General features: G+C 35.0%; 117 protein-coding genes, 1 tRNA gene and 2 pseudogenes (2 of these 120 only partly in view). 43 read left to right on the forward strand and 77 right to left on the reverse strand.

Translation table 11 applies throughout. The features are described 5' to 3' along the window. The 22 genes from JHT90_RS11495 to JHT90_RS11600 all read right to left on the reverse strand — a co-directional run. Window positions 1-247 carry the beginning of a hypothetical protein gene (locus tag JHT90_RS11495; protein WP_201091083.1) on the reverse strand. Its footprint begins 326 nt before the window's first position, so the window shows 247 of its 573 coding nt (coding positions 1-247); the start codon lies at window positions 245-247; its stop codon lies off the left edge, out of view. A 45-nt stretch (window positions 248-292) separates the two neighbouring features. After that, window positions 293-2,338, reverse strand: a complete 2,046-nt coding sequence (locus JHT90_RS11500; RefSeq protein WP_201091085.1) for a hypothetical protein — start codon at window positions 2,336-2,338, stop codon at window positions 293-295. After that, on the reverse strand, window positions 2,331-3,377 hold the full coding sequence (locus JHT90_RS11505) for a hypothetical protein (RefSeq protein ID WP_201091087.1): 1,047 nt from the start codon (window positions 3,375-3,377) through the stop codon (window positions 2,331-2,333). Before JHT90_RS11505 ends, JHT90_RS11500 begins: the two co-directional genes overlap by 8 nt. After that, window positions 3,370-4,329: a hypothetical protein gene (locus JHT90_RS11510; protein WP_201091089.1), complete on the reverse strand. Its 960-nt coding sequence runs from the start codon at window positions 4,327-4,329 to the stop codon at window positions 3,370-3,372. Before JHT90_RS11510 ends, JHT90_RS11505 begins: the two co-directional genes overlap by 8 nt. Window positions 4,330-4,334: 5 nt before the next feature. Further along, window positions 4,335-6,098, reverse strand: coding sequence for a hypothetical protein (locus JHT90_RS11515; RefSeq protein ID WP_201091090.1), 1,764 nt, complete (start codon window positions 6,096-6,098; stop codon window positions 4,335-4,337). After that, complete coding sequence (locus tag JHT90_RS11520) at window positions 6,095-6,532, reverse strand: hypothetical protein (RefSeq protein WP_201091091.1); 438 nt, start codon at window positions 6,530-6,532, stop codon at window positions 6,095-6,097. Before JHT90_RS11520 ends, JHT90_RS11515 begins: the two co-directional genes overlap by 4 nt. 9 nt (window positions 6,533-6,541) lie before the next feature. After that, window positions 6,542-7,045 carry a hypothetical protein gene (locus JHT90_RS11525; RefSeq protein WP_201091092.1) on the reverse strand — a complete coding sequence of 168 codons (504 nt, stop codon included), beginning with the start codon at window positions 7,043-7,045 and terminating at the stop codon, window positions 6,542-6,544. Then, window positions 7,039-8,220 (reverse strand): hypothetical protein, encoded by a 1,182-nt coding sequence (locus JHT90_RS11530; RefSeq protein WP_201091093.1) that lies wholly within the window; start codon window positions 8,218-8,220, stop codon window positions 7,039-7,041. Before JHT90_RS11530 ends, JHT90_RS11525 begins: the two co-directional genes overlap by 7 nt. Beyond that, complete coding sequence (locus tag JHT90_RS11535) at window positions 8,208-8,846, reverse strand: hypothetical protein (RefSeq protein ID WP_201091094.1); 639 nt, start codon at window positions 8,844-8,846, stop codon at window positions 8,208-8,210. Before JHT90_RS11535 ends, JHT90_RS11530 begins: the two co-directional genes overlap by 13 nt. Then, the gene (locus JHT90_RS11540) at window positions 8,846-9,217 is read right to left on the reverse strand and encodes a hypothetical protein (protein WP_201091096.1); all 372 of its coding nucleotides are present in this window, start codon (window positions 9,215-9,217) and stop codon (window positions 8,846-8,848) included. Before JHT90_RS11540 ends, JHT90_RS11535 begins: the two co-directional genes overlap by 1 nt. A gap of 5 nt (window positions 9,218-9,222) precedes the next feature. Then, entirely contained in the window at window positions 9,223-9,654 is a 432-nt protein-coding gene (locus tag JHT90_RS11545; RefSeq protein WP_201091098.1) for a hypothetical protein, read from the reverse strand. Then, window positions 9,654-10,763 carry a phage capsid family protein gene (locus JHT90_RS11550; RefSeq protein ID WP_201091099.1) on the reverse strand — a complete coding sequence of 370 codons (1,110 nt, stop codon included), beginning with the start codon at window positions 10,761-10,763 and terminating at the stop codon, window positions 9,654-9,656. The genes JHT90_RS11545 and JHT90_RS11550 overlap by 1 nt, the downstream gene beginning before the upstream one ends. A 398-nt stretch (window positions 10,764-11,161) precedes the next feature. Then, complete coding sequence (locus JHT90_RS11555) at window positions 11,162-11,611, reverse strand: hypothetical protein (protein WP_201091100.1); 450 nt, start codon at window positions 11,609-11,611, stop codon at window positions 11,162-11,164. Next, window positions 11,577-12,461 (reverse strand): DUF6731 family protein, encoded by an 885-nt coding sequence (locus tag JHT90_RS11560; protein ID WP_201091101.1) that lies wholly within the window; start codon window positions 12,459-12,461, stop codon window positions 11,577-11,579. Before JHT90_RS11560 ends, JHT90_RS11555 begins: the two co-directional genes overlap by 35 nt. Before the next feature lie 213 nt (window positions 12,462-12,674). Then, complete coding sequence (locus tag JHT90_RS11565) at window positions 12,675-13,604, reverse strand: hypothetical protein (RefSeq protein ID WP_201091102.1); 930 nt, start codon at window positions 13,602-13,604, stop codon at window positions 12,675-12,677. A gap of 19 nt (window positions 13,605-13,623) precedes the next feature. Beyond that, entirely contained in the window at window positions 13,624-15,753 is a 2,130-nt protein-coding gene (locus JHT90_RS11570) for a portal protein (RefSeq protein ID WP_201091103.1), read from the reverse strand. A 1-nt stretch (window position 15,754) separates the two neighbouring features. Then, the gene (locus JHT90_RS11575) at window positions 15,755-17,305 is read right to left on the reverse strand and encodes a hypothetical protein (protein ID WP_236253935.1); all 1,551 of its coding nucleotides are present in this window, start codon (window positions 17,303-17,305) and stop codon (window positions 15,755-15,757) included. Then, a complete protein-coding gene (locus JHT90_RS11580; RefSeq protein WP_201091104.1) occupies window positions 17,298-17,903 on the reverse strand; it encodes a hypothetical protein in 606 nt (201 codons plus the stop codon). Before JHT90_RS11580 ends, JHT90_RS11575 begins: the two co-directional genes overlap by 8 nt. A 177-nt stretch (window positions 17,904-18,080) precedes the next feature. Continuing rightward, window positions 18,081-18,611: a hypothetical protein gene (locus JHT90_RS11585; protein WP_201091105.1), complete on the reverse strand. Its 531-nt coding sequence runs from the start codon at window positions 18,609-18,611 to the stop codon at window positions 18,081-18,083. Window positions 18,612-18,680: 69 nt separating this feature from the next. Then, the gene (locus tag JHT90_RS11590) at window positions 18,681-19,220 is read right to left on the reverse strand and encodes a hypothetical protein (RefSeq protein ID WP_201091107.1); all 540 of its coding nucleotides are present in this window, start codon (window positions 19,218-19,220) and stop codon (window positions 18,681-18,683) included. A gap of 121 nt (window positions 19,221-19,341) precedes the next feature. Continuing rightward, window positions 19,342-20,175, reverse strand: coding sequence for an LPD29 domain-containing protein (locus tag JHT90_RS11595; protein ID WP_201091108.1), 834 nt, complete (start codon window positions 20,173-20,175; stop codon window positions 19,342-19,344). An 82-nt stretch (window positions 20,176-20,257) separates the two neighbouring features. Continuing rightward, on the reverse strand, window positions 20,258-20,968 hold the full coding sequence (locus tag JHT90_RS11600) for a hypothetical protein (protein ID WP_201091110.1): 711 nt from the start codon (window positions 20,966-20,968) through the stop codon (window positions 20,258-20,260). Window positions 20,969-21,215: 247 nt separating this feature from the next. On the opposite strand from JHT90_RS11600, the gene JHT90_RS11605 reads away from it, so the two are divergent. Continuing rightward, window positions 21,216-21,587 carry a hypothetical protein gene (locus JHT90_RS11605; RefSeq protein WP_201091112.1) on the forward strand — a complete coding sequence of 124 codons (372 nt, stop codon included), beginning with the start codon at window positions 21,216-21,218 and terminating at the stop codon, window positions 21,585-21,587. Window positions 21,588-21,626: 39 nt separating this feature from the next. Beyond that, window positions 21,627-22,052, forward strand: a complete 426-nt coding sequence (locus JHT90_RS11610) for a hypothetical protein (protein WP_201091114.1) — start codon at window positions 21,627-21,629, stop codon at window positions 22,050-22,052. A 23-nt stretch (window positions 22,053-22,075) separates the two neighbouring features. On the opposite strand, the gene JHT90_RS11615 is transcribed toward JHT90_RS11610, so the two are convergent. The 6 genes from JHT90_RS11615 to JHT90_RS11640 all read right to left on the reverse strand — a co-directional run bounded on the left by JHT90_RS11615 (window position 22,076) and on the right by JHT90_RS11640 (window position 34,146). Continuing rightward, window positions 22,076-22,912, reverse strand: a complete 837-nt coding sequence (locus JHT90_RS11615; protein WP_236253936.1) for an LPD38 domain-containing protein — start codon at window positions 22,910-22,912, stop codon at window positions 22,076-22,078. 100 nt (window positions 22,913-23,012) lie between these two features. Beyond that, a complete protein-coding gene (locus tag JHT90_RS11620; protein WP_201091116.1) occupies window positions 23,013-23,417 on the reverse strand; it encodes a hypothetical protein in 405 nt (134 codons plus the stop codon). Between the two features lie 158 nt (window positions 23,418-23,575). Beyond that, entirely contained in the window at window positions 23,576-31,867 is an 8,292-nt protein-coding gene (locus JHT90_RS11625; protein WP_201091118.1) for a DEAD/DEAH box helicase family protein, read from the reverse strand. Window positions 31,868-31,990: 123 nt separating this feature from the next. Then, entirely contained in the window at window positions 31,991-32,632 is a 642-nt protein-coding gene (locus tag JHT90_RS11630) for a DUF2726 domain-containing protein (RefSeq protein WP_201091121.1), read from the reverse strand. A 184-nt stretch (window positions 32,633-32,816) separates the two neighbouring features. Next, window positions 32,817-33,881, reverse strand: coding sequence for a hypothetical protein (locus tag JHT90_RS11635; protein ID WP_201091123.1), 1,065 nt, complete (start codon window positions 33,879-33,881; stop codon window positions 32,817-32,819). Beyond that, window positions 33,868-34,146 (reverse strand): hypothetical protein, encoded by a 279-nt coding sequence (locus tag JHT90_RS11640; protein WP_201091125.1) that lies wholly within the window; start codon window positions 34,144-34,146, stop codon window positions 33,868-33,870. The genes JHT90_RS11635 and JHT90_RS11640 overlap by 14 nt, the downstream gene beginning before the upstream one ends. Before the next feature lie 277 nt (window positions 34,147-34,423). Between JHT90_RS11640 and JHT90_RS11645 the strand changes: the two genes are divergently transcribed. Continuing rightward, window positions 34,424-35,242, forward strand: a complete 819-nt coding sequence (locus JHT90_RS11645; RefSeq protein WP_201091127.1) for a hypothetical protein — start codon at window positions 34,424-34,426, stop codon at window positions 35,240-35,242. A 113-nt stretch (window positions 35,243-35,355) separates the two neighbouring features. On the opposite strand, the gene JHT90_RS11650 is transcribed toward JHT90_RS11645, so the two are convergent. From JHT90_RS11650 to JHT90_RS11680, 7 genes are all read right to left on the reverse strand, one after another. After that, the gene (locus JHT90_RS11650) at window positions 35,356-36,477 is read right to left on the reverse strand and encodes a PIN domain-containing protein (RefSeq protein WP_201091128.1); all 1,122 of its coding nucleotides are present in this window, start codon (window positions 36,475-36,477) and stop codon (window positions 35,356-35,358) included. Between the two features lie 145 nt (window positions 36,478-36,622). Then, entirely contained in the window at window positions 36,623-36,913 is a 291-nt protein-coding gene (locus JHT90_RS11655) for a hypothetical protein (RefSeq protein WP_201091130.1), read from the reverse strand. A 9-nt stretch (window positions 36,914-36,922) separates the two neighbouring features. After that, a complete protein-coding gene (locus JHT90_RS11660; RefSeq protein WP_236253938.1) occupies window positions 36,923-37,324 on the reverse strand; it encodes a Ref family recombination enhancement nuclease in 402 nt (133 codons plus the stop codon). Continuing rightward, the gene (locus JHT90_RS11665) at window positions 37,321-37,779 is read right to left on the reverse strand and encodes a recombination protein NinB (RefSeq protein WP_201091134.1); all 459 of its coding nucleotides are present in this window, start codon (window positions 37,777-37,779) and stop codon (window positions 37,321-37,323) included. The genes JHT90_RS11660 and JHT90_RS11665 overlap by 4 nt, the downstream gene beginning before the upstream one ends. Window positions 37,780-37,783: 4 nt before the next feature. Continuing rightward, window positions 37,784-39,163, reverse strand: a complete 1,380-nt coding sequence (dnaB, locus tag JHT90_RS11670; RefSeq protein ID WP_201091135.1) for a replicative DNA helicase — start codon at window positions 39,161-39,163, stop codon at window positions 37,784-37,786. Then, complete coding sequence (locus tag JHT90_RS15240; protein WP_236253940.1) at window positions 39,156-40,007, reverse strand: hypothetical protein; 852 nt, start codon at window positions 40,005-40,007, stop codon at window positions 39,156-39,158. The genes dnaB (JHT90_RS11670) and JHT90_RS15240 overlap by 8 nt, the downstream gene beginning before the upstream one ends. A 51-nt stretch (window positions 40,008-40,058) precedes the next feature. After that, complete coding sequence (locus tag JHT90_RS11680; protein WP_201091136.1) at window positions 40,059-40,271, reverse strand: helix-turn-helix transcriptional regulator; 213 nt, start codon at window positions 40,269-40,271, stop codon at window positions 40,059-40,061. 320 nt (window positions 40,272-40,591) lie between these two features. Between JHT90_RS11680 and JHT90_RS11685 the strand changes: the two genes are divergently transcribed. The 16 genes from JHT90_RS11685 to JHT90_RS11755 all read left to right on the forward strand — a co-directional run bounded on the left by JHT90_RS11685 (window position 40,592) and on the right by JHT90_RS11755 (window position 55,725). Beyond that, a complete protein-coding gene (locus JHT90_RS11685) occupies window positions 40,592-41,284 on the forward strand; it encodes a helix-turn-helix domain-containing protein (RefSeq protein WP_201091137.1) in 693 nt (230 codons plus the stop codon). Window positions 41,285-41,552: 268 nt separating this feature from the next. Further along, window positions 41,553-41,816: a hypothetical protein gene (locus tag JHT90_RS11690; protein WP_201091139.1), complete on the forward strand. Its 264-nt coding sequence runs from the start codon at window positions 41,553-41,555 to the stop codon at window positions 41,814-41,816. 9 nt (window positions 41,817-41,825) lie between these two features. Beyond that, window positions 41,826-42,056, forward strand: a complete 231-nt coding sequence (locus tag JHT90_RS11695; protein ID WP_201091141.1) for a hypothetical protein — start codon at window positions 41,826-41,828, stop codon at window positions 42,054-42,056. Between the two features lie 130 nt (window positions 42,057-42,186). Then, window positions 42,187-42,711, forward strand: a complete 525-nt coding sequence (locus JHT90_RS11700; RefSeq protein ID WP_201091142.1) for a hypothetical protein — start codon at window positions 42,187-42,189, stop codon at window positions 42,709-42,711. Further along, on the forward strand, window positions 42,698-43,321 hold the full coding sequence (locus JHT90_RS11705) for a lambda exonuclease family protein (RefSeq protein WP_201091146.1): 624 nt from the start codon (window positions 42,698-42,700) through the stop codon (window positions 43,319-43,321). The genes JHT90_RS11700 and JHT90_RS11705 overlap by 14 nt, the downstream gene beginning before the upstream one ends. 130 nt (window positions 43,322-43,451) lie before the next feature. Beyond that, window positions 43,452-43,712, forward strand: a complete 261-nt coding sequence (locus JHT90_RS11710; RefSeq protein WP_201091154.1) for a DUF4224 domain-containing protein — start codon at window positions 43,452-43,454, stop codon at window positions 43,710-43,712. Between the two features lie 16 nt (window positions 43,713-43,728). Further along, window positions 43,729-44,796, forward strand: a complete 1,068-nt coding sequence (locus tag JHT90_RS11715; RefSeq protein WP_201091162.1) for a tyrosine-type recombinase/integrase — start codon at window positions 43,729-43,731, stop codon at window positions 44,794-44,796. 470 nt (window positions 44,797-45,266) lie between these two features. Beyond that, a complete protein-coding gene (locus tag JHT90_RS11720) occupies window positions 45,267-45,632 on the forward strand; it encodes a helix-turn-helix domain-containing protein (RefSeq protein WP_201091165.1) in 366 nt (121 codons plus the stop codon). Between the two features lie 132 nt (window positions 45,633-45,764). Further along, window positions 45,765-46,190: an ImmA/IrrE family metallo-endopeptidase gene (locus JHT90_RS11725; protein WP_201091167.1), complete on the forward strand. Its 426-nt coding sequence runs from the start codon at window positions 45,765-45,767 to the stop codon at window positions 46,188-46,190. A 144-nt stretch (window positions 46,191-46,334) separates the two neighbouring features. After that, window positions 46,335-46,469 carry a hypothetical protein gene (locus tag JHT90_RS15355; protein WP_269090265.1) on the forward strand — a complete coding sequence of 45 codons (135 nt, stop codon included), beginning with the start codon at window positions 46,335-46,337 and terminating at the stop codon, window positions 46,467-46,469. A 644-nt stretch (window positions 46,470-47,113) separates the two neighbouring features. Beyond that, a complete protein-coding gene (gene tssI / locus JHT90_RS11730) occupies window positions 47,114-49,339 on the forward strand; it encodes a type VI secretion system tip protein TssI/VgrG (RefSeq protein WP_201091172.1) in 2,226 nt (741 codons plus the stop codon). Further along, on the forward strand, window positions 49,315-50,181 hold the full coding sequence (locus tag JHT90_RS11735) for a DUF4123 domain-containing protein (RefSeq protein ID WP_201091173.1): 867 nt from the start codon (window positions 49,315-49,317) through the stop codon (window positions 50,179-50,181). Before tssI ends, JHT90_RS11735 begins: the two co-directional genes overlap by 25 nt. Before the next feature lie 2 nt (window positions 50,182-50,183). Further along, window positions 50,184-53,534, forward strand: a complete 3,351-nt coding sequence (locus tag JHT90_RS11740) for a hypothetical protein (protein ID WP_201091176.1) — start codon at window positions 50,184-50,186, stop codon at window positions 53,532-53,534. Continuing rightward, the gene (locus JHT90_RS11745) at window positions 53,518-54,543 is read left to right on the forward strand and encodes an SEL1-like repeat protein (protein WP_201091178.1); all 1,026 of its coding nucleotides are present in this window, start codon (window positions 53,518-53,520) and stop codon (window positions 54,541-54,543) included. Before JHT90_RS11740 ends, JHT90_RS11745 begins: the two co-directional genes overlap by 17 nt. Window positions 54,544-54,845: 302 nt before the next feature. Beyond that, window positions 54,846-55,172: a hypothetical protein gene (locus JHT90_RS11750; RefSeq protein ID WP_201091179.1), complete on the forward strand. Its 327-nt coding sequence runs from the start codon at window positions 54,846-54,848 to the stop codon at window positions 55,170-55,172. Window positions 55,173-55,218: 46 nt separating this feature from the next. After that, on the forward strand, window positions 55,219-55,725 hold the full coding sequence (locus tag JHT90_RS11755; protein WP_201091186.1) for a thermonuclease family protein: 507 nt from the start codon (window positions 55,219-55,221) through the stop codon (window positions 55,723-55,725). A 46-nt stretch (window positions 55,726-55,771) separates the two neighbouring features. Here JHT90_RS11755 and JHT90_RS11760 read toward each other — a convergent pair whose 3' ends face one another. The 21 genes and pseudogenes from JHT90_RS11760 to JHT90_RS15365 form a co-directional block, all read right to left on the reverse strand. Next, entirely contained in the window at window positions 55,772-56,236 is a 465-nt protein-coding gene (locus JHT90_RS11760) for a hypothetical protein (protein ID WP_201091187.1), read from the reverse strand. A 162-nt stretch (window positions 56,237-56,398) separates the two neighbouring features. Continuing rightward, window positions 56,399-57,100 (reverse strand): hypothetical protein, encoded by a 702-nt coding sequence (locus tag JHT90_RS11765; protein ID WP_201091188.1) that lies wholly within the window; start codon window positions 57,098-57,100, stop codon window positions 56,399-56,401. Further along, a complete protein-coding gene (locus tag JHT90_RS11770) occupies window positions 57,097-57,255 on the reverse strand; it encodes a hypothetical protein (RefSeq protein WP_201091189.1) in 159 nt (52 codons plus the stop codon). The genes JHT90_RS11765 and JHT90_RS11770 overlap by 4 nt, the downstream gene beginning before the upstream one ends. A 110-nt stretch (window positions 57,256-57,365) precedes the next feature. Beyond that, a complete protein-coding gene (locus JHT90_RS11775; RefSeq protein WP_201091191.1) occupies window positions 57,366-57,521 on the reverse strand; it encodes a hypothetical protein in 156 nt (51 codons plus the stop codon). Window positions 57,522-57,749: 228 nt separating this feature from the next. Beyond that, entirely contained in the window at window positions 57,750-58,046 is a 297-nt protein-coding gene (locus JHT90_RS11780) for a hypothetical protein (RefSeq protein WP_201091193.1), read from the reverse strand. A gap of 8 nt (window positions 58,047-58,054) precedes the next feature. Next, window positions 58,055-58,510 carry a hypothetical protein gene (locus tag JHT90_RS11785; RefSeq protein ID WP_201091081.1) on the reverse strand — a complete coding sequence of 152 codons (456 nt, stop codon included), beginning with the start codon at window positions 58,508-58,510 and terminating at the stop codon, window positions 58,055-58,057. Beyond that, complete coding sequence (locus JHT90_RS11790; RefSeq protein ID WP_201091083.1) at window positions 58,507-59,079, reverse strand: hypothetical protein; 573 nt, start codon at window positions 59,077-59,079, stop codon at window positions 58,507-58,509. Before JHT90_RS11790 ends, JHT90_RS11785 begins: the two co-directional genes overlap by 4 nt. A 267-nt stretch (window positions 59,080-59,346) precedes the next feature. Beyond that, window positions 59,347-60,792: a hypothetical protein gene (locus JHT90_RS11795; protein ID WP_201091194.1), complete on the reverse strand. Its 1,446-nt coding sequence runs from the start codon at window positions 60,790-60,792 to the stop codon at window positions 59,347-59,349. 17 nt (window positions 60,793-60,809) lie between these two features. After that, the gene (locus JHT90_RS11800; RefSeq protein WP_201091195.1) at window positions 60,810-61,166 is read right to left on the reverse strand and encodes a hypothetical protein; all 357 of its coding nucleotides are present in this window, start codon (window positions 61,164-61,166) and stop codon (window positions 60,810-60,812) included. Next, window positions 61,159-62,103: a hypothetical protein gene (locus tag JHT90_RS11805; protein ID WP_201091196.1), complete on the reverse strand. Its 945-nt coding sequence runs from the start codon at window positions 62,101-62,103 to the stop codon at window positions 61,159-61,161. The genes JHT90_RS11800 and JHT90_RS11805 overlap by 8 nt, the downstream gene beginning before the upstream one ends. 92 nt (window positions 62,104-62,195) lie before the next feature. Continuing rightward, window positions 62,196-63,155, reverse strand: a complete 960-nt coding sequence (locus tag JHT90_RS11810; RefSeq protein WP_201091089.1) for a hypothetical protein — start codon at window positions 63,153-63,155, stop codon at window positions 62,196-62,198. Between the two features lie 5 nt (window positions 63,156-63,160). Further along, window positions 63,161-63,571 (reverse strand): Rho GTPase-activating protein, encoded by a 411-nt coding sequence (locus JHT90_RS11815; protein ID WP_201091197.1) that lies wholly within the window; start codon window positions 63,569-63,571, stop codon window positions 63,161-63,163. Window positions 63,572-63,642: 71 nt separating this feature from the next. Further along, the gene (locus JHT90_RS11820) at window positions 63,643-64,923 is read right to left on the reverse strand and encodes a hypothetical protein (RefSeq protein WP_201091198.1); all 1,281 of its coding nucleotides are present in this window, start codon (window positions 64,921-64,923) and stop codon (window positions 63,643-63,645) included. Next, the gene (locus JHT90_RS11825; protein WP_201091201.1) at window positions 64,920-65,357 is read right to left on the reverse strand and encodes a hypothetical protein; all 438 of its coding nucleotides are present in this window, start codon (window positions 65,355-65,357) and stop codon (window positions 64,920-64,922) included. The genes JHT90_RS11820 and JHT90_RS11825 overlap by 4 nt, the downstream gene beginning before the upstream one ends. Before the next feature lie 9 nt (window positions 65,358-65,366). Next, window positions 65,367-65,870, reverse strand: coding sequence for a hypothetical protein (locus tag JHT90_RS11830; RefSeq protein WP_201091092.1), 504 nt, complete (start codon window positions 65,868-65,870; stop codon window positions 65,367-65,369). Further along, window positions 65,864-67,045 (reverse strand): hypothetical protein, encoded by a 1,182-nt coding sequence (locus tag JHT90_RS11835; protein WP_201091203.1) that lies wholly within the window; start codon window positions 67,043-67,045, stop codon window positions 65,864-65,866. The genes JHT90_RS11830 and JHT90_RS11835 overlap by 7 nt, the downstream gene beginning before the upstream one ends. After that, window positions 67,033-67,671 (reverse strand): hypothetical protein, encoded by a 639-nt coding sequence (locus JHT90_RS11840; protein WP_201091205.1) that lies wholly within the window; start codon window positions 67,669-67,671, stop codon window positions 67,033-67,035. Before JHT90_RS11840 ends, JHT90_RS11835 begins: the two co-directional genes overlap by 13 nt. Beyond that, complete coding sequence (locus JHT90_RS11845) at window positions 67,671-68,045, reverse strand: hypothetical protein (RefSeq protein ID WP_201091207.1); 375 nt, start codon at window positions 68,043-68,045, stop codon at window positions 67,671-67,673. The genes JHT90_RS11840 and JHT90_RS11845 overlap by 1 nt, the downstream gene beginning before the upstream one ends. A 3-nt stretch (window positions 68,046-68,048) precedes the next feature. Then, complete coding sequence (locus JHT90_RS11850; protein WP_201091209.1) at window positions 68,049-68,480, reverse strand: hypothetical protein; 432 nt, start codon at window positions 68,478-68,480, stop codon at window positions 68,049-68,051. Beyond that, on the reverse strand, window positions 68,480-68,860 hold the full coding sequence (locus tag JHT90_RS15360; RefSeq protein WP_201091211.1) for a phage capsid family protein: 381 nt from the start codon (window positions 68,858-68,860) through the stop codon (window positions 68,480-68,482). The genes JHT90_RS11850 and JHT90_RS15360 overlap by 1 nt, the downstream gene beginning before the upstream one ends. Beyond that, window positions 68,857-69,423 (reverse strand): annotated as a pseudogene (locus JHT90_RS15365) (phage capsid family protein); the annotation flags it as partial. The gene JHT90_RS15360 and the pseudogene JHT90_RS15365, both read right to left, overlap by 4 nt. A gap of 556 nt (window positions 69,424-69,979) precedes the next feature. Here JHT90_RS15365 and JHT90_RS11865 point away from each other — a divergent pair. After that, on the forward strand, window positions 69,980-71,296 hold the full coding sequence (locus JHT90_RS11865; protein ID WP_201091214.1) for a hypothetical protein: 1,317 nt from the start codon (window positions 69,980-69,982) through the stop codon (window positions 71,294-71,296). A 115-nt stretch (window positions 71,297-71,411) separates the two neighbouring features. Here the strand turns inward: JHT90_RS11865 and JHT90_RS11870 are convergent, their stop codons facing one another. From JHT90_RS11870 to JHT90_RS11895, 6 genes are all read right to left on the reverse strand, one after another. Then, window positions 71,412-72,344, reverse strand: a complete 933-nt coding sequence (locus tag JHT90_RS11870) for a hypothetical protein (protein WP_201091222.1) — start codon at window positions 72,342-72,344, stop codon at window positions 71,412-71,414. A 23-nt stretch (window positions 72,345-72,367) separates the two neighbouring features. After that, a complete protein-coding gene (locus tag JHT90_RS11875) occupies window positions 72,368-74,497 on the reverse strand; it encodes a portal protein (RefSeq protein ID WP_201091223.1) in 2,130 nt (709 codons plus the stop codon). Between the two features lies 1 nt (window position 74,498). Next, complete coding sequence (locus JHT90_RS11880; RefSeq protein ID WP_201091224.1) at window positions 74,499-76,049, reverse strand: hypothetical protein; 1,551 nt, start codon at window positions 76,047-76,049, stop codon at window positions 74,499-74,501. Next, the gene (locus JHT90_RS11885) at window positions 76,042-76,647 is read right to left on the reverse strand and encodes a hypothetical protein (RefSeq protein ID WP_201091225.1); all 606 of its coding nucleotides are present in this window, start codon (window positions 76,645-76,647) and stop codon (window positions 76,042-76,044) included. Before JHT90_RS11885 ends, JHT90_RS11880 begins: the two co-directional genes overlap by 8 nt. Before the next feature lie 148 nt (window positions 76,648-76,795). After that, window positions 76,796-77,521 (reverse strand): hypothetical protein, encoded by a 726-nt coding sequence (locus JHT90_RS11890; RefSeq protein WP_201091226.1) that lies wholly within the window; start codon window positions 77,519-77,521, stop codon window positions 76,796-76,798. Between the two features lie 21 nt (window positions 77,522-77,542). Next, window positions 77,543-78,052, reverse strand: coding sequence for a hypothetical protein (locus JHT90_RS11895; protein ID WP_201091227.1), 510 nt, complete (start codon window positions 78,050-78,052; stop codon window positions 77,543-77,545). A gap of 325 nt (window positions 78,053-78,377) precedes the next feature. Between JHT90_RS11895 and JHT90_RS15430 the strand changes: the two genes are divergently transcribed. Then, window positions 78,378-78,452: a YHYH domain-containing protein gene (locus JHT90_RS15430; protein ID WP_407926494.1), complete on the forward strand. Its 75-nt coding sequence runs from the start codon at window positions 78,378-78,380 to the stop codon at window positions 78,450-78,452. Window positions 78,453-78,507: 55 nt separating this feature from the next. Then, the gene (locus JHT90_RS11905) at window positions 78,508-79,566 is read left to right on the forward strand and encodes an SH3 domain-containing protein (RefSeq protein ID WP_201091231.1); all 1,059 of its coding nucleotides are present in this window, start codon (window positions 78,508-78,510) and stop codon (window positions 79,564-79,566) included. 5 nt (window positions 79,567-79,571) lie between these two features. Here the strand turns inward: JHT90_RS11905 and JHT90_RS11910 are convergent, their stop codons facing one another. From JHT90_RS11910 to JHT90_RS11970, 13 genes are all read right to left on the reverse strand, one after another. Then, entirely contained in the window at window positions 79,572-87,299 is a 7,728-nt protein-coding gene (locus JHT90_RS11910) for an LPD38 domain-containing protein (protein ID WP_201091233.1), read from the reverse strand. 139 nt (window positions 87,300-87,438) lie between these two features. Further along, a complete protein-coding gene (locus JHT90_RS11915) occupies window positions 87,439-88,824 on the reverse strand; it encodes a hypothetical protein (RefSeq protein ID WP_201091234.1) in 1,386 nt (461 codons plus the stop codon). A 26-nt stretch (window positions 88,825-88,850) separates the two neighbouring features. Further along, window positions 88,851-89,225 carry a hypothetical protein gene (locus tag JHT90_RS11920; protein ID WP_201091236.1) on the reverse strand — a complete coding sequence of 125 codons (375 nt, stop codon included), beginning with the start codon at window positions 89,223-89,225 and terminating at the stop codon, window positions 88,851-88,853. Between the two features lie 281 nt (window positions 89,226-89,506). Then, complete coding sequence (locus JHT90_RS11925; protein ID WP_201091239.1) at window positions 89,507-89,998, reverse strand: DUF2726 domain-containing protein; 492 nt, start codon at window positions 89,996-89,998, stop codon at window positions 89,507-89,509. Between the two features lie 183 nt (window positions 89,999-90,181). Beyond that, a complete protein-coding gene (locus tag JHT90_RS11930; protein WP_201091240.1) occupies window positions 90,182-90,370 on the reverse strand; it encodes a hypothetical protein in 189 nt (62 codons plus the stop codon). A 251-nt stretch (window positions 90,371-90,621) separates the two neighbouring features. After that, the gene (locus JHT90_RS11935; RefSeq protein ID WP_201091241.1) at window positions 90,622-91,245 is read right to left on the reverse strand and encodes a hypothetical protein; all 624 of its coding nucleotides are present in this window, start codon (window positions 91,243-91,245) and stop codon (window positions 90,622-90,624) included. Between the two features lie 80 nt (window positions 91,246-91,325). Continuing rightward, entirely contained in the window at window positions 91,326-91,508 is a 183-nt protein-coding gene (locus JHT90_RS11940) for a hypothetical protein (RefSeq protein ID WP_201091242.1), read from the reverse strand. 363 nt (window positions 91,509-91,871) lie between these two features. Then, window positions 91,872-92,183, reverse strand: coding sequence for a hypothetical protein (locus tag JHT90_RS11945; RefSeq protein ID WP_201091243.1), 312 nt, complete (start codon window positions 92,181-92,183; stop codon window positions 91,872-91,874). Window positions 92,184-92,192: 9 nt separating this feature from the next. After that, window positions 92,193-92,519, reverse strand: a complete 327-nt coding sequence (locus tag JHT90_RS11950; protein WP_236253942.1) for a Ref family recombination enhancement nuclease — start codon at window positions 92,517-92,519, stop codon at window positions 92,193-92,195. A gap of 60 nt (window positions 92,520-92,579) precedes the next feature. Continuing rightward, entirely contained in the window at window positions 92,580-93,038 is a 459-nt protein-coding gene (locus JHT90_RS11955; RefSeq protein WP_201091248.1) for a recombination protein NinB, read from the reverse strand. A gap of 4 nt (window positions 93,039-93,042) precedes the next feature. Then, the gene (gene dnaB, locus JHT90_RS11960; protein WP_201091250.1) at window positions 93,043-94,422 is read right to left on the reverse strand and encodes a replicative DNA helicase; all 1,380 of its coding nucleotides are present in this window, start codon (window positions 94,420-94,422) and stop codon (window positions 93,043-93,045) included. Further along, complete coding sequence (locus JHT90_RS15250) at window positions 94,415-95,269, reverse strand: hypothetical protein (RefSeq protein ID WP_236253944.1); 855 nt, start codon at window positions 95,267-95,269, stop codon at window positions 94,415-94,417. Before JHT90_RS15250 ends, dnaB (JHT90_RS11960) begins: the two co-directional genes overlap by 8 nt. A 51-nt stretch (window positions 95,270-95,320) precedes the next feature. Beyond that, window positions 95,321-95,533, reverse strand: coding sequence for a helix-turn-helix transcriptional regulator (locus JHT90_RS11970; RefSeq protein WP_201091251.1), 213 nt, complete (start codon window positions 95,531-95,533; stop codon window positions 95,321-95,323). A 101-nt stretch (window positions 95,534-95,634) separates the two neighbouring features. Between JHT90_RS11970 and JHT90_RS11975 the strand changes: the two genes are divergently transcribed. The 7 genes from JHT90_RS11975 to JHT90_RS12005 all read left to right on the forward strand — a co-directional run bounded on the left by JHT90_RS11975 (window position 95,635) and on the right by JHT90_RS12005 (window position 99,733). Beyond that, window positions 95,635-96,249, forward strand: a complete 615-nt coding sequence (locus tag JHT90_RS11975) for a LexA family protein (RefSeq protein WP_201091255.1) — start codon at window positions 95,635-95,637, stop codon at window positions 96,247-96,249. 153 nt (window positions 96,250-96,402) lie between these two features. Next, on the forward strand, window positions 96,403-96,768 hold the full coding sequence (locus JHT90_RS11980) for a hypothetical protein (RefSeq protein ID WP_201091257.1): 366 nt from the start codon (window positions 96,403-96,405) through the stop codon (window positions 96,766-96,768). Window positions 96,769-96,777: 9 nt separating this feature from the next. Further along, window positions 96,778-97,008, forward strand: a complete 231-nt coding sequence (locus JHT90_RS11985; RefSeq protein ID WP_201091263.1) for a hypothetical protein — start codon at window positions 96,778-96,780, stop codon at window positions 97,006-97,008. A gap of 130 nt (window positions 97,009-97,138) precedes the next feature. Continuing rightward, complete coding sequence (locus tag JHT90_RS11990; protein ID WP_201091264.1) at window positions 97,139-97,663, forward strand: hypothetical protein; 525 nt, start codon at window positions 97,139-97,141, stop codon at window positions 97,661-97,663. Further along, window positions 97,650-98,273 carry a lambda exonuclease family protein gene (locus JHT90_RS11995; protein ID WP_201091267.1) on the forward strand — a complete coding sequence of 208 codons (624 nt, stop codon included), beginning with the start codon at window positions 97,650-97,652 and terminating at the stop codon, window positions 98,271-98,273. Before JHT90_RS11990 ends, JHT90_RS11995 begins: the two co-directional genes overlap by 14 nt. 154 nt (window positions 98,274-98,427) lie before the next feature. Then, the gene (locus JHT90_RS12000) at window positions 98,428-98,667 is read left to right on the forward strand and encodes a DUF4224 domain-containing protein (protein WP_201091269.1); all 240 of its coding nucleotides are present in this window, start codon (window positions 98,428-98,430) and stop codon (window positions 98,665-98,667) included. A 1-nt stretch (window position 98,668) separates the two neighbouring features. Next, window positions 98,669-99,733, forward strand: coding sequence for a tyrosine-type recombinase/integrase (locus JHT90_RS12005; RefSeq protein WP_201091271.1), 1,065 nt, complete (start codon window positions 98,669-98,671; stop codon window positions 99,731-99,733). 97 nt (window positions 99,734-99,830) lie between these two features. Here JHT90_RS12005 and JHT90_RS12010 read toward each other — a convergent pair. Then, a tRNA-Ser gene (locus tag JHT90_RS12010) sits at window positions 99,831-99,921 on the reverse strand. A gap of 197 nt (window positions 99,922-100,118) precedes the next feature. Between JHT90_RS12010 and JHT90_RS12015 the strand changes: the two genes are divergently transcribed. The 14 genes and pseudogenes from JHT90_RS12015 to JHT90_RS12080 all read left to right on the forward strand — a co-directional run bounded on the left by JHT90_RS12015 (window position 100,119) and on the right by JHT90_RS12080 (window position 114,491). Then, window positions 100,119-100,778, forward strand: coding sequence for a Bax inhibitor-1/YccA family protein (locus JHT90_RS12015; protein ID WP_201095881.1), 660 nt, complete (start codon window positions 100,119-100,121; stop codon window positions 100,776-100,778). Window positions 100,779-100,830: 52 nt separating this feature from the next. After that, a complete protein-coding gene (tusD, locus tag JHT90_RS12020) occupies window positions 100,831-101,226 on the forward strand; it encodes a sulfurtransferase complex subunit TusD (protein ID WP_201091273.1) in 396 nt (131 codons plus the stop codon). Continuing rightward, window positions 101,226-101,585: a sulfurtransferase complex subunit TusC gene (tusC, locus tag JHT90_RS12025; RefSeq protein WP_201091277.1), complete on the forward strand. Its 360-nt coding sequence runs from the start codon at window positions 101,226-101,228 to the stop codon at window positions 101,583-101,585. Before tusD ends, tusC begins: the two co-directional genes overlap by 1 nt. Continuing rightward, window positions 101,585-101,881 (forward strand): sulfurtransferase complex subunit TusB, encoded by a 297-nt coding sequence (tusB, locus tag JHT90_RS12030; RefSeq protein WP_201091286.1) that lies wholly within the window; start codon window positions 101,585-101,587, stop codon window positions 101,879-101,881. Before tusC ends, tusB begins: the two co-directional genes overlap by 1 nt. Then, window positions 101,878-102,210, forward strand: a complete 333-nt coding sequence (locus JHT90_RS12035) for a TusE/DsrC/DsvC family sulfur relay protein (protein WP_201091287.1) — start codon at window positions 101,878-101,880, stop codon at window positions 102,208-102,210. Before tusB ends, JHT90_RS12035 begins: the two co-directional genes overlap by 4 nt. Then, window positions 102,207-103,196: a glycosyl transferase family protein gene (locus JHT90_RS12040; protein ID WP_201091288.1), complete on the forward strand. Its 990-nt coding sequence runs from the start codon at window positions 102,207-102,209 to the stop codon at window positions 103,194-103,196. The genes JHT90_RS12035 and JHT90_RS12040 overlap by 4 nt, the downstream gene beginning before the upstream one ends. 68 nt (window positions 103,197-103,264) lie before the next feature. Next, a complete protein-coding gene (gene galU, locus JHT90_RS12045) occupies window positions 103,265-104,098 on the forward strand; it encodes a UTP--glucose-1-phosphate uridylyltransferase GalU (RefSeq protein WP_201091290.1) in 834 nt (277 codons plus the stop codon). A gap of 9 nt (window positions 104,099-104,107) precedes the next feature. After that, window positions 104,108-105,502, forward strand: coding sequence for a phosphohexomutase domain-containing protein (locus tag JHT90_RS12050; protein ID WP_201091291.1), 1,395 nt, complete (start codon window positions 104,108-104,110; stop codon window positions 105,500-105,502). Between the two features lie 137 nt (window positions 105,503-105,639). Further along, window positions 105,640-108,276 carry a bifunctional lysylphosphatidylglycerol flippase/synthetase MprF gene (gene mprF, locus JHT90_RS12055; RefSeq protein ID WP_201091292.1) on the forward strand — a complete coding sequence of 879 codons (2,637 nt, stop codon included), beginning with the start codon at window positions 105,640-105,642 and terminating at the stop codon, window positions 108,274-108,276. Window positions 108,277-108,390: 114 nt separating this feature from the next. Further along, window positions 108,391-109,755 (forward strand): aspartate aminotransferase family protein, encoded by a 1,365-nt coding sequence (locus JHT90_RS12060; protein ID WP_201091293.1) that lies wholly within the window; start codon window positions 108,391-108,393, stop codon window positions 109,753-109,755. A gap of 161 nt (window positions 109,756-109,916) precedes the next feature. Further along, the gene (locus tag JHT90_RS12065; protein ID WP_330893083.1) at window positions 109,917-111,014 is read left to right on the forward strand and encodes a polyamine ABC transporter substrate-binding protein; all 1,098 of its coding nucleotides are present in this window, start codon (window positions 109,917-109,919) and stop codon (window positions 111,012-111,014) included. A 95-nt stretch (window positions 111,015-111,109) separates the two neighbouring features. Continuing rightward, window positions 111,110-112,258, forward strand: coding sequence for a polyamine ABC transporter ATP-binding protein (potA, locus tag JHT90_RS12070; RefSeq protein WP_201091295.1), 1,149 nt, complete (start codon window positions 111,110-111,112; stop codon window positions 112,256-112,258). A 746-nt stretch (window positions 112,259-113,004) separates the two neighbouring features. Next, window positions 113,005-113,679 (forward strand): annotated as a pseudogene (locus JHT90_RS12075) (ABC transporter permease subunit); the annotation flags it as partial. Then, window positions 113,679-114,491 (forward strand): ABC transporter permease subunit, encoded by an 813-nt coding sequence (locus JHT90_RS12080; protein WP_201091296.1) that lies wholly within the window; start codon window positions 113,679-113,681, stop codon window positions 114,489-114,491. The pseudogene JHT90_RS12075 and the gene JHT90_RS12080, both read left to right, overlap by 1 nt. A gap of 34 nt (window positions 114,492-114,525) precedes the next feature. Here the strand turns inward: JHT90_RS12080 and JHT90_RS12085 are convergent, their stop codons facing one another. Next, window positions 114,526-115,343: the 3' portion of a COG2958 family protein gene (locus tag JHT90_RS12085; protein ID WP_236253947.1), read on the reverse strand. Its footprint extends 136 nt past the window's final position; only the last 818 of its 954 coding nucleotides appear in the window; its start codon lies off the right edge, out of view — the gene reads right to left on this strand; its stop codon occupies window positions 114,526-114,528.

Genomic DNA, 115,343 nt, shown 5'->3' on the forward strand with positions numbered 1-115,343 from the left:
CAATAATATCTTTATCTATAACCATAGCTATTACAGGGCATTCTGTATTTAACTCAAAAGGATTTTTGACACAGCTAATAGTCACAGGCCAATTATCAGGAATACCATGATCTTTTACTAAGAGACGAACAGGTGCTTTACTAATAAGTTCTGAAATAGGTCTATAAACTATTTCGTTATCAGCTAGTTTAAATCCATAATTAAAGGTTTTACCTTGTTGTATGGTTATATCTATTGGTTGTGTCATAGCTATCCTCTTTTAAGGATAAAATTATGTCCCTTTATGGTCTTGTCAAGATTTTTTGTTATTATTGTCTGCAAAAGCATTACTATAATTGATTGCATAGAACTCATTGCCTAAAAAATACAGTCCTCCCCCTGCGGTATAAGGACTGTCTATAATTTTATGAAAAGTTTTAGCTGAGTCTTTAGAAATATAAACTTTGCCACTTTTTCCCTGCGTTCCCACTCTGTAGATAATCCCTGCTGGAATAATCTCTTTACCGTTCTTATCGGTTACTTTTTTCTGGTAGCAGGTAGCCACAATATCACCATCTGCTTTAGGTGTCCTTTTGAGGACTTCAAAGGTCTGTGTTTCAATATCAAATTTAACCAGTAGATTTTCTTCATGCTTGGGGTAAGACCTAAAACAAAATAATACTTCAGTATCACTAATGACCGTGCCATACTTTCTACCCCATGTTATAGGAAAAATATCTGCATAAAGCCATAAATATTTATGGTGACGATAGGTAGTATCATTTTCTGAAATTAAGTTTGCCCCAAACTTTAATTTTGCAGTATCAAATTTATATATTTTTCCATCAATATAGAGATGGAAGAAGGTTTCCAAATTGGTATCAGGATCATTCATATCTTCTATAGAACTTTCCCCTGCATAGTTTGCCGCCGCTTCATCATATCTTTTGTGTCGAGTATTAGACACTAATACAATTTCTTTATCGCCAACTGTATCAGCCCAAAGGGTATGGTATATATTCCAGAATGCACCATCAGTACCACCAAACTTTTTACTCGTCTGTGAGTTACCAGAAGCATCATGTTCAATCACTTTGGTTTCTTCAAAGGCTAATGCCCCATCTTCACGTAGTTTAAAATAAACTCTTAACACTGCCGTTTGTGAGTCATAAACATTATAGGTTCCACCACCACTCGTACTTGTTCTTTCACTATAGTGACTACGAACACCTGATAGATAGATGGCGAATCCCTTACTTGTACCTACTATTAATGGCTGCCCTAGTAGATTAGGTAAATAGCCAAGCCATTTACCACCCTCTTTTGGTGGTACGCTTATCAATGATGCCGCATCACGCCATTTATCAGCATTTTCTTCATATTTTTCTAAATAAAAAAATGCTTCTTCTGAAGAGTGAGTTGGCGTTACCTGTAGTCTTATAGGTGTATATGAGCCATTTCTTGTATCCAGTACAAAAATAAACAACGCCGCTTGTCCATAACCAGCATAATAATCTTTATAGGTAATACTGGTCGATGTTTCTTTTAGTATCTCAGGGTTAGGATTTTCACAAAAACAAACACCGCCCATAATTCTAAGTGAGTTGTAAGCCATTGCATAGCTGCCACCTATTGCTATATAGGGTAATAACGCTCCGCCTCTTGGCTTTCTTTGAGCAATGGATATATCTAATTGTTTTAATGTATTTGAGTTTTCAAAAATTGTCATCGCTAAATTACCCAAGTAGCCATTGCCTTTTAGCTCTTTTCTTGCAATGCCTCTTTCAATAAAAAAATAACTCCAACACCTTGAGCGTTTTGCACCTTTGTAACCATCAGGCCAGCTATCAGCATCATTCCAGCCATCTAGTGAGCCTGTATTATTATCTTTATATCTGATATTTTCACTGACTGAAATAATAGATCGCTCTACTGCTGAAGCCCTATATTCAACATAGGGTTTTTCACTGCTTTCACTACCCAAAGAGTAATATAAATAACCTAATTTTTTAGGTTCTCTTTTGATTTTTATAGAACCTTCTTTTATTTTATTTTTTACATTGGGGTTAAACACATCACGCCCTGTATTTAGTTCTATTACATGGGTTTCTGCTTGTTGTTGTAACCACTGAACCTCGTTAAAGGTAGCCAGTATGCCAACTAAACATACATTGCTATCAATCACTTTGGTATTAATAAATTGTCCTGATTTTATGCTTTTCCCTATATAGCCTTTATAAAAATGATTCATGTACAGAGCATTACTATAATCTAATGTTTTAGCCCTGTTTTTAAAATAGGAAGCATATTTTTGACCACTGACTGAGGCGATAGATAACGAATGTAAGTATTTACTCATCTATCAGTTCCTCTGAATACACGAACTCTTTCCAAAATCCATTGGTGGTATCGTAGTAAATTTCATACGATTGGTGGGCTGCTGAACCAAAATAATTAATGCCCAACTCAGGGTATAGGCTTGGCAAATCAGGCTTGGTTAGCTCAGTTTTGTCTGACTTATTAATAAAAAATAGTTGTCTATCCCATGAGGTAGGATTTCTACCATTCCATAGCACATAACAGCTTTCTTCATTAACAGGTAATACTAAACTTCTACGAAAGCCCATATTTTTAACAGTAGCAATATAGCCACTGGTATTTTGTTTTATAGCCCATTCATTAGCAGGGTAGATAATATTTAAGTAATCAGTACTTTCAAAAGGTATCAACCCTTTAAAAATTTGTTGTCCTGCATAAGTAAATTGTTCATTGTCTTTTAAACCACCACTATTAAGCTTTTGGTTATCTAATAAGATACCATCGCCATTGTCTTTAAAAGTAAATAATGCCAGCTGCATACCTGTATCTGTAATAACTGCATTAAAATAACTTTGAGGATAATATTCATCAGGTAAGATATAGCGAATAACATTATTATTAACATCCTCTAAAGATAAGGTTTTATCTATTCGATTTGTTTTAAAGTATCCATATAAATTAGGGATACCACAAATAGAAGAGGTATTGAATCCTTTGCTATGTTTGGCGTGTACGATTGAGTTTTTATAAGCTCCAATAGTTATATCATTATCAGTAATCCAGTTAATTCTTGCTTTATATTTATCCGTTATCGTTCCTGCACCACCATAGTCAAAACACATAAAATGTAGATAATCGTCATGGATAACAAAAGTATAACTGTATGTACTATTATATTTTGGGTATGGTTCACCACTCACTACTGTATCATAGGGCGTATGAGCAAAATCTAAGATAATTCTTTCAACAATACCCATTTTGAGAATCGCACCGTTGAAAGGGTCTGTTAATAACAATAATAATAATTGATCATGTATCTTTTTTGAAAAAAATAACGATAATTCTACGGGTCTAATCATCAGATACGGTCTCCATTTGTGCCACAAGAATAGAGTTGGCATTGGAGGCAGCAGCAGCTATTTGTGCAAAAGACTCTGCTGCTCTAGCTACGGCTGGATTAAAGGAAGGATCAGGACGATAAGCATCTATTTTAAGTTTTTCGTAGGTATTACCAGCATCCAATTGAGCGGTGGCAGCCGTTAGTTTTAAACGCTCAAAACCCAGTTCATTATCATAGTAACTGCCTAATGCTCTGTAGTAAGCATTATAGATATTGGCTTTGGCTTCGGCTATTCTGGTTTGATAGTTAGGCATATCCATGAATAATTTATAGAAATCAGCCATTGCTTTTAATAGGGCAATTTTTAAATTAATCGCCTGTTCTACTGCAAATTTGAGTAAATCGAGTTTGACATTGATCTCATTGATCATGATTTCTTTATTGGCTACTGAAATAGTATCACTGGCATTTTCTTCTACTTGGGCAATGGCTGATACCATTGCACCCATAGGAAGAGTAAAGCCACGACTAGAGAATTCAGCATAGATTTGATTTTTCTCTATGTGAGCCGTTTTATAAGCATTATCCCTTGCCTGATTCCACACTGCCCTAAACACTTGTTCACTGTTGCCATACGGGTCTTCGCCTGAAATCACTTTGCATAGCCATTCTTCAGGTAATGTTCTTAGGCAGCATTTGAGCAATGGGAAGTATTTATCTATAAGCTTCTCTGCTTCAGTATCTAGCCATTTAATAAAATCATTATCTAACCCATCAGGAATAAGGTCATCTATAGATAAAGAAGGTGGTGGTATATAAGGTTTATTAAATTGATAAGATAGATTATGTCTGCTGACATTGCCCAAATAATCAGAAAATCGTATTCTGCTAGCTGTTTGTCTGGCTTGACTGATGCCTTCGCTAACAGTTTGCATGTTGCTATTTAATACTGTATCTACTGTAACAGCCATTTTAACTACCTTCTAATTCTACGCTGTGATAAGCCCACTTCAAATTCAAGGCTATCTATTTCTGCATACGTTATATCTTCTAATACTAAGTTCATGCGCCAATATCGCCCTGCCACACCTTTGGCCATAAAGGTTCTGCGCTGGCTTTGAGTATCCTCGAATCTGTAAACGTTGGTATGTTTGTCATCTACCACGACTTTTAAATACACATCACCATCACTACGAATACCAAGATAAGCAGATGAAACACGTTTGATATTAGGCATTCCCCAGTCTTTTGCGCCTATATCTAGTTCGGCATTGATTAGTTGTCCGTTATCGGTAATACCCGTTAGGCGATAGAGGCCATCTGACTTAATGCCATAGGTAACACCATTACAATTAGCGAAAGATGTAAAATCAAAGTTGTCATACAAAGATAATGCGAAATTAGCGACATTGACTGCATACTGGTAATTTTTAGTATCCTGTGGTGAAACTTGGCTAATTAATTTGATTTTTTCTTCAAACAGGAGTTGCAAAGTGGTAGCAAAATCAATTTGTTCATTAATATAAATTGATTCATTTCCATCAATGGTAAATACTAAAGCAACCTCTATGCTATCTTGTATTTCAATGGTTTCAGTAAATAATAGAACGGTTATGCTGTCGGTAGTTTGTTCGGTATTGATAACGATATATTCTTGTAAGTCTATGGTGTCGCCTGTCTCGTTACTACTGGTAAATGATCCCGTTGGTAGTGGTAATTGGTTTATAAACTCAGCATAGTATTTCCTATCCGACATGATCATATTACGAAGAGGAATAGGTGTTAAAGCTAGATCAGCTACACCACCATTAATAGCTAGCATAGGTAGCTGAACAAGAGCTGGCATCATGCCAAGAAAAACACCTATTTGTATTGGTGGTGAAGGATCACTGGTAAAGGGTTCTGTCTGGATAGGTATAGCTGATTCAAAACCACCATAAAATTCTTGAAAGAAATTACCCTTTAAATTAAGTGGATTAAAAAAGTAGTTACCTACATCTAACTCGCCTGTTAATGCTGGCATCACGCCATTAAGTAAATTACTATCAATATTGGAAAAGCCACCAGTCATTGTTATTTTTGCTATAGCGAGATTATTATCAATGCTGATAAATTCAGGATTATCAACAAAGTCATTAATCATATAGAGGGTAGATTCTGCAAAGATATTGCCCTTTATGGTGTTATTACTTTTATAGACTGTTTCAAACTCTCCGTCTATTTCAGCAAAGTAGCTTATCTCACCTGATAAAGCTCTGATCATAAAGCGTGGTCGGTACATTAGCTCTACATTGACAATCTGTTTTATAACACCTGATTCAATAATATAGCTATGCAAACTACCATCTAGCTCATTGACCTTAAATAGAAAGCCATGTGCTACATGGTAATAATTTCTTATGTCTTTACCATCAGATAAACCGCAAATAATACCTATAAAGTTCTGTGGCACATTAAAAGAGAATTGGCAATTATCAGCAAAACTGACTACACTAACTGCACCAGCGTTCCAGCCTGTCATCGGTTTAACAGATTCTTGTGAAGGTACTGCTGGTTTGCCAGGTATTGCTGGGTAGCATACGGTTTCTGGTCGATACTCGGACACAAAGCGTACTGTACCATTTTCAAAGACTATTTCTGTATGTAGCTTATATTCCACTCTACAAAAAGCAGGTCTACCAGCTTCAGCAGGTATTTCAGGAATATAAGAATAAATACCTGTTTTAATTAATTTGTTCATGCAGTCGTTGGGAAGTAATAACCACCTGACCCAATAGGGATAATTGCACCTGTTGTAATATCAGGGTTGGTAATAGTTAAGTCTGCGCCCATATCACTGACTGTTCCCTGTATTCTGACTTCGGTTGTCGCTACACCGTTAGTATCAGATTCTTTTACCAATCTATAAAACGTTGCACGCCCCGTATTGATGGCTGTTCCATTCCACTGTTGATTACTGCTTTTAATCACTCGCCCTAATGAGTCCACTTCAAATTGAAGCGGTGAACCATCAGATGCCCTAATCTCTACTAACATAGTGGCTGATCCAATAGAATCATCTGCGGTATCTGGTACATTACCTGCAAAGAGGCGTAATACAGTATTGTCGATAGCCTCTTTTAATGAGGATGTACTACCTATTTGCAGTGCTAATGCTTTTGAAATTTTAATCATAGTGTCACCTTATAAACTTGTACCTGATAAATAAGAAAGTCTGGTTTTAACCTTTAGTTCTTCTGAAACGGTTTTTGGCGTAGATAACCTTGCAATGGATAATAAAATGCCATTACTAGAGCCTTTAATGTCACTGGATACTAAGAAATAGCCATTGATCGTTTGTTCTTCAGCAAAGGTAAAGATGGCTGGATTACTGATATTTGAAAAGGTATTATTGCTATCAAATAATTTATTCCATAAAGGGCGGCTAGTTTCCTGATAGCTGATTACTTCTCCTATATTGGGAATATCAGCAGCTTTAGAAGCAGCAGTTGGCACATAGTTACCCTTAAAGATACCGCAATAAAAATTACTAATAGGTGGTGCATCACCAAAAGGAGAACGCATTAAGAAAGCAACACCTTCATTGGGGATCAGGTTATGTTCTTGCCATTGATCCACGATATTGCCTTGTTTGTCGTAGACTGTTGACTCCCATACAAAACCATCTAATACAATACGGTCTAACATGTGCATACCTCGCCATCTATTTCAATTTCCCAATAATCACCAATGGCAAGGTTATTATCAGCATGACTATTTTTATCTAATGAATTAACAATAAGTTGTCGTCCATTGTGTTCTAAGTACCCTGCCGCCCCTGCTTGTTTGACTTCAGGTGCATAAATACCTTTATTGGGCGTTGCTATTTCGCCACTCATACCAGCTACCACTTGCCCATAACGACAAAACCAAGCAGCCCTACCATCTGGCAATGGTGTATATGTGCCTTTGATAGCGTCTGTATCAGATACTTTGATTTGGTTTATTTGATCGTTTTCGAGGTTGGATATAAAGTAGGTCTTATCTGCTACTACATAAATACCATCTGCTACAGGTGCAATAATGCTAATAGGTGATGGGTATTGTAAGAATCCACGCTCTGCCCTAATTAAATGAGGCATAAAAGGAGCTGAGAAATACAGGTAGTTGTCGATACTACCAATAATCACGCCATGATAATTAGTAAGATTAGTAGCATAGGGAAATGGATACATATTGCCAGTAGCAAGGCGTTTAGTGTCTGATGTTATGCTGACAATGTGATAACTATTATCAGCAATACCTTGATAATATAATGTCTCTGAATTTTGTTCAGTGGCGTAAACATTACCCCTAGCGTTACTGTTAATTTGAATAGAGCTATTATCAGGTACATCCATAAAGTAAATATCTGCCCCTGATTCTTCGCCCTCTTCACCATTGCTAGTCACTGCTATCTTATAGCGTCCACCCTGTAAATTACCTTTACCAATAGATAAATTAACTTTAGGATTAGCAATTATCCATTGCTTAACTACTCGGTCTTTAATCCGATAAGATTGGTTGGCAATAATAAGATAAAGCTGCTCGTTAAATAACGTACCAGCTACAGTTCCATTCTCAGGTACATTGGTTAATGTTTCTGAAGTACCTGTTAATGTATCAAAACAAATTAGCTGATCACTATCGACAATGATTAAATCATTGCCAATGCTAAATAATGCTCTGATATTTTTTCCTGCTAATACTTTTTCAAAGCCAGTACGTAAACTAAGTAAATCACCAGCATCTAAATTAACAATGCTTCGTACAAAGCCATCTGGTAATCGTTCAATGGCTGTCACATTATTTGATCCTAACGACCAATTAATTACACGTTCCATATCCACTCCATAGCTATAGGTTGAATAGCTGAACGTCTACGTAAATTTTGGTCTTTAATTTGTTGGCATTTTTGTTCAAATAAAGCTAAGTTAGTAGCGGCTCGATTAGGATCAAATATGTCAGCATCAGCAACACTAAAGGCTGAATACTTAATGTAATGCAGTAATACACGATAATCTTCTTCATTAATATCGGGTATTATTTGGTTAATATCTTCTAAAGTTAGTCGTTTCAGTGGTTTTCTAATGACTCTTAACTGGATATTAACTGGATAATGGTATTTTTTAGTTAGGATCATTTCCCCTGCTTCACTGTTTAGTAGTAATGAGTAAGGTACAGGATCAGCCACATTAGCAGAAATAATACCAAGATTATCCCCTGTTTCTCTAACGATGGCCTGTTTGATCTCTAAAATACGTTGATCAAAGGGTAAAATATGCTGTTCTTTAGGTACATATATTTGTGTTAATGGACTGCTGGTGTCATAGAATGACATGGTTTTTTTTGCAAACTCATTAAGCGCATCAGTAAGATAGGTAATAAGCATAAAGTCGCTAGTGAAATAACTAGGTATTTTATCCTTCTCTTCTTCACGATAGATTTTAATGAGTTCACACACTAGCATTACTGCATAGCCTCTTGTTGAAAGGCAGTCCATGCTTTGGTGAGTTGTGATTGACTCACTTTAAAGCCAGCCTGTTTAATCACAGCCTCAAGATTAGGATAGCCAGCACTGTATTCATCTGGTTGTAATTTTTTAATAGCTTCTATAATCGAAGTAATTACCTGATCTTTAGCAGGTTTTTCTTCTTGTTTGACTTCTACCATGTTTCTGATAATACAGCCCATCAGTGCTGCTTTTTGCTGGAAGCGTGAGCTAATATCTGTTCCCTTGCCGCCTTTCTTTGCAACAAGTGCTGAATGCCCTGATTCCAAACAAATAACTACTTTTTCTTTACCCACTGGTGGTAATACAGTAATAGTTGCATAGCTCATTTTATTTATTCCTTATTAACGTTATTGATAGTCCAGTTGGATTTACCTACACCAACATGGTCAACGATTAAGATGGCTTTACCCTTATCTCCAGATAAAGCAGCATCAAGGGTTAGTTTGATTTGATTTAATACATGGGTTACTTTGCCTGTCACTAATAATGGCTTAACAGTTTCTGTATTAAGTGGCGTACCTGCTAGATAACAATCAGCCGTTTCATCATCACCAATCTTGATAGTGCCACTATCAAATGCTTCTTCTACAATAAAATACCCACCTGTAATAATGGTGTCGGGATGAAGAGCTAAAGCATAACGTTCCGTACGTACTGAAAAATCACTAGGGTATAATTCAATAACGGTGCTACCACTGTATTGATGACGTGAATGTTTAGTGATAAATGCCTTATCTGGCTTGTTACTTGGTTGTCTGTTCATTAGTCATCTCCTAGTATTGCACAATCAACAGTAAGCACACCAAAGTCTTCTACCGTGCCTGAGTAGCTAGAGGGGAATGTTGGTTTTAGGAAGCCAATAATACGACCATGTGCTACACCTATTTGGTTACCATAGTTAAATTTCTCAGTATCCCAAGTACCATCACCAATACGGGCAAAGGCTACCGCCTGACAACCAGCTAAACCTATACGCACACCGTTGACTTTACCATCTGCGCCCCATTTCTCACCTGCTGGAGCATGTAAAGTATTAAAGACTCGTTCGGTTTCGTGAATTACTGCACCATCATGGGTAACGATAGCACCCGTAAACCAAGGGTTATTTTTGCCACGTTCAGAGGCATTGATAATAGACTTCATAAAATCAGGGTCTTTTTTTAGTTCCCCAATAGCAGTAGCATCCATAAAGATGATGTAGTGCTTTTTACCACTGACAATTAATGGCTTGATATTGTGACGCTTAGCCATTGTAATCATGTCGGTAAGCATTTTATGGTTAGGCGTATCAGTTGCAGTTAGTACGTTATTCCCCGCTTTTACAAGTTTGCCACCTGACCAAACACGATAACGGTTTTCAGAAGGTGCTTTGACATCTTTAGCAAAGGCTAGTTGTTGGAAGGTAGGATCATTACGTTTAGAACCATCTAGGTTGTAGTCATAGCTAATGCCTAACAAGGTTAAAAATGCTAGTTGATCTACACGATCAGCTAACCATTCAGAGAGTTGTGGATTAGCTACTTTGGCAAATTGAATATTACCTCGCTGGTCATCCATACGACCTACGTTTTTAACCGCATGACTTAAACGATCTAGGGTAATCTCCTGATCATGGGCAGTCATTTCTTCTTCATTGCCCACTAATTGATTATCACCAGCTACCCCGTCTTTCATGAGAGGAGCTAATAATTGAAAGATAGCTTTTGCACCTTGCTTAGTTTGAGTAAGTTCAGTGACATAGGTAAATACAGCCTTTGCACCTTTACCTAAAAACTTAGGAAGTTCTGATTGTTTTTTAGCTTCATACCAGATGTCTTTACACCAAGCTATTTTTTGCTTGGATTGCTGTTCGGCAAAAGAGGTTTCCGCCATAATAAAATCTCCAATATTTAAATTTAGTTTCAATGTCTTTGATTTAACGTCCATTGACGAAGAAACGACCTTTAAATGCTGTCGGCGCATACCTGTTTTACGTCCAGCAGACGAAGAACACTATTCTTAGTGAGCGAGCTTAATTATTAAAGCGAAGGATATGGATAGAGGATAAGTTATAGACTATCGAATAGAAATAAATATAGTAAACTTCCTCTATCCATGCTAATTAAGTTATGTCCTTTTTATTAGTTGTCAAGTATTATCATATAATTTTTTGCTTATAAGAAAACACCACGTTTGAAGTTGGGTATACTTAAATTTACAAAAAAAGTAGCAATTATGTATTGCAAATATTAATTAAATACCTCATTCCTTAAAATTAAGTATAAAAATAGTTAAACTATAATAATGACTTTATAAAATATCCTTCCTAAAACTAACACATATAAAAAGCTTAGAGATAAAAAATATATTAGTATTCCCATAGTACAATACAAATAAGATTCACTAATAAACAAATTTATTACACCCATAATGATTAAACATAACAATAATCCTGATGCTATGAAAGCTTCGGTCATCAGGTTTTTAAAATGCCCTGTTTTTCTCATATTTGCAATTAACTTTCTATCCATTATTGCTGTCAAAATAGCTATCGAAGTAATTAAAAATCCGAGAAGCACGCTACTTAAATTAATTACAATATTATTAACTTCAAAAAGACGAGTTGGATTAATATTTAAACAAAACCAAATATAACTATGCACAACCAATAATGATATAAAGCTCTGTGTTGAGCAAAATATTCTTCTAAAGTTTTTTATCACCCGTTCCAAAATATTCATTTATGGATTCTCTACATTCGTTCATTGCTGAATCAATCACTTTATGAATGGTACCAGAAGGAGGATTTCCATTTGTTTCAATTTCTTGAATAGAGTAAACTCTATCAGCAATCAAGTCTATTGGATAAATAGCTCCATTCTCGTCAACTACAGCTTTTGCCTTAGTTGCCCCCATCTCAAAAAGCTCTCTAACTGCAAATTTTAAATTATCTTTTAGGGACTTATTGCTATTTCCCTTTCTTCCATCAATTCTCATTTCAACATACATACTATCTGCATCTGAACTATTAAGCATTTGTAGAGTTTGGGCAGAAAAATCATTACTTGGAATCATGTCTGGATTTGTTGGTTTTGGAACAGTAATTTCTATTCTTTTTAAAATAGAATTTCCGCTCAACAGTCGTTTAATTGCATCCGCTCTAATTACAGGTATAATTGACACATCCGTACCCCATTTCTCCTGTAGGAAAGTCTCTAATCTTTTAGTAGTACAAGCATTTCCATTTCTGCACCATCCTAAAATTTGATTTTCTGGATAATATACAAAGCAATTCTTTTCAATTAATCCATTTTCTCCTAGATCAAGGGGTTGCCCTTCATTCTTAGGTAACCCATATTCAAGATCTTGTTTTCTAAACTTTCTGAACTCTCCAGCAATTGAAACAGGCCTAGTTCTTTTTTTTACACCCCAAAGATCATATAAATAGTTAGATGTCGTCAAAGTTGAGTCTATTTGATCATCCATCATCATCTCAAAACCACTTTCCACTTCATTTATTTCAGCAGTTGGCATAATTGTAATCTGGAAAAAATCAATTGTATATTTTCGCTTCTGTAATGGATCAGACATAACCATTTCCTTTTGATAATTAATAACTATTTTATATAAGGTTAAAATAACTTATATACTAATAACCATCAATAAAAGAAGGCATATCGCCACCATTATTAGACTAAAGTATAATATTAAACTCACCTTTTACTATATCAGGACAAATGATTTAAATTCTGACCAATAGATTATTCAATTAAATAAGAAATAACTAAACTAGCCTTTCTATTATTAACTTTCAAAATCAAACCTCCCACCATTATCTCTAAATCTTTCATACTCTTCTTCTGACATATCAGCAGGATCAACAATTATATCTTTACCTGATGTGCCTTTTTTGGAGATTTGTGGTGTAGCTTTATTAGCACGTGCTAACTGCTCTTCAACTTGTTCCTTGGTTAAAGTTGGTTTTTTCTGTACTGGTTGAGTAGTTTGCCGATTGGTTAATATTTCTACTTTACTAACAGCATAATCTAAACTTTCCTTAAAAGTTTTAGTACCACTTTCAATAGTAGATTTAAAGAAGGCACTAAATACTTCAAAGGCATCAGGATCAAAATTAGCAGATTCATCATTTAGATAATCATACTTTTCCAAAAACTCATCAGCATATTTTTTATTTTCGGCTTGAGTAAGTTGTTCTTGTTCCTGCTGTTTGGCCTCTTCCCTTTCTTTGATAACCTTTTCAGCTATTTTTAATGCCTTTTCTTCAGTGAGTTTATCATGGTAAGTGTCTATTTGTTCTTGGATTTCCAGTGCTTTATCATCATCACCTATTGCCATTGCTTCATAGTAATCACGTCTTAGTTGCTTAATATTAAGTTCTGGTTCTTTAGGTGGTTCTGCTCGTTGTTTAGTTTGTGCAGAAGCAGCACCTTGTAAACGAGCAAGCTCTAATTCTAATTCACGGTACTTTTGACTAAGTTCATTCGCTTCATGTACTTTTTGTTGGAATCGCTGATAAGGTACAGTTTTAGAAGGTTGGCTTGTTGTTTCTTTGTTACCTTCTTGTTGTTCATCAGTTATTTCTTCTGTTGATTTATCTACTGTTTCTTTATTGGCCTCTGGTTTATCAGTTACTATTTCTTCATTGGTAACTTCATCAGCATCAGGATCATAAGGTAAATCATCGTTGATCGTATTTATTGCTTCATTTGACATAGTATTACTCTCTCTATTGTTAATCAATTTGTGGTGTTCTAATTCCCTGCGTCATTCCCACATCAGGATTGGCAGGGGTTAAGGGATTAGTGTTAGTTGGATTAGCTAATTCAGCATTAGGTAGTTGTTGAGTAGGTGTAGCTACAATAGGTGGTTGATCTTTATCTTGATAACCTGCTGATTTTAATAACTGGTCAGCAATAGGTGCTGTTTGTGGCGTAGCAGCTATAACATTAGCAGCCTGTACACCGCTATAGACTGATTCAATACCTTTATTGACTGAGTCAGCTTTGATTCTTTCGGCTTCGGCTTGTAGTTTTTCAATCTTGGCCATAATTTCTTGAGCCTTGGCCTCCTCTACTGGATCAGTTTGTGGTTCTTGCATTTTGGTGAGTGCATCTAGCATGTCTTGTTTATCGGTAATATTGCTGTATCTAATTAAAATACGGATAAATTCAGAGGTAACTACTTGTGGTACTTTATTAGCCAATTCTATTAGTTGGTTAAATTGGCTGTTATCAAAGGTAATTTGCATCGGTTGTTCACTGATCACTACATCATATTCACCAATGGTAAGATCATTTAAGATACGTCCATCTTCTAAAGGATAGTTAAGGTAGATTTCTTCAGATACTTGTTTACCATTAATATCCCTATTGGTAATTCTTCTAGTGCGTGGTAAATCGTAGAAGGTCTGAATAAGTTCAATAAAGAAGCGGCCTACCATATTACGAGTGCGAGCCAATGAGTCTAAAGCTAAAGCGAGTTGTTGTTGTGCTGCAAATTGGCGACTCTGTATAGCTACGCCACTAATCTCTTGGCCTTGCTGCCCTAGCATGGCTTCATTGATACCTGTTACATCATGGATTGCTACGGTTGCTCTATCCGTTAAGTTGGTAACACCTGAAGGAATAGGATTAGGTTGTAGTTTGAAGGGTACTTTGGATGGATCGGTATCATGCTTTAGAATTAAATTAAGTCCAATCGTAGAACCTACTTCACTTAATTTCTCATTGGACATATTAGCAAGGGTATTTTCCCAGCTAACAAAACCACTATTAGCCGTAGTATTAACAATATGCAGTGATTGACTAAGGGTTTTATTTAATAGTTTTTGTGGGTCTTTGGCATTATCTACTAAGCCAAGGGTAAGGCCACGCCTAAACATAGGAAAGTAGGGAATTATTGTAAAATGGTTGTAAGGTGAGATTTCATTGTATAAAACGGCATTGGAGGTAGTAGCCACTCTTCTTACTACCCTACGTTGCATTTTATGCAGAAAATAACCACTCGCTATTAAATGGTTTTTTTGTTCTTCTTTCAGTGCATGAGCGATACGAATATCACCAGTAGGAGTAATAAACACATCTACTTGTTCATTTACCCAATATTGACGATCAATAATTCTATAACGTTTTATGCCATCACTACATAATCTGGCACTGTTGGAATAACTACCTGCAAAACTATTACGTGTTTCTTCTTCATCTAGTCCATCACCAAAGTTGTTAGAGGGTTCTTGTGCCTCTAATAATGTTTTTAATTGTGATGGGTTAATATCGTAAGTACTAGCAATTTCATCTATGGTAAACCAACGAGTAACTATAACATCTTGCCAGTTATCAGGGTCATAGTCGTTAGCATCAGGATCAGGTATAACATCCAGTGGATCAAGTATATTTATTGAGATTTCACCAAGAATAGTATCATCGTAGCTAATACCTATATCATAGTAACCACGCTTCATTATTAAACCATCTGCAAAAAGCTCTGTTTCTTTCCAATGAAAATTAATATTGTCTGCTATTTGCATAGCTAGCTTTGATAAAGTAGCCGCTAGTTCGTCATTAGACATACCACCACGAGGACGATAGCTAATATCTGCTCGATTGGCGATCTGATAGCCAATGGCTGCATTAATCCTCGGTAGAATTTGGTTAATGGTTAAGGCAGGTTTCTTAAGGCGTTGCATGACTGCTACGGCAGCATCAGACCACTGCTTACCAAGATAGAAAGCTTCATTTTCTTTCGCTTCCTTACAATAATCACTGTGGCCTTTACGCATACCGTAGTTGTAGCGTTGCCAATTCATAGCGCATAGTTGACTATCATCCGTTTCTTTTATATCTAGCTCTTCATTTACTATCATTTTATGCAGCCATGTAATCTAAATCTGAGTTAGTAAGGTTTTTCTGCCAATCTGGTGTATAACTATCATCCGCTTGGATAGGTGCAGCAAAGGTTAAAGCTAGAGCATCACCATCATCAGGGGATTTACCTGTTTCTTTCTTGATTTTTTCTTTTGAATCTAGTTTGATTTGCCCATTGTGGGTAAAGGAGTAACTAGGTGCAGTTAAATCCATGTGCAAGCGATCAGTATCTGGAATAGAAGGTGTAATAGGATCAGCTATCCAATCTGCCATTTCTCCCCATATTTCAGCACGTTTATTGTAGTATTTGCGTGGATCACTAGGTTTAGCATTGAATACTACAGGCGTGACACGTTTACCATGCCCCCATAATACTAGTAAGTCATAAACACCAGCACCTAATCCACCCGTAATATCAATAAACATCATTCTAATACTAGGATCATTGCGTAATAGGTTGGCACAGATACTAGCTACTTCTGGCACAGATAGACCATTATATGATCCTTCTTTCCAAGCGATACGGCCTTGTCGATGGTAAATACTGGTATCATCATCACCATAGCGAGCCACATCTACACCTACCACATGCGCGCCTATCCTTTGAATGTGTGCTGCTACTTGCTTTCTAGCCTTGGTAACAGCAAAGGTACTTACTAATGGCTGGTGGCCTACTTTTTGGAAAGCGAGATCACAGGTAGCAGGATATTCTTGGTTAAATACGTCTTTACTGCCGTTAAAATCTGAGAATATTTTATTAGCTCGCCATGCCATCTGGTTAATATCAAGGCCATAGGTTTCCATATACTCAAGATCATATTCATTTAGCTCTAAATCTTTGGTTGGTTCTCTTCTGTATTCTTCTTGAATATACCAAGGTACAAAAATAGGAATATAATCAGACTTACCAGCGACCGCTAATTTCCAACGCTCATGGAAAAAGTTCATACCATTAGCAGTAGATTCCAAAAATATCTCTGTACCTTCCTTATCTGGTATTGATTGCCCAAGACCTGCCATAATATTGATACCAAAAGGCCAATAAGCCACTTCTGAGCCATGAAAAAATTGTGCAGTAAAAGAGCGTCCTGTTGTTTTATTTTTGGCTGTAGCTACACGATAGCTACTATTTAACTTTGAAAAGGATAATGTTTTAGCATTCCTAGCATTAATTTTTGGCTTAAATTCATCATGGCTGAGATCATAATAATTTTTAGCCATATTAAATAGGTTATCAGTAGCATCAAGATCATGAGTAAGAATAAAAGTTTTCTTATTGGTTTTGCTAGAGGTACGCTTATAAAATCTCGCACCAACATAAGTACTAATGCCTTGCTGTCTACCCTTTACACAAATTGCCCTAACCTTACCAGTTTCTTGTAATTGCTTTTCTACTGCATCATGTACTATCTTTTGTGCTTCATTCATATAGAAAGGTACTATTTCACCATCTTTATCAATGATCTTGAGATTATTAGCAAAATAATAAGCATCATCTGTCATCATGCGCTTAAAATAGCTATCAGCCATCTTAGATGCACAATTAGACATCTTTTGCCTCACTTGCTAACCGTGCTAATCGTTCTTCATAGGACTCGCCTTCTACTTCATCTGTTATATTGTAAGCTTGACGTTCTAAAGGGATTAGATTTTTAAGAGTAGTAGATAAATCTCTTAAGGTGCTGGCATGAGTAGGCAAAGCAACAGCTTTTAACATAGCACTGCGTCTAGCTATGGTTTGATCCTCTTCTGTTTCAGATAAGATAGCTGCTTCTATTTCATTTCGATTAGTAGCTGCTTCTTGGAGTTGCCCCATAAAAAGATTAACTAGCTCTCTACCTGTGCGAATATCATTGCGGTGGTGTTTAATTACTTGGATATTGGTTAATGCTGCTGCTTCGATATCCTCGCGCGTGGGGGTGGTGCTTTTTGGTGCTTTTTTTGGTGCTTTTTCTTCTTGTAATGTAAGTAAACCAACTTGTGTAAGATTATTGATTTCTTTGGAATGATCACGAAGCCAACCATACTTATTAGCACGTCTAACTATCACGCTATGATTAGGCATTTTATACTTTTCTGCTATAGCTCTTACAGATAATTGTCCTAATCTGTAGTCTTTTTCTATTGCTTGCCAGTTATATTTAGCCATAACGTATAATCACCTTTATCTCTCCAAGTTATTTCATCTAAAACAGTATCCAAATTATGTCCCTTTATAAGCTTGTCAAGTCGTTTTATACTTTTCAGGCAATAAAAACCCACTTAAGAAAGTGGGCTTATTAGCGATTTTTTGAGTGATTTAATTTTTTTATTACATAACTTCTTTTTAAATATTTCTTAATCTACGATTACCCATAATTTTACCTTTGATTAACTCTTTATATTTTTCATCCATTAATTTATCACATTCTTGTTTGCTCATAGCTTCCCACTGGTTTCTATCAATGATAAAACTGGTAATCTCATCTACATTAACAAACTCTAACCAGTAGTCCACTTGTATTTGTTGTGTTTTATTTTCTTCTGCTAGTTTTAATCCCTGCCAATAAGTAAAATTTTCAGAGAGAATTACCATTGCAATATCTTCATTGTATCTGGTTGAGAATATAAACACTTCAGCAAATAAATGCTTAATATCATCATAGGTTACAGAATTGAGATCAATTACTTCATCGTCCTCATAAGGACTATTTAAATTATTCCATACATGTTCAAAAGCATGAACAGCCGCATAATATTCTGGTGTTCTGTAAGGCTGGCCTACTACATAAGCTATATTGATTAGGTCAATAATATCGCCCATCGTTTTAGCTCTTAAATAATAAATATCGTAAGGTGGTAAATAGTTGCTTTGCATTTTTATTACCCTGCCCCTGATCAGTCGAGGCGCACTAAGTTGTTTAACTAAAGGATGAATTGCTAAAACCTATTTAAGTAATTTTTCTTCTAAATCTTTTTGAATAAGGATTTTTGCTCTATTATCTATAATGCGAAAACCATCAACAGGTTTATTAAGTGATAAAATACTATGCCTAATATCTGTACTAGTTATTAAACTTTTTAAGTTATCAGAAAATTGAATAACACACTCCTCCAATATAGATAGTATTAGATCAATATTTATATCTTTAATATTGGCAGTATAGTTATTAATGATTTTAGAATAAGTATCACTGATTAGAAAATGGTTTACAGTTTCTTCAATACTTTTATTAAATGATTCTGTAAGTTTTTCTTCACTGTATTTTAATTGACCATGTTCAAAATATAGAGCATCGGTATCCCTAAAGTTTTTAGCATTAGTTATACAGAATTTAGGAAGTACAACAGAATAAAAAACTCTTTCTATTTCTTTATTTGTTAAGTTCTTAGCGTCCTCTGCTTTTAGTTTACCCCATAGTCTACCTAACAAAGTCATTTTATTAGCTAATACTTTTTGTAAATCTATTGTAATTATATCTCTCATTTTAAGTTCCTTACCCCTGATCAGTCGAGGCGCACCATTTGATTTTATAATACGTCTTTTAGACGTACTAGTCAAACATTTTTTTAAATTATTTAAAATAAAAAAACTCACCAAAGTGAGTTTAATGAATTATGACGTTATCTTGATCACTAGAAGCTACAGATACTTTTTTATTCTTGTAGAATGATGTACTGTTAATTAATCTAAATATTTGTGCGCCTATAGAACGTAAACCATTTTCAGGAATATTATGTAAATCCCCCTTTCTGTAGAGTTCTAAATTAATCTCATATTCAGGGTATAACTTTTTAATTTCATTGATTGCTAATAGCTTTAGTTCATCACTAGAGTTTCTAGTTAAGGATACTCCATCAACACCACCGTATATTTCATTAAATGGTGATGGTTCATAATCCCTATAATCACCTGTTAATTCATCTGTATAATAAGCATTAAACTTGCCTATTACATTGTATACCTCTTCCTCAGTCGCACCATCAGTCCATTCAACATAGGTTCTATTACGGTCTTTTGATACTTTAAACTTAATGTCTTTAAAATGTTTTTTTAAATCGCTACGAATATTTTTATTAACTGCACCAGTACCATGACTATCGGTTAAAACTTCTAAATGAGTATATTCATCACTGGTAAGTATTCTTTGTTTTTCTAATATTCTAGTTTTTTTAGCTTCAGCTTCTTCTTTAGCATTAAATAGCTCAGACATTGTAGCGAGTAACTTTAACTCGTGATCTGTGGCTATTGCTTCATAAATCTTAAAAGAATAACCATTATTTAATTGATTATGATTAATTTGTGTACTTGATCCATCTTCATAGATAATATGGTAGTGGTTTAAATTATTTTCTTCTGTAATCTGTGTAATATATCCATATTTAAAACCATACAATGAAGAATCCCATACTTTAGTACCTACAACAATTGATTTTTCCATTTTACTATAACCTGCCCCTGACTAGCCGAGGCGCACTATTTATGCTAAATAATACGTCATTTAGACGTATTGTCAAGTATTTCTATTCAGCATTGTTTTTACGTGCTTCCGATTCACTGGTGATAGTGTTATATTCTGCTTTTAGCCTAAACAGTTCTAACATGGCAATATTCATTTCATTAGTACCACCTTCCCAACGTTGCCATTGTCTTAATAAGGCATAAACTAATTTACTTGCTTGTGTCTGTGTTAATCCTTTAGTTTCTCTTAATGCTTTTATTTCACTAGGTAAAGGAAATTTACTTTCGTCTATACGGTGTTGTGTTTCACTAATTATTGATTCTATAGTAACTTTTAACTGTAAAAGCTCCCAAGTTGCCAAGCTCATCTTACCTGTACCAGTTTCCCACTTCATCCATGTATTGAGAGAAATATATACTAAATCACTTGCTTGCTGTGAAGTAAGTCCTACTGACTCCCGAAAAGCTATAATCTCTTCAGGTGTTGGTGAGTATTTTTTATCTCTATTTCTATTCTGGTGATTCGCCATTTCATACTCGATTGATTTTTGATCTATAAATTCTTTGAGTTTCTGAATGACCTGCTGTTTAACTATTTCACGGCTCATTAATTTAACTTGTTCAGTAGAATCAATAATATCCTGAGTAAATAATTTAAAATACTTAACTAAAAAAGTAGTTATATCTTCACAGATACATAAACTTCTATTAGCTAAATCCTCTACTAACAAGTTAAGTAAATCATGCTTATTTGAAATGTTTAATGCTGTCATTCTCATATCCTTACCCCTGAAAATAGTCGAGGCGCACCACCAACTCTAGATATTACGTCATTCTGACGTACTGGTCAATAAATTTACAAATACCTTCTTACCCTTTTATTATACATATCAATAAAAACTCATAATATTATGTATTTAAAGTCATTATTAAAAATAAAATCCTTTTGTTATATTAATTAAATTAAAAACTAAATTTATATATTCGGACTCCATTCTAAACTCAGTTTATGGAAATATTATGATCAATACTGTTACAGGAATAATTATTGCGTTAGCAACTTTAGCTTCTGTTTGTTTTCAATTTACCAAACTCCCAGAACACACCAAAAACTATTTTAAATCCAGATTTGGTTATTATTTTTCTTTTAGTATATGTTTAGCAGTCGCAGCTTATTTTGTATATTTAAGCATTGACTTTGGCCTTTCAAATAAACCTATTAATAGGTTTGACTTGTTTCTTCCACCACTCTACTTGTTTAATATAATTTCTTATTTAATTCTTGCTAAATTATTTCACTCATCAAAACAAGAGATATTGAACTCATTTGAAAAACCATACAAGGAAACCGTTAAAAATAAAAATGAATCCAAAGCACATATTTTACATTAATACTGCACTTGGGCTTAGACAACTACTTTTGGCAAATATATGTCTCGTTATATCCTAACTTTACTGTTATTTATTCATTGTATTGCTTATTCTCAAGAAGAAATTAATATTATTGATGCTAATATAGTGAATAAGCAAAACCTTGGTATTCCATTAGAAATATGCTTTAAACAGCCATTCACTAACCAATTAGCTGCAAAAATAACTATCGTTACTAAAGATAATTTAACATTTTCTAGACAAGATATAATTTTATCCTTTGACTATCAAAATAAAACAAACTGCCTACATCTAAATGCAGGAGTATATTTACTTCCTAAAAGAGCATCTAATGAATTACAGGAACAGGCAAAAAATAGTTTAAAATTTGGAAATATTAAGAGTATTAATATTAAATTATCTAGAGGGCATGGATTTTATTATAATCCAGAAAATAAAATAACAGAGTATTCAAAATCTTTTTAATTCATTATCAAATTTTTATTGTCTTACAAATACCCTCTTGCCCTTGCTATCCTATCTACAGATTCAGCCAACTTATTACGTCTTTTTTGTAGTACCTCGATACGTTCATTTTTCATACTGGCACTAATTTGTTTATTAGCTCTAATCACATTTATTTGCTGCGAATATTTATCTATTCTAGTTTTGGCATTATTATACAATCGCCTTGATTTCAAACTATTATCTTGAGCTAACTCCTTGGCATACTCTAGCTCGCCATTTTTGCGAGCATTTGATAGAGAAGCATAGACTTGATCTATTTTCTGTTGTGACTCATAGAACCTCGTCAAATACTTACTACCTGTACCAACATTTGAATTTTTAATAAAATCTCCTACCATAAACAGATTATTAACTTTGCTTAAATCTCGATTAGGATTACTAGGTAAATCTACTAAAGGTCTAGCAGCTAGATCAGTAATATTTAACACCTGTAAACCAAGCCAACCAAAATAACCACGTACAAGGTACTCTATACGCTGTGGTGAAATATTTAATACTTTTCCTGCTGCTATAGCTCCTGCACTGGTGGCTGCTGTATAGCGGTCTTTAGCTGCAAGTCGTTGTTGCCCCATATTATCAATAGGTGAGCCAAGGAAAGAGTTATAATTATTAGTTGCTTCTAAAGCTGGTTTTATTAACTGTGGCATAGGATTCATAGCTAGTTGATCAGCCAGTAAAGTAGTCAATGATCCTACAAAATCTTTGGTCGTGTAATCATTACTAGCTAAAGCGAACTCTAAACCACGTTCAACTACTGTGCCTAATGCGCCAATTTCAAATGGTTTAGGAATATATAACGCTTTATCTGCTAGTTTCACATACCAATAGTTATCCCGTACCCAGTCTGGCAGTTGTTTATAATCATCGTCATCTTTTGTAGTAAATACAGTAAAGATGAAGCTAAAGCGACAGCCCCTGTTACCATAGCAAAACGTTTAGGATCATGTTTAGCTGCACGACCAAGTTTATACATGCCTTGTAGCCTTGCATTAAAAAAGGTACTACCTGACTGAGAAAACGAATAGAAGCCCATTTGCCATGAGCTGTAAAGTTCATTAAATCACGTGCTTCAAAGCTTGCTTGTAAATGACTTTTTCCTGCTGCTATGGCTTGCTGATAGATAGCTGCCCGATTAACAGTTTCTGCTCTGTCTCCGACCTCCTTATACCAATTCCATGCTTCAAATAGAGCATGTTCTACTTTGGAGCGAGTATTTAATATCTGTCCTTCTTTGATACTAAGTTCTTTCATTAGTTTACGTAGTTGATAACCTTGGTTGCCATCATTCATAGAGCCAAAGCGAATAGCACCACCACCAGCCATTAGATGATTTAAGGTATTAGTGCCTATTTTAGAAGCATTAAAACCATCTATTACATTACTGATAGGATTATATTTTAGGTTAGCTACTGCGGTAGCCTGTAATGTATCTCTGATTAAATTTCTTAATCTAAAGGTAGGTGAGATTGTAACACCAACGGTTAAAGCTTTTTAAAGCTACCCATGATATTAATCAGAGGATTATTCCAACCTTTGTGATTAATCATATTCAGCGCATCAAATACCAACGGATCGTTGACTTGGTAATATTCTTGTTGCCCACCTTCCATCACCCAAACAATATTTTGGCCTCCTTTACGGTAGCCATTGGTGGATTGGTTGATATACTCACCTGCTCCTATAGATTTATCTAACTTATCAGCAATACCTAGATTAACCGCAGATTTAAGAGAGGTAACACCAGCTTGATTTTTCATGGAGGCAGTAAGTAGATGTGACCAATTACTGACGATATTGACTAATAAGTCATCCAGTGCCTTAGTACCCCCTTTAAGTTTTTTAAATGCTTTCTGCCCCACTAGTTTATTAACATTACCTATACTGAAATTAGTATCTTCATCAGCAATACGATAAAAAGGTAAGTAAAAACCACTTTCCCACGTTTTACGGTTTTCACCATCTATTAGTCCTGATTGTTCAGCAATATCCAATACTGCTTTGTTATAGGCCATGAATTGTTTTCTAACTTGATTATATACCTTTGCCCTGCTTCGACCATCAGTCATAGTACCATCACTTAATTTTTTAAGCTCTTGTATATCATTATCTGTAAATAGGTTTTCTCGATCCTGTTGTTTTAATCGTTCTGCTCGATTAGCTGCCATCCAGCTTAACCATTCGTTAAGTTCATTGGTTTCGCCTGAATTTAGTTCTGATAAAATACCAAATAATCCTCGCCCATCCGAATCTATATCTAATGCACCTTGGCTAAGCTTAGGTTTACCAAAGCGCAATAAAGCTTCTACTGCTCCCTCTGTGCCTTTTGACAGATGAGCTTGCATATAAGCAGTTTCACTCAATTCTTTTAGTGGTGCAAAGGAATCAAATACACCTTGCACAAACTTTTTGCCTAGGTTTTCAGTTATGCCTTCAATTTTATTTTTAATGCTTTCATGCTGGAACATAGCAAACTTATTTTTCATAATGCTACGTTGAGCTGGTGAAAGACGATCCGCTAAAGGCTGTGATCTATCAATTTTATTATCTAACCAACTAAGGCCACTATCAATAAATTGGCTGAGACGTGAATATTGTTGATTATTATCGCCAATAGATACTTTCTTACCATTCTCTATAAAACGCCTCGCATTACCTAATAAGGAAGCTATATCATTAGTAGACCAATTAACAGGTAGTCCAAGTTTTCTTGAGAAATTTCTAAAAGCAGCCACTAATTTATTCCAAAAAGACATATTTTGAATATCATCTGTGGCTGCCATATCAGCAAGCACTTCTTCAGTCGCTAATAATTTACTATAGCCATACTGTTTTGACAGTTGATCTGCTTGTTGTTTAACTGCTGGATTAGTATTGTAGATATTATTTAAGATTGGATTTAAGGCATTACCAAATAATCCTCTTAATCCATAATGGCCTAATATCTCATGTTCAACCACAAAGGATGCATGTTGAGTCGATTCGATATTATCGGCAATTAAATAGACTGTGCCATTATGTTGAATACCACTGGCATCATCGGCATTATCTTTGTTTATTTTATGACGGATCGCTTCAGGTAAATCTTCTATAGACTGAACAACGGTAGTAGCAGGTACATTTTTCCAATGTTTGGTAGTATTATTAATAAATGATCGTAAAGTTACTGCATTGCTCCCCTGGTTAATTTCTTTTCGTGAATACTGCTGATCTAAATGTAAGTTACCATTTTCATCTAAATACTCTTCACGAATAAAGAAGCCACCCTCTTTCTGGAAAGTATATTTATCAATTGCTTTTGCTTGCTCCTTGCTGATATTAGCTACAATCCCTTTGATGACTTTACCTCTAGCTGTTATATGTTCAACAATTAAAGATTTACCATCACCAGCTAAGTTAATCACTGGTTTATTTTCTGTATTATTATTACTGATAATAAAATTATTATTTTCGTCTAAATAACTTTCACGAATGAAATAGCCATTTGGTTTTTTAATTGCATAAGGGTCTATTGCTTGTGCTTGGGTTTTAGTCAACTTAGCAATAACACCTTTTAGCACCTTACCATATTTAGTGGTATGTTCGGCAAAAATAGGATTATTATCTTCATCAAACTTTATCACCGACCTAGTATCTATAGAGTCAACAGTAGCTAGTTCTTGTTGTTTTGCTTTTTCAAAGGCGGCTAACTTCTGCTGCCTTTTAAACTCTTTTTCTTGTTCTTTTCTGGCTTCAGCTTCTTCCTTAGTTTCTCTAGTGCGTTTGAGAATGTCGATATGTTCTATTCGATCAAATAATTCATTGATGGTTTTAGTTCTTGTTAAATCAATATTGGTAGTACCTTGATCTAAGGTATTATTATCAATGATTAAAACTTGTGTCACCACACCAGTACCAGCTTTTTCAAAAGTGATACTAGGTAATAGTATTTTTGCCACAATATTAATATTACTGGCTTCTTTGGATTCTAAGAATTTATCGAAACGTTTATCAAATTGTCCAATTGGCACAATTGCTACAACACGACCATTAGGTTTTAAATGATGGATAGCTTTTTGTAAATGCTCCATTGCCGTTTTACCCCCTGCGCCATAGGGAGGATTCATAACAATAGCATCATATTTATTGACTATATTATGGTTTTCAAAACGGTCATTGATTATTGCTGCATCAGCATTACTTAAACCAATTCTTTGCGATAAATTATAACTAGGCTCAATCGCTGTAATTTTTGCCCCTTCAGGTATAAAACGAGCAATTGCGCCATGACCAGCCGAAGGCTCTAATGCTTTATCGCCTCGAACAATATCAGCCCATTCAGTTACCTTAAAACCAACAGGTTCAGGCGTGGCATAGTAATCTAAACCTTCTCTTTGATCTCTTCGTTTGGCATTTTTCTGTTGTCCATAATAATACGTTTTGGCTGCCTCGAAAGGACTAATCGCACTAGATTTAGCAAGCTGTTGATCATACTCTTTACCACCAGTTCCATCTAAATCACTAACTTCTATATCTGAGGCATTGGCATAGGCATCTAAGAAGGATTTTTTTAAAGCTCTGGCTTCTCTACCTAATGCAAGGTTTTCTGCTGTACCTGATCTTTCTGCTACCTTGTGGGTAAATGCGCTAGATTCCCAACCAGTACCTGTTGTAAAGTACCTAAAAATTGCATCAGATGCTTGGCCTGTACGGTAAATACGTCCTTCTATTTGAGTAGCTTTAACGGGTCTTGTAGGCATACCCAAGTTAATAAGTACACGCTTATGTAGGCTAGTAGTATCATGCATACTAGAGCCTTCACGGGCAGCATCAGATTGTGCTATTAGTAAATCATAGCCTGAATTATCATCATTAAATTTTGCTAAATTTGTTCTACGCTGTTTTTTTGTCAACGTGCCATTGACAAATAGCACCTTGTCAAAATCTCTACTAAATCTATCAATAGGTGATATCAAATCAGAAAAATCAGCTTTAAATTCTGGCCTTGCTAGAATTGCCGCTATTTTTTTTCTATGACTACTATCTTTAATACGGCTTAACATCAGTTCATAGGGATTCCAAGCACCTCCCTTGTTAAAGTCATGAAATACTACAATCTTTCGACCTAATGCTAAATTTTGCTTGATATAATCTACTGAATGTTTAGCTTTGATAGCTTCCAACAAGTACATTCTTTCATGATGTGGAAATAAATCATATAAGCTAGGTATATTTCTTAAAGTTTTATCTTTTTGTTGAGCTTCAGATATTGCTGCAAAAGCTAAATCTAGTTTTGTACCTGCTGCATCTTCTGTATAGAAGAATTTACGATCATAATCATAAGGAATATCTAAGCGTCTACCTGATAAAGCTCCACTAGCCTGTAACTTTTCATTAAATTGTTGTTCCATTAACTCATTATTAACATTACCATCTGGTCTTGTTAATTTGTTATAGCGCATTCTATAGCCAAAGTTTTCCATGAAAAATCTTTCTCTAGCATTACCTGAATTATAACCACCTGTATCAGAGTCTGGTATAGTTGAATAATCGAACAAATAGCCTTCGGCATAGTCAACACTTTTTACATAAGAGAAAGGTGTTGCTGAGAGCATTACTACTTTTGACTTCGGTCTTTTATCAAAAATGGCATTAGCTTCTTCTTCTTTTAATCGCCATTTTTTATGTAACTTATCTATTTTATTCCTTAGTCCTTCGATAGCTACCTTGTCTTTTTCAGAATCTAATTTTTCTATTTTGTCATATAGATTATCAACATTATCACTATACTCTTTGTATTCAGTATCAAAATAGGATTCAGCAAAATAGTGTTTGCCTCTCTTATGTCCAGTGAGTAATCTAAGTTTATTTAGATAGTTGGTATTACCTCCATTTTCTTCACTGGATAAGTAGTGACTTTCATCAGCAACAATTAAGTCATTAGCTCGCTTAGTAATAGCATCATTTAGACCAAAATTGGCATAAGTTGTAACTACTACCCCTTCACCGCCACTATCAGTAATACCTGTTAGTTGTCTAGCAGAAACATCTAATTTATTTTTTAGAAAATCTAACCAATCTCCAGCAATACTATTATTAGGCACTACTATAATAATGTTATTTTTACCAGCACTAACAAAACGTCTAACTACCCCTGATCCTGTACCTGTTTTACCAGTACCAGTACCATTGGTAAACATCATTCCATTTTTTTTATCTTTATAAAAACGTTTTTCAGCTTTGTAAACATCGTCTATTTGAGCATCGAAAAGAACAGGTAATGCTTTTTCTATATTATCTTTATCAGCAAAATTAGTTGTTATTGTTTTATTAGCTTCTAATTGCCTTGCATATAAGGCTTCTGCATCTCGCTGTCTACTATCTTCAATAATTTCTGTTGTTCTTGCTGACTCAACATCTTGTCGTAGGTCGCTATCGCTACTAACTCTGCTTTGCTCGCTATCTCTGGTAGTGGACTCCGTAGTTCTACTTGCTGGGTTTTCTCGATATATTCTGCTATCGTTAGGCTCTCCATTAGTAATGGCATCAGTGTTTGGTAACTGGTTATCACTGATTGGCTGTCTGGATACTCTCTTTCCAACTGGTTCGCTTGCTGTTCCAGTGCTTTGTCTAGTTCCTGTTGATTCATCTGAAATAGTTTCTTGTACAATGGTGTTTCCAACTCCACTGTTTTCGCTATCTCGTTCCATAGATATGCTGGCATCTGATACATCTATATTTCCCTCTCTAAGGTCTTGGGCAAACCGCATAATGTGTGGTTTAATACCTGTTCCAAAATTATCTAATATTGCCCTAATAAAGTCACGTAAGTTTTTACCTGCACTCTGGAAATCCTTTAACATAGCGACAAAGTGTGGCTTTGCTTTGTTATAGGTTTGCTCATCAAAAGTTAAGCCACTAGATAACTTACCTTTACCACCAAATAATTCTACTAATCCTTTTACAGCATTTTTACCAGCACTAGTTAGGTCAACACCAATATCTTTAGCAATACGCGAGGCTGTTCTATCAACAGACTGCTTATTATTAGTATCTGATCTTTCTGCTTTGGATACTGTACGTTTAGTAGTAGCTTGTTTTTTCTTAACACGTTGTTTACGTTCTTTAAGTGGCTTGTCTGTTTCTACTGCTTTAGTTTCGTTAGCTATCTCATCAAATAAAGCACTAAGATCATTTTCTGATATATTAACCAACTCATCCGTTAAAGTATTGTTTTGCTCAATAGAAGCATTTTTTTTGCTCTCAGATATTTTTTTTACTTTATTAGTATTTTTTGTACTGTCATTAATAGCAAGTGCTTGCTGACCATTAGCAGCAGCAATATCAATATCACGATCTGATCCAGTTAATTGAAAGTTGTTAAGATCATTATCTGCTTGTTGTTTTTGTTGCTGTTGTTTTGTTTCATTAGCTAATTTTTGCTCTTTAACTAATCTAGCTTCTAGCTCCTGCCTAAGTGATTGTTCAGTCTGTTGCTGTAGATTAAAGTTAGTTATTTCTTGTTGGTTGCTAGTTGTTCTTTCAACTTCTGAAGTTGTTGTTCCTTCAGTTTGATTAACTCGCTGATCGTATTGCCGTAACTGGTCGTTAATTCTGGTTGAATCGGCTTCTGTGACTGGTTCACCTTCGAGGATGGTTGTTTGTCTTTGGAGTTCATTGAGTTGTTCCTCTAGTTGTATAAAGTAGTTGCTGGCATTTTCATCATAGAAACGTGCCTGTTGTTCAGCTTCTACGCCATACTGTTCACGTATGATACTATATTCTTCTTCTCGTAGCGCATTATCTTGTTCTAGCTTATTTAATAGGTCTTGCTCATACTGCTGTAAATAAGCCATTTCAGAGTTAAGGGCATAATGTTTTTTTCTACCTGCTAGCTCATCTGCTATTGCTTGTTGAAGCCATCTAACACCATCATTATTATTTATTTCATTAGGTGGTATATAACCTTCATCAGCTAATCTTCTGGCAACATCATCTATACTAGTACCCTTTTTATTACTCCAGAGATAGCCAACACCTACTATAGATTTATTACCTACGGTGTCACCTGTAGTATCTAATTTATAATCAGGTGAAATACCTCCTAATTTGATAATAGCATCGGTAAGAGTATCTTTTTCAGGATTGATTTTACGTCTTTTAAGCTGTTTTTGCTTTTTGTCATATTGAGCTTGGTAGTTTTTTAGTTCTGCTTCAGTTAATAAGTTATCATTAGTAGGCAGTTGATTAGGCTGCGCCATTTTCTCTTGATTAACTTGATTAATCGCTTTAACCGCTTGAATATAGTTACTTCCTGTATATTCCATTAGTTGTTTTGTACTAATATTGTCATACTGCCGAGCAATATCTTTTAATTGGTTTAAAGTTACTTCTTTAGCTTTACTATTTGGCTCATACTGTTTTGGAAGATTAACATGTTGATCTAGTTGTGAAGTAACTTGATTAGTAGAAGGCAGTAATTGGTTAATTTCACTCGTTGGAGTAGTAGGATATTGGTTGGTTACATTATCTACTACGGGAGATTGCAAATTTTGTTGTTGTCCAAGTCCACCAGCCCATAAAGCTTTGGTAATTGTACCACTAGGTTTACTAGGTTCTGGCATACCGTAGAAATCAGCTTGTTTATTTAAACCTTCAATCACAGGATCATACTGATTAGATAAGTTAGGATTAAAATTAGCTGACTGTGGATTATTAGGGTTATCAAAACCTATCTGTGCTGGAGGTGGTGGTTGATAGTCTGTACCCTGATAAATAATATCTGGTGCAGGTTGTAATCCTTCATAGCCTAGTTTTGGTGTTGCATCATAGCCTAACTTTAATAGTTCTTTACTGGTAGTAGGTGATTGTTGTTCTGGTCTACTGTGTCTACTATGCGCTAAGTTTGCACCTGCCCCCATAAAACCACCTGCTAATAAACCTGTGGCTGCGGCTTCAGGTACACTTTCTAATAGTGGTTTATCTTGAGCATAATTTTGCCACATTTGTTCCGTAGCTGATTGAGGTAGTTCTTGAAATGCACCTTCGGAGATAGCACCTTTAATAATATTACTAAAGGTCTTTTGGCTTAGTCCTTTGGGTAACTGACTACCACCTGCTAATAACGTTTGTGGATCTAAAATACCTATTTTTTGTGCTAATCGACCACCACCATAACCTATTAAACCTGTAGTTAAACCTGAAGCAGCAGAGGCTAAACTTTGCTTACCTGTTAATAAGTTATCTGGATTTTCTTGCCTAATTTGTTCTGCTGTTTGTCCTGCACCTACTAAACCTTCACCTATTGCACCTCTAGCAACAGGATTATTAGCTAATACCCCTGCTTTACCTAATAACCTTGCATAAGCACCACCACCTAACATGGAGGGTGCAGACTCCAGAACTGTACCTACAAGAGTAGAAGGATTTTTTAACATAGCCGTAGCCGTATCAATAAATCCATCTGCTTTTTCTACTTCTTGATTAGCTTGTTGCCTTGCAGTAGAGTAATTATTACTCAATACTTCCTTAGTACGCTTGGGATCATAACCTACATAATCTTGTAATAATTTCCCTACTCTACCTCCTGTGGCTAAATTACCCAGTCCGACTACAGCTTCACCTGTACCTACTACACCTTTAGCTAAATCTAAACCAGCATCACCAACACGGCCTAATATGCTTGAGTTATTTTCTTGAGTTGGTGTTAAATCAATATTATATCGTTGAGCAAACTCTTCAACGGTTGGTTTTCTCTTTTTTTGATTCCCAATAGGTAATAAATCATAATTTGCCATAACTAAACCTGCTAATCTTATTTAAATAGCAAGTTATGTCCCTTTTGGGTGTTGTCAATTATTTTTATATTTTCTAATCAATAAAATCACTTGATATGATTTATAATTATGTATTTGCTGAGATCACTTCACTACATGAATACTTTGTTCCGCTACAGGTATTTCGATAACCTTATTATTTGTCATTTTGCTTTCAATAGCTCTTCTTACAATATATTTAATATCATCATTAGTATGATCAGGAGTAATTTCAACATATCCAACTCCTGCTTTACGTAAAGCTTCTTTTTTTATGGCATCCCTCAGTGCAGCACTGCTCTGATAGTGACCCTCTCCCTGATATTCAACAGCTAAAATAGGATTACCAGCACCATCAATAATTAATATATCGACACGTTTTGTATTTATACAACGATATGCATAACGAGTTTCACTGGATAAAATTTCTCCAAGACTCACTTGGGCAAATACTCTGTAATATTTGAACTCTTTAATTACTCCTTTTTCAATTACGTTAAAAACTCTATATTCCTGACGACCCATAATTTTTTGAGCAGAAAATGCTATTTTCTCATCAGAGACTATTTTTAACTGATCTCGAGGATCACTAATATCAAGGTAAGAACTAGAACGCTGATTTGACTGTTCTCTTACAGGAGGATTCCACTTATTTTTTCTTGAGTATTTTTTATTGTGTGGTCTAAGAAAATCTTTTAAGCCTAAAACAATACCTAATGCGATAATTATTGATAAGATGGTAAGCATTTAATCTCCCTATAAACAACAAAAACAGCTAAAATATATTTTTTACTATTTGTTATTGTCTTTATAATGAATTTTTTAACTATCTGTAATTCTATTCGTCATGCTAATGTATAACAAAACATAAAAAACTCATGGTATTAGTTAGTTAAACTCAATATAAAAATAATTGCTTTTTATTATGTGATTAAGTACCACTTATTAATTGTTTATGTATTTCCTCTTTTGATTTACCTGTACGCTTCGCTATTTCATTAATATAATCTTCTGTATTAGCACTTGCCCAATCAATATTACTAACTTCCTGCCCTGTACTTGGATCAGTCACAATGACTCTTTGTTTCTTACTACTATCTGGCATTTCATCAGTAACCACATTGACTGCATTTCTTTGAGCTTTTTGTGCGCCACTAGCTAATAAGTTTCGAGTTTGTAAGGCTGCTAACCGTTGCTGTGGTGTTGCATTAAAATCTGCTAATAATCTTTCTAAACCACCTACTCGTTCTGCTGATTCGATATTAGACCCTAATAATCTTCTGCTTAAAGAATCATTTTGTAACTGGCTATTATCTAAAGCAGCTTGTCTATTGATTTGCCAATTGTCCTTACCTCGGTTATTGAGGCGATCTATGGTTTTCTTATTGGCTCTATCTGCTTTTTTACGTTGATAATAACCACCTGTTGTAGAGTCTTCGATAACAGTTGATTGTGTTCCAGCATTATAAGCAGGAATTTGTGTAGCTGCTGCTGATTGTAAAATATCTCTAACACTAGGAGAATTTTGCCTTATAGAAGGAATAATACCTAGACCACTTGCGTCTTGATTAGGTACATTACTATAGGTAGGAACACCATTTATTAATTGTTTAGTAACACCTTGTACACTTGTAGGCTCACTATTTTGTACAGAAGAAGAGGCTGTTCTTGGTATAGGACTAACAGCATTTTTACCCAGTGCTTCAAAATCAGATATTTGCCTTGTGGAAGATGACTGAACAGGTGGGATTGATGCTATCTCAGTACCAATCCTACTAGCGGAAGGATAATTGTTTGTATAAGGATTCATACCTAATAATTTTCGGAATGAGCCTCTTAGTCCATCTGCTTGATAAGCATAATTTTTAGCTTCATTATTCCATTGTTGTAATTGCTCTGGACTAGGTTTTGGTAGATTAGCTGATTGATTTAATAATTGCCTAGTTAGACCTTGATTATTTCGTCTCTGTAGTAAAGGATCATCAGATAAGGCCACTGGCGATCTCCTTTAATGTCTCTTCTGCTTCTGTTGAATAACTATATATTCCTGTAGTATCTTTTTTTTCTTTTAATTTAGCTAAAAAACTCTCAAGTCCATTGATAATATTGTTATTAATATTACCACCAAATTCTATATAAACTTTTTCACCATCTATTACTGAACACAGAAAAAATTCTAAATCTTTATCGTTTAAACAAATTTCTGCATTTTGCGCTGCCTCCAGTGCAAAGGCAAAAGCTGTACCGTGTTTAGTTGCCATAGTCCTACCTATAATATAAATGAATAATAGATAAAGCTATGTCCATTTATAAGCTTGTCAAGTGTTATTTTAAATTACTATAATTAATACTAAACTACCTACCTCTGAAGTTTAATGCAAATAAAACAAAGCTATAACTATATACTGCTTCTGCTAACACAACTATACAACCCATATGCAAACATACTATGAATAGGTTTCTCATTTTACAATAGTTTTTTATACATAATGAGAGTATCGTTAATTAATTTTTTACAAGAATATATAGGAAATTAAAATGCTAAAAGGTAATGCATTCCATTCTTCCATCATTAAAAAACAACAACAAAACCGTGAAGCATTTATAGAACATAGTAATGCTACTACCCTAATAAAAAAACGCGAAAATCTATGGTGCTATTTTAATTGGTTTTACTTTAATTTAGATCCACAAAATAATATGGAACTTATCTTATCAAAATGTGAAGATGGCTCTAATAAGGTTCGCTCATTTCCGCCTGAAAAAGTAAGAGTAGACCGACTATTTATTAATTTTTTGTTTGGTGAAGAAAATACATATGACCAAATTATCTGTGGTAATTATATACAAGCTGCTAACTTAGTAAGACAAGAATTAGAAATATTAGCATCTATGAGAGAAGAGAGTAAAAATGCAAATAGAAAGAAACCTCCAAATATTAGACCAACAGATAAACTTAATATTTTTTATGGAACACTATCAGAAGCAGCCCATGTTAGAAATGAAAAATTAAGACATGCTATAGGAACAAAAGACTTTAAACGTACACCTACAGGAGTATCATTAACACCACCTTTTGATATAAATATGTCAGTTGCCTTATTAAATTTACATCTTTTGATATCAAATCAACTACTTTTAGATTTTATAAAAAATGCACAAAAACTTTATAGTGAAATCATAAATAATAAAAAAATAATAGAAAATATAAAGATGTTTGAAAAGGAACTATCTGATGACTATGAAGAATCAACTCAAAATTTAAATATTTTAATAGAAAAAATTAACGATAATAGGACATCTTTTGATAAACAATGGGATGCTATATGTAATTTTTTTGATTCTAATCATTCGTAAATTAAATCTATATCTCTCAATGTATACATGAAACATGCCTTAAAATACTTATAGATATCCTAAAAGCTAGCAGTTAACCAACAGATTTAAGATATTAATTGGTTGACAACTAGCTAATCATATTCAAGCTCTAGCGACCCAAAATTAACTGTGCTTGGTCTATCCAAAATTTCTATATCTGTAAGTTCTAAGTTGTCTAGGGATTGCTCTGTATTTATTTTCCCCTCAAAAGTAAGTAATATATCAGTATCGAAATCAGTTTCAACTTCTGGGTTACAAGAACCTAGATTAAAATTACCTTTATCGATTGGGTCATAAACAAATAAAGAAAAAATTCCCTCTGCACCAACTACTATATTTATATTAGCTTTAACAACAAGTAAATCACTATCTGTCTGAATGACTTGACAATCATTTGTATTATAAGTAAACGACTTAAACCATGTTGTGAGTTGCTCTGACTCCCAATAAAAATTAGACTCGGCCTCTGGTTCTACTGAAAAATCTTCTAATTTTGCAATTAGATAATCCTCTATCTCTCCACGCAAAGTACTATCATCATCCTCAATCAACTTTTCAATCTGTACCAATACAACATATGGTGCATTTAAAGTATTAAGTTTTGATAATACATCTCCCAAATCTTCTGTGTAGTCTATAAACGAAGTTATTTTACAGTAAGAATCCCAATCATTATCGCTTGATATAGCTAATACTTTGGCATTATTTTCTTCAGCCCACTTCTCAATAGCATATAAAACAATTGCATCAGGAAATTCACTTTTCTTTTTACCTTCTTTAGAGAAGGGAGGGCTGGATGAAAAATATTTTTCTAAAATTTTTGTAACATCAACCAATAAGCCACACTCAATAAAAATAGCCCCTGTACTTTCAATGAATTCATCTAACTTCTTTTTTACTATATTTTTTGCATTTAGATTTTTTTTAAAATCATCTAAGGTTTTTAAAACCTCTTGATTAACTAAAGAGTAGCCTTTAAAGTCATTAATTAATTTATCATTCGATTGTATAATTTCGCTTACTTTTTTTTCTAGATGGCTTTTTACTTCATTTAAAATAACATCGGGCATTAATAATTTAATTGGGCTTTTTTTAAATTGAGATAATGACTTTAATAATCCTCTATCAAATTTCAAACCATTTTTTTCATAGATGGAAGTATCTATTATTATGGCTTTATATTCATACTGACTTGAAGATTTCAGATTACTCATTTTATTCTCCATATAAGCGTCTCCTATTAATTTCTTAGAGATCACCATCTATACTGTCAATTATAAGCTATAGGTATTATCATATTTATTAAGTTTCAGGCTATCAAACCTGACCATATGATCTAGTATTATAATTATAGATTAATTAAATTTCACCCCACAAACTCAATTGTTGAAAATAGTAACAAGGGGCATTTCTTTTGTATTTATGTCTCTTCTTTTTTTGTTTAATTAATTTAAACTTGAATAATTGGTATTGTTTTGGCAATAGATCATCTTCATTTAGATTGAGTGCCTTACACCAACCAGAGCCACGCTGAACACGCTTTTTAACGGTTTCCCAAGATACCCCTTTTCTATCTGCCCATTCAATAGCTGGTTTTACAATGCCATTGTATTCAACAGGCTCATATTTTGAACACCAAAAAGCTGCCATTAACTACACCTACTTGCATGTTTTTTGATCTTTAAGAGAAATTAAAATATCAGTTGAAAACTTCCCTTTTATACTGTCTAAAAGAGTTAATATATTTTCAGGAATATCAACACCTCTCTTTTTTAATAGTGTTATACAATCCACTATTAGCTGATATTGATTCCCGTATTTTTGTTCAAACTGTTTTTTATAGGGATGGATGGCGATTGTTGTACCATTATCTTGATGATGACCAGCACAAAGCGGTAAAACTAGCCAGTGAGCATTTTTCTTAGTACGCCCTTCAATATGGTGAATAGAGCAATAATTATTAAATCTACCTTCTTTAATACAGGCAATACAGCCAACAAATTGAGCAAGATTGTCCCAATAGCGTTTTTGGCTATCTGTTACTGAGCGTCCTTGTATCATATATTTCTTTTTCCATAGATAGCGTTCATTAAGTCTTGTGGATGAGGAAGTAATAAACCAAAACTAGCACAGTAAGCATCTAGCATTTCTAAATATTCGGTCATTTTTTTGGTATTAAATTTACTGGTTCTAGTACGTTCTTGAATAGATACAGTTTCTCCATTAGGTAGAGTTATTTCTTTATTAACTGTAGGGCATAACCTTTCGACCATTGTTTCATGCCAATCAAAGGCTGAAGCGGTAATACCTGAATGATCAAACATAAATTGTTGTATTTCATTATTCCAAAGCCACAAAAGTCTATTCTGTGCAGCTGTTCTGCTATTTTTCTGATCTTCAATTATTATTTTCTTAGGTATGGTTAAATCCAATGCAGTAAAAAAATTAATAAAACTATTTTTATCAAATTCATTTTTTATGGTGAGTTCTTTTTTCTCCATTGCTTTACAATTCATCGTTTTATCTCCTTCCCCTATATCTATTAGAAAAGCTATTATCATTGGTATCTTCTGGGTCTGGCTGCCAACCTTTAGCCAGTAGATCAAAGCGACTCATGGCTCCATTAAATGCCATAAATACGGTGGTAACTTCACCATCTCGATATTTGCCTAAAATTGCTTCTGCAATTCCCTTGTAACGGCTATTTTCTTTGTTATACACTTCGTCTCGGTAGAGAAAGATGATGACATCAGCATCTTGCTCAATTGCACCTGACTCTCTTAGATCACTTAATATAGGTCGTTTATTGGCTCTTTGTTCTAATTGCCTATTTAGTTGTGAAAGTAAAACCACAGGAATATTGAGTTCACGGGCTAATAGTTTACATTGGCGTGACATTTCACTGACTTCTGTTACTCGATTTTCATTTTTCCCTGTTCCCTGCATCAGTTGTAAATAGTCAACCACTAATAAATCTAGGCCATGTTTTACTTTATGCCTACGGGCAATTGAGCGTAATTGCATAATATTGATACTTGGCCTATCTGCCATATATAATTTCGAGTTTGCAATTAGGTTACTGGCTGAAGCCAGTTGTGAAGCGTAGTTACAAGCAGCCTGACCAGTTTTTAGCTCAGTTAATGGAATACTACCAACAGAGGCTAATGCCCTATCCATTAACTTGCCATTAGTCATTTCAAGACTAACAATAAGCGTAGATTTATTAGCATGGATTGCATTATGGGTAGCTATGTTCATGGCTAAAACTGTTTTACCCATAGATGGCCTTGCAGCAATCACTATTAGCTCTCCAGCTTTTAATCCCATTAGCTTATCATCTAGGTCACTTAGTCCTGTTGATAAACCATCAATTTGCCCACCTAAATCAAAACGTCTTTGTAGTTCTTCCACATGATTTACTAATACATCACTGGCATGAACTACATCATGTGAGGTAGTAGCTGAATCTAGTGATAATGCTTTGCTTTGAATAAGACTAATCTTATCTGGTAGGTCTTGTTTAGATAGTGCTATCTCTCTTGCTACCAGTCCTAATTTTTCTATTTCTCGGCAGACTGAGCGTTCTCTGACAATATCAGCATATAATTTAGCATTGACTACGCTGGGTGTGTTTTTAGCAATTTCAACTAAATAAATTAATGGATTAGTTACTTCACCATTAGAGAATCTAAGTAACTCTATAGTTTCTGCAACACTGATTACATCAATTTGAATATTTTTTTTATAAAGGTTTAATATAGCTCGGTAGATTTCACTATGTTCGGTGTAGTAAAAATCTTCTGCCACTAGATCAGTTGAAATAATATCAATGAGTTCAGGTCGTAACAGTAATGCCCCTATAACGCTTTGTTCTGCTTCTTGGCTAAATAGTTCAGACATATTTACCCTCAATCACTTTCACAAAGTTACTAGAATTTATAAGCCATTCAAAATCAGCTCGAAAGGGTTTACTACCCTCTTTAGAAATAGAGAGCCCTAGTAAGAATTGAGATTTTCTAACAAATTTAAAATAATCCTCCCAAAATGCTAAACTTTGGTGGTTTTTATGTTCTCGCCAACGAGCATTTAGATAGCGTTTTCGCTTCTCAGTAAGAATGGCTACCCTTGGTAGTTCTGGCAGTATTTCTTCGTAGAGTTCTACAATTTTTTGATAAGGGCAATTTGGCGTATTTTGTTTTTTATTTTTAGGTTGAACAATATTAGGTATATTTTCTTCTGAACAATCATCATCAAGTTTGACGATTTTTTTATCGTCAACAAATATTGATTTATCAGTATTAAAAATATCTGTTGTATTCTCTGATGTATTCTCTGTATATAACGAACTTCCCAATGAGTTATTGCCGAAATTACCAATAGGATTTTCCCCAAATGCCGTTTGGGAATATGGCGAGTTTTCAATAGTGTTTTCTAAAAGTTCATTAACACGATCAAGATTTATCTTATAATAGATTCTATGTTCTAATCGTTTATTTGTCTCACTTAGTACACCTAATGCTATTAATTGTTTTCTAGCCGTTAGTTGTTCTTTATAGGTAAGCCCTGTTTCCTCTGTAATTTCTTCAGTAGTTTTATAAATACCTAATTCTGAATGAGCTTTATCATGCCAATAAAAAAATTGGCAGAATAAAACTGTAGCTGTCACACTTTTAAATTGCTTTACTAAATTAGGATAATAAGCAACAGGCCGACCAAGCTGCCTTAATACATCAGTTGCTTTCATTTACTGCCCCATAATCAAAATGATATGAATCTGCTCTAAATCTTGTCTTTTTTATGCTATTTCTTCAGGAGGAAACACATCATCAAAACAACAATCAATGCCTAACTTATTTAGTGTAGAGATTATTTTTCTAGCATCGGGAATACTGGGTATCCTTTTTCGTTTTTCATAATGACTGATAGTTGACTGGCAAAAACCTGCTTTATGTCCAAACGCTTTTTGGGAAAGCTTTAAACGTTTTCTATATTTTGTAAGGGGTGACATTCCAATTCCTTTCAATAAAAAATATTACATATCGAAATGATTTTTAACGATTATCTTGTGCCTATTGCAAAAACAAATACACGTTGTAATACTATTAAAAAGAATGACTGGAAAATACTTGCTAGAGCAAAAATCAATAAGCTAGGAATTTTTCAATATAATCTAGCTGAAAAAAAAATTACTCTTGATAAAAATCACACATAGATATAACCCTAATTATACAATCAATATCATCAACTACATTTTTAAGTTAATTGTATAGATGCATCATAATCATTAATGTACTTTCACTACATATAAATAAATGTAATAATGTATAAATGAAGAAATCGGAACTCATAAGAGAACAATTCTCAAAAAGATTAAAACAAGCCCTTGCTCAAAATGGTAAAGATGGTTGGGGTAGTGGTACTTTTTTAAAAAATATTACTGGAGTCACCCAAAAAGCTGCTAATAACTGGTTGAATGGTGAATCTATACCTAATAAAGAAAAAATAACTCTTATATCAAAAGCATTAGGTATCTCAAGTGCATGGTTAGAATATGGAGAAGATGAAACTAGCCATTTTTCTACTAGTCTTTCAGGTTTTAAAAATATAAAGTCTGAAATGATTGAAGTATTCTATTATCCAGTTATAGAATGGAATGATATAGAAAATTTTTTAGATGGGCATTTATCTCAAAGTAAATTAAAAAAAACTGTATCTACAAAAAAGATAGAACAAGGTTTCTGGCTCGAAGTTAAAGATGATCTTATGAGTAATCCCAGTCTACCATCCTTTCCAAAAGGTTCATTAATTCTTGTCGATAAAAATTATAATCAATTAGAAAATGGAAAATTTTTATTAATTCAACTATTAAATGGTGATAAAATTTTTAGACAAATTGTAAAAAACTCAAATAACACTTATTTAAAGACATTAAATGAAAAATATTTACCTGTTTTAATTAAGGATGATGATGGTAAAGTTTTAGGAAAAATCACTGATTTATATATACAAATATTAGATTAATAATATACCTTTATAAATAAACTCATTGAGACTCATCGTCTTTGCTTATTGGTAATGTGATATCACTCTTTTTCTCAACTACACTCAAATATATTGTTCTTCGCTAGTGAACCCATAAATTAAAAAACAATAATTTATTATTTAATTCATATAGATATAAATAAAATGTATTAATAATACATAATAATATGTAGTTTTTCTTTACAAATATGTATTTTAACTTCATAATCATTTCAACAAATGAAATAATCTATTGAGGATTCCTAAAATGCTCAGTCAAGTTCAAGAATTATTAGAAAACAGAACATGTAATAACTTAATTATTCCTACTAATTATGCATTAGATGCTGCTGCGGAAGCTATCAACGGTTTAGTTGGAAATAACCTTACTGCTGATATTGATCTTTATGCAGCAATTGAACGTAAAGACTGGAATGAAGTTAGTCGCATTTATCAAACAGTTTTTAGACCACACCTTAAAAAATTTGCAGAAGAAACAATTTTAAAAGTACTTGGTAAACAAGCTGCTTAGGAGAACATCATGTTTGATTTAGTTAAAGCTGCTGAAATTTCTGTATTACAAGCAAAGGTAGTACAACAAGAACCGAGGTTACAACCCTATTTTGAATATGGTTTTGGCTCTGTATCTGCATCCATTAAAAACTCAAAAGGTCATGTGTTAATGAACCTTTATGTTTCTGAAGATACAGAAAATGCTCAAAGGGAAATAGATCACTATCACCAAAAATTATTACTTATGTTAATGCCATGATTTTATTTCTAAAAAGTCAGGTTAAAAAATTGTAGTTTTTTTACTATCCGCTTAATACAGAAGGTTTGTAAGCCTCTCCCATTAGCAACAGTGGTATTAAGCAAAATGAATACTAGCAGAGGTATTGAGAATGTCATCGAACAATCAACCAAGTAAAACACATTTTAGAAAGGCTTTTAAGTCACCGTACTTAAGCAGTGCCGATATAGTTGAACCCATTGTACTCACGATCAAGTATGTGAAACTGGAATTAGACAAGACCAAGAAAACAAAAGAAGCGTTTAATACGGCTTATTTTGTAGAAAAAGAAATTAGAGTAGGTGAACCATTAAAGCCTATGATTTTAAATGTCTCTAACAGTAAGGTTATGAGACAACTTACTGGCTCTTCATTTTTAGAGGACTGGCAGGATGTAAAAGTTACTATCTATGTTGATACTAATGTTAAATTTGGTCGTGATACAGTAGAAGGCTTAAGAATTTCACCCTTTAGCTCTGAAAAGGTTAAGTTATTACCTGAACATACAATCCAATGGGAAAATGCTAAAAAATCCTATAAGAAAAATGGCAATTTAGACAAAGTACTTGCTAAAGTAAGTATGTCTCAGGAACATCAAGCTCAATTAATTGAGGAGTGTAGCTATGAAATGGCATAACATTCAGCAAAATAGTGAAGCTTGGGAGCAGGTCAGACTAGGCAAAGTTACTGCTTCTAACTTTGGCCATATCATGGCTAATGATGGTGGTGCATTTGGTGATACAGCAAAGAAATATGCTTTACAAGTAGCTTTAGAGCTAGCTACAGGCCAAAAAGCAGAGCATAGCTTTAGTAATAGACACATGGAAAGAGGCCATGAACAAGAACCAGTAGCAAGGATGCTTTACGAAAACACCTATTTTGTTGATGTGACTAATGGTGGCTTTTTCGATCATAGCAATTATGGTGACTCTCCTGATGGACTAGTTGATGATGATGGTGTAATCGAAATTAAAAGTGTTATTGCTGCAACTCATTATGCCACTCTTAAAAGAAAATCCTTTGACCCTACCTATAGATGGCAATTGATAGGCCACTTAGATTGTACTAATCGTGACTGGGTAGACTTTATAAGCTACTGCTCAGATTTCCCCGAAGATTCAAGGTTATTTGTTTATCGACTTAATAGAAGTGATTATTTAGAAGATATAGAAAGATTGAGAGAAAGACGATCACAGTTTATTAAGTTAGTACAAGATGTTTTACACAATATTCGGAGTAACTACTAGCACAATACCTCTTTAGTTGGAAATCGAATTACATATGACCGATAAAATTAATTATTGGTTTAGTTATAGAACTTTCTCTACTAAGCCAGTAATTAAAAAAGTAATTTAATTCTTAGTAAAGAGAGGCTAGATGACTGAATTAAAAGAGGAAAAAAGCAATAAATCAATATTTGTCAGCAAAGAACTTTTAGAAGAATTAACTGGATATAAAGCACCATATAAACAAATAGAGTGGCTTACTCGCAAAAACTACCCTTTTGAAGTTAATGGTGCTAACCATCCAAAGCTTTTAATGGAAGTAATGTTCAGTAAGTTAGGTTCACCATCCACTAAAACGATTGAAGATGAACCTAAACAAAAATGGAAACTAGATTTAAGTAAATTGACTTAAGGCCATTGTATAGTATATGAGAAAGAAAAAACCTGAAAATAGGGACTTACCTCCTCATATGTTTAGACGAAACAGATTGCTTAAAAATGGCAAAATGTGGATTGGTTATTATTATGACTGTCGAAAAAATGGGAAACGGAAAGAAATCCCTTTAGGTACTGATCTTGATAAAGCAAAAATAAAATGGGCTGAACTTGAAATGACAGAGGCTCCCAAAGATATTAAAACTTTAGGCTATGTATTTGACAGATATGAAAATGAAATTATACCTAGTAAAGCACCTAAAACCCAAAGTGACAACAGGGATTCATTAAGACAACTAAGAAAAGTATTTGATGATGCACCAATTGATGAAATAACCTCCCATCATATAGCGCAGTACCGTGACGCAAGGACCGCCAAAGTAAGAGCTAATAGAGAAATGTCTTTGCTTTCCCATATTTATAATATAGCTAAAGAATGGGGGTATGTAACATATAATCCTGTTACTGGTGTACGTAAAAATAAAGAAAAACTAAGAGATTACTATGCCGATGATGAAGTATTTCTTGCAGTATATAAACATTCTCCTCAAGAACTAAAAGATGCGATGATGATTGCCTATTTTACTGGTCAGCGTCCAGCAGATGCTATAAAAATCAGGTTATCACATATTACGGAAGATCATTTATTTATAGGACAAAATAAAACAACTCACAAATTAAGAATCAAGCTTAACAATGAAACTGGACGTACTGGTTTAGGATTACTTATTGATGATATTTTGAAAAGAAAAAATGATAGTTCTCCCTACTTAATTACTATTAAAGACAGAGGCATGACCTACTCAATGCGAAGGTATAGATTCGAAAATGCCAGAAACACTGCTATCAACGAGGCTCTAGCGAATAATGATGAAGAGTTTGCAAAGCATATTAAAGAGTTTCAATTTAAAGATTTACGTCCCAAAGCAGCTAGTGATATGAATAATATTGAATTAGCCAGTAAGCTACTAGGCCATACAAAAGAGGAAATTACTAAGAAGATTTATATTAGGGTTGGTCAAGAAGTAGAGCCAGTAAATAGAGGCATTAGTAACAAATAATTGCGGAAACTCGTTAAATAATTGCGGAAATGATTTGTTTTTTTCATACAGTCATTTAAAAACAAAAAAGCCCTGTATCTATTGTGATACAGGGCATATTTGGCGGAAGCGCAGAGATTCGAACTCTGGGAGGGCGTTAACCCTCGCCGGTTTTCAAGACCGAGAATGATTCATTTAAAATCAATTACTTAATATAAAATCATTTCCTCATTATTCAATATTATTATCCCCTATAAGCCTTAATTGCCAAGTATTACTTTTTTTGATGGGGGAAGATTTTTGGCTGTTTTTTAATTAACTTTTAGGCCTTGTCATCATAAACTACCTCTCTTTAAACCTATTATAGTCTGGATACCAACCACAGAAATATTATTGCTTTTTTGCTTGCAAAGTTTCCTAATTTAGGAAATAATGTAGTCAAGTAAGGAAGTATATTTATACGGAAATAAATTTACGGGATGGGACAGAAAATGATTACTATATTTGGTAAATTACTAAGAAGGGTAAGACTTGACAGAGATTTATTATTAAAAGATATGGCTGACGGTATTGGAATATCATCTGCTCATTTATCAGGAATTGAGACAGGAAGAAAACCAATCCCACAAGGACTTGTTGAAAAAATAAATGAATTCTTGGGTTATGATCCAAATTCAAAAAATTATTTTGATTTAAAAGAAGCAGAAGCATTAACACGCCAAGAAGTTGTCATTGACTTAAATAATATTGATAACCAAAGAGTTGATGCTGCAATGGTCTTTGCAAGAAAGTTTAAAGAAGTTGATAAAGATGTATTGAAGAAGATAATTCAAAGTTTAGAAGGTAATAATAAGTAAAGGGGATTAATTATGGATGGAATTTATGTACCTCCATTATCAAGAAAAAATATCAGGGAGCAAGCAATTTTTTTAAGAGATAGCTTGCAGATAACAGGGTATTTTCCAATTATTAAGGTGCTTGAAAATACAATGTACAAAATACTCCATCCAAACGACTATTATTTTGATATTAGAGATTGTATGGAGATGGGTGACTATCATGGAAGAACAGGTAAAAACTTTATCCATCTAAGAGAAGATGTCTATGATGGTGCATGTTTTGGTAATGGTAGAGATAGATTCACTGCTGCTCACGAGTTAGGACACTATATATTTCACCGTGATTATATAGGCTTATTACATAGACAGATTTGCACAAGTGAAACAAAGTCATATTGTAATAGTGAATGGCAAGCCAATACTTTTGCGTCAGAATTACTTATGCCTGCATGTTTATTTGAGCGATGTCGCTGTATAGAAGAAGTTCAAGAATATTTAGGTGTTACCTATTCTGCTGCTATAGCTAGAAATGATATTTTATTAAGAGATGGTTTAATTACTAAAAGTTTATGCTGATTAAAGCGCCAACTTTAACCAGCATGGTGAACTAAGAAAGAGGTTCACCCTTGACATATAAAAAATACGCAAACCTATATTAGGTCACTTTTTTTAATATGGCAAGAAAATTTTCTTTCTTTAACATTCAAAGAGGTGACTATAATGTCAAAAAATAAAGATGCCCCTAAAGGGTTTAAATGGGTATTTTGTAGATATCGCAGAGTAAAAAACTCTAATAGATATTTAGATGCTTACGAGTATGGCTATGAAGCTTGGTGCTTTTTAGTTAGAGCTTAAAACAAGAGTCTCCCTTTTATAGGGAGACTTTTTAATTAAATCAGAATCCTAAACAATTATTCTAATAATAATTGCTCTTAACATGGGATAATTTTATCTGATGGATACTTAATTAGCAGAACCTATAGAATTATAAACTCTTATTTGAATTACAACCCTAGAAACTGGATCATTCACAGCAACACTCTTAAAGAAATAATTAAATAAGAAAAGAACCGTATTATATCTCCCAAAGTTTTAAGTAATAACATAATTAATTAGCAACTAAGATTATCAATAATTTTTTGCTTTACTATTTTAAGTATCTACAAACAAAACAATCTAATACTAAAGTCTAATAAAGCAAATAAAACAATAACTTTACAAAGACTTGTTTTTTATATGGACATAATGTTTAATTAACGCGCTCTAGCTAAATCGTTAGGGTATGGGTTTGAACGCTCATTTAAGAGAACTACCGCCATAGATACAATTAATGCTTATCTAGTGTTTTGTTGTGTCCGCTTTTATGGCGGGTTATGGGCGGGACACTTTCGAGTGTGCCGTTTGTTCTCTTGCGGTCGTTCAACCCGTCCATAACTCGCCCCCATATTTATATGCTGTTGTAGGGCTTTAATTTAATAATAAATAAGGATGTACCTATTATGTTTCACACAGCTAACGAAACACATTTCTATTTTGATGTACAAGGTATTTCTAATAATAATCTTCAAGTTTTAGCTTTTGATGGTATAGAAGGTTTAAATAGTGAATATATTTTTGAAGTGACGCTTGTCTCAAATCATTTACGTTATGATATAACTAAATTACTGAGTCAATCTGCTTATTTATCCTTTACCCCTGATAAGTCTCAAGGTGTGCATGGTAATATCTTATTTGTTAAGCGTGGTGCAGTAGGTAAAGACTATTCATTATTTAAAGTAATTTTAGCTCCTAAATTTAGTCATTTGCATAAACGCTTTAATCAAAGAGCCTTTATAGATAAATCTGTTATTGAAATTATTACAACAATACTTAATGAACATGGGCAGCAGCAGACGATAGACTTTAATTTTAAATTGAGAGAAGAATACCCCAAAAGAGAATTTTGCTGCCAATACGAAGAGACAGATGCTAGTTTTCTATATCGTCTTTGTGAAGAAGAAGGTTTAAGCATTCATTACCAACATAACCAAGATAATCATTTAATGGTAATTAGTGATGATAATAACTTTTTTTCTAGTAATAATAATGCTTTTCACTATGCCAGTGATACAGGTTTTATAGCAGATTATCCTGTCTTTAAACGGTTAGATGTTAATTTAACGACTGCTACTACAACGGCTAGTTATAGAAATTATAATTTTGAGACAGCTAAAATCCCTGAAGGTAATGCCCAAGGTAAGCAACATAAAAAAGCAAATGAGGCACAAGAGCCTTCATTAGAATTTTATGATTACCCACAGCACCATCTTAATAAAGCCAGAGGTGACTATTATTCAAAAATAGAAATAGAGCGTTTACGCACTTTTCATATCCTAGCAGAAGCTTATACGGATATACCTGAACTAAAAAGCGGCTACTGCTTTACAGTAGCGGATTTTCCTGCGCTAGATACACTCGATAGCAGTGATAAATGGTTAGCTATCCAAGTGTACCATCAAGGTAGGCAACCACAAGTTTTAGAAGCGGTAGGCAGTGAAGTTAGTGCAATTATGCAACAACCTAACTATTTATTTAAATACTACAAACACCCAATTAACAAAGCTCTACAATTTCCCTTTGATGAATTTGCCCAAGGGTATCGTAATTGCTTAGTAGCTATACCCCAAGCTGTACCACACCGTCCACAAAGACTACATCCAAAGCCTAAACTGTTGGGCGCACAGACAGCTATTGTGACAGGTGCAGCAGGAGAAGAAATCTACTGTGATGAATATGGTCGTATAAAAATTCAATTCCATTGGGATCGTGAAGGAAATTATAACGAAAACTCATCACACTGGGTAAGAGTAGCCAGTAACTGGGCAGGTGATGGTTATGGTACAGTGGTAGTGCCTCGAGTAGGTATGGAAGTAACGGTTGATTTTTTAGAAGGTGATATTGATAATCCCATTGTAACAGGGGCTTTACATAATGGTGTCAACAAAGTCCCTTATGATCTCCCTGCCAATAAAACCAGAAGTGTTTTTAAAACATCCAGTTCCAAAGGTGGCGTAGGTAGCAATGAACTTAGAATAGAAGATAAAGCAGGTCAAGAACAAATCTTTGTACAATCCCAAAAAGATTTTGACCAACTTACAAAAAATAATCACACAGTACAAGTTTTAAATAATAGTCACCTTCAGGTGCAAAATGAACACTCAGAAACCATAGCAAAGAATCGTTACCAACACCAACTTTCTGAAGAACATCACCTTACCGCATTTGATCGTAAAACCCAAATCATGATGAATGATTATAAAACAGTGGGTATGGCAGAACATGAAACCATAGGCACAATTAAAACCACTGAAGCGGGGATGGAAATTCATTTAAAAGCAGGTTTACAAAGCGTAATTGATGGTGGCTTATCGCTTACACTTAAAGCTGGTGGTCAACATATTGTGCTAAACCCTGCTGGTATATGGATGACCATGCCAGTATGGACAGGTGGTGTACCAATGGAAGGAACACCAGCAACACCTCTACCACCTATGAGCAAAGCAAATACGGTCGCCGCTACAACAGCACCGCCTGTTAGCTTGCAACCAAGGCCACCTGCTGTAGTACCTAACTTCCAAACTGCTAGCTTGCAAGGTGCAATGATTATTCCTGTTTGTGGCAAACAAGCTAATGCCCCATGTACTAGAGGGGAGGCTTGCCCATGCAAGAAAGCATTAACCGCTTAATAGCACAATCTAAATCAGCAAAGCCACAATTTGAAGCTAATTTGAATACATGGTTTCTACTGGATAAAGTACGTGGTGAAAAAACCTTACCTGCTTTCTATCAAGGGGGTAACTCTGGGCTAATTGCTAGTATTGAATACCTAGTGATGGGTACAGACCATGCAGACCTATTAGAAGCAAGTCCTTTACTGATAAAACTTAATCATACTCAACTAACAGACTCACTTTATCAACATATCCAACAAGAGCGTAGTGGACTATTTATCCAAGCCAAAGATGACAATATACTACCTCATCTACAATATTTATTTATTATGCAGAGTAAAGAACAAGGCCAAGTCTATGCTCGTTACTATGATTCAATATTTTGGACAACATTACAGCTCAGTTTGGCCGATCAACAATCCGCTATTTGGGGCAACTTACAAAAGGTTTATACCCTAGCTCCTGATAGTAATGACACACAATTAAACTTTTTTAACTGGACAACACCAACTCCAGATATCAACAAATCCTCTACTCCACCAATAGAACCAGTTTATCTAAATGCTGATTTTGTAGAGGCTAACGAAATAGTACAACTCTACTGCCTACTCAGCAAAGCTTGTTGTCAGCAACAACTAACCATACCTCAAGATAGACTATCTAATGCCCTATTAAATTTTAGGACTATCGTTAAAACAGGTATTAACCAAGTACACTTACTGGAAAAACTAGCCAAACTCTGTATTGAGCAAACCAATATAGCCTTGATAGCAGAAGTGCAACAGATACTACAACAAGCAGATTTACCAGATTATGACAAAGTTGAACAACTGGTAGACTTATATAAAGGGAACTAATCATGTCAGTAGATCAAGAAAAAAATACAACGGAAACCAAACAACTACCAACAGTCCAACTTACACCTTATGAGCTTATCCAATCAACTGATACGATTTGTGCAACCACAGGTACAGGCTGTAGCTCAGACGATAAAGTTTACGAAGATATAATTTATATCCCCATGCAAAAAAAGTTTTGGCTATTAACTAAGCAAGCCTCTTACGAACTTGAATATGCAACCGTTAGTCTCTACACCAATACCAAAGGTATTTTAGGTGCTTCGGCTGAAGAAAAAGCCAAACTTATGGAAAAGCTAGATATTTCCCATCTAATGAAATTCTTTTATAACCCTAAACCAGCTAGCTTTCTACCAGAAGAAGATCAAAAACGCTATCAAGAGCTTACTGCGCAACTTCAAAAGTATGGGGAAGATACGTGGGAAGGTAAGTCTATCTATACTTACAAAATAACCAAAGAACAAATAGAAACACTAGATCGTAAAGGCATCCAAATAGCTGAACAACAAGGCTATATAGCTGATAAAGGGGAACTCTATACTCCTGAGCAAGCCACACTAAGAAAACTGCTTGCACAATATGTCAAAAACAAACAGCAGATTATGGCTAATGAAGATACCAAGAAGCAATTTACCACTGTTTTTGACAAACTCAATCAACTGCAAAGAACCAAACAGGGTATGGATAATGTTGGTTATATGCACTACTTTGCACCCAATGTCATACTAGAATTACAAGACGAAATTAAAAAGCTAGATGAACTAATTAAAAACCATATCACTGTTATTCTACAGCTAGCCACAATGGGGATTGCCACACCAGAATTTGCTCTTGGACAAAGCTCACCCTCCAAAGAAGGCCAGCATATTGTCGAACGTGGTATGCAACGTATCTTCTTTATGCAAACTGAAGCAGATAAAAAAGAAGGTGTTATTGATCAAATGAGCCAGCTTTTTGCAGACTGGCAATTCTTTCTAGGCAATATAGGTGATTCAGTACCAGCTACCGCTTTTATCGAAAAGCTAAAACAACTGATACGAATAGAAAGCAATGTACAAAAATTTGTAGACCATGCCGAACAGCTAGCCAGTCAATTTGTACCACCAAAATTATTACTTTGGAATCCAGAAGATTACAAGCCACAACCTAATACGGCATTGCTTAATGCACCCATGTCTATGAGAGAGTTTACACGCCCTCTCACCTTCAAAAAATTAAACAGTAAATCAGGGGCAAAAGACCTCTACCAATTTTCCATAGAAGATTTAGCTAAACGCACCAAAAATGCGCCTCAATTCCTTAAACGAGTAGCCAACTATGCGGCTGAGTACCCCAAGTTAAAAAAACGTTTAGTTAATCTTAACAACAACCAAGATGAACTCTTTGAAATCTACCTAACCGAACTTGGCTGTAAACCTATAGAGATTAAAGGTAATACATGGTTTAACAAAGAAAAGCTATTCGACCCTGAAGCACTGTATACCTCCCTAACCAACCAAAAAATACAAGTTAAATCGCTAGCCAACCCCGTGGATAGAGAAGCATGGGGTAAACTACTGCAATACACCATCTTCCAAGATGATTTTTTAAACAAAATAATGGGCTTTGACCCTGGTTATGGCGCACAACTGGTACGTTTCTTAACCAAACATACTGAACAATATATACCCTTTATGGAATATGCGGCTGAATTTTCTACTCGATCGCCCTCTTTACCTAACTTCACAGTAGGCGGTGTAGATGCTAAGTTAGTGGTTTCACCCTACCACAATAAAGCCTCGTTGGGTCCTTTTTATTTGCCTAACCTAGCCAATGCTATTCATCCTGTAGTTTCATTTAATCACCATAAAACCCAAAAACCCATTGAACTCGATTTTGGTTACTTTATCTTTAAACTGGTGGTAGAAGGTTCAGGCTTTGTCGGGGCAAGTTTAGCTTTATCAGGTAATTTATCACTTAATGCCAGCCATGGTCGTTTTCAAGTAGAACTAGAACAACCTGCCTTCTTAGGAGAAAAATCCAGAGGTGTAGTTGCCTCCGCAGGAGGTGAACTCTTTGCAGGGGTACAGGCAGGCGTTAATGGCACAGTACAATGTAAATGGTGTCCACCCAAAGGAACCAAAGGCCATTTTTGGAAACGTCTCGACCTTACCCTTAGACAACTGCAAGGTGACCAAACCATAGCAGGTAGACTAAACGATGACCTAGACCCACTGCAAGAAACAAGCTATAAAACCCTTGCTTCCTTTGCATTAGGTGTGGCTGGTACAGTAGGCGCAGGGGGCAACGCCATGTTTGCACTAACCGCTAATCGAGAAAAAATTAGGCTCCATTTAGGAGGCGGTTTAACCAATGGTATTGGTGCTAAAGGTAGCTTAAGCTTTGAACTGGACTATGCCTCTGCTATTGATATTGTTCGCATTGTACTACAAGGCATCCGTAAAAATGATAACCGCCCTATCGGTTGGTATGACGATATGGGGCAAGCAGTAGATGACCTACTATCAGGCAGAGATGAAAATAACCAAATTATTATTAGTGATAGCTTCTACCGTTTCTCCACTGCCCTAATGCTAGTAGGTCGATCAGTAGCCAGTTTAGCCTTTGCTTGGACAATAGGTATTAGCAAAATAGAAACACTCTATAAACAACTAACAGTTGATTATGGAGTATTGCCAGCCCACTTAGCTAATTCAGGTCTTGAAGATGAACTTCGAGACTGGTTTGCTGAATTACATCCGCAAGCGATTGGTGCATTATTTTACCATTTAACCAAAGACTTAAAAGGCAATAACTCATGGCAAAGTAAGGTTTATATGAATCATTCTGATAAATTGACGACTGGAGAATTAATTGCTTATCAACAAATTGCTATCGCTAATTGTATTAAATGGTTATTAGCCCGTAAAAAACCGAATGAGCGAGATCATCAGCTTTATCCTAATACTGCCCAAGCAATTTTTGGGGAAGCGGTATTGCGAATGAATGAAGAAGGCACTAATGGTAGTTTAGATAAATATTATCAAGCCATTAATCCCGATAAAACTCAGGTATGGGCAGAAGATGCGGATAACACCAACTACTATAATAATATTAAGTTAATTAATGCAACTATGGAGCGACAAATAACAGAAAATAACACTAATGTAAGAACAAGAGATGAAATTATAAAATATAAAGATTTAGAAACTAGAAGTAAAGACGCTAAAGAATATTTTCATAATAAATTTAAGCTACTTTTTAAATCTACTTATAGTGATAGTTATACCTTAAATGACTTTATAGATCAACGTAATACCCGTATGATTGCTTTAAATATGCAAGGAGGGAATAGCAATGAACAAACAGTATAAACTATGGTTTGTTTTTTTAATTAGTTTATTAGTTGCTTTGCCTAGTTGGGCAAAGCTAACCCCCGAGCAAGAAGTAGCCAAACAAAAAGGTATTCTGCTTTATCAACAATCACGATTAAATGAAACCACAGAAAATTATTTATTAGAAGCTGCCGAAGCAGGCGATGTAGAGGCTATGGTCTACTTAGGTATTGTAATGAAAGTTACCATGCCCTTAATGGCTAGTAAATGGTTAGAAAAAGCTGCTAACCAAGGTGATCTCTATGCCATGTATCAACTGAGTATAGATGGGGCGATTTGGGATCAATTTGGTTATACCGAAAATACAAATAAAACTGACTGGAAAAAGAAAGGGACTGAACTAAGTCTTGAACGAGCCAAGCAAGGCGACCCCGAAGCCATGCACCTTTACTATAAATTTACAGGCGATTTAAATTGGTTAAAAAAATCGGCTGATTTAGGTTGGTTACCTGCTCAAGAAGATATAACTTATCAAGTAGATTCAGGTAAGCCCCCCTTTGATAAACTCACCAAGCCAGAGCAAGAAGAACTGTATAGACAATATAGAGACAGAGCGATTGCAAATGGTTCATTAAAAATAAAATATGATACATTTTTAGGGTATAACAGTAAATTTCAAAGTCATTTTTATATCGACCACTCTACAGCTCAAAGATACCTATTGGAATTAGTAGAAAAAAGTTATCTCCGTGCAGTAAAAATTTATATTTCTGTATTAAATGGTGATAAAGACTATAAAAAACTAGGAGTTAAACCAGCCCCCATAAAAGCCTATGCCTTAACTGCTTTTGTACTAGATTCAGGGATAAACTCCTTATTAAGCTTAGAATATTATACAGAAGGCGTTACTACAATAGATGGTCGTTATATTCCTCCTTTAACAACCGAGCAAATTAAACAAGGCTATGCTTTAAAGGAACAATGGGCTAAAACACATCCACCTTTAAGAAATGATAATAATAAATTAACTGATATAAATAAACCTTAAATAATGGATATATGGGTAAGGAAATACTAATGAACAAACGGCTTAAACTAAACATTATTTGGTTATTTTGTTTATTTATTGCCCTACCTAGTTGGGCAAAATCAACCCCTGAAATAATGAAAGTGAATAAAACATAAGTATTTTTAACTCTTAATCAATCTATACTAGATATAAACTAATAGATTTCAAGCCATTAAAAAGATAACAATCTATTTTAATACATTAGTCTAATATACTTTTGTTAAATAAAAATAGAATAATTCTAATAACCTGTTGTTAGATTAAATATTAAAGGAATAAATATGGCTAGAAATAATCGCAACCAAAATCAAGCTCCCCCTCCAAGATGGACGGTAGATAATTATGATAGAAGAGATAGACTTATTGATGCTCAGCTTGCTAGTTTTCCTAATTTAATAAATACTTATAGAGAGTTTGTAGACAATATACATCTACAAGGAATGTCTCCTCGTGCTGCTGTAGATGCTTTAGGTACAGATGCAAATTTAGAGTGCCTAGATCGTCGATATGATGCATGGTCTATACGATTAAGCCAGTCTCTAAGAGTGACCTTTAGGATAGTTGATAATAATACTGTTCATCTCCAACATGCAGGAAGCCATTATTAATTAGATTATTCATGGTAATATCTTTGTTTTGAAATGAACAAATAATATGAAACTGTTACCTATACTCTTACTCTGCCCTATCCTTTCTTTTGCTGATACTATCACTTGTAAAGTTGTGGGAATATCTGATGGCGATACTATTACTTGCCTAACTTATGAAAAAGTTCAACATAAGATTAGGCTATATCAGATAGATGCGCCTGAGAATAAACAAGACTTCGGTACTGCATCCAAAAAAGCCTTATCTGACTTAATATTTAATAAGGATGTTCGTATTTTAACCTTTGGTAAAGATAAATATAAAAGAACACTAGGAACTGTATATATTGGAATTAAAAAATCGTGTGGTGGCGATTTAGCAGCTTATACCTGTATAAATTATTCTGATGTCAATTTAAAAATGATTAGAAGTGGTATGGCTTGGTATTATCCTTTTGCCAAGAAAAATAAACAATATGAAAAAATGGAACAATACGCCAAAAATAATAAAATAGGCTTATGGTCTCAAAAAGCTATAGCCCCGTGGGAGTTTAGAAAGAGCAAGAGAAAATAACTTCTCTATTACATGTATATCCAAAGACTACCTATACAAGTCTAATTTAAATACCAAAATGTAAAATGTAAAAACCCTCGTCTAGCGTAACAACTTCTGACATTTCACTAATAGCTTTAAGCTTTTGTAAAATGTAATCTTTTTTATATATTAGTTTTTCGTAATATCCACCATCCTCACTCTCTTCGTCAGTAACCCAACAGCCAGTTAGATTTAACTCTTCTTCTGGTGCAATAGAAAAAAGTGCTAACCACGAATCTACAATATTTTGTAAATACTTTGCTTGATTCTTTGTGATTTTCGTAATTCCATACAAATTCAACCCTGTATTATCCCCTTCAGAATAAGCAGGAATCCATAATAAAGTATCTCTCATATACCATATTAAATCATCGTCTAACGTTACAGCACCACGCCTAATAGTATCGTAAGTTTTGAGCATAGCCTTGAAACTCATATCAAGAGGATAGTTTTTCTTATCTAGCAATATAAACTCATGATCTAATCCCATATAATCGCCTTAATATTATTGATTAATTTAATCTATATAATCCCTTAACTTCGCAAGCTTAACAAGACATTGTTCATTGGAAGTTCCGTAAAGCTAGCAAAAAGAAGTGATTATTTACAATGATAATTTGTTATAGTTAAAGATTAAAATAGAAATATGGTATTATATTTTTATACCAATATTTCCATGAGTTACCCCTTGCTCAATATATTCAGGCTTAACCGAATCATTCGGATAGGAAATAGCATAGCCAGCAAGTCCTACTTGAGAACCATCACCAGCTAATCCCACCACAGAACCTAAAGAGCCATTTTGCCCTAGATCACCGCCCTTGCCCCCTGCAATAGTATATCCATTAGCGAGCGTTTGACCTTTACCACCTTCTTCGATAGTAGCATCAATAGCACCATTACCAGCAGGTGTAGTACCTATTTCTTCACCAGCACCGCCACCACCATGAGCTAGACCTACTGTAATCTGGTTATTGCCAACTACTCTAAAACCTCTAGCAGTACCACCACCTCCACCACCACCACCAATGACGGCATAGTTTTCAATAGTAGTAAGAGGATAAAGGTTACGAATAGCATCACCACCATTATAGGCTTTCCCCCCTACTAATGGTGGGATACCATGACCGCCTTTACCAACAATGTATCCAACATTTAAAATAATGACCATGCTACCATCAGGAAAGTTATCATCAATTAATAAGGCTGGTTTAGTTATATCTTGTGAGCCTATTATGCCTTCATTCACTAATACAAAATTTTTAGACAATTTACTCATATCAAATAAACTGGACAAGGTAATATTGTATAACGTTTGATCGACTGGATTATGATAAAGCTGATCATCTTTCAAATTTCCATCTGGCAATGGGAAAAATTGATATTTTCTACCCCAATCCCTATATTAATAACACCCTTTTTTACTTCGTGCATTTTGCCATTAAGATTTAAAATAATTTTATTTACTTTATGATAGGCATTATTCCAAGCTAGTTTTACAAGTATCATAATCAACTAATTCCAGTAGGGATTAGGGTCATAAATAAGATAGCCTTCTAAATGCTCACCCGTTCCATCAGGAGGCACTTCTGTTGCTATATTCCATTTAATTTGACGATCTAAAAATAGGGAATACTACCTGCTACCCTTGTACTACGTTCAGGATTTTCTCTTTCGTAGGCAATACATACACTGTCTACTTCTGTATCTTTGGCTTGTGCAATAACATTATTAGCCGTTCCTAGAACCAGTGGCTTTTTCTTTTCATCTGCCATAATAAACACCTTATAGTTGTGTATAATCTTCTTGAATGGTCATTAATTCGGTAGCAGATTTTGCTTTTCCCACATATTGATGAATTTTCCCATCATTAGTGTTAGGGTCTAAAGGCGTAGTAACAATTTGTCCTGTTGTACCTAAATAATAGCGTGAACCAATGGTTAATCCTGATAATGCAGCATTAACAGTGCCTAATGGATAAACGGCTACTGTCTCGCCTGAAGCTACCGCTTCTTTAATAAATCCCTCCCTGGTCGAGTATTAGAATTATCTGCCATCCGAATAGAGGCTGTACCGCTATCCTCAAAGATATTAACAAATGATCCTGCACTAATCGCTTCACTTGCCATAATAATATCAGGTGTTTCGGTAGTATCAGGTAGCATTGAAACATCCAGTTTACCTTCACTGTCTAACGCAGGGATTTTTCCTGCATCAGCCGCACCTGTACTGATCGTAATTGCACTCACTAACTTACGTACACCATTTACTAATGTTAAAATCTTTTGTACTGCCATCATTTACCTACCTATAATTCAATGGGGTCTTGGATATTTAATAAAATTGTTTTGTCTGCTATTGCTGTACCAATAAGTACACAATAACCTTTATTTAAAGGTGTTTGAGTCAATGCACCCTCTACCCCTAAATAAACTCTATCTAAATTAAAGTTAAAAGATTGGTCTGTTAGTTCACCCTGTCTTTTAATTTTTATAGGATTATTTTGCATAGCTCCAGTTACTGCTATACCTGCAATAAAGAATATATTGTCACTGTCTGAACTATCGAGTTGATAAGCCTTACCTGTTTTTACATAGACTACTTTTAAAGCTGAAATAGTTTGCCCTGCATTCACTGTCAACAGATCGGTATCACCATCCTTACCTGCTGCCCCTCTAATACCAGCCATGACAATGTGTGGTTGTTTTGTGATTGTATTATTAACCACGATTTGAGAGGTATTATCCGCATCAATTACTTTCATCGCGTGACCTCTGGTTCAATAGTTACGCTACTTGGACTAACTACTGATAACACTTCACCTGAAGGAGCAATAGCTTCTATATCATAGATAGCATTACGCCAACAAAACGTTGCTGTTACTTCCGCAGGAATTTGTAAGATAATTACATGGTTTTGAGCATCTACAATAACCTGATCCCATTGATAAAATATTTCTTTACTGTTGATATGGGGTCTAATGCTTGCTCTTGCTGTAAATCCTGTTAAGTCATAAGGTTTATAGTAAGAAATCATGCCATTTCCTAAATAAGGACGTTTGCAACAGACTGTCATTTGGTTGATTTCAATAATATCTTTATCTATAACCATAGCTATTACAGGGCATTCTGTATTTAACTCAAAAGGATTTTTGACACAGCTAATAGTCACAGGCCAATTATCAGGAATACCATGATCTTTTACTAAGAGACGAACAGGTGCTTTACTAATAAGTTCTGAAATAGGTCTATAAACTATTTCGTTATCAGCTAGTTTAAATCCATAATTAAAGGTTTTACCTTGTTGTATGGTTATATCTATTGGTTGTGTCATAGCTATCCTCTTTTAAGGATAAAATTATGTCCCTTTATGGTCTTGTCAAGATTTTTTGTTATTATTGTCTGCAAAAGCATTACTATAATTGATTGCATAGAACTCATTGCCTAAAAATACAGTCCTCCCCTGCGGTATAAGGACTGTCTATAATTTTATGAAAAGTTTTAGCTGAGTCTTTAGAAATATAAACTTTGCCACTTTTTCCCTGCGTTCCCACTCTGTAGATAATCCCTGCTGGAATAATCTCTTTACCGTTCTTATCGGTTACTTTTTCTGGTAGCAGGTAGCCACAATATCACCATCTGCTTTAGGTGTCCTTTTGAGGACTTCAAAGGTCTGTGTTTCAATATCAAATTTAACCAGTAGATTTTCTTCATGCTTGGGGTAAGACCTAAAACAAAATAATACTTCAGTATCACTAATGACCGTGCCATACTTTCTACCCCATGTTATAGGAAAAATATCTGCATAAAGCCATAAATATTTATGGTGACGATAGGTAGTATCATTTTCTGAAATTAAGTTTGCCCCAAACTTTAATTTTGCAGTATCAAATTTATATATTTTTCCATCAATATAGAGATGGAAGAAGGTTTCCAAATTGGTATCAGGATCATTCATATCTTCTATAGAACTTTCCCCTGCATAGTTTGCCGCCGCTTCATCATATCTTTTGTGTCGAGTATTAGACACTAATACAATTTCTTTATCGCCAACTGTATCAGCCCAAAGGGTATGGTATATATTCCAGAATGCACCATCAGTACCACCAAACTTTTTACTCGTCTGTGAGTTACCAGAAGCATCATGTTCAATCACTTTGGTTTCTTCAAAGGCTAATGCCCCATCTTCACGTAGTTTAAAATAAACTCTTAACACTGCCGTTTGTGAGTCATAAACATTATAGGTTCCACCACCACTCGTACTTGTTCTTTCACTATAGTGACTACGAACACCTGATAGATAGATGGCGAATCCCTTACTTGTACCTACTATTAATGGCTGCCCTAGTAGATTAGGTAAATAGCCAAGCCATTTACCACCCTCTTTTGGTGGTACGCTTATCAATGATGCCGCATCACGCCATTTATCAGCATTTTCTTCATATTTTTCTAAATAAAAAAATGCTTCTTCTGAAGAGTGAGTTGGCGTTACCTGTAGTCTTATAGGTGTATATGAGCCATTTCTTGTATCCAGTACAAAAATAAACAACGCCGCTTGTCCATAACCAGCATAATAATCTTTATAGGTAATACTGGTCGATGTTTCTTTTAGTATCTCAGGGTTAGGATTTTCACAAAAACAAACACCGCCCATAATTCTAAGTGAGTTGTAAGCCATTGCATAGCTGCCACCTATTGCTATATAGGGTAATAACGCTCCGCCTCTTGGCTTTCTTTGAGCAATGGATATATCTAATTGTTTTAATGTATTTGAGTTTTCAAAAATTGTCATCGCTAAATTACCCAAGTAGCCATTGCCTTTTAGCTCTTTTCTTGCAATGCCTCTTTCAATAAAAAAATAACTCCAACACCTTGAGCGTTTTGCACCTTTGTAACCATCAGGCCAGCTATCAGCATCATTCCAGCCATCTAGTGAGCCTGTATTATTATCTTTATATCTGATATTTTCACTGACTGAAATAATAGATCGCTCTACTGCTGAAGCCCTATATTCAACATAGGGTTTTTCACTGCTTTCACTACCCAAAGAGTAATATAAATAACCTAATTTTTAGGTTCTCTTTTGATTTTTATAGAACCTTCTTTTATTTTATTTTTTACATTGGGGTTAAACACATCACGCCCTGTATTTAGTTCTATTACATGGGTTTCTGCTTGTTGTTGTAACCACTGAACCTCGTTAAAGGTAGCCAGTATGCCAACTAAACATACATTGCTATCAATCACTTTGGTATTAATAAATTGTCCTGATTTTATGCTTTTCCCTATATAGCCTTTATAAAAATGATTCATGTACAGAGCATTACTATAATCTAATGTTTTAGCCCTGTTTTTAAAATAGGAAGCATATTTTTGACCACTGACTGAGGCGATAGATAACGAATGTAAGTATTTACTCATCTATCAGTTCCTCTGAATACACGAACTCTTTCCAAAATCCATTGGTGGTATCGTAGTAAATTTCATACGATTGGTGGGCTGCTGAACCAAAATAATTAATGCCCAACTCAGGGTATAGGCTTGGCAAATCAGGCTTGGTTAGCTCAGTTTTGTCTGACTTATTAATAAAAAATAGTTGTCTATCCCATGAGGTAGGATTTCTACCATTCCATAGCACATAACAGCTTTCTTCATTAACAGGTAATACTAAACTTCTACGAAAGCCCATATTTTTAACAGTAGCAATATAGCCACTGGTATTTTGTTTTATAGCCCATTCATTAGCAGGGTAGATAATATTTAAGTAATCAGTACTTTCAAAAGGTATCAACCCTTTAAAAATTTGTTGTCCTGCATAAGTAAATTGTTCATTGTCTTTTAAACCACCACTATTAAGCTTTTGGTTATCTAATAAGATACCATCGCCATTGTCTTTAAAAGTAAATAATGCCAGCTGCATACCTGTATCTGTAATAACTGCATTAAAATAACTTTGAGGATAATATTCATCAGGTAAGATATAGCGAATAACATTATTATTAACATCCTCTAAAGATAAGGTTTTATCTATTCGATTTGTTTTAAAGTATCCATATAAATTAGGGATACCACAAATAGAAGAGGTATTGAATCCTTTGCTATGTTTGGCGTGTACGATTGAGTTTTTATAAGCTCCAATAGTTATATCATTATCAGTAATCCAGTTAATTCTTGCTTTATATTTATCCGTTATCGTTCCTGCACCACCATAGTCAAAACACATAAAATGTAGATAATCGTCATGGATAACAAAAGTATAACTGTATGTACTATTATATTTTGGGTATGGTTCACCACTCACTACTGTATCATAGGGCGTATGAGCAAAATCTAAGATAATTCTTTCAACAATACCCATTTTGAGAATCGCACCGTTGAAAGGGTCTGTTAATAACAATAATAATAATTGATCATGTATCTTTTTGAAAAAATAACGATAATTCTACGGGTCTAATCATCAGATACGGTCTCCATTTGTGCCACAAGAATAGAGTTGGCATTGGAGGCAGCAGCAGCTATTTGTGCAAAAGACTCTGCTGCTCTAGCTACGGCTGGATTAAAGGAAGGATCAGGACGATAAGCATCTATTTTAAGTTTTTCGTAGGTATTACCAGCATCCAATTGAGCGGTGGCAGCCGTTAGTTTTAAACGCTCAAAACCCAGTTCATTATCATAGTAACTGCCTAATGCTCTGTAGTAAGCATTATAGATATTGGCTTTGGCTTCGGCTATTCTGGTTTGATAGTTAGGCATATCCATGAATAATTTATAGAAATCAGCCATTGCTTTTAATAGGGCAATTTTTAAATTAATCGCCTGTTCTACTGCAAATTTGAGTAAATCGAGTTTGACATTGATCTCATTGATCATGATTTCTTTATTGGCTACTGAAATAGTATCACTGGCATTTTCTTCTACTTGGGCAATGGCTGATACCATTGCACCCATAGGAAGAGTAAAGCCACGACTAGAGAATTCAGCATAGATTTGATTTTTCTCTATGTGAGCCGTTTTATAAGCATTATCCCTTGCCTGATTCCACACTGCCCTAAACACTTGTTCACTGTTGCCATACGGGTCTTCGCCTGAAATCACTTTGCATAGCCATTCTTCAGGTAATGTTCTTAGGCAGCATTTGAGCAATGGGAAGTATTTATCTATAAGCTTCTCTGCTTCAGTATCTAGCCATTTAATAAAATCATTATCTAACCCATCAGGAATAAGGTCATCTATAGATAAAGAAGGTGGTGGTATATAAGGTTTATTAAATTGATAAGATAGATTATGTCTGCTGACATTGCCCAAATAATCAGAAAATCGTATTCTGCTAGCTGTTTGTCTGGCTTGACTGATGCCTTCGCTAACAGTTTGCATGTTGCTATTTAATACTGTATCTACTGTAACAGCCATTTTAACTACCTTCTAATTCTACGCTGTGATAAGCCCACTTCAAATTCAAGGCTATCTATTTCTGCATACGTTATATCTTCTAATACTAAGTTCATGCGCCAATATCGCCCTGCCACACCTTTGGCCATAAAGGTTCTGCGCTGGCTTTGAGTATCCTCGAATCTGTAAACGTTGGTATGTTTGTCATCTACCACGACTTTTAAATACACATCACCATCACTACGAATACCAAGATAAGCAGATGAAACACGTTTGATATTAGGCATTCCCCAGTCTTTTGCGCCTATATCTAGTTCGGCATTGATTAGTTGTCCGTTATCGGTAATACCCGTTAGGCGATAGAGGCCATCTGACTTAATGCCATAGGTAACACCATTACAATTAGCGAAAGATGTAAAATCAAAGTTGTCATACAAAGATAATGCGAAATTAGCGACATTGACTGCATACTGGTAATTTTTAGTATCCTGTGGTGAAACTTGGCTAATTAATTTGATTTTTCTTCAAACAGGAGTTGCAAAGTGGTAGCAAAATCAATTTGTTCATTAATATAAATTGATTCATTTCCATCAATGGTAAATACTAAAGCAACCTCTATGCTATCTTGTATTTCAATGGTTTCAGTAAATAATAGAACGGTTATGCTGTCGGTAGTTTGTTCGGTATTGATAACGATATATTCTTGTAAGTCTATGGTGTCGCCTGTCTCGTTACTACTGGTAAATGATCCCGTTGGTAGTGGTAATTGGTTTATAAACTCAGCATAGTATTTCCTATCCGACATGATCATATTACGAAGAGGAATAGGTGTTAAAGCTAGATCAGCTACACCACCATTAATAGCTAGCATAGGTAGCTGAACAAGAGCTGGCATCATGCCAAGAAAAACACCTATTTGTATTGGTGGTGAAGGATCACTGGTAAAGGGTTCTGTCTGGATAGGTATAGCTGATTCAAAACCACCATAAAATTCTTGAAAGAAATTACCCTTTAAATTAAGTGGATTAAAAAAGTAGTTACCTACATCTAACTCGCCTGTTAATGCTGGCATCACGCCATTAAGTAAATTACTATCAATATTGGAAAAGCCACCAGTCATTGTTATTTTTGCTATAGCGAGATTATTATCAATGCTGATAAATTCAGGATTATCAACAAAGTCATTAATCATATAGAGGGTAGATTCTGCAAAGATATTGCCCTTTATGGTGTTATTACTTTTATAGACTGTTTCAAACTCTCCGTCTATTTCAGCAAAGTAGCTTATCTCACCTGATAAAGCTCTGATCATAAAGCGTGGTCGGTACATTAGCTCTACATTGACAATCTGTTTTATAACACCTGATTCAATAATATAGCTATGCAAACTACCATCTAGCTCATTGACCTTAAATAGAAAGCCATGTGCTACATGGTAATAATTTCTTATGTCTTTACCATCAGATAAACCGCAAATAATACCTATAAAGTTCTGTGGCACATTAAAAGAGAATTGGCAATTATCAGCAAAACTGACTACACTAACTGCACCAGCGTTCCAGCCTGTCATCGGTTTAACAGATTCTTGTGAAGGTACTGCTGGTTTGCCAGGTATTGCTGGGTAGCATACGGTTTCTGGTCGATACTCGGACACAAAGCGTACTGTACCATTTTCAAAGACTATTTCTGTATGTAGCTTATATTCCACTCTACAAAAAGCAGGTCTACCAACTTCAGCAGGTATTTTAGGAATATAAGAATAAATACCTGTTTTAATTAATTTGTTCATGCAATCGTTGGGAAGTAATAACCACCTGACCCAATAGGGATAATTGCACCTGTTGTAATATCAGGGTTGGTAATAGTTAAGTCTGCGCCCATATCACTGACTGTTCCCTGTATTCTGACTTCGGTTGTCGCTACACCGTTAGTATCAGATTCTTTTACCAATCTATAAAACGTTGCACGCCCCGTATTGATGGCTGTTCCATTCCACTGTTGATTACTGCTTTTAATCACTCGCCCTAATGAGTCCACTTCAAATTGAAGCGGTGAACCATCAGATGCCCTAATCTCTACTAACATAGTGGCTGATCCAATAGAATCATCTGCGGTATCTGGTACATTACCTGCAAAGAGGCGTAATACAGTATTGTCGATAGCCTCTTTTAATGAGGATGTACTACCTATTTGCAGTGCTAATGCTTTTGAAATTTTAATCATAGTGTCACCTTATAAACTTGTACCTGATAAATAAGAAAGTCTGGTTTTAACCTTTAGTTCTTCTGAAACGGTTTTTGGCGTAGATAACCTTGCAATGGATAATAAAATGCCATTACTAGAGCCTTTAATGTCACTGGATACTAAGAAATAGCCATTGATCGTTTGTTCTTCAGCAAAGGTAAAGATGGCTGGATTACTGATATTTGAAAAGGTATTATTGCTATCAAATAATTTATTCCATAAAGGGCGGCTAGTTTCCTGATAGCTGATTACTTCTCCTATATTGGGAATATCAGCAGCTTTAGAAGCAGCAGTTGGCACATAGTTACCCTTAAAGATACCGCAATAAAAATTACTAATAGGTGGTGCATCACCAAAAGGAGAACGCATTAAGAAAGCAACACCTTCATTGGGGATCAGGTTATGTTCTTGCCATTGATCCACGATATTGCCTTGTTTGTCGTAGACTGTTGACTCCCATACAAAACCATCTAATACAATACGGTCTAACATGTGCATACCTCGCCATCTATTTCAATTTCCCAATAATCACCAATGGCAAGGTTATTATCAGCATGACTATTTTTATCTAATGAATTAACAATAAGTTGTCGTCCATTGTGTTCTAAGTACCCTGCTGCACCTGATGCCTTGACTTCTGGGGCATAGATACCTTTGTTGGGAGTTGCTAGTTCGCCACTCATACCAGCGACCACTTGTCCATAACGACAAAACCAAGCAGCACGCCCATCAGGTAATGGGGTATATGTACCTTTGATTGCATCTGTATCAGATACTTTGACTTGGTTTATTTGGTCGTTTTCGAGGCTGGATATAAAGTATGTCTTATCTGCTACTACATAAATACCATCTGCTACAGGTGCGATAATGCTAATAGGTGATGGATACTGTAAGAATCCTCTATCTGCTCTAATTAAATGAGGCATAAAAGGTGCTGAGAAATACAGGTAGTTGTCGATACTACCAATAATCACACCATGATAATTAACTAGGTTGGTGACATAAGGGAAGGGATACATATTGCCAGTAGCAAGACGTTTAGTATCTGATTCAATGTTAAGAATGGTATAACTATCATCAGCAATACCTTGATAATATAGAATCTCTGAATTTTGTTCAGTGGCGTAAACGTTGCTTCTAATGTTACTGTTAATTTGAATAGAGCTATTATCAGGTACATCTATAAAATAAATATCTGCACCTGATTCTTCGCCCCCTTCGCCATTGCTAGTCACTGCTATCTTATAGCGTCCACCCTGTAAATTACCTGATCCTAATGTTATGTTGAATTTAGGATTAGCAATTATCCATTGCTTAACTACTCGGCCTTTAATCCGATAAGATTGGTTGGCAATAATAAGATAAAGCTGCTCGTTAAATAACGTACCAGCTACAGTTCCATTCTCAGGCACATTAATTAATGTATCTGAAGTACCTGTTAATGTATCAAAACAAATTAGCTGATCACCATCGACAATGATTAAATCATTGCCAATGCTAAATAATGCTCTGATATTTTTTCCTGCTAATACTTTTTCAAAGCCAGTACGTAAACTAAGTAAATCACCAGCATCTAAATTAACAATGCTTCGTACAAAGCCATCTGGTAATCGTTCAATGGCTGTCACATTATTTGATCCTAACGACCAATTAATTACACGTTCCATATCCACTCCATAGCTATAGGTTGAATAGCTGAACGTCTACGTAAATTTTGGTCTTTAATTTGTTGGCATTTTTGTTCAAATAAAGCTAAGTTAGTAGCGGCTCGATTAGGATCAAATATGTCAGCATCAGCAACACTAAAGGCTGAATACTTAATGTAATGCAGTAATACACGATAATCTTCTTCATCAATGTCTGGTATTGCTTGATTAATATCTTCTAAAGTTAATCGTTTAAGTGGTTTTCTAATGACTCTTAACTGGATATTAACTGGATAATGGTATTTTTTAGTTAGGATCATTTCCCCTGCTTCGCTATTCAGTAATAATGAATAGGGGTTAGGATCAGCTACATTAGCAGAGATAATACGAAGATTATCCCCAGTTTCTCTAACAATAGCATTTTTGATCTCTAAAATACGTTGATCAAAAGGTAAAATATGCTGCCCAACAGCTACATAGAGTTGAGTTAATGCACTTGTTGAGTCGTAGAACGACATTGTTTTTTTTGCAAACTCAGTTAAAGCATCGTTTAGATAATTTACCAACATAAAATCACTGGTAAAGTAAGGTGCTTGAGTGTCCTTTTCTTCTTCTCGATAAACTTTAACGAGTTCGCAAGCTTTCATTACTGTGTGGCCTCTTCTTGGAAAGCTGCCCATGCTTTATTTAATTGAGCCGAACTCACTTTAAAGCCAGCATGTTTAGTGACTGCATCAAGATTAGGATAACCAGCACTGTTATATTCATCAGGTTGTAATTTCTTAATGGCTTCCACAATAGAAGTAATTACCTGATCTTTATTAGGCTTATCTTCTTGCTTAATTTCTACCATATTTTTGATAATACAGCCCATCAACGCTGCTTTTTGCTGGAAGCGTGAGCTAATATCTGTTCCCTTGCCGCCTTTTTTTTCAACAAGTGCTGAATGCCCTGATTCCAAACAAATAACTACTTTTTCTTTACCCACTGGTGGTAATACGGTAATAGTTGCTATAGACATTATTTAATCCTTACTAACGTTATTAATAATCCAGTTGGATTTATCTACACCAACGTGGTCTACAATTAAAATCGCCTTACCTACTTCATCCGTAATGACAGCATCAAGGGTTAATTTAATTTTGTTTAATACATTGGTTACTTTGCCTGTCACTAATAATGGCTTAACAGTTTCTGTATTAAGTGGCGTACCTGCTAGATAACAATCAGCCGTTTCATCATCACCAATCTTGATAGTGCCACTATCAAATGCTTCTTCTACAATAAAATACCCACCTGTAATAATGGTGTCGGGATGAAGAGCTAAAGCATAACGTTCCGTACGTACTGAAAAATCACTAGGGTATAATTCAATAACGGTGCTACCACTGTATTGATGACGTGAATGTTTAGTGATAAATGCCTTATCTGGCTTGTTACTTGGTTGTCTGTTCATTAGTCATCTCCTAGTATTGCACAATCAACAGTAAGCACACCAAAGTCTTCTACCGTGCCTGAGTAGCTAGAGGGGAATGTTGGTTTTAGGAAGCCAATAATACGACCATGTGCTACACCTATTTGGTTACCATAGTTAAATTTCTCAGTATCCCAAGTACCATCACCAATACGGGCAAAGGCTACCGCCTGACAACCAGCTAAACCTATACGCACACCGTTGACTTTACCATCTGCGCCCCATTTCTCACCTGCTGGAGCATGTAAAGTATTAAAGACTCGTTCGGTTTCGTGAATTACTGCACCATCATGGGTAACGATAGCACCCGTAAACCAAGGGTTATTTTTGCCACGTTCAGAGGCATTGATAATAGACTTCATAAAATCAGGGTCTTTTTTAGTTCCCCAATAGCAGTAGCATCCATAAAGATGATGTAGTGCTTTTTACCACTGACAATTAATGGCTTGATATTGTGACGCTTAGCCATTGTAATCATGTCGGTAAGCATTTTATGGTTAGGCGTATCAGTTGCAGTTAGTACGTTATTCCCCGCTTTTACAAGTTTGCCACCTGACCAAACACGATAACGGTTTTCAGAAGGTGCTTTGACATCTTTAGCAAAGGCTAGTTGTTGGAAGGTAGGATCATTACGTTTAGAACCATCTAGGTTGTAGTCATAGCTAATGCCTAACAAGGTTAAAAATGCTAGTTGATCTACACGATCAGCTAACCATTCAGAGAGTTGTGGATTAGCTACTTTGGCAAATTGAATATTACCTCGCTGGTCATCCATACGACCTACGTTTTTAACCGCATGACTTAAACGATCTAGGGTAATCTCCTGATCATGGGCAGTCATTTCTTCTTCATTGCCCACTAATTGATTATCACCAGCTACCCTGTCTTTCATGAGAGGAGCTAATAATTGAAAGATAGCTTTTGCACCTTGCTTAGTTTGAGTAAGTTCAGTGACATAGGTAAATACAGCCTTTGCACCTTTACCTAAAAACTTAGGAAGTTCTGATTGTTTTTAGCTTCATACCAGATGTCTTTACACCAAGCTATTTTTTGCTTGGATTGCTGTTCGGCAAAAGAGGTTTCCGCCATAATAAAATCTCCAATATTTAAATTTAGTTTCAATGTCTTTGATTTAACGTCCATTGACGAAGAAACGACCTTTAAATGCTGTCGGCGCATACCTGTTTTACGTCCAGCAGACGAAGAACACTATTCTTAGTGAACGAGCTTTAAATTAATAAAGCGAGGATTATGGATAGAGGATAAGTTTTAGACTATCGAATAGGAATAAATATAGTAAACTTCCTCTATCCATGTGAATTAAGTTATGTCCTTTTTAAGGTTTGTCAAGTTTTTTCATATATTTTTAAAATACTCTAAAATTATAAAATAAATAAAAGATACTTTTTATTTAAGTCAAAATAACTAAGATAAACAAAGCTATCATATATAAATTACAACTTAATAAAGGAATAAATATTATGGATGATTTATATCAGACGCTTGGTTCTTACGATCCTTACTCTTTGAGAATAAAAATAAATAAAACATATAGAGAACCTTCTGAAAGAGGCTTGGGAATAGATTCATTTAACAAACGTGATTGTGCAACTTTATTTCATGAATTTATACATCAATTGCAAAATACATCATCAATTGTTGGTTTTCAGCAATTCAATGCTATGGTATCTATTTGGCATAATACAAGAAATATCATATACGATCCTAATGATAAAGAAAGCCATACCCATCGAAACGAAGCAATAAAAATATTAAAATACTATCAATACTATAATAATGACAAGCCACAAAAAAATGGTTTACTAAAAATAACCTCAATAGGTGGCGTCCAAGAAATAGCAGAACAAAAGTTTACAAATAATCCAATTAAAATAAATTATTGTTTCAACGACTCGAAATTCGAGTTAAATTTTGGTATTGAAGAGTTTTATGAAAGTTGTGCTGATGCCCTAGAACGATTTTTTTGTACACGCATAAAATTAGATATTACTCCTGAGTTTGAATCAGATTCAATCCCTTATAAAATAGGCGAGAGTATAGCTAAAAAAATCCATCCAGAATGTAGCGATTATCGTTTGATTGTTTTTATGCTCACAGCATTACAACATTCTTCACCTCATCAATGTTTTGTTTATTTAGTGAACCTTTATGGTAATGATCAGTTTACTGATGAACAAATTAGAGGGCTTTGTGAAAAACATACTAAAGAACTTATTGAAGGTAATGTAACGTGGATAGAAGATACGAAAAATATATTAGAAATTGGATTTCCTCTTCCTGACCCCTGTTTAGGTGATGTTGTTAAAACATTCAATAACTCCATAAATAACAATCTTAATAAGCGGAAAGTTACCCCTTTTGTAGAGCTAGATTTTTTAGAGCGTATAGATGAAAATAATTTTAAAGAAGAAATAAAATTACTTATTGAGTCTTTTGGAGGTTGCATAATTTATGCTATAGATCAATCTGGTAATTTACCACCTAAACCAGATAAAATAGTAATAGGTGATAGTGAGTCAAATTACCACAACAATCATAAAGGATGGCTAACATTTATCGTTTCTATATATCTTGCAATAAAAAATAAAATAGAGATTAATTATGATGGAAATTATGAATGCCCTGCTATTTTATATTGTGATCATGAATACAAGAGCAATAATCTTGCTTTTTGCAAAAAAACACCACATAAACATCCTGAAGCATCAGGGAATAGAGATAATTGCGCACATCAACTAGCCAAATACAAAGCATTAAATTTCCCCACACAAACTTGAGAGCAGCTTCGCGACTACTACAGCTAAGTTGAAGAAAAGCGATAATAACTACACAATTTAGAGATCGCTAGACCAAAACGATCTCTATGACTTGCATGATTAAGCTAACCTCTTATTAACTTTCAAAATCAAACCTACCACCATTATCTCTAAACTTTTCATACTCTTCTTCAGTCATATCAGCAGGATCAACAATTATATCTTTACCTGATGTGCCTTTTTTGGAGATTTGTGGTGTAGCTTTATTAGCACGTGCTAACTGTTCTTCAACTTGTTCCTTGGTTAAGGTTGGTTTTTTCTGCGTAGACTGAGTAGTTTGTCTATTGGTTAGCTTCTCTACTTTAGCTACTGCATAATCTAAACTTTCCTTAAAAGTTTTAGTACCACTTTCAAGACTAGACTTAAAGAATGCACTAAATACTTCAAAGGCATCAGGATCAAAGTTAGCTGATTCATCATTTAAATAATCATACTTTTCTAAAAACTCATTAGCATATTGTTGATTTTCAGCCTGAATAGTCTTTGCTTGTTCTTGTTGCTTAACCTCTTCCCTTTCTTTAATCACTTTTTCAGCAATTTTTAGTGCTTTCTCTTCAGTTAGCTTGTCATGGTAAGCATCCATTTGTTCTTGGATTTCCAGTGCTTTATCATCATCACCCATTGCCATTGCTTCATAGTAATCACGTCTCAGTTGCTTAATATTTACTTCTGGCTCTTTTGGTGGCTCTGGTTCTTTTTTGCTTTCAGTAACAGAAGCAACTCCTTTCAAACGAGCAAGCTCTAATTCCATTTCACGATACTTTTGGCTAAGTTCATTAGCTTCATGTACTTTTTGCTGAAATCGCTGATAAGGTACAGTTTTAGGAGGTTGATTAGTTGTTTCCTTGACCTCTTCTTGTTGTTCATCAATTATTTCTTCTGTTGATTTATCTACTGTTTCTTTATTGGCTTCTGCCTCATCTGTTACTATTTCTTCATTGGTAACTTCATCAGCATCAGGGTCATAAGGTAAATCATCATTGATAGTGTTAATTGCTTCATTTGACATAGTAAATACTCTCTCTTAGGTTATTAATCAATTTGTGGTGTTCTAATTCCCTGCATCATCCCCACATCAGGATTAGCAGGTGTTAAAGGATTGGTATTAGTTGGATTAGCTAGTTCAGCTTCGGGCATTTGTTGTTCAGGTGCAGCTACAATAGGTGGTTGATCTTTATCTTGATAACCTGCTGATTTTAATAATTGGTCAGCTATAGGTGCTGTTTGTGGTGTAGCAGCTATAACATTAGCAGCCTGTACACCGCTATAGACTGATTCAATACCTTTATTAACTGAATCAGCTTTGATTCTTTCGGCTTCAGCTTGTAGTTTTTCAATCTTAGCCATCACTTCCTGTAGTTTTGCTTCATCTAATGGATTAGATTGTGGTTCTTGCATTTTGGTGAGTGCATCTAACATGTCTTGTTTATCAGTAATATTGCTGTATCTAATTAAAATACGGATAAATTCAGGACTAACTACTTGTGGTACTTTGGAAGCTAGTTCTATTAGTTGGTTAAACTGGCTATTATCAAAGGTGATCTGCATAGGTTGTTCACTGATCACTACATCATATTCACCAATGGTAAGATCATTTAAAACACGACCATCATCTAAGGGATAGTTAAGATAAATCTCTTCACTGATTTGTTGACCGTCTATATCAGTGTTGGTAATACGTCTAGTACGTGGCAAATCATAGAAGGTCTGGATTAGTTCAATAAATAATCGTCCTACCATATTTCTAGTACGAGATAATGAGTCTAAAGCTAAAGCAAGTTGTTGCTGTGCTGCAAATTGGCGACTCTGGATAGCTACCCCACTTATTTCCTGTCCTTGTTGCCCTAACATGACTTCATTGATACCTGTTACATCATGAATTGCTACAGTTGCTCTATCAGTTAAGTTGGTAATACCTGAAGGAATAGGATTAGGTTGTAATTTAAAAGGTACTTTTTCTGATGGAGTATCTTTCTTCAAAATTAAATTAATGCCAGTGGTAGAGCCTACTTCGCTTAATTGCTCATTGGACATATTAGCAAGGGTATTTTCCCAGCTAACAAAACCACTGTTAGCCGTAGTATTCACAATATGCAGTGATTGACTTAGTGTTTTATTGAGTAGTTTTTGTGGGTCTTTGGCATTATCGACTAGGCCAAGGGTAAGACCACGCCTAAACATAGGGAAGTATGGTATTACGGTAAAATGGTTGTAAGGTGAAATTTCGTTGTATAGCACTGCATTGGAGGTAGTAGCCACTCTTCTTACTACCCTACGTTTCATTTTATGCAGAAAATATCCATTTGCTACTAAGTGGTTTTTTTGCTCATCTTTGAGAGCATGAGCCATTCTAATGTCGCCTGTAGGTGTAATAAATACTTCTACTTCTTCAGTTACCCAATATTGACGATCAATAATTCTATAACGTTTTATGCCATCACTACATAATCTGGCACTGTTGGAATAACTACCTGCAAAACTATTACGTGTTTCTTCTTCATCTAGTCCATCACCAAAGTTGTTAGAGGGTTCTTGTGCCTCTAATAATGTTTTTAATTGTGATGGGTTAATATCATAAGTACTAGCAATTTCATCTATGGTAAACCAACGAGTAACTATAACATCTTGCCAGTTATCAGGGTCATAGTCGTTAGCATCAGGATCAGGTATAACATCCAGTGGATCAAGTATATTTATTGAGATTTCACCAAGAATAGTATCATCGTAGCTAATACCTATATCATAGTAACCACGCTTCATTATTAAACCATCTGCAAAAAGCTCTGTTTCTTTCCAATGAAAATTAATATTGTCGGCTATTTGCATTGCTAGCTTGGATAAAGTAGCTGCTAGTTCATCATTAGCCATACCACCACGAGGACGATAGCTAATATCTGCTCGATTGGCGATCTGATAGCCAATGGCTGCATTAATCCTCGGTAGAATTTGGTTAATGGTTAAGGCAGGTTTTTTAAGGCGTTGCATGACTGCTAGGGCAGCATCTGACCACTGCTTACCGAGATAGAAGGCTTCATTTTCTTTGGCTTCTTGGCAATAATCACTATGTCCTTTACGCATACCATAGTTATAACGTTGCCAATTCATAGCACATAGTTGACTATCATCAGCTTCTTTTATATCAGGTTCTTCATCTACTATCATATTATGCAGCCATATAGTCTAAATCTGAGTTGTTAAGGTTTTTCTGCCAATCTGGTGTGTAACTGTCATCTGCTTGGATAGGTGTAGCAAAGGTTAAAGCTAGAGCATCACCATCATCAGGGGATTTACCTGTTTCTTTTTTGATTTTTTCTTTTGAATCTAATTTGATTTGCCCATTGTGGGTAAAGGAGTAACTAGGTGCGGTTAAATCCATGTGTAAACGGTCAATGTCTGGAATGCTTGGCGTAATAGGGTCTACTATCCAATCAGCCATTTCTCCCCACATTTCAGCACGTTTATTGTAGTATTTACGTGGATCGCTAGGTTTTGCATTGAATATCACAGGTGTTACACGATCACCAAAGCCCCACAATACTAATAAATCGTAAACACCAGCACCTAAACCGCCTGTAATATCAATAAACATCATACGAATGGTAGGATCATTGCGTAATAGATTGGCACAGATACTAGCTACTTCTGGCACAGATAAACCGTTATATGATCCTTCTTTCCAAGCTACACGTCCTTGCCTGTGGTAAATACTGGTATCATCATCACCATAGCGAGCCACATCTACACCTACTACATGCGCTCCTATGCGTTGCACATTGGTTGCTAATTGCTTTCTTGCTCTGGTTACTGCAAACGTATTAACTAATGGCTGATGGCCTACTTTTTGGAAGGCTAGATCACAGGTAGCAGGGTATTCTTGGTTAAATACGTCTTTACTACCGTTAAAATCTGAGAATATTTTGTTAGCTCGCCATGCCATTTGCTGAATATCAAGGCCATAGGTTTCCATATACTCAAGATCATATTCATTTAGCTCTAAATCTTTGCTTGGTTGTTTCCTATATTCTTCTTGGATATACCAAGGCACAAAGATAGGGATATAATCAGACTTACCTGCTACTGCTAATTTCCAACGCTCATGGAAAAAGTTCATACCATTGGCAGTAGATTCTAAAAATATTTCTGTACCTTCTTTATCAGGTATGGCTTGCCCTAGACCTGCCATAATGTCGATACCAAAAGGCCAGTAAGCTACTTCTGAGCCATGAAAAAATTGTGCAGTAAATGAACGTCCAGTTGATTTATTACGCGCTGTAGCAACTCGATAACTACTATTTAGCTCCGAAAAGGATAAAGCTTTAGCATTTCTACTTTTAATCTTTGGCTTAAACTCATCATGGCTAAGATCATAGTAGTTTTTAGCCATCTGGAATAAGTTATCAGTAGCATCAAGATCATGGGTAAGAATAAAGGTTTTCTTATGAAATTTACTAGAGGTACGTTTGTAAAATCTAGCACCTACATAGGTACTTACGCCTTGTTGTCTACCCTTCACACAGATAGCTCTTACTTTGCCTGTCTCTGATAATTGTCTCTCTACGGCATCATGTACTATCTTTTGTGCTTCATTCATATAGAAAGGTACTATTTCACCATCTTTATCAATGATCTTAAGATTATTAGCAAAATAATAAGCATCATCTGTCATCATGCGCTTAAAATAGCTGTCAGCCGTTTTAGATGCACAATTAGACATCTTTGGCCTCACTTGCTAAGCGTGCTAATCGTTCTTCATAGGACTCGCCTTCTACTTCATCTGTTATATTGTAAGCTTGACGTTCTAAAGGGATTAGATTTTTAAGAGTAGTAGATAAATCACGTAAGGTACTGGCATGAGTAGGCAAAGCAACAGCTTTTAACATAGCACTGCGCCTAGCTATGGTTTGATCCTCTTCTGTTTCAGATAAGATAGCTGCTTCTATTTCATTTCGATTAGTAGCTGCTTCTTGGAGTTGCCCCATAAATAGATTAACTAGCTCTCGTCCTGTGCGAATATCATTACGGTGGTGTTTAATCACTTGGATATTGGTTAATGCTGCTGCTTCGATATCCTCGCGCGTGGGGGTGGTGCTTTTTGGTGCTTTTTTTGGTGCTTTTTCTTCTTGTAATGTTAGTAAACCAACTTGTGTAAGACTATTGATTTCTTTGGAATGATCACGAAGCCAACCATACTTATTAGCACGTCTAACTATTACGCTATGATTAGGCATTTTGTACTTTTCTGCTATAGCTCTTACAGATAATTGCCCTAATCTGTAGTCTTTTTCTATTGCTTGCCAGTTATATTTAGCCATAACCTATAATCACCTTTATCTCTCCAAGTTATTCCACTGATAACAATATTCAAATTATGTCCCTTTATAATGTTGTCAAGCCGTTTTTATAATTTTCAGGCAATAAAAAACCCACTAAAGTGGGGTTTTTATTAGATTCAATTTAATGTTATTTTAAGTTATTAATTTCATAATTTATCCACTGTTCATTTACTTTCATTAAACTATTTAATTTGTTTTTCACAAATTCAAGCATTACACCATCCTCTTTGCTTAACACTTCAAGCTCCTCCTCTATATCTACATAATCTAAATAGTCTTCGAGCTCACGGATAAATTTAAAAATTACTCTTGATGTTACCTGTGTTGAAAATAAAATGTTAATCAGTTCTCTAATTAAACCCATGTTAAACTCTAAAACATTTTTATCGTTAGCTAAATCATCATAAAGATCATGATCATCAATATAATCTCTTTTTTCTTCTATTTTATTAATTAATATTATTTTTTGGAGTTTCACTACATATTGTTCAAACAAAATGTTACTTTGTTCAATTATTTTTAATATATTCATTAAATTATCTTTTTTTCGTTTTTGATCTAACTTTTCAGCTTGAATGACTACTTGTGCATTTTGATACATTACAATTAATGTAGATAGTATTATCGAAAAAATGATTCCTACTGCTTGTACCCCAGCGAAAAAATCCTGTTTATGGCTCTCACCACCTGTATAAAAATAGACAAATATTAAAGCTAGGACAAAGTATAAAGTTATTGATATAATAGCTTCACCAGTAGTAGTAGCTTTACTCCAACATGTTTTTGGCCAAAGGTATATTTTTCTTAATATAAATAGAAACCAACTTTTATTAAAATCTAATAACACTTTCATAAATTATTTTCGTTTCTGATATTATTTGAATGCTGTAAACTGCGATTTTGCATATATCTTCCCACTATCTGTCAATCTGATATATTTATGCTCAAAAGTATTAGGATTGACAAAGTTATCATCTACTAAAAAGTTATATGCTTGTTGTATATCAACAATATTACAAGATATATTCATACAGAGTTCCTCACATATTTTTCCCCCTATTAACATATTATTATTTTGACGCAAACATGTTAGGAGTATTTCATGTGCAAGACCATAGACATCTGGAAATATTCTAATTCTTCCTTGATTCGTAATTTTATAGTTGGAAGGACAAATAACATTCAAATCTCCCCTATTAATTTCTCCTTGAATGAATTCATTTTCAATCAAATACTCATGAATACATATTAGTTCTGAACTTGGATATTCTATTTTGAAATTATTACATATTTCTATAGCTTTTTCATTTGATAACTCACCATTATATAAACAGTTTAAAAACTCTAAAGCTATATCTTCTACTTTTTCTTGATTAATGTTCATATTAAATCCTTTTAAACATATTAGATTTCGAACTATAACAATTTACTCGTAAATATTAAAAGCAATTTTTACAAATACCCTCTTGTTTTTGTCATTTTTTATAGTATCTCAATAAACTCATCTTTCATATTCACTAAGAATAATCATTAATTTTATATATCAATAAAAACTCATAATACTATGCATTTAAAATCATTATTAAAAATAAAATCCTTTTGATATATTGATTAAATTGAAAGCCAAATAATGTTAGAGTTAAAGACCTGCAATGAAAAAAGTGATATTTATTATTCTTATAAGTAGTTTGTTAATAAGTAATTTAGGTATGGCTCACTCTGGACGTACTGATAAAAACGGTTGTCATAGAGATAAGTCAACAAATACTAGACATTGCCATTAATCAATAATTATCTCCAAGACACTCCAGCAGTAATAAAGAAATGGTATACCTAAATATGGATAAAGAACTTGAACACCCAATAAACCATCCTTGGCCTGAGTCTATTAAAAGATTGCAAGAGTTGACTAAATTTACATCTTTACCTTTCTTTGAATCTGAAACAATGCGTTCAATCCAAAAACTTAATGAGGCCGCTACTAATAATCTAGCTTCCTTGGCTACAAGACAATCTGGACTTATGAAATTAGCTCAGTTGGCAGCAGAAAACAATAAATTGGCATTCGCTTGGCGTGAATCAACAGCTATAAAACTAGCTGGCGACCTCGCAAAATCAAATAAGTTTGCTTCTCTTGCACTACAAACACCAGAAGTTATAAGCTCACTAAAAATGTTTGTAGAAGCAACTAAATTATCAGGTTTATATTTTCAGCAGCCAGAAGCAGTAAAACACCTAGAAAATTTTAGTAAAACATTTCAATTACCCTCAATTGCCAAAAGTCAAATTGAGGTACTAAAACAATTTTCTGAGATAAGTAATCTTGCCTCGTTCAAAGCATTAACCAATTTAAAAAACTCTCCATTATTTAATCTTCCATCAGTAGACTGTTTATCAAATATTAGTCCCGAACAGATAATTGATAAATCTTTTTTAGAAATAGATTCCCAAATACGTGAAGAAGTGTTATCTACAACAGATTTTAATACTCTTTCAGAAAAAACTAAGAACATTCTTACTTATCTTTATCATTATTACTTTTTGCCTTTTTTTCTCAGTTGTTTAGTTACACACATGATGACCCAATCTTCTGAAGTTAGGAAAGAATTAGAACATGTATCAACTCCCGCAGAGGCAAAAGCATATGTCCGATCTTATAGTAAAAGTTCTGATTGGTTATCTCTAAAAGGATATCGTGTCACAATTGCAGATTCTCTTAACCTTAGGAATAAACCCAGTATAAAATCAGAAGTAATTACAACTTTGCCTTTAGGAACACTTGTTGAGGTTATAGATAAAAAAACTCACCGCTCTTGGCTTCTAGTTGAAGTTGAGGTAAATGGTGAGTTTGTACAAGGATGGGTTTCCAGACGTTATACAGATTATTTTAGATATTAATGCTATTACAAATACCCTCTTGCCCTTGCCATTTTATCTACAGACTCAGCCAACTTATTACGTCTTTTTTGTAGTATCTCGACACGCTCATTTTTCATACTGGCAGTTAATTGTTTATTAGCTCTAATTGCATTTATTTGCTGTGAATACTTATCTATTCTAGTTTTAGCATTGTTATACAACTGACGTGATTTTAATCTATTATCCTGCGCTAACTCTTTGGCATACTCTAGCTCGCCATTTTTGCGAGCATTTGATAGAGAAGCATAGACTTGATCTATTTTCTGTTGTGACTCATAGAACCTCGTCAAATACTTACTACCTGTACCAACATTTGAATTTTTAATAAAATCTCCTACCATAAACAGATTATTAACTTTGCTTAAATCTCGATTAGGATTACTAGGTAAATCTACTAAAGGTCTAGCAGCTAGATCAGTAATATTTAACACCTGTAAACCAAGCCAACCAAAATAACCACGTACAAGGTACTCTATACGCTGTGGTGAAATATTTAATACTTTTCCTGCTGCTATAGCTCCTGCACTGGTGGCTGCTGTATAGCGGTCTTTAGCTGCAAGTCGTTGTTGCCCCATATTATCAATAGGTGAGCCAAGGAAAGAGTTATAATTATTAGTTGCTTCTAAAGCTGGTTTTATTAACTGTGGCATAGGATTCATAGCTAGTTGATCAGCCAGTAAAGTAGTCAATGATCCTACAAAATCTTTGGTCGTGTAATCATTACTAGCTAAAGCGAACTCTAAACCACGTTCAACTACTGTGCCTAATGCGCCAATTTCAAATGGTTTAGGAATATATAACGCTTTATCTGCTAGTTTCACATACCAATAGTTATCCCGTACCCAGTCTGGCAGTTGTTTATAATCATCGTCATCTTTTTGTAGTAAATACAGTAAAGATGAAGCTAAAGCGACAGCCCCTGTTACCATAGCAAAACGTTTAGGATCATGTTTAGCTGCACGACCAAGTTTATACATGCCTTGTAGCCTTGCATTAAAAAAAGGTACTACCTGACTGAGAAAACGAATAGAAGCCCATTTGCCATGAGCTGTAAAGTTCATTAAATCACGTGCTTCAAAGCTTGCTTGTAAATGACTTTTTCCTGCTGCTATGGCTTGCTGATAGATAGCTGCCCGATTAACAGTTTCTGCTCTGTCTCCGACCTCCTTATACCAATTCCATGCTTCAAATAGAGCATGTTCTACTTTGGAGCGAGTATTTAATATCTGTCCTTCTTTGATACTAAGTTCTTTCATTAGTTTACGTAGTTGATAACCTTGGTTGCCATCATTCATAGAGCCAAAGCGAATAGCACCACCACCAGCCATTAGATGATTTAAGGTATTAGTGCCTATTTTAGAAGCATTAAAACCATCTATTACATTACTGATAGGATTATATTTTAGGTTAGCTACTGCGGTAGCCTGTAATGTATCTCTGATTAAATTTCTTAATCTAAAGGTAGGTGAGATTGTAACACCAACGGTTAAAGCTTTTTTAAAGCTACCCATGATATTAATCAGAGGATTATTCCAACCTTTGTGATTAATCATATTCAGCGCATCAAATACCAACGGATCGTTGACTTGGTAATATTCTTGTTGCCCACCTTCCATCACCCAAACAATATTTTGACCTCCTTTACGGTAGCCATTGGTGGATTGGTTGATATACTCACCTGCTCCTATTTTATCTAACTTATCAGCAATACCTAGATTAACCGCAGATTTAAGAGAGGTAACACCAGCTTGATTTTTCATGGAGGCAGTAAGTAGATGTGACCAATTACTGACGATATTGACTAATAAGTCATCCAGTGCCTTAGTACCACCTTTAAGTTTTTTAAATGCTTTCTGCCCCACTAGTTTATTAACATTACCTATACTGAAATTAGTATCTTCATCAGCAATACGATAAAAAGGTAAGTAAAAACCACTTTCCCACGTTTTACGATTTTCACCATCTATTAGCCCTGATTGTTCAGCAATATCCAATACTGCTTTGTTGTAGGCCATGAATTGTTTTCTAACTTGATTATATACCTTTGCCCTGCTTCGACCATCAGTCATAGTACCATCACTTAATTTTTTAAGCTCTTGTATATCACTATCTGTAAATAGGTTTTCTCGATCCTGTTGTTTTAATCGTTCTGCTCGATTAGCTGCCATCCAGCTTAACCATTCGTTAAGTTCATTGGTTTCACCTGAATTTAGTTCTGATAAAATACCAAATAATCCTCGCCCATCTGAATCTATATCTAATGCACCTTGGCTAAGTTTAGGTTTACCAAAGCGCAATAAAGCTTCTACTGCTCCCTCTGTGCCTTTTGACAGATGAGCTTGCATATAAGCAGTTTCATTCAATTCTTTTAGTGGTGCAAAGGAGTCAAACACACCTTGCACAAACTTTTTGCCTAGGTTTTCAGTCATACCTTCAATTTTATTTTTAATGCTTTCATGCTGGAACATAGCAAACTTGTTTTTCATTATGCTACGTTGTGCAGGTGAAAGACGATCCGATAAAGGTTGTGAGCTATCAATTTTGTTATCTAGCCAACTAAGACCACTGTCAATAAATTGGCTAAGACGTGAATATTGTTGATTATTATCGCCAATAGCTACTTTTCTCCCATTTTCTACAAAACGTCTCGCATTACCTAATAAAGAAGCTATATCATTAGTAGACCAATTAATAGGTAAACCTAATTTTCTTGAGAAATTTCTAAAAGCAGCCACTAATTTATTCCAAAAAGACATATTTTGAATATCATCTGTGGCTGCCATATCAGCAAGCACTTCTTCAGTCGCTAATAATTTACTATAGCCATACTGTTTTGACAGTTGATCTGCTTGTTGTTTAACTGCTGGATTAGTATTGTAGATATTATTTAAGATTGGATTTAAGGCATTACCAAATAATCCTCTTAATCCATAATGGCCTAATATCTCATGTTCAACCACAAAGGATGCATGTTGAGTCGATTCGATATTATCGGCAATTAAATAGACTGTGCCATTATGTTGAATACCACTGGCATCATCGGCATTATCTTTGTTTATTTTATGACGGATCGCTTCAGGTAAATCTTCTGTAGACTGAACAACGGTAGTAGCAGGTATATTTTTCCAATGTTTGGTAGTATTATTAATAAATGATCGTAAAGTTACTGCATTACTCCCCTGGTTAAATTTATTTCGTGAATACTGTTGATCTAAATGTAAGTTACCATTTTCATCTAAATATTCTTCACGAATAAAGAAGCCACCCTCTTTCTGGAAAGTATATTTATCAATTGCTTTTGCTTGCTCCTTGCTGATATTAGCTATAATACCTTTGATGACTTTACCTCTAGCTGTTGTATGTTCAACAATTAAAGGCTTACCATCATTAGCTAGATTAATCACTGGTTTATTTTCAGTATTTTCATTATTACTGATAATAAAATTATTATTTTCGTCTAAATACTCTTCACGAATGAAAAAGCCGCCATCTTTAGCAAAGGTATATTCATCAATTTTCTTGGCTTCACTTTTCGGTATATTGGCAATTACACCCTTAATTACCTTGCCTCTTCTGGTGGTATGCTCTACTAATAATGGTTTTCCATCTTCATCCAATTTTACAGTATCTTCTACTTCTATTTCATCTGTAGCTTCTTTTTGACGGGGTTTTAATTCAATATGTTCTAACCGATCAAATAATTCATTAATGGTTTTAGCACTCGTAAAGTCTAAATAGGTACTACCTTCATCAACATTATTTTTATCAATCACTAATATTTGTGTGCTAACACCTGTACCAGCTTTCTCAAAAGTAACACTAGGCATTAATATCCTAGCTTTAATATTAATACCTTGCGCTTCTTTAGTTTCCAAAAAGTCATCAAAACGTTTATCAAATTGTCCTGTAGGTACTAGAGCAACTACACGTCCATTAGGTTTTAAATGACGAAGTGCTTTTTCTAAATGCTCCATTGCTGTTTTACCCCCTGATCCGTAAGGAGGATTCATTACAATAGCATCGTATTTATTCACTAGGTTATGATTTTCAAAACGATCATTAATAATATGTGTACCAGCTCGAGATAATCCTATTCTTTGCGATAGATTATAACTAGGCTCTACCGCAGTAGCTTCAACACCATCAGGAATAAATCTGGCAATTGCGCCATGCCCTGCTGATGGTTCTAATACTTTATCTCCTCGCCCAACATCAGCCCATTCCACCATTTTGTAACCAACAGGTTCAGGCGTGGCATAATAATCAAATCCTTCCCGTTGATCTCTACGTTTGGTGTTTTTTTGTTGTCCATAGTAATAGGTTTTAGCAGCATCAAAACCACTGATTGCCCTTGCTAACTCTCTATCTAATGTTTTACCACCCGTACCATCCGTATCCAAAAACTCAACATCTGAAGCATTGGCATAGGCATCTAAGAAGGATTGTTTTAAGGCTCTGGCTTCATGTCCAAGAGCAAGGTTTTCAGCTGTACCAGCTCGTTCTGCAATTTTCCAAGTAAAAGCACTCGCTTCCCATCCTGTACCCGTTGTGAAGTATCGAATAATCACATTAGAAGCTTGTCCTGTTCGGTAAATGCGCCCCTCTTCCTGTGAAGCTGCTACTGGCCTAACAGGTAAACCTAGATTGGCTAAAACTCTCTGATGTTTACCTGTAGTATCGTGCATACTAATACCTTCACGACCAGCATCAGACTGTACCACAATCAGGTTATACCCTGAATTATCATCATTAAATAAAGCAACATTACGTTCACGTTGAGCTTTTGGTATTCTGCCATTGATAACTAATGTATTATCAAAATCCCTTGCAAATCTCTCAAGTGGTGATACCAGATCAGAAAAATCTGCTCTTAAGTGTGGTTGAGCTAGAATAGCTGCTATCTTTGCCCTTTGTGCGGTATCCTTAATATTACTTAAAATAACTTGGTAGGGGTTTCTTGCACCACCTTTATTAAAATCATGGAATACAACAACTTTACGTCCTAGCTTAATACTTTCCTTGATATAATCTACTGAATGTTTAGCTTTAATAGCTTCCAGCAAATACATACGTTCATGATAAGGAAATAATTTATGAAGTGCTGGTAAATCAGTTAAAGTATCATCTTTATCTTGAGCTTCCCTAATTTCTTCAAAAGCCTTATCTAGTCTAGTACCCACTGCATCTTCAGTAAGAAAGAATTTTCGGTCATAATCGTAAGGAATATCTAAACGTCTACCTGATAATGCCCCTTCTTTTTTTAGCCATTCATTAAATTCCCGTTCCATTAACTCACCATCAACATTACTATCTGGTCGAGTTAATTTGTTGTAGCGCATTCGATAACCAAAATGTTGGATAAAGAATCTATCATAAGCATCTCCTGAGTTATAACCTTGTGCTTCTGACTCTGACACAGGACTATAATCAAAAAGATAACCTTCAGCATAATCAACATTTTTTACATAGGCGAAAGGTGTTGCAGATAGCATCACTAGTTTAGATTTTGGTTTTTTTGCATAAATGGCTTCAGCTTCTTTTTCTTTTATACTCCACTGCTTATGAAGTACATCACGATCATCTAATAACTTTTCTATTACTGCCTCATCTGTTTTAGTTTTTTCTTGTTTCTTAGTTACTTTCTCTAATTGAGCTTTGATCTGATCTAAACCATCTCTATATTTTTTATAATCCTCATCAAAATAAGAGCGAGCAAAAGCATATTGACCTCTACCATGCCCTGTGAGCAACCTTAATTTTCTTAGGTAGGTGGTGGTAGTACCTTGTTCATCACTAGACAAATAATGAGATTCATCCGCTACTACTAAATCCCAATTCCGTTTACTAAGGGCATCATTACTACCAAAATTAGCATAGGTGGTGACTACTACACCTTTTTTACCATTATCAGTAATGCCCTCTAATTGTTTAGCAGCAACGTCTAATTTACCTTTAAGAAACTTGACCCAATCACGGACAATTTTGTCATTAGGAACAACAACGATAATATTATCTTTACCAGCACTAACAAAACGTCTTATTACCCCTGATCCTGTACCTGTTTTACCTGTTCCTGTGCCATTAGTAAAAAGAATCCCTAATTTGTCATTTTTAAATAAACGTTTTTCAGCTTTGTATACATCGTCAACTTGGGCATCAAAAAGAACAGGTAAGGCTTGTTTAATATTATTTTTATCAGCAAAGTTTGTGGTTATATTTTTATTGGCTGCTAATTGCCTGTCATATAAGGTTTCTGGCTCTCTTGTTCGACTACGGTCAATAATTTCTCTTGTTCTTGCTTGTTCAACATCCTGTCGTATGTCGCTATCGCTACTAACTCGGCTTTGCTCGCTATTTCTGGTAGTGGGCTGCGTAGCTCGATCTGTTGTGTTTCCGCTACGTACTCTGCTATCGCTGACCTTTCCATCAGCAACGGCATCAGTTCTTGATAAATCGTTACTACGTCCTCGCTCTGTGGATACTCTTTCTCCAGTTCGTTCGCTTGTTCCTCCAGTGCTTTGTCTAGCTCCTGTTGGTTCATCTGAAATAGTTTCTTGTACAGTGGTGTTTCTAACTCCACTGTTTTCGCTATCTCGTTCCATAGATACGCTGGCATCTGATACATCAATTTTACCTTCTCTAAAATCCTGAACAAACCTAAAGATATAAGGTTTAATTCCAGTTCCAAAATTATCTAATATAGCTTTCAAAAAGTCACGTAAGTTTTTACCTGCTTCTTGGAAATCCTTAAACATTGCTATAAAATGTGGCTTTGCTTTGGTATAAGTTTCCTCATCAAAAGATAAACCACTATTTAACCTACCTTTACCTCCAAAAAGCTCTAATAATCCTTTAGCACCATTTTTACCAGCACTTTTTAGATTAAATCCAAAATCTTTAGCTATCTTAGAGGCTGTTCTGTCTACTGATTGTTCATTGCTAACATCTGCCCTCTCTGCATTTGATAAAGTACGCTTAGTTTTAGTAGCAGTATTATTTTTTTTAACTCTTTGCCTACGTTCTTTCAATGACCTATCAGTCTCAACAGCCTTAGTCTCTGTTGCTAATTCATCAAGCAAATAAGTAAGTTCATCATCTGATATATTCGACATATCATTAGCTAAATCATTTACTTTCTGCTTAAGCGTGGTATTTTTATTATTTAATTCTAAACCTTGTTGACCATTAGCAGCAGCAATATCAATATCACGATCTGATCCAGTTAATTTAAAGTTATTAAGATCATTATCTGCTTGTTGTTTTTGTTGCTGTTGTTTTGTTTCATTAGCTAATTTTTGCTCTTTAACTAATCTAGCTTCTAGCTCCTGCCTAAGTGATTGTTCAGTCTGTTGCTGTAGATTAAAGTTAGTTATTTCTTGTTGGTTGCTAGTTGTTCTTTCAACTTCTGAAGTTGTTGTTCCTTCAGTTTGATTAACTCGCTGATCGTATTGCCGTAACTGGTCGTTAATTCTGGTTGAATCGGCTTCTGTGACTGGTTCACCTTCGAGGATGGTTGTTTGTCTTTGGAGTTCATTGAGTTGTTCCTCTAGTTGTATAAAGTAGTTGCTGGCATTTTCATCATAGAAACGTGCCTGTTGTTCAGCTTCTACGCCATACTGTTCACGTATGATACTATATTCTTCTTCTCGTAGCGCATTATCTTGTTCTAGCTTATTTAATAGGTCTTGCTCATACTGCTGTAAATAAGCCATTTCAGAGTTAAGGGCATAATGTTTTTTCTACCTGCTAGCTCATCTGCTATTGCTTGTTGAAGCCATCTAACACCATCATTATTATTTATTTCATTAGGTGGTATATAACCTTCATCAGCTAATCTTCTGGCAACATCATCTATACTAGTACCCTTTTATTACTCCAGAGATAGCCAACACCTACTATAGATTTATTACCTACGGTGTCACCTGTAGTATCTAATTTATAATCAGGTGAAATACCTCCTAATTTGATAATAGCATCGGTAAGAGTATCTTTTTCAGGATTGATTTTACGTCTTTTAAGCTGTTTTTGCTTTTTGTCATATTGAGCTTGGTAGTTTTTTAGTTCTGCTTCAGTTAATAAGTTATCATTAGTAGGCAGTTGATTAGGCTGCGCCATTTTCTCTTGATTAACTTGATTAATCGCTTTAACCGCTTGAATATAGTTACTTCCTGTATATTCCATTAGTTGTTTTGTACTAATATTGTCATACTGCCGAGCAATATCTTTTAATTGGTTTAAAGTTACTTCTTTAGCTTTACTATTTGGCTCATACTGTTTTGGAAGATTAACATGTTGATCTAGTTGTGAAGTAACTTGATTAGTAGAAGGCAGTAATTGGTTAATTTCACTCGTTGGAGTAGTAGGATATTGGTTGGTTACATTATCTACTACGGGAGATTGCAAATTTTGTTGTTGTCCAAGTCCACCAGCCCATAAAGCTTTGGTAATTGTACCACTAGGTTTACTAGGTTCTGGCATACCGTAGAAATCAGCTTGTTTATTTAAACCTTCAATCACAGGATCATACTGATTAGATAAGTTAGGATTAAAATTAGCTGACTGTGGATTATTAGGGTTATCAAAACCTATCTGTGCTGGAGGTGGTGGTTGATAGTCTGTACCCTGATAAATAATATCTGGTGCAGGTTGTAATCCTTCATAGCCTAGTTTTGGTGTTGCATCATAGCCTAACTTTAATAGTTCTTTACTGGTAGTAGGTGATTGTTGTTCTGGTCTACTGTGTCTACTATGCGCTAAGTTTGCACCTGCCCCCATAAAACCACCTGCTAATAAACCTGTGGCTGCGGCTTCAGGTACACTTTCTAATAGTGGTTTATCTTGAGCATAATTTTGCCACATTTGTTCCGTAGCTGATTGAGGTAGTTCTTGAAATGCACCTTCGGAGATAGCACCTTTAATAATATTACTAAAGGTCTTTTGGCTTAGTCCTTTGGGTAACTGACTACCACCTGCTAATAACGTTTGTGGATCTAAAATACCTATTTTTTGTGCTAATCGACCACCACCATAACCTATTAAACCTGTAGTTAAACCTGAAGCAGCAGAGGCTAAACTTTGCTTACCTGTTAATAAGTTATCTGGATTTTCTTGCCTAATTTGTTCTGCTGTTTGTCCTGCACCTACTAAACCTTCACCTATTGCACCTCTAGCAACAGGATTATTAGCTAATACCCCTGCTTTACCTAATAACCTTGCATAAGCACCACCACCTAACATGGAGGGTGCAGACTCCAGAACTGTACCTACAAGAGTAGAAGGATTTTTAACATAGCCGTAGCCGTATCAATAAATCCATCTGCTTTTTCTACTTCTTGATTAGCTTGTTGCCTTGCAGTAGAGTAATTATTACTCAATACTTCCTTAGTACGCTTGGGATCATAACCTACATAATCTTGTAATAATTTCCCTACTCTACCTCCTGTGGCTAAATTACCCAGTCCGACTACAGCTTCACCTGTACCTACTACACCTTTAGCTAAATCTAAACCAGCATCACCAACACGGCCTAATATGCTTGAGTTATTTTCTTGAGTTGGTGTTAAATCAATATTATATCGTTGAGCAAACTCTTCAACGGTTGGTTTTCTCTTTTTGATTCCCAATAGGTAATAAATCATAATTTGCCATAACTAAACCTGCTAATCTTATTTAAATAGCAAGTTATGTCCCTTTTGGGTGTTGTCAATTATTTTTATATTTTCTAATCAATAAAATCACTTGATATGATTTATAATTATGTATTTGCTGAGATCACTTCACTACATGAATACTTTGTTCCGCTACAGGTATTTCGATAACCTTATTATTTGTCATTTTGCTTTCAATAGCTCTTCTTACAATATATTTAATATCATCATTAGTATGATCAGGAGTAATTTCAACATATCCAACTCCTGCTTTACGTAAAGCTTCTTTTTATGGCATCCCTCAGTGCAGCACTGCTCTGATAGTGACCCTCTCCCTGATATTCAACAGCTAAAATAGGATTACCAGCACCATCAATAATTAATATATCGACACGTTTTGTATTTATACAACGATATGCATAACGAGTTTCACTGGATAAAATTTCTCCAAGACTCACTTGGGCAAATACTCTGTAATATTTGAACTCTTTAATTACTCCTTTTTCAATTACGTTAAAAACTCTATATTCCTGACGACCCATAATTTTTTGAGCAGAAAATGCTATTTTCTCATCAGAGACTATTTTTAACTGATCTCGAGGATCACTAATATCAAGGTAAGAACTAGAACGCTGATTTGACTGTTCTCTTACAGGAGGATTCCACTTATTTTTTCTTGAGTATTTTTTATTGTGTGGTCTAAGAAAATCTTTTAAGCCTAAAACAATACCTAATGCGATAATTATTGATAAGATGGTAAGCATTTAATCTCCCTATAAACAACAAAAACAGCTAAAATATATTTTTTACTATTTGTTATTGTCTTTATAATGAATTTTTTAACTATCTGTAATTCTATTCGTCATGCTAATGTATAACAAAACATAAAAACTCATGGTATTAGTTAGTTAAACTCAATATAAAAATAATTGCTTTTTATTATGTGATTAAGTACCACTTATTAATTGTTTATGTATTTCCTCTTTTGATTTACCTGTACGCTTCGCTATTTCATTAATATAATCTTCTGTATTAGCACTTGCCCAATCAATATTACTAACTTCCTGCCCTGTACTTGGATCAGTCACAATGACTCTTTGTTTCTTACTACTATCTGGCATTTCATCAGTAACCACATTGACTGCATTTCTTTGAGCTTTTTGTGCGCCACTAGCTAATAAGTTTCGAGTTTGTAAGGCTGCTAACCGTTGCTGTGGTGTTGCATTAAAATCTGCTAATAATCTTTCTAAACCACCTACTCGTTCTGCTGATTCGATATTAGACCCTAATAATCTTCTGCTTAAAGAATCATTTTGTAACTGGCTATTATCTAAAGCAGCTTGTCTATTGATTTGCCAATTGTCCTTACCTCGGTTATTGAGGCGATCTATGGTTTTCTTATTGGCTCTATCTGCTTTTTACGTTGATAATAACCACCTGTTGTAGAGTCTTCGATAACAGTTGATTGTGTTCCAGCATTATAAGCAGGAATTTGTGTAGCTGCTGCTGATTGTAAAATATCTCTAACACTAGGAGAATTTTGCCTTATAGAAGGAATAATACCTAGACCACTTGCGTCTTGATTAGGTACATTACTATAGGTAGGAACACCATTTATTAATTGTTTAGTAACACCTTGTACACTTGTAGGCTCACTATTTTGTACAGAAGAAGAGGCTGTTCTTGGTATAGGACTAACAGCATTTTTACCCAGTGCTTCAAAATCAGATATTTGCCTTGTGGAAGATGACTGAACAGGTGGGATTGATGCTATCTCAGTACCAATCCTACTAGCGGAAGGATAATTGTTTGTATAAGGATTCATACCTAATAATTTTCGGAATGAGCCTCTTAGTCCATCTGCTTGATAAGCATAATTTTTAGCTTCATTATTCCATTGTTGTAATTGCTCTGGACTAGGTTTTGGTAGATTAGCTGATTGATTTAATAATTGCCTAGTTAGACCTTGATTATTTCGTCTCTGTAGTAAAGGATCATCAGATAAGGCCACTGGCGATCTCCTTTAATGTCTCTTCTGCTTCTGTTGAATAACTATATATTCCTGTAGTATCTTTTTTTCTTTTAATTTAGCTAAAAACTCTCAAGTCCATTGATAATATTGTTATTAATATTACCACCAAATTCTATATAAACTTTTTCACCCTCTATTACTGAACACAGAAAAAACTCTAAATCTTTATCGTTTAAACAAATTTCTGCATTTTGCGCTGCCTCTAGTGCAAAGGCAAAAGCTGTACCGTGTTTAGTTGCCATAGTCCTACCTATAATATAAATGAATAATAGATAAAACTATGTCCCTTTATAGCCTTGTCAAGTTTTATTTAAAATAGTCATTGATTATAAGGATTCAGTAGCTCTTGTTACATCCTTTTTAAAAGCAGATAATTACCTTTTTCTTAGTGAGAATAATTTAGTGATATATTTTGCTGCTGGTTTTATAACACTTATAATTGATCTATTATTGGGTAGTTTAGCTTATTCGTTTCTTAAAGATAAATTTGCTATGATACCAATCATAATCATATTAATACTACTGACACCTTTACTATTTTACATTTCAATCTGGTTTACAATAGCTGTACTTTTTATTTAGAAGGAACTCTTTTATAAATGACTCTACTCCCTTATCCACCATTTCATCGCTGCATCTACCATAAACTCAATTGCTGAAAGTAACAACAAGGTGCATTTTTTTATACTTATACCTTTTCTTTTTTGTTTAGATAGCTTAAATTTGAATAACTGATATTGTTTTGGCAATAGATCATCTTCATTTAGATTGAGTGCCTTACACCAACCAGAGCCACGCTGAACACGCTTTTTAACGGTTTCCCAAGATACCCCTTTTCTATCTGCCCATTCAATAGCTGGTTTTACAATGCCATTGTATTCAACAGGCTCATATTTTGAACACCAAAAAGCTGCCATTAACTACACCTACTTGCATGTTTTTTGATCTTTAAGAGAAATTAAAATATCAGTTGAAAACTTCCCTTTTATACTGTCTAAAAGAGTTAATATATTTTCAGGAATATCAACACCTCTCTTTTTTAATAGTGTTATACAATCCACTATTAGCTGATATTGATTCCCGTATTTTTGTTCAAATTGTTTTTTATAGGGATGAATGGCGATTGTTGTACCATTATCTTGATGATGACCAGCACAAAGCGGTAAAACTAACCAGTGAGCATTTTTCTTAGTACGCCCTTCGATATGGTGAATAGAGCAATCTACCTTCTTTAATACAGGCAATACAGCCAATATATTGACAAAGATTGTTCCAATAGCGTTTTTGGCTATCTGTTACTGAGCGTCCTTGTATCATATATTTCTTTTTCCATAGATAGCATTCATTAAATCTTGTGGATGGGGAAGTAACAACCCAAAACTAGCGCAGTAAGCATCTAGCATTTCTAAATATTCGGTCATTTTTTTGGTATTAAATTTACTGGTTCTGGTACGCTCTTGGATAGATACAGTTTCTCCATTAGGTAGTATTATTTCTTTATTAACTGTAGGGCATAACCTTTCGACCATTGTTTCATGCCAATCAAAGGCTGAAGCTGTAATACCTGAATGATCAAACATAAACTTTTGTATTTCATTATTCCAAAGCCACAGAAGCCTATTCTGTGCTGCTGTTCGACTATTTTTCTGATCTTCAATGATTATTTTCTTAGGTATGGTTAAATCCAATGCAATAAAAAAATTAATAAAACTATTTTTATCAAATTCATTTTTTATGGTGAGTTCTTTTTTCTCCATTGCTTTACAATTCATTGTTTTATCTCCTTCCCCTATATCTATCAGAAAAGCTATTATCATTGGTATCTTCTGGGTCTGGCTGCCAACCTTTAGCTAGTAGATCAAAGCGACTCATGGCTCCATTAAATGTCATAAATACTGTGGTTGACTCACCGTCTCGATATTTACCTAAAATTGCTTCTGCAATTCCCTTGTAGCGACTATTTTCTTTGTTATAAACTTCATCACGATATAAGAAAATAATCACATCAGCATCTTGCTCAATTGCTCCTGACTCTCTTAGATCACTTAATATAGGTCGTTTATTGGCTCTTTGTTCTAATTGTCTATTGAGTTGTGAAAGTAGAATTACTGGTATATTGAGTTCTCTCGCAATAAGTTTACATTGACGTGACATTTCGCTAACTTCAGTTGCTCTATTTTCATTTTTTTCTGTTCCCTGCATCAGTTGTAAATAGTCAATAACTAATAAATCTAGTCCATGTTTTAATTTATGCCTACGGGCAATTGAGCGTAATTGCATAATATTGATATTTGGCCTATCTGCCATATATAACTTTGAAGTAGCAATTAAATTAGTGGCTGATGCCAGTTGAGAAGGATAATTACAAGCTGCTTGACCCGTTTTTAGCTCAGTTAATGGTATGCTACCAACAGAAGCTAATGCCCTATCCATTAATTTGTCATTGGTCATTTCAAGGCTAACAATAAGTGTAGATTTATTAGCATGAATTGCATTATGGGTAGCTATGTTCATGGCTAAAACTGTTTTACCCATAGATGGCCTTGCAGCAATAACTATTAACTCTCCAGCCTTTAATCCCATTAATTTGTCGTCTAAGTCACTTAGCCCAGTAGATAAACCATCAATCTGCCCTCCCTGGTCAAACCTCCTTTGTAACTCCTCTACATGATTTACTAATACATCACTGGCATGTACTACATCATGTGAGGTAGTCGCTGAATCAAGTGATAATGCTTTGCTTTGAATAAGGCTGATCTTATCAGGTAGGTCTTGTTTAGATATTGCTATTTCTCTTGCTACAAGTCCTAGTTTTTCTATTTCTCGACAGACTGAGCGTTCTCTGACAATATCAGCATATAATTTAGCATTAACTACGCTGGGGGTATTCTTAGCAATTTCAGCTAAATAAATTAATGGATTAGTTACTTCACCATTAGAGAATCTAAGTAACTCTATAGTTTCTGCAACACTAATTATATCAATTTGAATATTTTTTTTATAAAGGTTTAATATAGTTCGGTAGATTTCACTATGTTCTGAATAATAAAAATCTTCTGCCACTAGGTAAGTTGAAATAATATCTATTAATTCAGGTCGTAACAGTAACGCCCCTATAACGCTTTGTTCTGCTTCTTGGCTAAATAACTCAGACATATTTACCTTCAACTACTTTGACAAAATTATTAGGACTAATTAACCACTCAAAATCAGCTCGAAAGGGCTTACTACCATCTTTAGAAATAGAATGACCCAGTAAGAATTGAGATTTTCTAACAAATTTAAAATAATCCTCCCAAAATGCTAAACTTTGGTGATTTTTATGTTCTCGCCAACGAGCATTTAGATAATGTTTTCGTTTATCAGTAAGAATGGCTACTCTTGGCAATTCAGGTAATATTTTCTCGTAGAGTTCAACAATTTTTTGATAAGGACAATCTGGTATATTTTGTTTTTTGATTTTTTTAGGTTGAACAATATTAGGTATATTTTCTTCTGAAAAATCATCATCAAGTTGGACGATTTTTTGATCGTCAACAAATACTGATTTATCAGTATTATTAATATCTGTTGTATTCTCTGATGTATTCTCTGTATATAACGAACTTCCCAATGAGTTATTGCCGAAATTACCAATAGGACTTTCCCCAAATGCCGTTTGGGAATATGGCGAGTTTTCAGTAGTGCTATCTAAAAGTTCATTAACACGATCGATATTTATCTTATAATAGATTCTGTGTTCTAATCGTTTATTTGTCTCACTTAGTACACCTAATGCTATTAATTGTTTTCTAGCATTTAGTTGTTCTTTATAGGTAAGCCCTGTTTCCTCTGTAATTTCTTCGGTAGTTTTATAAATACCTAATTCTGAATGAGCTTTATCATGCCAATAAAAAAATTGGCAGAATAGAACCGTAGCTGTCACACTTTTAAATTGCTTTACTAAATTAGGATAATAAGCAACAGGCCGACCAAGCTGCCTTAATACATCAGTTGCTTTCATTTACTGCCCCATAATCAAAATGATATGAATCTGCTCTAAATCTTGTCTTTTTTATGCTATTTCGTCTGGTGGAAATACATCATCAAAACAACAATCAATACCTAACTTATTTAATGTAGTTATTATTTTTCTGGCATCAGGAATACTGGGTGTCCTTTTTCGTTTTTCATAATGACTGATAGTTGACTGGCAAAAACCTGCTTTATGTCCAAACGTTTTTTGGGAAAGCATTAAAAGTTTTCTATATTTTGTAAGGGGTGACATTCCAATTCCTTCCAATAAAAAATATTACATATCGAAATTAATTTCTTATCGATTACCGTGTATCTATTGCAAAAACAAGCACACGATGTAATACTATTAAAATGAATGACTGGAAAATACTTGCTAGAGCAAGAATGAAAGAGCTAAAGATTTCTCAGTATGATTTAGCTGACAAAATAGGTTGTAGCCAACCATCTATAGCTCATTGGCTAAGTGGTAGGCGAAAGGCTGATATTGACACTATTAATAAAATATTAGTAGCGTTAGGATTTTCGCCATTATCTACCGATTTTGATGAAGCATTTGTTAATTTAGACCAAGTTCACGCATATCCTTTTATTAGCTGGACTTCAGCAGGTTTAAATTGTGAAGAATGGAAACCAAAAACAGCAGAAGATTTTATAAAAACTAATATTAATGCTGGGAAAAAAGGATTTTGGTTAAAAATTAAAGGCGACTCTATGACTTCAATGAAAGGTTTTAGCTTTCCTGAAGGTGTATATATTCTAATAAATCCTGACATAGCAATACATGATGGTGATTTTGTAGTAGCTAAATTTATAAGGAATAATCAAATCACCTTTAGGCAATATGTTGAGGAAACTGGATCAGAGTATTTGAAACCACTTAATAATACTTATAAGACTATTGCTCTGGATGAAAATTGGCAAATAATTGGAAGAGTTGTAGAAGCCAAATGGAAACTTATCCATTAGTTTAATCTTATTTCATGCAAAGCCCATATGGGCTTTTTTTATGCCCAAATAAATCAAAAAATAAAAATATTACAAATTTGATTACATATTACATTGACAGTAATAATAACGATACGTTATATTTATTACAAATGTAATCATTAGGTAATCAAAATGTCCCTATTAGATAAATCCTTAATCAATAATTTAACACTACCCGTTGATTATCAATACTATACCCATGCTTTTGGTTATAACAGGCAAACAATTACAAACCAAAAAAATAATGAAATTCAATCTCTCTTGGAAAATACCAAATGTAGCTTAATTATTCCTAATGATTACAAAATTAATGCTGCCAGTTATGCAGTTAATGGTTTAGTTGGAAATAACCTTACTGCTGATATTGATCTTTATGCAGCAATTGAACGTAAAGACTGGAATGAAGTTAGTCGCATTTATCAAACAGTTTTTAGACCACACCTTAAAAAATTTGCAGAAGAAACAATTTTAAAAGCACTTGCTAAACAAGCTGCTTAGGAGAACATCATGTTTGATTTAGTTAAAGCTGCTGAAATCTCAGTATTACAAGCAAAGGTAGTACAGCAAGAACCGAGGTTACGCCCCTATTTTGAATATGGTTTTGGCTCTGTATCTGCATCCATTAAAAACTCAAAAGGTCATGTGTTAATGAACCTTTATGTTTCTGAAGATACAGAAAATGCTCAAAGAGAAATAGATCACTATCACCAAAAATTATTACTTATGTTAATGCCATGATTTTATTTCTAAAAAGTCAGGTTAAAAAATTGTAGTTTTTTTACTATCCGCTTAATACAGAAGGTTTTTAAGCCTCTCCCATTAGCAACAGTGGTATTAAGCAAAATGAATACTAGCAGAGGTATTAAGAATGTCATCGAACAACCAGCAAAGTAAAACACATTTTAGAAAGGCTTTTAAGTCACCGTACTTAAGCAGTGCCGATATTGTTGAACCTATTGTACTCACGATCAAGTATGTAAAACTCGAATTAGACAAGACCAAGAAAACAAAAGAAGCGTTTAATACGGCCTATTTTGTAGAAAAAGAAATTAGAGTAGGTGAACCATTAAAACCTATGATTTTAAATGTCTCTAATAGTAAGGTTATGAGACAACTCACTGGCTCTTCATTTTTAGAAGATTGGCAGGATGTAAAAGTTACTATCTATGTTGATAGTAATGTTAAATTTGGTCGTGATACGGTAGAAGGTTTAAGGATTTCGCCATTTAGCTCTGAAAAGGTAAGGTTATTACCTGAGCATACAATTCAATGGGAAAATGCTAAAAAATCCTATAAGAAAAATGGCAATTTAGACAAAGTGCTTGCTAAAGTGAGTATGTCTCAAGAACACCAAGCTCAACTAATTGAGGAGTGTAGCTATGAAATGGCATAACATTCAGCAAAATAGTGAAGCTTGGGATCAGGTCAGACTAGGAAAAGTCACTGCCTCTAATTTTGGCCATATCATGGCTAATGATGGTGGTGCATTTGGTGATACCGCAAAGAAATATGCTTTACAAGTAGCTTTAGAATTAGCTACAGGTCAAAAAGCGGAGCATAGTTTTAGTAATAGACACATGGAAAGAGGCCATGAACAAGAACCAGTAGCAAAGATGCTTTATGAAAACACCTATTTTGTTGATGTGACTAATGGTGGCTTTTTTGATCATAGTGATTATGGAGACTCTCCTGATGGACTAGTTGATGATGATGGTGTAATCGAAATTAAAAGTGTAATTGCTTCAACTCATTACGCCACTCTTAAAAGGAAATCCTTTGATCCTGCTTACAGATGGCAATTGATAGGTCACTTAGATTGTACCAATAGGGATTGGGTAGACTTTATAAGTTACTGTTCTGATTTTCCTGAAGATTCAAGGCTATTTGTTTATCGACTTAATAGAAGTGATTATTTAGAAGATATAGAAAGATTGAGAGAAAGACGATCACAGTTTATTAAGTTAGTACAAGATGTTTTACACAATATTCAAAGTAACCACTAATAAAGAAGACGAGCAAGGTAATAAGGTATTCAATAAATCATCAATAGCTATCAATGATATTGAAAACCATCCAAATACTCATGCAAAAATAACAAGGTCTGATTTTATTACAGATCTTGTTATTTCTAAAATTTTCTAAGTTTAGGCTTTTTACATGAGTGAAGTTTGCGATATTTTTGTTACACCAGATGAAATTAAACGAATCACTGGCTATAAACGACCACATGAGCAAAAAAAATGGTTAGAAACTAATGGTTGGAAGTTTGAACTCGATAGCGCAGGCAGACCTGTTATTCATAGAGAGGTTATGAACCTACGTTTTGGTGTTCCTTGTAATAATACTAATCATATAGAAGAAACCGATTTTATTTTAGATACTACTAAGATCAAATGATATGGCTAAAAAGAAACCTGAAAATAACGATCTTCCCAAAAGAATGAAAAAAAGAACCAAAAAATTAAAAAGTGGTAAAGTTTGGCTCTGTTATTACTACGATGGAAGAAAAGATGGTAAAAGGATAGAGATTTCATTAGGTCAAGATTTAGAAGATGCACTTATTGAATGGGCAAAACTAGAAGGCAAAAAACTTACACCTAAAATAAGAAAAAAAGATACTTTAGGATATTTATTTGATCTTTATCTTGAAAGAATAGCACCTACAAAATCACCCCGTACACAGCTTGATTATAAATGGGAAATTGATCAATTACGGAAAGTATTTGAAGATGCCCCTATTAACTCTATAAAACCACATCATATTGCACAATATCGTGATACTCGTACAGCTAAAGTTAGAGCTAATCGAGAAATAGCTAGATTATCACATATTTATAATGTAGCAATAGAATGGGGTATGGCTGATTTTAATCCAGTTAAAGGAGTTAGAAAAAATAAAGAGAAACCTCGTGACTATTATGCTGAAGATCATGTTTTTTATGCTGTACTTAAACATGCCTCTCAAGAATTAAAAGATATTATGGGTATTGCTTACTTTACAGGCCAACGCCCTGCTGATGTTATAAAAATTAAAGTATCTGACATAAATCCAGATCATTTATTTATTGGACAAAATAAAAGAGGTCATAAATTACGGATAAAGCTTAACACTGATAAAGGTAGAACAACACTAGGGTTACTAATAGACAATATTCTTAGCAGAAAACAAGATAATCATCCTAGCTTAGTTACAGTCAATGGGGAAGGAATAACTTATGCTATGAGAAGGAGTCGTTTTGATAATGCCCGTAATGCTGCTGCTAATGAAGCTTTAATAAATAATAATGAAGAATTAGCAGATCAAATTAAAAAATTCCAATTTCGGGATTTAAGACCTAAAGCAGCTACAGATATGGACGATATTAATTTAGCAAGTAAGTTATTAGGCCACACTAAACAAAAAATTACTGAGCTTATTTATATCAGAAAAGGACAAGAAGTCACACCATTAGAACGTAAATAATGGGGGAAGATAAAAAAAAGATGGGGGAAGATTTTATTTTAAAGGTAAATCACAGGCGATAAAAAAGCCCTGTACCTATTGTGATACAGGGCATATCTGGCGGAAGCGCAGAGATTCGAACTCTGGGAGGGCGTTAACCCTCGCCGGTTTTCAAGACCGGTGCTTTAAACCAACTCAGCCACACTTCCGGTTCGGGTGCATATGATACCCGATTGTTACAGTCTGTCAAATATTATCTGTTGTTTTTTTCTGATAAATGTATATTATCTCACTTATTAAAATTACAAATAACTACTTAACTTAACAATTACTACTGGATTCGCAATATTTAGGAGCTGTATTTATGAATGATCGATATAAATCTCACGAGCCGAATACTTACACAATGGCTAATGATAACTATGTGATGGAACATGCCAGTCAACTTTTAGTAAGTAAGGTTTTACGTAACACTTACTCATTGTTAGCATTAACTTTAACGTTCTCTGCTATTACTTGCTATATAGCAATGGCTATGAATGTGCAACGTATGAACATTTTTGTGTTATTAGTTGGTGTTTATGGTTTAATGTTCTTAACGGTTAAACTAAGAAACTCTATTTGGGGCTTAGTAAGCACTTTTGCTTTTACTGGCTTCCTAGGTTTTACCTTAGCACCTACCTTAAATATGTATCTACATATGCCTAATGGCGCAAGTATTATTACCTCTGCGTTAGGTCTAACTGCTTTTGCTTTCTTTGGGCTATCTGCTTTTGTATTAATTACTCGCAAAGATATGAGTTTCTTAGGCAATTTTATTACTGTAGGTTTCTTTGTATTAATCGGTGCCATGGTACTAGCCTTTATTACTAATATCCCTGGTTTATATTTAGCGTTAAGTGCTGGTTTTATTCTATTCTCATCAGCTGCTATTTTATATCAAACCAGTGCAATTATTCATGGTGGCGAAACAAACTATATTATGGCAACTATTACTTTATTCGTTTCTATTTATAATATATTTGTTAGTTTATTAAGCATCTTAGGCGTTGCGTCTAGTGATTAATATTAACGACTTTTAAAAAGCCCGCTTTGCGGGCTTTTTTATATAAGTGCTTATGAAATTTACTATTGCTATCTATTGTCCACCACAAAGCCCTGCTTCTAGAAGAGCATTACGCTTTACTCAAACTGTATTGCAAACAGGCCATACTATTGAGCGTTTATTTTTTTATCAGCAAGGTATTTATAATGCTATTAGTAGTATCGTAACACCGCAAGATGAATTTGATATTCACCTAGCATGGCAAACCTTAATTGAAGAAAATAATTTAGATGCTGTTGTCTGCATTGCAGCGGCATTACGCCGTGGTCAATTAGATAAAACGGAAGCAAAACGTTACCAAAAAACAGCTATTACTATTTTACCACCTTGGCAACTCTCTGGACTTGGTCAGCTACATGAAGCCATCCAAAATAGTGATCGTTTTATTTGTTTTGGAGGTAATGCTTAATGGCAAAGTCGATGTTAATCATTTGTAAACAGGCTCCATGGGGTAATATTTCTGTAAGGGAAATATTAGACTTAGCCTTAGCAGGTGGTGCCTTTGATCTACCTATTAGCCTACTTTTTCTAGAAGATGGTGTTTTTCAATTAGTAGCTAATCAACAAGCTAAAACTATTCAACAAAAAGATATATCTGCTAACTTACAAGCGTTACCCTTATTTGGTATTGAAGAATTATTAGTAGCAGAAGATAGCCTAGCACAGCGCGGCTTAACAACTGAACAATTGATCTTACCTGTCAAGCTTATACCGCAACAGCAATTGACTGATTTATTAACGCAATATGATGTAGTGGTAACCAACTAATGAGTACATTACATTTATTTAATGAAAGTCCTTTCGCAGGCAATCAATTTGAACAAACTTTAGCCTTTGTTAGCCAAAAAGATGCCATTTTATTAACAGGTGATGCTATTTATGCTTTACTGGCCAACACAGCTCCCTTTGAACTACTAAAACAATCAACTTTCATTATTTATGCTTTAGATGAAGATATTGTGACCCGAGCCGTGCAAATTGGCTTAGATAATGTCAAAATAATCAATTATCAACAATTTGTAGAGCTATGTGCGCAATATTCAAAAGTTGTTAGTTGGCTATGATAATAACCGTTGAGCAGAAACCAATTGAATTAGATGATGAAGGCTATCTTGTTAATTTACAAGATTGGTCTACTGCTGTCGCGGAAAAACTTGCGGAATTGGAATCTATTAGCTTAACTGAACTCCATTGGCAAATTATTCATTTATTGCGCCAATTTTATAGGCAATATCAACTTTCTCCTGCTAATCGACCATTAATCAAATATTTAAGCCAACATTTAGATAAAGAACAAGCCAATAGCCTACAACTTAACTTACTATTTAAAGGAAGCCCTGCTAAGCTAGCTGCTAAATTAGCAGGTTTACCAAAACCGACCAATTGCCTATGACTAATACTATAACACCCACAAAAGCTACTATTGAACATCCCTTTGCTGAATATATTCGTATTTTAGGTAAAGGCCAAAATGGCTCACGTCATTTAACCTTTGCTGAAGCTGAAGCAGCAATGTCTATGATTCTAGAAAATAAAGTAGAAGATGTTCAATTAGGTGCATTTTTATTATTACTGCGCTATCAACAGGAGACCTTTGAGGAATTAGCTGGTTTTGCTAAAGCAGTACGCAACCATACACAAGCTCCTCAAATAGCGGTAGATATTGATTGGCCAAGCTATGCAGGTAAAAAAAGACATTACCCATGGTATTTATTAGCGGCTAAACTATTAGCTAAACAAGGTGTTTCTATACTATTACATGGTGCAGGTCAACACACTAGTGATCGTTTTTATACAGAGCAATTTTTACCAATTTTAGATATTAATGATTGCCAAAACTGGCAACAAGTAGCGCAATCGATAAAAGATCAAAACATTGCTTTTATTGGCTTGCAATATTTTGCGCCTAAGCTACAACAAATTATTGAGTTACGACCTTTATTAGGTGTGCGCTCCCCTATTCATTCACTGGTTCGTTTATTAAATCCGCTACAAGCACGTTGTAGTTTGCAAAGTATTTTTCATCCTAACTATCAAGCTATCCATCAGCAGGCTAGCCAATTGTTGAATGACAATACAATTATCATTAAAGGTGAAGGCGGTGAAAACGAAGTAAGAGCAGATAATAATTTTCTACTGTTAGCCACAAGTAATGGTTCTTTATGGCAAGAAACGTGGCCTGCTTTAACTGAACAGCGATTATTAAAACCAAGCGCAATCAATCCAGATCATCTTGTTGCAGTATGGCAAAAAAAGATCAAAGATGAATACGCAGATTTAGCAATACCTGCTACTATAGCGCTCGCTTTAAGAGGGCTAGGTGCGACAAGAGAACAGGCTCTAAAAGAAGCCAATCAGCTATGGCAATTGCATCATTAGTTATAAACTAATAGTTGTCTATTCTGGGAAATATTAAGATTTAAAGATAATGTATTAATGGAGTTATTATGATCACTAAATGTCTTTTCCCCGCTGCTGGATATGGAACACGTTTCTTACCTGTTACCAAAGCCATGCCAAAGGAAATGTTGCCTATTGTGAATAAGCCACTTATTCAATATGCAGTAGAAGAGGCAAAAAATGCAGGCTTAAAAAACATGGCTATTGTAACAGGCCGTGGCAAAAGAGCCTTAGAAGATCATTTTGATATCAGTTACGAATTAGAAAGCCAAATTGCTGGTTCCTCCAAAGAGCATTTATTAAACAGTATTCGTGATTTAATCACCCATTGTACATTCTCTTATACACGCCAAGTTGAAATGAAAGGATTAGGACACGCCATTTTAACAGGTAAACAATTGATTGGTGATGAAGCTTTTGCCGTTGTCCTAGCTGATGACCTTTGCCTTAATTTAGAGGGTGATGGTGTATTAGCGCAGATGGTTAAACTCTATAAACAATTCCGTTGCTCTATTGTGGCAGTAGAAGAAGTACCTAAAGCAGAAATAAGTCGCTATGGGGTTATTGAAGGTAATATGATTACCGAAGGTTTATATACTGTCACCAATATGGTTGAAAAACCAGCACCTGAAGAAGCACCATCCAACCTTGCAATTATTGGTCGTTATATTTTAACCCCTGATATTTTTGATATTTTAGAAAGCACGCCAGCAGGTAAAAATGGCGAAATACAAATTACCGATGCATTATTAACCCAAGCTAAAAACGGTTGTGTAATTGCCTATAAATTCCAAGGCCGTCGTTTTGACTGTGGTAGTGCCGAAGGCTTTGTGGAAGCCACTAACTTTTGTTATGAAAATATTTACAAGAACGAAATTTAAGGATAAATCATGAGCAACCTTACCTGTTTCAAAGCCTATGATATTCGTGGACAATTAGGTACAGAACTAAACGAAGAAATTGCCTATCGTATTGCCCGTGCTTTTGCGCAATGGCTAAAGCCGCAATCTATTGTATTAGGGGGAGATATTCGTGCCACATCTGCTAGCTTAAAAGCAGCTTTAGCCAATGGCTTAAGAGATGAAGGAGTGGATGTATTTGATCTTGGCTTAACAGGTACAGAGGAAATTTACTTTGCTACCACACACCTTAAAACATCAGGCGGTATTGAAGTCACTGCATCCCATAATCCCATTGATTACAATGGCTTTAAATTTGTTAGAGAACAATCAAAACCGATTTCAGCGGATACAGGGCTTAAAGAAATACAGGCTATTGCTGAAACGCTATCTTATGATTTAGTAGAGGGTCGCGATCCTAGCATTGTGGAAAGCAGTCGAGGTAAGTATCAACAAGTAAATACCAGAGATGCCTATATAGAACACCTATTATCATATGTTGATCTATCAGCACTTAGGCCATTAAAACTAGTGGTTAATCCAGGTAATGGTGTTGCTGGCCCTGTGGTAGATGTATTAGAAAAAGCACTTAAAAAAGCCAATGCCCCTATTGACTTTATTAGAATTAATTTTGAGCCAGATGGTACTTTCCCCAATGGCATTCCTAATCCAATTTTAGTAGAAAATCGTGATGTTACTCGTGATGCAGTGCTAGCCCATAAAGCAGATATTGGTATTGCATGGGATGGTGACTTTGATCGCTGTTTCCTATTTGATGAACAAGGCCAATTTATTGAAGGTTACTATATTGTTGGCTTACTAGCAGAAGCCTTTTTACAAAAAGAACAAGGCGCGAGCATTATTCTTGACCCTCGAATGACTTGGAATACCTTAGAAATTATCGCCAACAATCAGGGTAAAGCGGTAACAACTAAAGCAGGTCATGCTTTTATTAAAGAAACCATGCGTAAACACGATGCTATTTATGGTGGCGAAATGAGTGCCCACCATTATTTCCGTGATTTCTTCTATTGTGATAGTGGTATGATTCCTTGGTTACTCATTATTGAATTAATGAGTCGTAAACAACAGCCGCTTTCAGCATTAGTCAATGAGCGTATTGCAGCCTACCCTTCGTCAGGGGAAATTAATTTAACCGTAACAGATGCTAAAAAAGTAATGGCCAGTGTTGAACAACACTATGGCAAAACAGCAAAACAAATCGAGCATATTGACGGTGTGGGCATTGATTATGAAGATTGGCGTTTTAATTTACGTGCTTCAAATACAGAACCCGTTATTCGTCTAAATGTAGAAAGCCGCAGTAACCCTCAATTATTAAAAGAAAAAACACAGGAATTACTTAGCTTTATTAAACAAATTTAATAGAAAATGAGCTATGGGCAGAATTATTTGCTCATAGTTCATCAATTAGATGAGTTATCATAAAAAATCTTACTTTTACGGTCAGGATTAACATATAATCATCTAAGTTATTGAGTTATAGATACAGTTAAATAATTATGACGCAGCAGTCCGACCAACCCGATATTTCTTGTCATACGTCACCTGAAAAACAAACAGGATTGTTGGCTTTCTTTCGTCGTAATCAACAACGTATTGGTATAGCATTTACTGTAATCGTTTTTGCACTTGCATTAGTTGCTTTTGCTCACCTTGTGGAAGATATTGATCGACAAAGTCTAACCACTGCCTTTAGCAACGTTTCTTGGTATGCCATAGGACTTGCCATATTAGCCGCCATTACCAGTTACTGCATGATTTTTGGTTATGAATGGTCTGCCAGTCGTTATGCAGATGCTAAATTACCACTGCCTACCTTAGCCTTGGGTGGGCTTTCCGCGGCTGCTATTGGTAATGCACTAGGCTTTTCTATGCTAACTGGTGGCTCTGTTCGATACCGAGTTTATAGCAAGAAAAATACAGCTGCCATGGCTATTATTCAGATGACTGTGTTTGCCAGTCTCTCGCTAGGGTTAGCACTACCACCTATTGCTGCATTAATGGCTTTTACGGATATTCACTACTCAGCAAAAGCCCTCTATTTAAATGAAACCTTATTAGTGGTTATTGCTAGTGCCGTTATTATTAGCTATATCATCTTTCTGTTTATTATCAGACGTTTTATTTCAGCTATTCATCCTTCTGTGGATAGCCGTCATCTTAGTTTAGGATTAATCACCATACGCGTTCCCAGTATGCGTATTACTATGCTGCAATTCGTGATTACTTTACTCGATGTACTAGCAGCTAGTGCGGTACTTTATTGTTTACTACCCAATTCAGCTGATATTCCATTTGGTACCTTTTTAACGGTTTATTTACTCGCATTAGCTGCAGGTGTACTAAGTCATGTACCTGGTGGTTTAGGCGTATTTGAAGTAGTGCTATTAGCTGCTTTCAAATCGCAATTAGATCAACCTGGTTTACTCGCGGCATTATTTTTATATCGACTAATCTATGTCATTATGCCACTGGTTATTGCTTGCTTAGTCCTGCTAGTAGCGGAAGCAAGGCAATTTGCTTCTTCACGGCATGCGGTGCGTATTGCTTCTAGTGCAGCAGCTCCTGTTGTGGCACTATTAGTTTTTACCTCTGGAGTAACACTTATTTTCTCAGGGGTAGCAGCAGAACCAGAACATTATTTAAATTATTTAGCCCGTTTTGTGCCTGACTTTGTCATTAATAGCGCCCACTTAATGGCTAGTTTAATCGGTACATTATGCCTAGTTTCTGCTCAAGGCTTATGGCGAAGACTATCCAGTGCTTGGATTTTTACACTTATTTTAATGCTATTGGGTACGCTATGCTGCTTATTAAGAGGGCTCGATTGGCAAATTGCAGCCTTACTGCTATTTACTGCTGGTTGTTTACTGACTTTCCGCAAAGTATTCTACCGACCCAGTCAAGTAATTGATATTCCTTGCTCTGTAGTAACACTAGTGATTGCAAGTTGTACCATTGCCATCTCTATTTGGTTATATTTCTTCACTTATCGTCATATTCCCTACAGCAGTGATTTATGGTGGCAATTTACTTTAGACGCTGATGCTAGCAGAGGATTAAGAGCTATTACATGCAGTAGCATTTTAATAGGTGTTATTGTTATCACATGGTTATTACATACTTCTCCACCTAAAATACAAATACCAGATGAGCAACAATTAGCTTTAGCTGAAAATATTATAAAAAACTCGCAACAACCGAATGGCGGATTAGTGTTAAGTAAGGATAAAGATATTTTATTCCACGCTCAACAGGATGCGTTTATTATGTATGCCTGTCACGGCCGTAGCCTTGTTGCGCTATTTGATCCTATAGGTAATCCAAAACATCATAGTGAACTGATTTGGCAATTCCGTGATTATTGCGATTTGCATAACGTGCGCCCAGTTTTTTATCAGGTACAACCTGAAACTTTATCAAATTACATGGATATTGGTTTAGCTGTTATTAAACTAGGTGATGAAGCAATTATTGACCTCACCCGTTTTGATATCAACAGTGAAGATAAACAAGAATTACAACAAATATGGCAGACAGCCCATAGCAGCAACTTATCATTAAAAATTTATAATCAAGGGGAATTACCCTTTGAAAAACTTAAAGCCTTAACAGATATTTCGGTTACAAAAATACAACAACAGGAAAGAGGCTTCTCCCTTGGTAAATTAACTGAAGATTATTTACAGCACTTTAGAATTGCTACTGTGGATTTTAAAGGTGAAATCATTGCCTTTGTTAATTTACTGGAAACTAACTCTAAACACCTAGTCGCTTTTGATTTAATGCAAATCCACCCTGACGCACCAAAATTAACCATGGAGTACTTACTGGTTGCCTTAGCCATAGAGCTAAAACAACAAGGTGTTAAACAATTTAGTTTAGGCCTAAATCCTCTTTCAGAATTAAAACCAAGCAAAGGCGCACCTATTGCTTATCGTTTGGGTTCATTAGTATTTAGGCGCAGTAACCAATTTTATAACTTCCAAGGTTTGAGCCGCTTTAAAGAAAAATTTAATCCTGATTGGGAAGCGCGCTATATGGCTGTACCCGCAGGGCTGGATCCATTAATTGCATTAACGGATACAGCTGCGCTAATAGCAGGTAGCTTCACCAAATTAATTAAACTCCAATAATAAATTTATAGCTGGCATTCTTTATGCTTATAAAGTCTTAACTACTTGCAAAAGACTAGCTTCTCACTATATGCTAAGTCCTCTCTTTGTATTAAAAACTTGGGGTCTCAAATAATGACAACACAAAACTCTCAAACTGCACAATTACAAGACTTAGGAAGAGAGCATCTGCTTCCCCCCTTTACTGATTATCAACAGTTAAATGCCAAAGGTGCGCGCATTATTAAGCAGGCCAAAGGGGTTTACTTATGGGATACAGAAGGTAACAAGATTCTTGATGGCATGGCAGGGCTTTGGTGTGTCAACGTGGGTTATGGCCGCAAAGAATTAGCAGAAGCTGCTTACAAGCAAATGCTTGAACTACCCTACTACAATCTTTTCTTTCAAACTGCTCATCCCCCTGCTATTGAACTAGCAAAAGCAATTACTGAGTTAGCGCCTGAAGGCATGAACCATGTATTTTTTACAGGTTCAGGCTCAGAATCAAATGACACAGTGGTGCGTATGGTGCGCCATTATTGGGCAACCAAAGGACAACCTGAAAAACAAATTATTATCAGTCGTGTCAATGGTTATCATGGCTCAACTGTTGCAGGGGCTAGCCTTAGTGGTATGCCTGCAATGCATAAACAAGGGGGCGTATTATCTGGCATAGAACATATAGCGCAACCTTATTGGTATGGTAGTGACCGCACTAAATCACCTGAAGAATTTGGCATTTGGGCTGCTGAGCAATTAGAGCAAAAGATTCAAGAAATTGGTGTTGAAAAAATAGCAGCCTTTATTGCAGAACCTATTCAAGGTGCAGGTGGCGTTATTATTCCACCAACTACTTACTGGCCAAAAGTTAGAGAAATCTTAGCTAAATACGATATTCTTTTTGTTGCCGATGAAGTGATCTGTGGCTTTGGTCGTACAGGCGAATGGTTTGGTAGCCAATACTTTGGCAATCAGCCTGATTTAATGCCTATTGCCAAGGGTATAACCTCTGGTTACTTACCCATGGGTGGCGTTATTGTACGTGATGAAATAGTTGAAGTTCTGAATCAGGGTGGTGAATTCTATCATGGTTACACTTACTCTGGACACCCTGCTTCGGCGGCCGTTGCTTTAGAAAACATCAATATTCTTAAAAATGAAAATATTTTAGAGCATGTTAAAAGTGATATAGCTCCCTATCTATTAGAGAAATGGACGCAGTTAGCGGATCATCCATTAGTCGGAGAAGCAAGAGCACTTGGCATGGTGGGTGCATTAGAATTAGTGAAAAATAAACAAACAGCAGAACGTTTTGCAGGTGGCAATACGGGCATGATGTGTCGTGAACACTGTTTTAACAATGGCCTTGTTATGCGTGCTGTTGGCGATACTATGATTATTGCACCACCCCTTGTAATTACTAAAACTGAAGTTGATGAATTGATTGAAAAAGCAGTGAAATGTTTAGATTTAACTTGGCAAGATGCTAAGGCAAAATAAAAGTGTTACACAATAAGAATTTTCTAGTGTTGTGTGTAAAGAAAAACTATAATGTGCCGATTATTTCTTGTAAGTAATTTCACATTAATAAGCTACTTAGTAATACCTACTAAGTGTAACTTTTGGCAGGCAATTTTATCTTTATTGGGGAATTAGCCATGATGAAATTTTTTAAAAAAACACTTCTCGCCACTTCTATTACTATTGTAGCTACAGGTATGGCCTATGCTGCTGATGATGTATTACATGTCTATAACTGGTCTGACTATATTGCACCAGATACTATCAGCAAGTTTGAAAAACAAACAGGCATCAAAGTTGTTTATGATGTATTTGATAACAACGAAATCGTAGAAGCTAAATTAATTGCTGGCAACTCTGGCTATGACATTGTGGTGCCTTCTAATGCCTTTTTAGCAAAACAAATTAAAGCAGGTTTATACCAACCATTAGATAAATCAAAATTACCAAACTGGAAAAACTTAAACCCTACCCTAATGAAAGCGTTAGAGGTTAATGATCCAGAAAATAAATACGCTGTGCCTTATATGTGGGGTACTATTGGTATTGCCTACAACGTTGATAAAGTAAAAGCAGCCTTAGGTGATAATGCACCAACTGATTCTTGGGATTTAGTATTCAATGTTGAAAACATGAAAAAACTAAAATCTTGCGGTGTTGCATTCCTAGATTCACCTACAGAAATGCTACCTGCTGCCATGAAATACTTAGGCAATGACCCTACCGCTACAGATACCACTCATATTAAAGACGCTCAAGAATTATTCTTGAAGATTCGTCCTTATGTGGCCTACTTCCATTCGTCTAAAAATATCTTAGACTTAGCTAATGGTAATATCTGTGTATCTGTAGGCTATTCAGGTGATTTACAGCAAAGTAAAGTACGCGCCAAAGAAGCAAAAAATGGTGTAAATATTCAATACAACATTCCTAAAGAAGGGGCTGCTAGCTTCTTTGATATGATGGCTATCCCTAAAGATGCACCAAATCCAGAGGCTGCGCATAAATTTATCAACTTTATTATGCAACCTGAAATTGCTGCTGAAATCACTAATTATGTACGCTTCCCTAATGCTAATAGTGCAGCAACACCTTTAGTAGCAGAAGATATCCGTAATGATCCTGGTATCTATCCAACGGATGCAGTAATGGAAAAAATTTATACTTTCCCATTACTACCATTGAAAACACAACGTGCAATGGTAAATAGTTGGACAAAAGTTAAAACTAGTAAATAAACCTAACTAGTCCCAAGTACACAAAGAGAGTAATAAGTTAATCATACAACTTATTACTCTTTGTCTTTTTAATATTAGTGTGGAGATTCGAAGTAATGGCTATTGCATCTAGTGCTTTCAAAAAGGCCATGACAGGTACCCAAACGCCTAAACAGGAACTGGTCAAGATTGATCGAGTGACTAAATCGTTTGATGGGACTATCGCTGTTGATAATGTAAGCCTTACCATTAACCGTGGTGAAATTTTTGCTTTATTAGGTGGTTCTGGCTCAGGAAAATCCACACTATTACGAATGCTCGCAGGTTTTGAAACCCCTACAGAAGGTCGTATCTTCTTAGATGGTCAAGATATTACCAAATTACCACCTTATGAACGCCCAATTAATATGATGTTCCAATCTTATGCGCTATTTCCGCATATGACAGTGGAACAAAATATTGCTTTTGGTTTAAAGCAAGATAAATTACCAAAAGATCAAATTAAGCAACGGGTTGAGCAAATGTTAAAACTGGTGCATATGACTCAATATGCGCACCGTAAACCTCATCAACTATCTGGTGGTCAAAGACAACGTGTGGCTTTAGCGCGTTCCCTCGCTAAACGTCCTAAGCTATTGTTATTAGACGAACCTATGGGTGCCCTTGATAAAAAACTACGCTCACAAATGCAACTAGAGCTAGTAGAAATTATTGAGAGTGTAGGTGTAACTTGTGTCATGGTAACCCACGACCAAGAAGAAGCCATGACTATGGCACAGCGTATTGCCATTATGAACCAAGGCACCATTGAACAAATTGGTAGCCCTATGGATATTTACGAAACACCTGCTACGCGCTTAGTATGCGAGTTTATTGGTAATGTAAATATGTTTGAAGGCGAGCTTGTTGAAGATGCTAGCAACCATGCTGTAATCGTCTGCCCCCAACTACCAAACCCTATTTATATTGGTCATGGTATTACTAGTCGCGCTGAAGATAAAAGAGTTACCTATGCAATACGTCCAGAAAAAGTGCTAGTTAGCCATCAAAAGCCTGAAATTGAACACCCTGATTACAACTGGACGACAGGTATAGTGTATGACATTGCCTATTTAGGCGGTCATTCTATTTACCATATCGAACTACCGTCTGGAAAGATTGTACAATCATTTATGGCTAACTCTGAACGCCATGTAAAACGTCCTACATGGGATGATCAAGTTTATCTTTATTGGGAAGATGACAGCGGTGTGGTACTACAATGAATCCTAAACTAGCAACTTACGCTAAAAGGTTAGGCCGCGGCTCTGTTATCGGCATACCCTTTTTCTGGCTACTTTTATTCTTTCTACTGCCCTTTATTATTGTATTAAAGATCAGTTTATCGGAGTCTGATTATAGCCCACCTTACCATCCCATGTTTGTATGGGCAGAAGATCAGCTATCGGTTGTTTTTAATTATTTTAGCTTTGTAAGTATTGTGCAAGATGATGATTGGGCTTACCTAGACCCTTACCTTGCCATGCTAAAGCTAGCCTTTACTAGTACCTTGCTGTGCTTGCTACTAGGCTATTTTATTGCTCGTGCAATAGCAAAACTACAAGACAGAAAGCTACAAAATACTTTACTTTGGCTTATTGCAACACCCACCCTATTAACCATATTTTTGCATGGCTATGCTTCTTATACAGGTAACACCTTAGCCGCTACAGGTATTGTTAATAATTTTCTGATGCAGTTGGGTATTATTAGTGAACCCCTTACAATTTTAAATAATAGTATTTTTATTTATCTTAGTATTGTAATCACCCATCTATCACTAGCTGTTATTCCTGTATTTTTCCAGCTTAATCAACGTGAATACAGTAATGATTTTGTTATCAAGAAAAGCCGTCTTTCTCATTTACCAAGAATGGGCTTAATCATTGGTGCATTATTAGTCTTTATTTGTGTTATTGGTAAATACTTAATTCCTAATCCATTGGGTTTTGAACAATTTGAAAGCTCAAGTTATTTAACACCTTATTTAAACTCTGTTGAATTAGCTTTCTTTAGTACATTGTTTTGTTTACTAATCGGTTATCCAATGGCCTATGCTATTGCCAGAGCGCCTAAAAGTACGCAAGCTGTACTTATATTATTGATTATTATGCCTACATGGACAGCTTTACTGATTCGTGTTTATGCATGGATGACTATTCTAGGCAATGGTAATAATGGCTTACTCAACCAATTGTTAATGGGGCTAGGCATTATTAATTCCCCCATTGAAATACTCAATACCTATATCGCTGTTTATATTGGGGTAGTTTATGCCTACTTACCCTTTATGGTATTACCTTTATATGCCAACTTAGTAAAGCATGACCACTCGCTACTCGAAGCAGCGGCAGATTTAGGTACTCGAAGCCTTGCAGCATTCTGGAAAATTACCGTACCACTTTCTAAAAACGGTATTATAGCTGGTTGTATGTTGGTGTTTATTCCTGTCATTGGTGAATTTGTAATTCCTGAATTACTCGGTGGTTCAGAGTATCAACTGATTGGTCAAACTATTTACCGCGAATACTTTAGTAATAACGATTGGCCTAAAGCAGCTGCCTTAGCGGTGATTATGCTTGTGCTACTGATTATCCCTATTCATTTATTTAATCGTAACCAATCTAAACAACTGGAGGCCAACTGATGAAGAATCGTTTTAACTTCACCAATATGATGTTGGTTTTAGGATTGCTATTTATCTATCTACCGATGGTTATCTTAGTTGTTTACTCCTTTAATGCCTCCAAAATGGTAGTGGTTTGGGAAGGTTGGTCTACTAAGTGGTATCGTGATTTATCTGATAGTAGCGATCTTATAGCAGCCCTATTTCGCTCTTTAGAAGTAGCTTTTTATACCTCTATTAGTGCAGTAGTTATAGGTACGTTAGCCGCTTTTGTACTTACCCGTATGGACTATTTCAGAGGCCGTTCATTCTTTGCAGGAATGGTAACAGCACCGCTAGTCATGCCTGAAATTATTACTGGTTTCTCCTTACTATTATTATTTATGGCAATCAATGAGTTTTTTGGTTGGCCAAGTAAAGGATTAATCAATATTTGGATCGCCCATACTACCTTTTGTACAGCTTATGTAGCTATTCTGGTATCTTCTCGATTAAGAGAGTTAGATCGTTCTTTAGAAGAAGCCTCAATGGATTTAGGTGCGCCACCTTGGAAAACCTTTATCTTTATTACTATTCCGATGATAGCCCCCTCTTTATTTGCAGGTGCTATGCTTTCTTTTGCATTATCATTAGACGATGTGGTATTAGCTAACTTCTTATCAGGTCCTGGTTCTACGACTTTACCTGTGTATATCTTCTCAAAAGTAAGATTAGGTGTTGACCCACAAATTAATGCGATTGCTTCGATTATTCTTCTAGTAATATCAACCTTTACTTTAGCCGCATGGTTTATTAATAGACGGATCGATAAAAAGCGTAAAACTGTATCCTAAACAAAAAGGGAAGTTTAAACTTCCCTTTTTTATATCATTTATTCCAATCTCTGGCTCGTAAGCGACCTGTTTCATAGTAATTTGAAACCAGATCAATAAAATCTTTCATATCGCCATTTTCAACCACTAATCGATTAACTGTTTGCCAGTCTATATCTTGCTTAGAACGGGCAGGAATTAAAATTTCTGATTCAGATAAATCCGCTATATTTAATACAATCACCCCAATACCATGTAAAGCAGATAACATTCTTAACTCATCTTCTGTGCCATCACCAGCAATGGCTGTACAGACTAAATAGCCCTCATTAGCCCAAGTGGAATTACTGACTGCTTGGAAAAAATACTCTCTTACATTCGCCCTAGTTAACCCTTTCTTAACCTCAAATGACCATAGCCTTGTACTTTGCCCATCGCCTTTTAGAACACAAGTGCGTACTAATTGATCCCAAACTTCGGCAACAGGTTGCATAGCGACAATATCAGGATGTAGCCATTTATTAGCATTTATACCATAACGGTTACTAGAACGTTTTTCATTAATACGCATGCAATACAGCTTCTGCTCGCTACTTAAATACTGCATTAATATAGGATAAAGATCTTGCTCAGATAACAATGATTGTTTTTCTTTAGTTTGCTTAACAGCATCTTGTTCTATCGCTGCAATATCATCGGCAATAATAGAATTTACTAGACCTGTTGTTTCACTTTCATCAAACCAATAAACACGAGGCTTAGGTTTATCTTGCCAACGAATTTTCTTATTTTTCTTTATAATTTGATCTTTTTGAGCACCTATTTCTGCAACAATCTGCTGAATAAAATCTTGCTCTGTTTCAAAACGATCAT

The organism is Entomomonas asaccharolytica (genome assembly GCF_016653615.1).
Classification (GTDB): domain Bacteria; phylum Pseudomonadota; class Gammaproteobacteria; order Pseudomonadales; family Pseudomonadaceae; genus Entomomonas; species Entomomonas asaccharolytica.

Excerpts from the sequence above, each read along its gene's own strand:
- JHT90_RS11775 (WP_201091191.1), bottom strand. The coding sequence starts at position 57,521 with ATGGCAGATGAAAAGAAAAAGCCACTGGTTCTAGGAACGGCTAATAAT.
- JHT90_RS11945 (WP_201091243.1), bottom strand. The coding sequence starts at position 92,183 with ATGGCAGCTTTTTGGTGTTCAAAATATGAGCCTGTTGAATACAATGGC.
- JHT90_RS11770 (WP_201091189.1), bottom strand. The coding sequence starts at position 57,255 with ATGATACTTGTAAAACTAGCTTGGAATAATGCCTATCATAAAGTAAAT.
- JHT90_RS12035 (WP_201091287.1), top strand. The coding sequence starts at position 101,878 with ATGATAATAACCGTTGAGCAGAAACCAATTGAATTAGATGATGAAGGC.
- galU (WP_201091290.1), top strand. The coding sequence starts at position 103,265 with ATGATCACTAAATGTCTTTTCCCCGCTGCTGGATATGGAACACGTTTC.
- JHT90_RS11840 (WP_201091205.1), bottom strand. The coding sequence starts at position 67,671 with ATGAAAGCTTGCGAACTCGTTAAAGTTTATCGAGAAGAAGAAAAGGAC.
- JHT90_RS11700 (WP_201091142.1), top strand. The coding sequence starts at position 42,187 with ATGTCATCGAACAATCAACCAAGTAAAACACATTTTAGAAAGGCTTTT.
- JHT90_RS11790 (WP_201091083.1), bottom strand. The coding sequence starts at position 59,079 with ATGACACAACCAATAGATATAACCATACAACAAGGTAAAACCTTTAAT.
- JHT90_RS11530 (WP_201091093.1), bottom strand. The coding sequence starts at position 8,220 with ATGGAACGTGTAATTAATTGGTCGTTAGGATCAAATAATGTGACAGCC.
- JHT90_RS11580 (WP_201091104.1), bottom strand. The coding sequence starts at position 17,903 with ATGGCTAAATATAACTGGCAAGCAATAGAAAAAGACTACAGATTAGGA.
- tusB (WP_201091286.1), top strand. The coding sequence starts at position 101,585 with ATGAGTACATTACATTTATTTAATGAAAGTCCTTTCGCAGGCAATCAA.
- JHT90_RS11690 (WP_201091139.1), top strand. The coding sequence starts at position 41,553 with ATGCTCAGTCAAGTTCAAGAATTATTAGAAAACAGAACATGTAATAAC.
- JHT90_RS11920 (WP_201091236.1), bottom strand. The coding sequence starts at position 89,225 with ATGATTTATTACCTATTGGGAATCAAAAAGAGAAAACCAACCGTTGAA.
- JHT90_RS11650 (WP_201091128.1), bottom strand. The coding sequence starts at position 36,477 with ATGAGTAATCTGAAATCTTCAAGTCAGTATGAATATAAAGCCATAATA.
- dnaB (WP_201091135.1), bottom strand. The coding sequence starts at position 39,163 with ATGTCTGAACTATTTAGCCAAGAAGCAGAACAAAGCGTTATAGGGGCA.
- JHT90_RS11705 (WP_201091146.1), top strand. The coding sequence starts at position 42,698 with ATGAAATGGCATAACATTCAGCAAAATAGTGAAGCTTGGGAGCAGGTC.
- JHT90_RS11505 (WP_201091087.1), bottom strand. The coding sequence starts at position 3,377 with ATGATTAGACCCGTAGAATTATCGTTATTTTTTTCAAAAAAGATACAT.
- JHT90_RS11680 (WP_201091136.1), bottom strand. The coding sequence starts at position 40,271 with ATGTCACCCCTTACAAAATATAGAAAACGTTTAAAGCTTTCCCAAAAA.
- JHT90_RS11850 (WP_201091209.1), bottom strand. The coding sequence starts at position 68,480 with ATGAACAGACAACCAAGTAACAAGCCAGATAAGGCATTTATCACTAAA.
- JHT90_RS11535 (WP_201091094.1), bottom strand. The coding sequence starts at position 8,846 with ATGCTAGTGTGTGAACTCATTAAAATCTATCGTGAAGAAGAGAAGGAT.
- JHT90_RS11780 (WP_201091193.1), bottom strand. The coding sequence starts at position 58,046 with ATGATGGCAGTACAAAAGATTTTAACATTAGTAAATGGTGTACGTAAG.
- JHT90_RS11685 (WP_201091137.1), top strand. The coding sequence starts at position 40,592 with ATGAAGAAATCGGAACTCATAAGAGAACAATTCTCAAAAAGATTAAAA.
- JHT90_RS11600 (WP_201091110.1), bottom strand. The coding sequence starts at position 20,968 with ATGACAGCATTAAACATTTCAAATAAGCATGATTTACTTAACTTGTTA.
- JHT90_RS11970 (WP_201091251.1), bottom strand. The coding sequence starts at position 95,533 with ATGTCACCCCTTACAAAATATAGAAAACTTTTAATGCTTTCCCAAAAA.
- tssI (WP_201091172.1), top strand. The coding sequence starts at position 47,114 with ATGTTTCACACAGCTAACGAAACACATTTCTATTTTGATGTACAAGGT.
- JHT90_RS11990 (WP_201091264.1), top strand. The coding sequence starts at position 97,139 with ATGTCATCGAACAACCAGCAAAGTAAAACACATTTTAGAAAGGCTTTT.
- JHT90_RS12060 (WP_201091293.1), top strand. The coding sequence starts at position 108,391 with ATGACAACACAAAACTCTCAAACTGCACAATTACAAGACTTAGGAAGA.
- JHT90_RS11565 (WP_201091102.1), bottom strand. The coding sequence starts at position 13,604 with ATGTCAAATGAAGCAATAAATACGATCAACGATGATTTACCTTATGAT.
- JHT90_RS11720 (WP_201091165.1), top strand. The coding sequence starts at position 45,267 with ATGATTACTATATTTGGTAAATTACTAAGAAGGGTAAGACTTGACAGA.
- JHT90_RS11750 (WP_201091179.1), top strand. The coding sequence starts at position 54,846 with ATGGCTAGAAATAATCGCAACCAAAATCAAGCTCCCCCTCCAAGATGG.
- JHT90_RS11630 (WP_201091121.1), bottom strand. The coding sequence starts at position 32,632 with ATGCTTACCATCTTATCAATAATTATCGCATTAGGTATTGTTTTAGGC.
- JHT90_RS15355 (WP_269090265.1), top strand. The coding sequence starts at position 46,335 with ATGTCAAAAAATAAAGATGCCCCTAAAGGGTTTAAATGGGTATTTTGT.
- JHT90_RS11575 (WP_236253935.1), bottom strand. The coding sequence starts at position 17,305 with ATGTCTAATTGTGCATCTAAGATGGCTGATAGCTATTTTAAGCGCATG.
- JHT90_RS11560 (WP_201091101.1), bottom strand. The coding sequence starts at position 12,461 with ATGTCTGATCCATTACAGAAGCGAAAATATACAATTGATTTTTTCCAG.
- JHT90_RS12000 (WP_201091269.1), top strand. The coding sequence starts at position 98,428 with ATGAGTGAAGTTTGCGATATTTTTGTTACACCAGATGAAATTAAACGA.
- JHT90_RS11755 (WP_201091186.1), top strand. The coding sequence starts at position 55,219 with ATGAAACTGTTACCTATACTCTTACTCTGCCCTATCCTTTCTTTTGCT.
- JHT90_RS11895 (WP_201091227.1), bottom strand. The coding sequence starts at position 78,052 with ATGAACATTAATCAAGAAAAAGTAGAAGATATAGCTTTAGAGTTTTTA.
- dnaB (WP_201091250.1), bottom strand. The coding sequence starts at position 94,422 with ATGTCTGAGTTATTTAGCCAAGAAGCAGAACAAAGCGTTATAGGGGCG.
- JHT90_RS11905 (WP_201091231.1), top strand. The coding sequence starts at position 78,508 with ATGGATAAAGAACTTGAACACCCAATAAACCATCCTTGGCCTGAGTCT.
- JHT90_RS11520 (WP_201091091.1), bottom strand. The coding sequence starts at position 6,532 with ATGATTAAAATTTCAAAAGCATTAGCACTGCAAATAGGTAGTACATCC.
- JHT90_RS11545 (WP_201091098.1), bottom strand. The coding sequence starts at position 9,654 with ATGAACAGACAACCAAGTAACAAGCCAGATAAGGCATTTATCACTAAA.
- JHT90_RS11595 (WP_201091108.1), bottom strand. The coding sequence starts at position 20,175 with ATGGAAAAATCAATTGTTGTAGGTACTAAAGTATGGGATTCTTCATTG.
- JHT90_RS11540 (WP_201091096.1), bottom strand. The coding sequence starts at position 9,217 with ATGAGCTATGCAACTATTACTGTATTACCACCAGTGGGTAAAGAAAAA.
- JHT90_RS11830 (WP_201091092.1), bottom strand. The coding sequence starts at position 65,870 with ATGTTAGACCGTATTGTATTAGATGGTTTTGTATGGGAGTCAACAGTC.
- JHT90_RS12040 (WP_201091288.1), top strand. The coding sequence starts at position 102,207 with ATGACTAATACTATAACACCCACAAAAGCTACTATTGAACATCCCTTT.
- JHT90_RS11890 (WP_201091226.1), bottom strand. The coding sequence starts at position 77,521 with ATGAAAGTGTTATTAGATTTTAATAAAAGTTGGTTTCTATTTATATTA.
- JHT90_RS11825 (WP_201091201.1), bottom strand. The coding sequence starts at position 65,357 with ATGATTAAAATTTCAAAAGCATTAGCACTGCAAATAGGTAGTACATCC.
- JHT90_RS12065 (WP_330893083.1), top strand. The coding sequence starts at position 109,917 with ATGAAATTTTTTAAAAAAACACTTCTCGCCACTTCTATTACTATTGTA.
- JHT90_RS11885 (WP_201091225.1), bottom strand. The coding sequence starts at position 76,647 with ATGGCTAAATATAACTGGCAAGCAATAGAAAAAGACTACAGATTAGGG.
- JHT90_RS15240 (WP_236253940.1), bottom strand. The coding sequence starts at position 40,007 with ATGAAAGCAACTGATGTATTAAGGCAGCTTGGTCGGCCTGTTGCTTAT.
- JHT90_RS12080 (WP_201091296.1), top strand. The coding sequence starts at position 113,679 with ATGAAGAATCGTTTTAACTTCACCAATATGATGTTGGTTTTAGGATTG.
- JHT90_RS11820 (WP_201091198.1), bottom strand. The coding sequence starts at position 64,923 with ATGAACAAATTAATTAAAACAGGTATTTATTCTTATATTCCTAAAATA.
- JHT90_RS11980 (WP_201091257.1), top strand. The coding sequence starts at position 96,403 with ATGTCCCTATTAGATAAATCCTTAATCAATAATTTAACACTACCCGTT.
- JHT90_RS11745 (WP_201091178.1), top strand. The coding sequence starts at position 53,518 with ATGAACAAACAGTATAAACTATGGTTTGTTTTTTTAATTAGTTTATTA.
- tusC (WP_201091277.1), top strand. The coding sequence starts at position 101,226 with ATGGCAAAGTCGATGTTAATCATTTGTAAACAGGCTCCATGGGGTAAT.
- JHT90_RS11585 (WP_201091105.1), bottom strand. The coding sequence starts at position 18,611 with ATGCAAAGCAACTATTTACCACCTTACGATATTTATTATTTAAGAGCT.
- JHT90_RS11875 (WP_201091223.1), bottom strand. The coding sequence starts at position 74,497 with ATGATAGTAGATGAAGAACCTGATATAAAAGAAGCTGATGATAGTCAA.
- JHT90_RS11800 (WP_201091195.1), bottom strand. The coding sequence starts at position 61,166 with ATGAGTAAATACTTACATTCGTTATCTATCGCCTCAGTCAGTGGTCAA.
- JHT90_RS12005 (WP_201091271.1), top strand. The coding sequence starts at position 98,669 with ATGGCTAAAAAGAAACCTGAAAATAACGATCTTCCCAAAAGAATGAAA.
- potA (WP_201091295.1), top strand. The coding sequence starts at position 111,110 with ATGGCTATTGCATCTAGTGCTTTCAAAAAGGCCATGACAGGTACCCAA.
- tusD (WP_201091273.1), top strand. The coding sequence starts at position 100,831 with ATGAAATTTACTATTGCTATCTATTGTCCACCACAAAGCCCTGCTTCT.
- JHT90_RS11660 (WP_236253938.1), bottom strand. The coding sequence starts at position 37,324 with ATGATACAAGGACGCTCAGTAACAGATAGCCAAAAACGCTATTGGGAC.
- JHT90_RS11740 (WP_201091176.1), top strand. The coding sequence starts at position 50,184 with ATGTCAGTAGATCAAGAAAAAAATACAACGGAAACCAAACAACTACCA.
- JHT90_RS11940 (WP_201091242.1), bottom strand. The coding sequence starts at position 91,508 with ATGGCAACTAAACACGGTACAGCTTTTGCCTTTGCACTAGAGGCAGCG.
- JHT90_RS11995 (WP_201091267.1), top strand. The coding sequence starts at position 97,650 with ATGAAATGGCATAACATTCAGCAAAATAGTGAAGCTTGGGATCAGGTC.
- JHT90_RS11640 (WP_201091125.1), bottom strand. The coding sequence starts at position 34,146 with ATGGCAACTAAACACGGTACAGCTTTTGCCTTTGCACTGGAGGCAGCG.
- JHT90_RS15250 (WP_236253944.1), bottom strand. The coding sequence starts at position 95,269 with ATGAAAGCAACTGATGTATTAAGGCAGCTTGGTCGGCCTGTTGCTTAT.
- mprF (WP_201091292.1), top strand. The coding sequence starts at position 105,640 with ATGACGCAGCAGTCCGACCAACCCGATATTTCTTGTCATACGTCACCT.
- JHT90_RS11620 (WP_201091116.1), bottom strand. The coding sequence starts at position 23,417 with ATGGCTGGTGGTGGTGCTATTCGCTTTGGCTCTATGAATGATGGCAAC.
- JHT90_RS11880 (WP_201091224.1), bottom strand. The coding sequence starts at position 76,049 with ATGTCTAATTGTGCATCTAAAACGGCTGACAGCTATTTTAAGCGCATG.
- JHT90_RS11870 (WP_201091222.1), bottom strand. The coding sequence starts at position 72,344 with ATGTCAAATGAAGCAATTAACACTATCAATGATGATTTACCTTATGAC.
- JHT90_RS11910 (WP_201091233.1), bottom strand. The coding sequence starts at position 87,299 with ATGGCTTATTTACAGCAGTATGAGCAAGACCTATTAAATAAGCTAGAA.
- JHT90_RS11695 (WP_201091141.1), top strand. The coding sequence starts at position 41,826 with ATGTTTGATTTAGTTAAAGCTGCTGAAATTTCTGTATTACAAGCAAAG.
- JHT90_RS11865 (WP_201091214.1), top strand. The coding sequence starts at position 69,980 with ATGGATGATTTATATCAGACGCTTGGTTCTTACGATCCTTACTCTTTG.
- JHT90_RS11975 (WP_201091255.1), top strand. The coding sequence starts at position 95,635 with ATGAATGACTGGAAAATACTTGCTAGAGCAAGAATGAAAGAGCTAAAG.
- JHT90_RS11625 (WP_201091118.1), bottom strand. The coding sequence starts at position 31,867 with ATGGCAAATTATGATTTATTACCTATTGGGAATCAAAAAAAGAGAAAA.
- JHT90_RS11515 (WP_201091090.1), bottom strand. The coding sequence starts at position 6,098 with ATGAACAAATTAATTAAAACAGGTATTTATTCTTATATTCCTGAAATA.
- JHT90_RS11915 (WP_201091234.1), bottom strand. The coding sequence starts at position 88,824 with ATGTTAGGTGGTGGTGCTTATGCAAGGTTATTAGGTAAAGCAGGGGTA.
- JHT90_RS11610 (WP_201091114.1), top strand. The coding sequence starts at position 21,627 with ATGTCTCGTTATATCCTAACTTTACTGTTATTTATTCATTGTATTGCT.
- JHT90_RS11925 (WP_201091239.1), bottom strand. The coding sequence starts at position 89,998 with ATGCTTACCATCTTATCAATAATTATCGCATTAGGTATTGTTTTAGGC.
- JHT90_RS11810 (WP_201091089.1), bottom strand. The coding sequence starts at position 63,155 with ATGGCTGTTACAGTAGATACAGTATTAAATAGCAACATGCAAACTGTT.
- JHT90_RS11500 (WP_201091085.1), bottom strand. The coding sequence starts at position 2,338 with ATGAGTAAATACTTACATTCGTTATCTATCGCCTCAGTCAGTGGTCAA.
- JHT90_RS11955 (WP_201091248.1), bottom strand. The coding sequence starts at position 93,038 with ATGAATTGTAAAGCAATGGAGAAAAAAGAACTCACCATAAAAAATGAA.
- JHT90_RS11555 (WP_201091100.1), bottom strand. The coding sequence starts at position 11,611 with ATGAATATTTTGGAACGGGTGATAAAAAACTTTAGAAGAATATTTTGC.
- JHT90_RS12015 (WP_201095881.1), top strand. The coding sequence starts at position 100,119 with ATGGCTAATGATAACTATGTGATGGAACATGCCAGTCAACTTTTAGTA.
- JHT90_RS15360 (WP_201091211.1), bottom strand. The coding sequence starts at position 68,860 with ATGAAGTCTATTATCAATGCCTCTGAACGTGGCAAAAATAACCCTTGG.
- JHT90_RS11590 (WP_201091107.1), bottom strand. The coding sequence starts at position 19,220 with ATGAGAGATATAATTACAATAGATTTACAAAAAGTATTAGCTAATAAA.
- JHT90_RS11605 (WP_201091112.1), top strand. The coding sequence starts at position 21,216 with ATGATCAATACTGTTACAGGAATAATTATTGCGTTAGCAACTTTAGCT.
- JHT90_RS11985 (WP_201091263.1), top strand. The coding sequence starts at position 96,778 with ATGTTTGATTTAGTTAAAGCTGCTGAAATCTCAGTATTACAAGCAAAG.
- JHT90_RS12050 (WP_201091291.1), top strand. The coding sequence starts at position 104,108 with ATGAGCAACCTTACCTGTTTCAAAGCCTATGATATTCGTGGACAATTA.
- JHT90_RS11785 (WP_201091081.1), bottom strand. The coding sequence starts at position 58,510 with ATGAAAGTAATTGATGCGGATAATACCTCTCAAATCGTGGTTAATAAT.
- JHT90_RS11845 (WP_201091207.1), bottom strand. The coding sequence starts at position 68,045 with ATGTCTATAGCAACTATTACCGTATTACCACCAGTGGGTAAAGAAAAA.
- JHT90_RS11725 (WP_201091167.1), top strand. The coding sequence starts at position 45,765 with ATGTACAAAATACTCCATCCAAACGACTATTATTTTGATATTAGAGAT.
- JHT90_RS11570 (WP_201091103.1), bottom strand. The coding sequence starts at position 15,753 with ATGATAGTAAATGAAGAGCTAGATATAAAAGAAACGGATGATAGTCAA.
- JHT90_RS11525 (WP_201091092.1), bottom strand. The coding sequence starts at position 7,045 with ATGTTAGACCGTATTGTATTAGATGGTTTTGTATGGGAGTCAACAGTC.
- JHT90_RS11645 (WP_201091127.1), top strand. The coding sequence starts at position 34,424 with ATGCTAAAAGGTAATGCATTCCATTCTTCCATCATTAAAAAACAACAA.
- JHT90_RS11510 (WP_201091089.1), bottom strand. The coding sequence starts at position 4,329 with ATGGCTGTTACAGTAGATACAGTATTAAATAGCAACATGCAAACTGTT.
- JHT90_RS11550 (WP_201091099.1), bottom strand. The coding sequence starts at position 10,763 with ATGGCGGAAACCTCTTTTGCCGAACAGCAATCCAAGCAAAAAATAGCT.
- JHT90_RS11715 (WP_201091162.1), top strand. The coding sequence starts at position 43,729 with ATGAGAAAGAAAAAACCTGAAAATAGGGACTTACCTCCTCATATGTTT.
- JHT90_RS11710 (WP_201091154.1), top strand. The coding sequence starts at position 43,452 with ATGACTGAATTAAAAGAGGAAAAAAGCAATAAATCAATATTTGTCAGC.
- JHT90_RS11735 (WP_201091173.1), top strand. The coding sequence starts at position 49,315 with ATGCAAGAAAGCATTAACCGCTTAATAGCACAATCTAAATCAGCAAAG.
- JHT90_RS11655 (WP_201091130.1), bottom strand. The coding sequence starts at position 36,913 with ATGGCAGCTTTTTGGTGTTCAAAATATGAGCCTGTTGAATACAATGGC.
- JHT90_RS11665 (WP_201091134.1), bottom strand. The coding sequence starts at position 37,779 with ATGAATTGTAAAGCAATGGAGAAAAAAGAACTCACCATAAAAAATGAA.
- JHT90_RS11805 (WP_201091196.1), bottom strand. The coding sequence starts at position 62,103 with ATGGGTATTGTTGAAAGAATTATCTTAGATTTTGCTCATACGCCCTAT.
- JHT90_RS11760 (WP_201091187.1), bottom strand. The coding sequence starts at position 56,236 with ATGGGATTAGATCATGAGTTTATATTGCTAGATAAGAAAAACTATCCT.
- JHT90_RS11835 (WP_201091203.1), bottom strand. The coding sequence starts at position 67,045 with ATGGAACGTGTAATTAATTGGTCGTTAGGATCAAATAATGTGACAGCC.